We start from the raw sequence: 115343 nt of genomic DNA on the forward strand, positions 1-115343 counted from the left end.
AGACGTCGTCATCGCGACTGGTGATGTTTTCGGCGGCGTAGCGCATATCGGCGGCACCACCGAACTCCTTGAAGCCGACCAGATTGGGATGCTCGGCGCGCAATGCAAAGAAGAGGTCGGCACGCGTCGCAAAGCCGTAATAGGGGCTGTTGTAGATGACTGCCGGAAGATCGGGCGCGGCCGACAGGATCGCCTTGAAATGCCCCTTCTGGGCAGCAATGACCGAACCGCGCGAGAGAACGCGCGGAATGACCATCAGGCCTTGAGCGCCGATCTTCTGCGCGTGCGCCGCATGGGCGACGGCGCAAGCCGTGTTGACGGCACCGGTGCCGACGATGACCGGCACGCCGGCCTTGACCAGGCGCTCCACGCCTTCCATGCGCTGGGCGTCCGTCAAAAGGGGCCAGTCGCCCATCGAACCGCAATAGACGACGGCCGACATGCCGCCAGCGATCAGTTCCTTGCCCTTGCGGACAAGCGCGTCGAAGTCCGGGGTGCGGTCTTGATTGCAAGGGGTCATCAGCGCCGGGATGACGCCGGAAAAAATCTTGGCCTTCATGGTTGCTCCAATGACTGAATGTCGTGCGGGAAATGGCTAGTCGTTCCCGGCGAGGAGTGTCATAGCACGTTGTATTTTATTTGTCGACAAGAAGTCAGCAATGTCAGAGTTTCATGTCAAGCCGCTCATTTCTGGAAAAGAACGTCTGAATCTGCCGGACGATTTGTTCGGCGTGCTCCTTGGCCAGCCTGTCGGCCGCCTCGATATCCCGTGCCTCGATCGCGGCGATCATGTCCTCGTGCTCATCCACGAACTGCTGCGGCAGCCGGTCGCCATAGGATTGATAATAGAGCCGCAGGATGCGCCGCCCCTCAGAGAGCAGCCGGTTAAAGAGACTGATGAAATAGGGGTTTCGCCCGGCCTCGGCGATCGCCGAATGCAACGCCGCGTTGGTGGCAATCATTGCCAGTGCATCCTGGGCTTCCACGGCAGCGGCAAAACGCGCCTGGTGGGCACGGATGACTGGAAGGTCCTCCGCACGGTGATACTGCGCCGCAAGCCGCGTCGTAACCCGGTACATCAGCACAAGCGCATCGAAGAAGGTGTGTAGATTGAGGAAATCGATATTCGATACCATGGTGGACCGGTTGGGCAGGGTGTCGATCAACCCCTCGCCCGCGAGGCGCACCAGGGCCTCCCTGATCGGCGTGCGCGACATCCCGAACCGCTCGGCGAGCTGCACTTCGTCGATAGGACTGCCGGGCGGCAATACGAGGTCGAGAATCTCGTCGCGCAGCAGCTCATAGACCATTTTCACGCCGGAGCCGCGTTTGCGCTCGGGAACGGAGGTGGAGACGACGTCGTCCATGACGGGATCCTTGTTGCTTTCATCCATAGGGCTTCAACCTCAGGTGCGTTGCAAACGTCAAGGGCAGCTTTGTACGCAAGCAAATACAAAGACCGCGATGTCCGCTTGCGATGCAAGAACGGATATTGCACAAAATGTGCGATGGGCCTTCATAAGTCGCAAAAATCAAAAGGGCCTTCGTCGCAGCAGCACTGGTTTCGCCGGCATGGGAGTTCCGGAAATGCGAGCAAACGGAAGCGGGCTTCGGTCACCCGAAGCAATTGAGCGCCAGACCGTTCCCGCGCCTCAAGCGTGAAAACGCGGGCGCTCACCAACGTTATCCACGCGATCCCTCGACCGCAGGACCCGTTACGAGGTCCGACCAGACTGCAGACTATATTTGCGATTCCTGGCCGTGTGACCGGCAGCCAGGGAAACCTCCCCTGACGCGATCCGCCGCCGCGCTCAGATATGACCGTCCTTATCTGTCCTGGACATCGACAACATTCTTCTCGATTCCGTTCAGCACAATGGCGGGCGGCTTTATCTATCTCGATCCGCAAGCACGGGCATGAGCTCCCTGTCCGCCGGTGCGATCATCCAAGGACGTTAGTGCCATACGACGGAGGGCTACCTCTTCGCCGCTAGCGTTTATTCTTCAACAAGAGACCTAGGGTATTCGGGGGCCGGCGGCGCGCAAACCTCATCGAGCCTCGCCACGATGTCATCCGGCGACCTCATGCCAGAACCGACGAGGGCAATGGCCTGTATCAGCGCGGCCTGGCCGTGTTCACTCTTGACATCGACATGATTTCTCTCTGACCAACGGCCGACCGCGGACGTTACGAGTTCATTCTGATCATCGGTAAAGAGATGTGTTTCGAAAAGAGACATGCCAGCTCTCCTGTTTCAGGCAAGAGCAGATCGTCTCTCAAGCGGCCCAGGTACCCGTTGAATTATCGGGCCGATAAACCACAGTACGCTTAGACGCCCCATAAGGCAAACGAAGCCAGCCGAAAGTCAACCGGGCTGCCGAACGGCTCGGGGGCCGCGAACTCGACAATCAATCAAGCTATGGGCGAGGCCTGCGAACTTGAATATCTCAGACCTGGTCTCTGCCCAGGCCGCTTCGCAGAAAGAGCATGCCGGCCTCCATCGGAAGGGCTGAAACTCAATCTGAGATCAGCCGGAGGTTGAAGTTCAGGAGCACACCGCTGAGGAAACGGATTTGGGCAAGGGCGGGATGCGAATAGACCTTTCACGAATTGGCGGTAACTAGAGACGTAGTGACCCGGAGCCGAGTTCAGCCGCGGTTTCGCCGGAGCCGAAAAGAACGAATGCCGCCGACTTGACATCAGCGCCTGTCTAAACACATAGCCTCCGCCAGTGAATTTAAGGGATTTTCTGTCGTGTTGACCATACGTGAGGCTGTCCGTGAAGATGCGGCGACGCTTTTGGGTTTCATTCGCGAACTGGCGATCTATGAAAAAGCTGAGCACGAAGTCGCCGCTACCATTCAGAAGATCGAAGAGTCGATTTTCGGCACGAATTCTGTGAGTAGCGCATTGATCTGCGAACAGGATAGCCGGCCGGTCGGCATGGCTGTCTGGTTCTTCAATTACTCGACCTGGCAGGCAAAAAACGGGCTCTATCTCGAAGACCTTTATGTGACGCCAGCGGCGCGCGGACTGGGCGCGGGCAAGGCCCTGCTCAAACGACTGGCTGAAATCGCTCTCGAAACTGGCTGTGGTCGGTTTGAATGGAGCGTACTCGACTGGAACGAGCCAGCGATCCGCCTCTATGAAGCAATCGGCGCTGAACCCATGAACGAATGGATCCGTTATCGTTTGTCTGGGGAGGCGCTCAAGAGTTTCGCGGCAGGCTAGGGAAAAGGAAGCCTTTGGATCTAGGGCATGTCGCACTTGAAAATCGAATGTGCCGTCCTTCGCTTGCGAATGTCGACCCCGAGAGAGCGGAATGACGTGCGGTCGCTCCCGGATCGAAATTCGGACTGATTGGCGGCATCGCGTTCATGCCGCCGCATGCCATCCTTCGCGGATATGGCGGTAGCCTTCGCGATAGACCGCTTCCGGTGTCTCGAAAAAGTCGCGCCAGACCTTTGTCGCGGCGGCAAGGTCCTTGAGCCCCCGGCCGAAGGCTTCGATTGTCAGCCAGCCGTCGTAACCACTCGCGCGTAGCGCCTTGAACGTCTCCGCCCAGGGAATGTTGCCGCGCCCCGGTACGCCGCGGTCGTTTTCCGAAATGTGGACATGGACGATGCGGTCCCTGTTTCGCGTGAAGGCGCCGATGGGATCGGCCTCCTCGATATTGCTGTGGAACGTGTCGTACATAGCGCGGATATTTGGATGCCCGACCGCGTCGACATGGGCCGCAAGGGCGTCCATTGTGTTGAATAGGTAACATTCAAAGCGGTTCAGCGCCTCGAGCCCGATTGTGACCCCGCGCTTTGCTGCATGATCGCCGATCGCGCGTTGCGAGGAGATCGAGCGCTTGAGTTCCGCCGCGCTCGGCCCGCTTCCGGAAAATTGGCCGAGCGTCGAATGCAGCGGCCCGCTCAGCATCTTGGCACCGAGTGCATCGCTGCAGTCGATTGCCCATTTCATATAGTCGATCCCGCGTCTGCGGGTCGTGGCGTCGAGAGCGATCAGGTTCATCGAGGGGTCGCCCATGGCGGAAACGGCGGTCCGTTCCAGGCCGATCCGGTCGAGCAGGGCCCCCAGCCGACGGTAGTCGTCGGGCGTCCCCGAAAAGATCGGAATCTCGACGCCATCAAACCCGGTGTCCTTGATGTCGCGCAACAGTCCCTCGTGCTTCCTGCCGACACTCGTCGTCCACAGGAACATGCACATGCCGATCTTCATGTCTCATCCCTCCGGGCCATTCGGCCGCTGCGTGTTTCCACCGCAATCTGGTCGTACCAAAATCGGGTATCCAGTCAAGCCAATTCTCGGCATCGCTCGTCTGCTGGATTAGCGCAAAATCCGGACTTAAACATTAAACATCGGTATAATAAGATATATTGCCGTTTCTCGTTCCGCCTTGCAGAGGGTGAGAAATTGCGCTAGATCTTTCAAGCGGCGACAATTGGCCGAACCAGATTATCGAAATGGCGGGGGACTGGCCGACGAGAAGGTGACCGTTTGCCGCCCTCGGCGGTCGAGCGAGCCGCAACAGCCCGGGAGGACCTCATGCATCTTTCAACACACAACTGGATGCGGGCGGAACCGCTCGCCGTCACGCTGAAGCGCATCAAGAAATACGGCTACGAGAGCATCGAGATATCGGGCGAGCCGACACAGTACGATGTGAAGGAAACGCGCGCGTTGCTGAAGGAACACGGCATCCGCTGCTGGGGCGCCGTCACCCTGACGCTAGGCGAGCGCAACCTTGCCGCCAAGGACGAGGGCCAGCGCGCCAAGTCGGTGGATTACGTCAAGAGCGTCATCACCATGGTCAGCGAACTCGAGGGCGAGATCGTCACGCTTGTGCCGGCGACCGTCGGCAAGGTAGTGCCGGACGCGACCGAAGACGAGGAGTGGACGTGGGTGGTCGACGCCACCCGCGAGTGCTTCACCCACGCGCAGACGAAGGGCGTGCGGCTGGCGATCGAGCCGCTCAACCGCTTCGAGACCTATCTCTTCAACCGCGCCGCTCAGGCGCTGGCGCTGGCCGATGCGGTGAGCCCGCAATGCGGCGTCTGCCTCGATACCTTCCATCTCAATATCGAGGAGGAGGACATGTACGACGCGATCCGGCTGGCAGGGAAGCGCCTCTTCGATTTCCACGTCGCCGACAACAATCGCTTCGCCGCCGGCCTCGGCCAGCTCGACTGGTCTAAGATCATCGGCACGCTGAAGGAGATCGGTTATGAGGGCGCGGTGACGAACGAGTTCGTCGCTCCCGTCGATCGCACGCCGGCCGCCAAGTACCCGGACATGGTGGAGCGCAGCCCCGTCGATATCCCGCCGGAGCAATTGAAGTTCATCCAGGACCACGGCTCGAGCCTTCTCACCGAGAAGTTCTACGACGATCAGATGCGGATCACGGCCGAGACGATCCTGCCGCTGATCAAATGACGAACGCAAAGGCATATGCCCTCGCGCCCGCGAGGTCGTGAGGGCGGGGGATCCGACACATGCGTATCAAAACCGTAGAGGCCTGGTGGGTGAAAATTCCCATCGAGGCGAGCCGCCAACACCGTAGCGACTTCGGCCGACTGACGTCCTTCGACGCCGCGATCGTGCGTATAGAGACGAATGACGGCATCGTCGGCTGGGGAGAGGGCAAGAATGCCGCCGGCAGCGCAGGCACCTATGGTACGCTGGTGCATATGCTGAACCACGAGGTGGGGCCGACGCTCATCGGCCGTGACCCTGCCGACATCTCCGCCATATGGGAGATGCTCTACAACGGCGTACGCCACGAGATGGCGGCGATTTCGGGTCACGCCATGCCGGAGCTCGCGCGGCGCGGTCTATCCGTCGCGGCGATCAGCGCGGTCGACATGGCGCTGTGGGACATTCTCGGCAAGTCGCTCGGCGTCCCCGTCTGGAAGCTGCTGGGTGGCCGCAAGGCGGACAGATTGCCTGCCTATGCTTCGGGTGGTTGGGAGAGCGTGGAGAGGATCGGCGAGCAGCTCCAGTCCTATATCGCGGCGGACGGCTTCAAGTCGGTCAAAATGCGCGTCGGCGCGATGGACCGTGCGCCGCATGTCTCGGCCTCGCGGGTGCGGGCGGCTCGCAAGGCGATCGGCCCCGACATCGACCTGATGGTCGATGCGCACGGCACCTACACGGTCGCCGAGGCGAAGCGCTTCATCCAGATGGTGGCGGATTGCGACCTCGCCTGGTTCGAGGAACCGGTGATAGCCGACGACAAGCCGGGCATGGCGGAGGTACGCGCGGCGGGTAATGTACCGATTGCCGCGGGCGAGAGCGAGGCGACCCGTTTTGCCTTCCGCGATCTTGCGGTGCTGCGGGCCGCCGATATATTTCAGCCCGATCCGGCCTTCTGCGGCGGCATCACGGAGGCGATGCGCATCAGTTCGCTCGCCAGCGCCTTCAACCTTCGTTTCGCACCGCATCTGTGGGCCGGTGCGCCCTGTTTTTTCTCGGGCCTGCACCTGTGCGCGGCTTCCCCGGCAAGCTTCGTCATCGAGTATTCGCTCGGCGCCAATCCGATGATCCATGATCTCGTCGAGGATACTGTGTCGGTGAAGGACGGCATGATAGAGATTCCTGATAGACCCGGCCTGGGCTTCACGATCAATCAGCGGGTCCTGGAGGCTCACGCGCAAAGATAGTGACGATGAAAGAAAACTCCCTACTCTCCGATCTTGCAGGATATCTTTTCTCGAATTCGAGCGACAACGGCCGCACGCCTTCAGAGCGGGAGCTTGCAGAGCATTTCGGCGTCAGCCGCGGCCAGATTCGCGAGGCGCTGGCGATCCTGGAGGCTATGCGCATCGTCGAGCGCCGCGCCAAGTCCGGTATCTACCTGACGACCACAGAGGCGAGCGTCGAGGCCATGGCACTCTTTGCCCGCGCCGGCGTGCCGCTTGATCCGATCCTGATCTACGAGACGGTGGAGCTTCGCAAGATCCATGAGATCAAGGCCGCCGAACTCGCCTGCCTGCGGGCGACGGAAGAGAATTACCAGCGCCTGCGCGATATCCTCGCCGCGTCCGAGGCGAAGCTTGCCGCTGGCGAGGGGCTGGCGCGCGAGGACCGGGATTTCCATCTGGAGATCGTCCGCGCGACCAAGAATAGCGTCTTCTATCGCGTGTGCAGTGTCTACTACGTGATGGGCGAGCAGCGCCTGCCGATCTATTTCGCCGACATCGCCCGCAGCCGGCGCTCGCATGAGGAACATATCCGCATCTACGAGGCGCTTATTGCTCGCGACGGCAATCTCGCCCAAGCGCTGATGAACGCGCATCTCCAGGGTGCGGAAAGCTACTGGAAGGGTCTCATCGGCGCCAGCGACGGTCGCCGGATAGACGTAGCTGACTGGGAGGGCCGATGAGCTTCATCTTTTCCACGCATCCCCTGCATCCAGCGGCCGAGGCCATGCTCAAGGCTGCGAGCGATCTGCGCGTCGCGTCCGCCCCCGATCCCGAAACGCTGCTTCGAGAAGGGCGGGGCGCGGGGATCATCGTCGTGCGCGCGCCGATCCCGCCGGCCTTCTTTCAGGATGCGCCGGCGCTTCGCGCTGCGATCCGCCACGGCGCCGGGCTCGATATGGTGCCGATGGATGCGGCGACCCGTGCCGGCGTGCTCGTCGCCAACGTGCCGGCCGTCAATGCGCCGACGGTCGCCGAGCACGTCTTCCTCGTGACGATGGCCCTGCTTCGGCGCTTCCGCCTGATGGACCGGGAACTGCGGCAGAAGGGCTGGGCGGCGGGACGCAGCCAGTCGGATGGGGCTGTGGACCTCGGCGGCCGCACCATAGGCATCGTCGGCATGGGCAATGTCGGCAAGGCGATCTTCCGGGTCGCGAAGTTCGGTTTCGGCGTGGAGGTGGTCGCCACGAGCCGGTCGCCTGAAAGCGTGCCACATGGTGCGCGCTACCTGCCGGTCGACGACCTCGTCGCGACAGCCGACGTCGTCGTGCTCTGCTGTCCCCTGACGCCGGAGACGACCGGCCTGCTCAATGCCGAGCGCATCGGCCGCATGAAGCCCGATGCCATTCTGGTCAACGTCTCGCGCGGCCCGGTGATCGATGATGCGGCGCTGATCCAGGCGCTGCACGATGGCCGCATCGGCGGAGCCGCGCTCGACGTCTTCGCAACGCAGCCGCTCCCGCTCGACCATCCCTATTTCGGCTTCGACAATGTCATCGTCACTCCCCATCTTGCCGGTCTAACGCAAGAGAGCATGATGCGTATGGGAATGGGCGCGGCCAGCGAAGCCATGCGCATCATGAACGGCGAACTGCCAGTCAATCTGCGCAATCCCGAGGTGGTCGAACACTATCGCCGGCGCTTTCCGGATAGCTCCGAGCCCCTCCGCGATAATCCGAAACGCTAGCGGCCCCCGCGGTGTCACGCGGGCCGTTGGCATCTTTCGGATCTATCAGGTCAGCTCGCGTACTGCAGGCTCACACCGCTGTTGCCGTCGAAAAGCACGACCTTTTCAGGATTCCAAGAGAAGCGCACGGACTCGTCGATCTCCAGCTCGGTGCGGGCCGGCACGGTTGCCTGCAACAGCTCCCCGTTGCCGGTTCGCAGCGTCACGATCTTTTCGACGCCATGGTTCTCCACGTCGTGCACCCGTGCTTCCCCCGGCGCACCGCTGTCGAGGAAGAGGTCCTCGGGGCGGATGCCGAAGGTGAGCGGGCGACCGTCCGTCGCAATCCCGTGCCCGTTGCCGAGCGGCAGCCGGTAGCCCTCGGTGGCCACGGCCTCGCCGCCTTCAAGCCTGCCATCGATCAGGTTCATCGGCGGCGAGCCGACCGCGCGGGCAACGAAGGTGTTGACCGGCTTGTTGTAGATTTCATGTGGCGTGCCCGTCTGCACGAGATGGCCGTTGTTCAGCACGCCGATCTTGTCGCCCATCGACATGGCCTCGATCTGGTCGTGTGTGACGAACAGGAAAGTCGCGCCCAGGTTCATCTGCAGGTTTTTCAGCTCGGTGCGCAGCGCCTCGCGCAGTTTCGCGTCGAGCGCCGACAGCGGCTCGTCCATCAGGAAGACGCGCGGCTTGCGTACTATGGCTCGGCCGATCGAGACGCGCTGCATCTCGCCGCCCGACAGCCGGTCCGTCTTGCGGTCGAGCAGGTGCTCGATGCGCAGGGTTTTCGCGACCCGGTCGACGCGTTCCTTGATCTCTGCAGGTTCGACGCGGCGGATGCGAGGTTTCAGTGGAAATTCCAGGTTCTCCCGCACCGTATAACGCGGATAGAGCGAATATTGCTGGAGCACCAGGGCCACGTCGCGCTCGGCGGCACCCCAGTCGGCGACGTCCTGCCCGTCGATGAGGATCTGCCCTGCCGTCGGCTTTTCCAGAGCGGCGATCAGGCGCAGCGTCGTCGTCTTGCCGGCACCGGTCTGGCCGAGCAGCACGAAGAACTCGCCGTCAGCGATCTCGATGTTCAGGTCTTTCAGCGCCACGTGGTTGCCGAAGGTCTTGGTGATACCCTTGAGTTCGATATGCGCCATCAGAGTCTGATCCCGAGCGACGAGCCGGTCGCGGTGTTGAAGAAATGCGCCTGGCCGGGGTCGATGCGCGCCCAGACGGCTTCGCCCGGACCGGGCACGAATCCGCTCTTGGTGCGGGCCCTGATCATCTGGTCGCCGACCTTCAGGTCGACGATGTCGTGCGAGCCGAGCGGTTCGATGATATGCGCCTCGACTTGCATGAAGCCCTCGCGGGCCTCGCGCGAGATGAGTACTCCCTCTGGCCGGACGCCGAGCGTCAGCTTGCCGTTTTCGGCCTTTGCGTCCGAGAGGCGGTTGGCAAGGGCGGCGGGGAACTCGAAGCCCTTTGCCCCACCGCTGAGCTGCACGCTGGCATGGCCACCCGTTTCGCTGACGGTCGCCTGCGCCATGTTCATGACGGGGCTGCCGACGAATTGCGCGACGAACATGTTCGCCGGATAGGCATAGACCTCGGACGGGCTTCCTACCTGCTGGAGAATTCCCTCGTGCATGATGACGATGCGGTCGGCGAGCGACATGGCCTCGACCTGATCGTGGGTCACGTAGATGGTGGTCGAACCCTGCTTGATATGCAGGCGTTTGATTTCGGCGCGCATCTCCTCGCGCAGTTTTGCGTCAAGCGCGCCGATCGGCTCGTCCATCAGCATGGCCTTTGGGCGGCGCACGAGCGCCCGGCCGATCGCCACGCGTTGCATGTCGCCGCCCGAAAGCGCCGAGGGCTTGCGGCCGAGAAACTCGGTGATGCGCAGCACGCGCGCGATCTCGCGCACCGCCGTCTCGATGTCGCCCTTGCTCATGCGCGTCGCGCGCAGCGGAAAGGCGATGTTTTCGTAGACCGTCATGTGCGGATAGAGTGAGAAGGACTGGAAAACCATGGCGATGTCCCGGTCCGATGCCTTCATGTGCTGCACCGGCTGGCCGTTGATCAGGATGTCGCCTTCGTCGATGGTTTCCAGGCCCGCGATGGCACGCAAGGTCGTCGTCTTGCCGCAGCCGGATTGTCCGAGCAGCACGATGAATTCGTTGTCGGCGATGGCGAGATTGAGGTTCTTGATGACCTGGACGGCACCAAAATATTTCTGGATGCCGCGAAGTTCGATCTGCGTCATGAATGGCCGCCTTCGTCTCGTTGCTCGTCCCGCGGGATTTTGGTCGTCACCATGAAGGCGATCAGCCCGACGAGTGTCATCGTCAAGCCGTAACGGTGGAGAAACAGGTTCCAGGGCTGGCAGAGCGCGATGATGCCGAAGATCATCAGGTACTGCGAACCGGGTTCGAGATATTTCTGGCTCAGGGTGCGCAAGGTCATTTGCGGATCGCTCCGAAGCTCATGCCGCGCAGGAGATGGTTCCTGAGCAGGAAGGTGAAGATGGCGACCGGCAGCAGGAACAGGAATGTGCCGGCCGCAATCACCGTCCAGTCCGGCAGGCCCGAGCCGACCTGGCTGGGGATGAAGGGCGGTGCGGTCTGCGCGCGCCGGTTCGTCATGATCAGCGCGAATGCATATTCGTTCCAGGCCGTGATGAAGCAGAAGACAGCGGTGGCGGCGATGCCTGTCGCGGCTTCCGGGATCACGATCTTGAAGAAGGCCTGCATGCGGGTGTAGCCGTCGACGAGTGCCGCCTCCTCATATTCCTTCGGGATCTCGTCGATGAAGCCCTTCATGAGCCAGACCGAGAAGGAGAGGTTGAAGGCAGTGTAGAGTATGATGAGGCCCCAGTGCGTGTCGTTGAGGCCGACGACGCGGTACATGAGGAACATCGGGATGGCGACGACGACGGGCGGCAGCATGCGGGTCGACAGGATGAAGAAGAGAAGGTCTGCTTCTCCCTTTACCTTGAAGCGCGAGAAGCCGTAGGCCGTGAAGGTCCCCATGCCGACGGCCAGCACCGTGGACGTGATGGCAACGATCAGCGAGTTCATGAAGCGGTTCGGATAGCCGGACGGCTGGATTTCGCCGCGGCCGGAGCGGACGATCTTCTCGCCCCCGTCGAACACCATGCGCTCCCACCAGGGGGCGGCGGCATATTCTTCAGGAGTCGGCGCTCCGCGCAGTTGTGAGCGCTTGGTGAAGAGTTTCACGAAGGGCGAGATTTCCGGCTCGAAGAGCACGGTCGGCGGAATGGTTGTGGCGAGGTTGCGCGGCTTGAAGGCCGTCGAGGTGATCCAGTAGATCGGCGCCAGGAAGATCAGCGTGATGACCAGCACGGCGGCGATCGCCACCCGGTTGAGCGCGCGTTCGGAGCGGGTTTGGACGGCAGCCATCTCAGCGCTCCTTCACCTTGTTGAGATACTTGACGTAGATGTTGGTGATGGCGAGCACCATGATGAGCACGATGTAGGCGAGCGCGCAGGAGCGCCCTGTCTGCCATTCCTGAAAGGCCATCTTGTAGAGCCGGATCGAGATCACCTCGGTCGTCGGTTGGCTCGTCAGGATATAGGCGAGGTCGAAGGTCTTGAAGGCTTCCATGGTACGGAAGATGATCGCGATCATCAGGATCGGCGCCACCAGTGGCAGCGTGATGCGGAAGAAGGTGTAGAACGGGCCTGCCCGGTCGATAGCCGCCGCCTCGTAGAGATGCTTCGGCACGGCAGAAAGGCCGGCGAGCGACAGCAGCATCACGAAGGGCGACCACATCCAGATGTCGGTGATCGCCACGGCGTAGAGCGCCATGTCGGGGTTCGACAGCCATTCAAAGGAGCCGAGGCCGAGCGCGTAGTTGATGATGCCGAAGGACGGATCGTAGAGCAGCTTCCAGAAGAGGCCGACCACTGCCATCGACAGCATCATCGGCAGCAGGAGCAGCGTGGTGAGCAGACCCTTCAGCGGAATGTCGCGGTTGAGCAGCATTGCGGTGCCGAAGCCGACGATCACCTGCCCCGTCACAGAGACGATCACATACTTTGCGGTGATGGCAAAATTCGACCAGATGAAGGTATCGTTGAGCAGCTCGCGATAATTCTGCAGGCCGACGAAATTGGCCCGCGCGTTTGACGAGGCGCGGAAGTCGGTAAAGGAATAGCCGAGCGAATAGATCAGCGGAAAGATGTTGAAGACGATCAGAAAGAGGATCGTCGGGATGATGAACAGGTTGCGGATACTGATATCGCTCATGCCGCGCGAGGCGGCACGCGATTTCGCGTCCAGGGATGTCATGACGACGGTTGCCAATGTGCTCCTCCTCAAAGAGCCGAGCGCTGGACGCAGTGATGGCATCCGGTTGCGCATTACCCGAGCATGAACAAGTGCCATGCGTCGTTTGGTTCTCGGGTGCAGAAAAACGGGAGGGAGCTACGCACCCTCCCGTGCTGCATCAAGGCCTAGTGACGGCCATACTTCTTGAAGGTCGTGTTCCAGTCCTTGGCAAGCGCGTCGAGCGCTTCCTTCGCCGTGCCCTCGCCGGCGGTGACGAAGGGATAGATGCGCTGGTTCATCTGGATCAGCAGTTCGGCATATTCAGGCGTCGCCCAGAAGTCCTTCACCTTGAACATGGTCTCGTAGAAGGCCTTGTTATAGGGAGTCGCATTCTGGAATTCCGGCGATTCAAGCACTTTGGCGCTTGCCGTGTAGCCGCCCAGTTCGGCCCAGCGCTTCTGGGTCTCGTCCTTGATGAACCATTCCAGGAATTTCATCGCCTCTTCCTGGTTCTGCGAGTATGAAACGACCGAGATACCCTGGCCGCCGAGCGCTGCGAACTGTTCGCCGCCCGGACCTGCCGGGTTGGCGAAGAAGCCGGTGACCTTGGCGTTCGGATTGGACGCCTCGTTGACCAGCGCCGGGAAGAAGGCGAAGTAGTTCATGCTTATCGCCGCCAGATTCTCGGTGATCGCCTGGTTGTTCTCGACGAAAAAGGTCTTGGCCCAGCCGGGAGGCGTGAAGCCGTAGAGCTCGCGATACATTTCGAGCGCCTTGACGTTCTTCTCCGAATTGATGATGCCGTCGACCTTGTAGTTCTGATAATCGCCGAGCTCGCCGCCATAGGAGAAGATCGCGTTTTCGACGCCCATCACGAGGCCGTCATAGGAGTTGTCGGTGTAGATCGCGATGCCGTAGCGCTTTTCGTTCGGACGATGGAAGAATTCGGCGATGTCACGCATCTCGGCCCAAGTCTTGGGCGGGGCGAGGTCGTAGCCATATTTGGCCTTGAAGGCCTCCATCTCCTTGGGGTCCTCGAACCAGTCCTTGCGGTAGGACCAGCCGACGGCGTCGCCTTCAGCCGGGATCGACCAGTACTTTCCGGAGTTCGAGGGATATTCGGCGTAGTATTTCACCGTTGCCGGCGCCATGACTTCTTTGAGCTTGTGCTTGTTGAAGAAGTCGGTGAGATCGACATAGTGCCCGGCTTCGGACGCAGCGCCGATCCACTGGCTGTCGCCGACGACCATGTCGTAGGCCGAGCCTTTGGCGTTGAACTCGGTGAAGGCCTTGGTCTGGAAGTCGGCCCACGGCGTGGTCTCGACAGTGACCTTCACGCCGGTTTCAGCCTCGTATTCGTTCACGAGCTCCTGAAGGTAGTTCGCCGGGTCCCACTCGGCCCAGAAGATCGTCAGTTCCTGGGCTTGTGCGGACGTTCCGCAGGCCCACATCAAGCCGACACCGGCCAAGAGACCGGTCATAGTCTTGCGCATAACGTTTCCTCCCATTTATGCACGCTTACCGCTTCGTTGCAGGCCTTCCGATCCGACTTTCCGATCCTCATGGGTGGTTGTTCGCTCTGGTGGGGCCTCCCCGACCCTTGGCCCGTTTCAGATCTCTAGCCTGAATGCTGGTTCCTTCATCTGGTAGTACCAAACATAATTGCCGTCAAGAGCAACTTTCGGCGGAGCTTCCGCCCGCGACTCGCCTTCAAAGTGTCTAGATCTCACCGATAATCTCGCATTTTTGGATGTCGTCTTGTCGGGCAGTCTGATTGATCGTGGCCGATCCGGACAAAAAACACAAAAGATATTCATTAAACTGGTCGAACCAGTTTCATTCCAGGTCGAAGGGTTGTCAATGTCATGCTTCGCTCCCCGCCTCCCGTACCGCAGCTTCAACGAGCGCCTTGGCCGCCCATGCGGCAACAGATTGTGCGCTTTCGGAGGTAAGTCCCCAGATATCCTTCAACACGATCAGCACCTCGACGCCGAAGACAAGGGAGAGTGCCTGTGCAAGGCGTTCCCGGGCCTCGGGCGGCACGGTGCCCTGCAGGGGCCTAGTCACGCTCTTCAGGAGATCGACGCGGTGGCCGCGCGTGAACAACGGCTCGTTGCCGAGCGTGCCGGCCTGGCGCTGTGCCCACTGGTCCAGCGAGAGCTTCAGCGCCGCTTTGAAGGTGGCCTCGAACTCGTCGATGCGCGGCATCGCGGTCGCCAGCAGGTCGGCAACGCGGGTGCGCGCATCGGGACTGTCGGACGACCAGTCGAGTATAGGCCCCAGAGCCTCGTCCACCACGGCATGCACGAGCGCAGCCTGGCTCGGAAAGTAACGGTAGGCGGTTGCACGCGACACTTCGGCCGCCTCGGCGACTTCGCTTACCGACGGAGTGATGCCGGATTGCATGAGCCGCGTTGCCGTTTCGAGCATCAGTTTCCGCGTGCGGGCACGCGGGCCTCGCTCGGCGGTTTTGGCGGTTTCGTTCTGTTGACGTGAGACATGCATATCTTTATGATACGCTCGTCTCATAAATTTGCAAGAGCCGATGGAGTGGCTGTGAAAGCGAGATATGGCGGGTGGGGTTTCACCTAGTCGCGGAGGAGAAATGAAGCACATCTACGTAGTCGGAACGGCCGACACGAAGGGCGAGGAGCTTGCCTATCTGGCCGCTTGCGTCGAGACGGCGGGCGGCAGTGTCGTGCGCGTCGATGTCGGCACACGCCAGCCTGCGACCGCCGTCGATATAAATGCCGAGACGGTTGCGGCCTTCCATCCGCAGGGCGTTGGAGCCGTCCTTGCCTGCGACGACCGCGGCAGGGCGGTCGAGGCGATGGGCATTGCCTTCTCGCGCTTCCTCGCCGAGCGCCACGACATTGCCGGCGTCATCGGTATCGGCGGAGGCGGTGGCACCTCGATCGTCACCGCAGGCATGCGCCAATTGCGGCTCGGCCTGCCTAAGATCATGGTCTCGACGCTCGCGTCCGGCGATGTCGCCCCCTATGTCGATGTTTCCGACATCGTGATGATGCCCTCGGTCACCGACATGGCGGGCCTGAACCGGCTGAGCCGGGTCATCCTGCACAATGCGGCCCAGGCGATCACGGCCATGGCCAGCCGGCCCGCTGAGGTGACGGCGTCGAAGCCGGCCCTCGGGCTTACCATGTTTGGCGTAACGACACCTGCAGTAACCGCCATGGTCGAGCGCCTCAGGGCGGATTACGATTGCCTGGTCTTCCACGCCACCGGCACGGGCGGGCGCACGATGGAGAAGCTTGCCGACAGCGGGCTCGTCTCCGGTGTGCTCGACATCACGACCACCGAGGTCTGCGACCTGCTTCTCGGTGGCGTCCTGCCTGCCGCCCCGGACCGTTTCGGCGCGATCGCTCGCACAGGCTTGCCCTATGTCGGCTCCGTCGGCGCGCTGGACATGGTTAATTTCTGGGCCCCGGAGACGGTGCCGGTGCACTATGCCGACCGGCTCTTCTACCGCCACAACCCGAACGTCACGCTGATGCGCACGACGCCCGCCGAATGCGCGCAGACCGGGCGCTGGATCGGCGAGAAGCTCAATCTGTGCCACGGCCCCGTACGCTTCCTCATTCCCGAGAAGGGCGTCTCGGCCCTCGACATCGAAGGCGGTGCATTCTTCGACCCGCAAGCCGACGCCGCGCTCTTTGCCGCGCTGGAGGCGACCGTGAAACCGACTGCGGCGCGACGCATCGTCCGCTTGCCGCTCCATATCAACGACCCGCAATTCGCAGAGGCCGCCGTCGCGGCCTATCGTGACATCGCCAACCCCTGAGAGACAACATCAATGCCAGCCATACCCCGCAAGACCATCCTCGATAAATTCCACGGCATGATCTCAGCCGGCATGCCGATCGTCGGCGGCGGCGCCGGCACGGGCATCTCCGCCAAAGCCGAGGAGGCGGGCGGCATCGACCTCATCATCATCTACAATTCGGGGCGCTACCGCATGGCGGGCCGCGGCTCGGCGGCCGGCCTGCTCGCCTATGGCAATGCCAACGAGATCGTGAAGGACATGGCGCTCGAGGTGCTTCCCGTCGTGAAAACGACGCCGGTGCTTGCCGGCGTCAACGGCACGGACCCCTTCGTGCTGATGCCGCGCTTCCTCGCCGACCTGAAGGCAATGGGCTTTTCCGGCGTGCAGAACTTCCCCACAATCGGCCTCTTCGACGGCCGGATGCGACAGAGTTTCGAGGAGACGGGCATGGGCTACGGTCTGGAGGTCGAGATGATCGCCACCGCCCACGGACTCGACCTGCTGACGACGCCCTATGTCTTCAATGAGAGCGAGGCGATCGACATGACGGTTGCCGGCGCCGACATCGTCGTGGCGCATATGGGGGTGACGACCGGCGGCACGATCGGCGCCACCTCCGGCAAGTCGCTCGATGACTGCGTCGATGAGATCACGGCGATTGCCAAGGCCGCGCGCTCCGTGCGCGACGACGTCATCGTGCTCTGTCACGGCGGCCCGATCTCCATGCCTGAGGATGCGCGCTACATCCTGGAGCGTTGCCCCGGCTGCCACGGCTTTTACGGCGCAAGCTCGATGGAGCGCCTGCCGGCAGAGGCGGCGATCCGCAAGCAGACGGAAGAATTCAAGGCGCTCGCCATCGGCGCGGTCGTCTGAGGACGGACACGGAGGAGGTCGTTTCATGGCAAAGGACGCGTATTTCATCTATCCAAAGGATGTGAGCGCCTTCGGTTTCGACTGGGGCAAGCTGTCGCTGACGGTGGCGCCGGAGGTCAACGGCGCCAGCCGTTTTTCCGGCGGTGTCGTCGACTTGCCGAGTGGCAAGGGCCATGCCCGCCACAATCATCCGGGTGCAGAGGAGATCATCTTCGTCATCTCCGGCGAGGGCGAGCAGATGGTTGAGGACGAGAACGGCGATCCGATCACGACGAGGGTCGGGCCCGGCTGCACGGTCTATGTGCCGGAAAGCCGCTTCCACTCGACGAAAAATACCGGCGCGGAGCCCATGCAGCTCTTCGTCGTCTATTCGCCGGCGGGGCCGGAGCTTGCGCTCCGCGAGCTGCCGGACTTCCGCCTTCTGCCGCCGGGCTCGTGAAGCCGGGCATAGATTTTCTGGGAGGAAAAACGGTGAACATCAACGCAAGGGAAACGCCCGCCGTGGCGCCGTTCGATTCGGCCAAGCTCGACCGGCTCATGGAGGAGGCAGGTATCGACGTCATCGTCGCCACCTCTAAGCACAACACGCAATATCTGATGGGTGGCTACAAGTTCATCTTCTTTGCGGCCATGGATGCCATCGGCCATAGCCGGTATCTGCCCGTCGTCGTCTACGAAAGGGGCGCACCTGACCACGCGGCCTATCTCGGCAACCGAATGGAAGGCGGCGAGCACCAGAACAATCCATTCTGGACACCGACCGTGTACACGGCGACCTGGGGCACGATCGATGCCGCAGCGCTTGCCATCGAACATCTGAAAAAGATCGGCAAGGCTGGTACGCGCATCGGCATCGAGCCGGCATTCCTGCCGTCGGATGCCCGCGATGCGCTTGGGGCAGGGCTCGAGGGCGCGCGTTTCATCGATGCGACGCATACGCTCGAACGCCTGCGCGCGATCAAGACGCCGGACGAGCTTGCCAAGCTGCGGACGGCTTCCGAACTCATCACGCAAGCGATGAACGCGACGATCGCCAGCGCCCGGGAAGGCTCGACGAAGACGGAGATCATCGAGCAGCTCCGGCGCGAGGAGACGACACGCGGGCTCCACTTCGAATATTGCCTGCTGACGCTCGGCTCCAGCCACAATCGCGCAGCCTCGCCGCAGGCCTGGGGGAAGGGCGAGGTCCTGTCGATTGATTCCGGCGGGAACTACCACGGCTATATTGGCGACCTTTGCCGCATGGGCGTGCTGGGCGAGCCGGACGACGAACTCGAGGATTTGCTCGCCGAGGTCGACGCGATCCAGCATAAGGCATTTGCCAGGGTTCAGGCTGGCGCTTTCGGCCGCGAGATGATCGAGGCGGCAGAGGCGGAACTGAAGGCGTCGCCTTCTGCGGTCTTCACCGATTTCTTCTGTCACGGTATGGGCCTGATCAGCCACGAGGCGCCGTTCCTGATGACCAATCACCCGGTCGCCTATGAGGGGATCGATGCGGACCGGCCGCTGGAGGCAGGCATGGTGCTGTCGGTGGAGACGACCATGCTGCATCCGAAGCGCGGCTTCATCAAGCTCGAGGATACGCTCGCCGTCACAGAGACGGGCTACGAGATGTTCGGCAGCACGGGTCGGGGCTGGAACCGCGGCGGCGCGTGATTGCAGGCCCCACCGCAAAAAAGGTCCGGCTGCTGTCACCTGCCGGGCCATTCTTTTTGTCCCGTCGTCTCAGGCGTGACGGATTTCCGTGCCGAGAACCTTTAGGCATTCGCGGATGAAGGCGGCGAGCGCCGTCCAGCCCTTGGCTGAGACCATCGTGCCATCGACATAAGCTTCCGTCGGCGACAGATCGACATAGGTGCCGCCGGCCAGCGTCACTTCCGGCTCACAAGCGCCGAGCGCGCCCACCTTCTTGCCGCGCACGACGCCATCGACGGCGATCAGGATCTGGACGCCGTGGCAGATGGTGAAGATCGGCTTCTGGGTTTCATGGAAGTGGCGGACGATCGTCTGAACGCGCTTGTCGGTGCGAATATATTCAGGCCCGCGACCGCCCGCGCAGTAGACGGCGTGGTATCCGTCGAGTTGCGCCTCGGCCTCCGAGAAGGTCTTGTTGATGACGACGTTGTGTCCGAGCTTTTCCGTATATGTCTGGTCGCCCTCGAAGTCGTGCAGCGACGTCTTCAGAATGTCGCCCGCTTTTTTATCGGGGCAGACGACGTGCACCGTATGGCCGACGGCCTCCATGGCCTGCTGGTAGACGAAGATCTCGTACTCCTCGGTGAAATCGCCGGTGAGCATCAGGATTTTCTTGCCTGGCATGGGTTCTCCTCCTCGTTGTCAGGTCGGGCAGGCACGTCCTGGCCTGCCGGGTTCCTCAGATTTCGTCGAATGCCGGCAGCAGCCGGTCGCGCGAGCGTTCGATATGGATGCGCATTGCGTTCTCCGCCGCGTCGGGGTCGTGAGCCGCGAAAGCATCGAGCAGCGTCTGATGCTCGCCGAGCGCCTCCTCGGTCACGCGACGATGGAACATCAGTCGGAATATATGGAAATGCGTGTGCTGGAACGTCAGCATCTCGCGGATCAGTTCGTTGCCGGCAAATTCCATGATGCGGTCGTGGAAGATGGCGTCCTGCCGGGCGAAGCTCGAATAGTTCGCCCGCTCGTCCCTGTTGTCGCTACGCGTCATCACGCCTGCGGCCTCTCTCAGGATAGCGAGCCTTTCGTCGTTCATCGCTTGGGCCGCCTTCGCAGCGCCGGCGGGCTCAAGCAGCAAGCGGAGTTCATAGAGTTCGTCGAAGCGGTGGCGCGTGATCTGGGGTGCGGCACGATAGCCGACGAGATGCTGCTTGACGACGAGACCCTCGCCTTCAAGCCGGCCGAGTGCTTCGCGGATCGGGGTGTGGGAGACGTTGAACTCCTTGACCAGGCTGTCGACCGTGATGCGCGCACCCGGCGGGATCTTCAAGGACATAAGCTGGTTGAAGATCGCTTCGTAGACGTCGCCGGCCAGGCTGTTGGCGCGCTGTATCTGGGTCGTGCCCGCTGAAGGTTCGTTGGGTCTCGTCAAAATCATCTGCTGTCTTGCCTCTTGACAGGTTCGATCGCTAGCACGATGCTGAGGCAAATACAATCCTATATCCTATACGATTTTATATAGGGAGGGAATATGCGGATATCCGAAGCGGCAGCCCTTGCGCTCGCCACTCGCCTGCTGGAAGAGCACGGGGCACCGCGTGACCATGCGATCCTGCAGGCTCGTGTCCTGGTGACGGCCGAGATGAAGGGGCACCCCTCGCATGGTCTGCACCGCCTGCCGCGACTGGTCGAACGGATCAAGCGCGGTGTCATTGACCCTGAGATGAAGGGCATGCAGCGCTGGCGGGCTGATGCGGTGATGGAGGTGGAGGGTTCTTCGGGGTTCGGCCCTGTCGTCGCCATGGCGGCGATCGAGCGGCTGGCACCCCACATTCCCGATCTGGGCATCGGCCTCGTCGCCGTGCGCAATGCGAACCATCTCGGCATGCTCGCGCATTATGTGGAGGCCATCGCCGCGATGGGTTTCGTCGGCATAGCGCTCTCGTCGAGCGAGTCGTTGGTTCATCCCTTCGGCGGCACGCGGGCCATGCTCGGCACCAACCCAGTCGCGATCGCCGTGCCGACCGCCGAGGAGCCGCTCGTGCTCGATCTCGCCACCAGCCTCGTGCCGATGGGCAGGATCCATCACCACGCGGTGGTCGGCAGGCCCCTTCCGGAAGGTTGGGCGCGAGATGCTGAGGGTCACCCGACGACGGATCCGGTTCGTGCCCAGGCCGGCGCGATCGCGCCCTTCGGCGACGCGAAGGGCTACGGCCTCGGCCTTGCGATGGAACTGCTGGTGGCGGCCCTTGCGGGCTCGGCGCTCGCGCCTGATGTGCGCGGCACCCTGGACAGCCAGTCGCCATGCAACAAGGGCGACGTCTTCATATTGATCGAGCCCAGTCTGGCACCGGGACTGCCAGCGCGGCTGTCGGCCTATCTCGATGCCGTCCGCGCCTCACCGCCGGCCGAGGCCGGCGAGCCGGTCCTCGTGCCGGGCGATCGTGCCCGCCGGCGGCGGGCGGCGGCGAGCCGCGACGGTTTCGATATCGACCCACGCCTTTGGGAAGACCTCAACGCGATTTCCCGCTCTCGCATACCGGCCTTCGAAGGATAAAGATCATGAGCCTGTTTGCCGTCCTGAGGCTGCCACGCGAAATCCTGTTTGGCATCGGCCAACGCCATGCGCTCGCGAGCGTCGCCGGTAGGACCGGCCAGCGTGCACTCGTCTGCACGGATGGGCGTTTTGCCGCGACACCCGTCTTCGCGGAAATGATCGCCGCGCTCGAAGCCGCCGGCATCGCGGTGCTGGTGTATGACCAGACGCTGCCGGACGTGCCGCGCGATACGGTCGCGGGTTGCGTGGAGGCCACGGGCGGCTTTGCGCCCGACATGGTGATCGGCATCGGCGGTGGCAGTTGCCTCGACATGGCGAAATGCGCCTCGCTGCTGCTCGCCCATGGCGGCGGGCTCGGCGATTACTATGGTGAGTTCAAGGTGCCAGGACCTGTCTTGCCGGTCATCGCCGTGCCGACGACTGCGGGCACCGGCTCCGAGGTCACACCCGTCGCGGTCGTCTCCGATCCAGACCGCACGCTGAAGGTCGGCATTTCGAGCCCCTATCTCATCGCCGCAGCGGCGATCTGCGACCCGGAACTCACGCTCTCCTGCCCGGCGGGCCTCACGGCGACTGCAGGTGCGGATGCGCTGACGCATGCGATCGAAGCTTTCACAGCCATGCGGCGCCCCGGCGATCCGCAACTCGCGCAGCAGCATGTCTTCGTCGGCAAGAGCGATCTCTCCGATCAGTTCGCGCTTCATGCCATCCGGCTCCTCAGCCGGAGCCTGGAAAAGGCCTTCGTCGACGGCTCGGACATCGATGCGCGCACCGATGTGATGATGGGCGCGCTCGCGGCAGGCTGCGCCTTCGGCACGGCGGGCACCGCTGCGGCCCATGCGGTGCAATATCCGGTCGGTGCCGTGACCCATACGGCGCACGGCCTCGGGGTCGCCACCATGCTTCCCTATGTGATGACCTACAATCGCCGCGTCGCCGCCGGGGAAATCGCTGTTGTCGGCAGGGCGCTCGGCCTCGACCCAGCCGGCGTGGAGGACGAGGAGATGCTTGCCGATGCGGCGATCGGCGAGGTAAGGCGCCTCTTCGCCGCGATCGGCATCTCGCCGACGCTCGCCAGGCTCGGCCTGCCGGAAGACCGGCTTGACTGGACCGCCGAGCAGGCGCTCGGCATCGGCCGGCTGATCAAGAACAATCCGCGCTGCTTCGATTCGGCCGCCATGCGCAGCCTCGTTCGCGCCGCCTATGACGGCGACCTGGCCGCTTCCGCCCTCTGACCTTGAGAAACATCATGAACGTCAACCAGCATCCTTCGCATCCCGATCATGATCGTTTCGGGTTCCGCTCGTTCTCCCACGGCCTCTATATTGGCGGCGCCTGGCGGCCGGCCGCGGGCAGGGGTCGGATTGAGGTAATCGATCCCTCGACCGAGGCCGTCATTGTCGCCGTGCCCGATGCGACTGTCGTGGATGCGGCGGCGGCCGTACAGGCTGCTGCAAGCGCGACAGAAGGCTGGCGCGAGACGCCGCCGCGAAAGCGTTCCGAGATCCTGCGCCGCTGCTTCGAACTCATGGTGGAACGCTCCGAAACGCTTGCCACACTCATTTCGCTCGAGAACGGGAAGGCCTTGCGCGACGCGCGCGGCGAGGTGGCCTATGCGGCGGAATTTTTCCGGTGGAACGCGGAGGAGGCGGTGCGCATCTCCGGCGAGTTCGGCATTGCCCCGTCCGGCGCGAACCGAATCGTCGTCGATTACCAGCCTATCGGCATCTGCGTTCTCATCACCCCGTGGAACTTCCCGGCCGCAATGGCGACCCGCAAGATCGCGCCAGCCCTTGCCGCCGGCTGCACTGTCATCCTGAAGCCCGCAAGCGAGACGCCGCTGACGGCCTATGCGCTTGCGGCCATCTACGAGGAGGCTGGCGTGCCGCCGGGCGTCGTCAACGTGCTGACAACGTCGACGCCAGGCCCTGTCACCGCCGCCATGCTGGCCGACCCGCGCGTGCGAAAACTCTCCTTCACAGGCTCGACGGGCGTCGGCCGCACGCTTTTGGCGGAAGCGGCGAAGAATGTCGTCTCCTGCTCCATGGAACTCGGCGGCAACGCGCCGTTCATCGTTTTCGACGATGCGGACCTCGACGCGGCGATCGAGGGCCTGATGGTAGCGAAAATGCGCAATGCGGGCGAGGCATGCACGGCCGCAAACCGCATTTATGTCCAGTCCGGTATCCACGATGCCTTCGCGGAAAAATTTACCCAACGCATGTCCGCTCTCAGGGTTGGCCCGGGTGTGGATTCGGACACGGAATGCGGTCCGATGATCACGCGCAAGGCGGTGGAGAAGATCGACCGGCTCGTTGCGGACGCCATTTCGCGGGGCGGGCGCGCGCTCTGCGGCGGACGGGCACCGGCAGGACGCGGCTTTTTCTATCCGCCGACCGTGCTTGCAGATGTCTCCCCGGCCTCCGACATGAACCACGAGGAGATTTTCGGTCCCGTGGCGCCGCTCTACCGTTTCGACAGCGAGGCAGAGGTCGTTGCCGCCGCCAACGATACGGAATATGGCCTCTGCGCTTACATCTATACCCGCGACATCGGCCGTGGCATGCGCGTCTCCTCGAAGGTGGAGGCAGGCATGATCGCCCTCAATCGTGGACTGGTCTCCGATCCCGCCGCCCCCTTTGGCGGTGTCAAGCAGAGCGGTCTCGGACGTGAAGGAGGGCAGCATCACGGGATTTCGGAGTTCATGGAAGCCAAGTACATTGCGACAAGTTTCTGAAGGAGGAACCTGTGGTCGCCGATCCGTTCCGTATTCGTGACCATGTCGCAAGTTTCGACGACATTGTCGACGATATCCGCACCCGCAGCAGCGTCACTCGCCGCACCGTCGCCATGGAGGCCAACGTCGCCTACGGTCGCCAGTCGGGCGAGACGCTCGATATCTTCCTGCCAAATAGTGCCGGTTCGGGCGTGCCGATCCACATGTTCATCCATGGCGGCTATTGGCGTATGTTCTCCAAGGAAGACTATTCCTGCGTCGCCGAGACCATCATCCGCGCAGGTGCGGTCGCCGCTATTGTCGATTATTCGTTGATGCCCATCGCCAGGATGGAGGTCCTGATCGGTCAGGTCCTGAAAGCCAAGGCTTTCCTTTTGGCGCATGCCGATCGCTTTGGCGCCACGCCCGGGAGATTCTCGGTCAGCGGCCACTCCGCTGGTGCACATCTTGCGACCTTTCTCTTCAATCGCTCGGTAGCGCCCTCGGGTGTAATTGCTGCTTTCCTGCTTGGCGGGCTATACGATCTCGAACCCTTGCAGACGTCTTTCCTCCGTGACGAGATCGCCTTGAGCGACGAGGAGGTGCGACGGTTTACGCCGATGAATCGCGAGCACGACCCTGCAACGCGCGTGGCTATCATGACCGGCGAACTGGAGACTAACCCCTTCCAAACCCAGGCAAATGCCTTCAAGAACCTTCTTGCCGCCCAAGGGCTTGAAGTGCGAGCATCGCGCGTTGCTGACGGAGATCACATGAGCACGGTACGCGATCTCGCCGTCGTTGGCACACCCATAGCGGCGGCATTGCACGCCTTCATTGCCAATGATGCCTGCGAGATATCGCGGTGAGGGCGCAGGACCGTGAACCCCTGCGTTACCGTCAGCGCAAACGTTGCGGCGTTGCATCCGCAGGAATCAGCGGCACATATTTCTCGCCGCCGAGTTGCTCTCGATGCTCGGCTTTCGCGGCGTTGACCAGCGCCGGATCGGTCAGCGCCCGTACGGCCGAAGCGGCCATGACCTTGCCGGCTTGTAGCATTCCCTTGTGGGCATAGCCCGACTTCCCCTGCGTGACGATCTGCCAAGTGTGTGGGGGTTCCGTAGGCCTCGGTCGCGACATAGACCTGGCCGGTTGGAACCAGCCAGCTAACGTCTCCAACGTCGGTCGAGCCATGCAGGAACGTCGGATCTTCCTCGAATGGGTTCAGGTCCTCGGACAGGATTTTACCGTGCTTGGCGATCCGCGGGTGCACCTCGGCCGAGAAGGTTTTCTGAATGCTCCCGTCAAAGTCTCTTTCACTGTTCGAAAACCTGGCGACGCCGAGCTTCTCAAACTCCTGATGCATCATCCGGGCAAGCGTAACGTTCGGCACCAGACCGGCTGAGGCGGCGTCGAAGGTGATCTCCAATTCCGTCCCCGTCATAAGTGCCGCGCCGCGGGCGACGTCTTTCACCCGCTCGGTAATGTCGCGCACTTGGTCCATTCGGGGAGCCCGTACTTTGTAGAGCACCTGCGCGTGAGACTGAACCACATTTGGTGCTCGCCCACCCGGGTCGGTGATCGCATAATGGATGCGGCCGTCCTGAATGATGTGCTCACGCAGATAGTTGCAACCGACATTCGTCAGTTCCACCGCATCCAGCGCCGAACGACCAAGATGTGGCTCGAATCCGGCATGGGCGCTGGTGCCCCGGAAGGTAAAGTATAACTGATTGGTCGCCAGCATCCGGGCGTTATATGCGAGGTTCTCGTCCCACGGATGCCATGTGAACGCCACGTCGACGTCGTTGAAGAGCCCGCAAACCCAGACGCTCTGGAACCGGTTGCCCAACGCTGAGAGAAGTCGGTTCCTGCGCCACGCATTGCCTTGGTGGAATATCCACCGGCACCGCGTCGGATGTGTTCGAGCGCTTTCAGGAACTCCTGCGGGGCGGTCAGGTGTCGATACATGCCGGCTACCTTTTGGATATGGTCGAGCAGGACGAAGCGCTCAATCTCCGATACAGGGCCAGAGGTCGCCAGGACATTCTGTCTCTTTGCGCGAACTGGGTCGTAAACTGCACGGGCATGGAACGGGCAGGTATCGCCCATTCGCCGTTACTGCGCGAAATGCAGCGACAGCGACTGATAAAAGCAGATCCGCTCGGCCTCGGCATCACCGTCGACCCGCAATCGCGCGTACCACGCCCTGAGGAAGCTCCGTACTCATCTATGTCGTTGGAGCGCTGAGCGCGGGACAATTCTGGGAAATTACAGCGGTCCCTGATATTCGTGCGCAGGCAAGAAAGGTTGCAGTGGCCATTGCTGCGATCCGGCAGTGAGCGCTCTCGCATGACATCGGCTGTCCTCTAGCCGGCGCCGGCTTTTCCGAATATGCCGCCGACACTCTTCTGCAGGCCGCCGACATCGGTATTTTCTCCGCGGCAATTATCCAGTTCTAAATGAGCCAGACGTCGGCCGGTGGGCTTGATGGCACGTCACACGACGCAACAAGGCTATTCGGCAAATGCCCGATCGATGCCTGGTGGCGACTTCCGAGCTGCCTTGGCGACGCGGCATTCGGCGAAAAGATTTTTCTCTCTTGGCTGTCACCAGGGTTTGCCGTTTCTTTAATCGAGTAAATTTATAGACTTTATTATTGAAGACTGGCGCGACCGTCCGCGCGCTTTGAAGGCAAAGGAACCAAAATGGCTGCTCCCAAATTGGTCGGCATCGCCGGCAGCTTCAATCGTCCGTCGAAGACATATGCTCTTGTTCAGAATGTTGCAGAGCGCGCCACCGAGCGCTACGGCTTCACAAGCAGGATTTACGACCTTCATGATGTTGGTCCGTCGCTTGGCCGTGCGATCTGGCGCAAGGAACTCGATGATCAGGCGCAAGAGATTATCGATGCCATCGTTACCTCGGACGCTCTTATTGTCGGCGCGCCAACCTACAAGGGCTCCTATCCTGGCCTCTTCAAGCACCTGGTCGACCTGATCGATCCGCATGAGTTGCGGGCTAAACCGATCGTCATAACGGCGACAGGGGGAGGCGACCGTCATGCGTTGATGGTCGAACATCAGTTGCGGCCGCTGTTCGGCTTCTTCATGTCTCATACCCTGCCGACGGCTGTTTACGCATCCGATCGTGATTTCACAGACTATCGTGTTTCTTCCGCGCCGCTCTCAAATCGGATCGAGGAGGTGGTCGGTGAGCTCGCAGCTTTCTTCCCCGCAGAAAATCCAATTCTAGCCGCAGCCGAATAGCTGACCGGGTGTATCCGCTCGCGAACGCCGCTCAAGCCGACAAGGAGGCAAAGATGGACAAGACCAATGCGGCAATTCTGTCGGAAGAGCTGTGGAGCGTTTTCGACTTTGCGCGGCGATACCGCCTGGAGAAAAGGGAGGAAAACCGCCTCCTCATGCTCTTCGGCCCGTACGCGTCAGCCCATGACTTGCTCACGAATGCGCGCCGGCATTCGCTCATTTCCTGAGACGGGTCAATACAATCGCAATTGCGCAAAACGGAGGATCGTATGATGCAGGAATTCGTCAACCATCTCAAAGCGCTCTTCGATAGCCTTTTTGCTAGTAAATCGGATGCGACGCCACGCGGCCAAAATACGGGCGAGGCGCCCCGAAACCACGACGAAGGCGACCGCGAACTGCGCGAGTATGAACTCTATTACTGGAGTGCCGCGCCTGGACCCTGGTACTGAGGAAACGGCAATGGCACTCGCTTTTGATCTTCGTCGGCCAATCCAGAAGTTGGATACCAAGAACATCCAATCCAAAGCCGTGCACTGCATGGCGGTCGGCTCCATAGTTTCGTCGTTCACTTTCATTTTGGCACTGGTGGTTGGTGTCCTCTGATGTCCAGACTGCTGCTGCATCGAAGATGGTCTCTGCTGTGCGAACGCGCAGCGCCGGCCATTTGAACGCAAGGAGCCCAGCACATGTCCGATCTTGTCAGTGATCTGCTGCATTTATCAGATGATCAAGGGACGGATGCCAAAGAACGCCGCCGCCAGCTTATTGATCGACTTATTCGCACATTAATGGAGACGGCGACAGTCCTCGCTCCCAATGACGACCGCCAGTCGCCCATTCCCGTCCTGCGGCTCATTGACGTGATCGAAGGAATGACAAGCAGCATTGCCGACGCTGACGATGCGACGTTCTCGGCGATCGTCGAAGAAATCGCTTTGCTTCTGCGCACGCTGGAACGGCACCGACAAGAGATGGCGAGATTTACGGTCCATTGAACTTGGGAGCGGGCTCGTTGAGCGCGCCACCACAGGGAGGCAATTTAAGACCGGCAACCAGCAGATGTCCTTTATTGCGGAATTTGTAGCGCTGGGCGCCGTGCGCAATCCGACACCGCTGCCCTTCCAGAGTAGCCCCAGGAAAGACCGGAAAGCAGCGGCGATTTCGACACACGCTAAAGACGCCGCCGATAGTGTTTATGAATAGGAATACAAACGTTGACCAAAGTTGTTGAATACTTCTTTTCCATCGGATCGCCCTGGTCCTATATCGGCTTCGACGCCTTCGTCGAAGTCGCAACGAAAAGCGACGTCGAGATCAGGCCATATCTGACGACCGTCGTCGAAGAAAATGGCGGTATCTTTTCGCGCAATCGTCCAGAGATCCGCCGTGCGTACTGGATGCGAGACCTGAAACGTTGGGCGCGCGTGCGCGCCAAAGATCTGTGGCTGGAAAACCGTCCGGGACTGAGCGACCCGGCGCCTGCCTCTCTTATCGTTATTGCCGCCTATCTCGACGGCAAAGACTGGATCGGCCTTACGCGTGCTTTGCAGCGCGCCTATTGGAGTGAAGCAAAGGATATAGGCAAGCCTTACATCCGCGAAGCCGTTGCGGACGCCGCCGGTTTTGACGGCGCGGGCCTGTCGAAGCGGCAAGCGGACCATGACGTGCAGAGCAAATGGGCTCAGGACCGGGAGCATGCCGTGAAGAGCGGTGTCTTTGGTTTTCCGACGTTCCTCTATGAAAGCGAGATCTACTGGGGACAGGACAATCTGCCTTTCCTTGAGCGTCACTTGGGCGGCGACAGGCCCTAAGCCCAGTGATCAGAACGGCGAACTCAAGGATCGTCGAGTACTAGAGACTTTGTATAAATGGGGCGCTGCTATGCCTGCAGATTGGTCTTGAAGATGTCGATAATCTGATCTGCGATCTCGATCAGGCCCTGCGGCGTGCGTCGTAGTCGGAATTCGCTCTCTTCGTGAGTAATATCAAGTCGTTAGACTCTCGTTATCAAGACTCAATCACGCAGGCCTCTGTCCCAAGGCGAAAGGGCGGTTCAATCGAAGCTCAGCTGGCGGGGCCTGTTCGGATCCTGTCAAGGCGGCGGTTCGTAGGGCTAGGCTGAAAGCAAAGCAGGTCTGACAAGTCCCAGGTGGTCACGCAGCGTCGAGCCACTGTAGTCGGTGCGGAACAGTCCACGTTCCTGCAGGATCGGCACCACCAGCTGTGTAAAGTCCTCCAACCCCTCCGGGAAGAAGGGCGGCATGATGTTGAAGCCGTCGGCGGCGCGACCTTCAAACCACTGCTGCATGCGCTCGGCAATCTCCACGGGCGTTCCGAGCACGATGTGGTGGCCACGGCCCGCGGCGACGCGCAGGGCCAACTGGCGAATGGTCAGGCCCTCGCGCCGAGCAAGAGCCGTCAAGAGTTCGGCGCGGCTGCGCAGCTGGTCTGAGATCGGCAGGTCCGGCAAGGGGCCATCGGGATCGTAAGCTGCGAGACTGTGGCCGATACGTTCCTCGAGCAGCGGCATGGCGCTCTTGAGATCAGTCCATTGGTCCAGTTCGGCCAACTTGTCCTCAGCTTCCTTCGCCGTGCGGCCGATCACTGGCAGGAAGCCTGGCATGACAGCTACTTCGTCCGGCTGCCGGCCGAAACCGGTCAAGCGCTCCTTGAGGCTCTTATAAAAAGCCTGTGCTTCTTCGAAGCTCTGCTGCGCGGTGAACACGACGTCGGCCGTTCGCGCGGCGAGGTCCTGGCCAGGCCCGGAGGAACCGGCCTGGATCAGGATTGGGTGGCCCTGCGGCGAACGTGGGATGTTGAGCGGTCCCTTGACGGCAAAATACTTGCCTTTGTGGTCGAGCATGTGGACTTTACTCGGATCGGCGTAGACGCCCCTCTGCTTATCCTTGACGAAGGCATCGTCGTCCCAACTGTCCCACAGCCCGCGCACCACGTCGACGAATTCTTCAGCGACGGCATAACGCTCGTCATGCTCTGGATGCGCCTTCGAAAAATTGTTGGCCGTGCGGGCATAGGAGGTGGTGACGATGTTCCAGGCGGCCCGGCCATGGCTTAGGTGGTCGATCGAGGAAAAGGCGCGGGCCGTGTGATAGGGCTCGCCATACGTTGTCGAGGCGGTGGCGGCGAGGCCGATCTTGTCGGTTACCATGGCGAGCGAGGCAAGCAGTGTCACCGGCTCGAAGCGAGCGATCGTCGAGGGATGCGCGTCGACGCCGCTGGTCAGGCCGTCGGCCAGGAAGACCATGTCGAACTTCGCTCTTTCGGCGATCTGCGACACACGGCGCAGAAGGTCGAAGTTCTCGCTGCCGGCCTCGGCATGCGGATGCCGCCAGCCGGACACGTGATGACCGGCGCCCTGCAGGAACAGGCCCAAATGAATTTCTCTCCTACGGCTCATGGCGAGGTCTTTCTTCAATGGAGGTTTTGGACGGCGTCCTGGCCAAGTAACGCCAGCAGCCGATGGAGATCGGCGGCGCTGTTCATGGTGCGGACGAGCGAGGGAATGTCGGTGAAGGAGGGATGGCCGGCAGTCGCTTCGCGGAATTTTGTCGTCGGATCGGTCACGCCGGGAAGACCATCGAAACGGCGGGTGATCGTGGTGCCGTCGCGCAGTGCAACATCAAGGATCACGAAGCGGGTTTTGGGATCGCTCGACATGCGCGGCGCACTGTCGTCATGGCGGCGGCTGGCACGCTCGGCAAGCGCCATCAGGCGCGGCTCGACCGGCCGTTCGTCGAAATGATCTATCCGGAGCGCGCCGTCGATCAGCGCGGCGGCAAACACGTATTCCGGACTGAAGCGCGCCTCGATGCCGTTATTCGGCTTCGTCACGACCAGCGCTGCATCGGCGCCTGGCGGATAGGTGAAGGTGATGTGCTCGATTGCATCCGCCGCAAGCTCCTCGCGATTAAGCTCGATTCCGAGCGATGCAACCGGATGGCTGGCGGTACAGCAAGGATAGGCCTTTAGCGTCAGCCCCGGCGCCACGATCTGCCAAGGCGCGCCCCAGTTCTCCGTCACGGCTTGCAGCCGATCGACGCCGAAGGAGTAAGCCGAATGGAAACCGACCGGATTGTCGAGAAAGTCCGGCGCACCTCCGAAACCGGCGGCTGCCAGCCGCGCCGATAACAGCCCGGAACGAGCTGCCATGCCGGCATGGTAGGGCTTGGCGTCATAACCGAACTGCAGCCGAAGGCCGGATGATTGCGTCGCCGCAAGACCAAGTGCGATGGTGGTTTCCTCTACCGAGGCACGCGTCAGATGGGTGATTGCAGCCGTCGCGCCGACGGTACCAAGCGTTGCCGTCGCATGAAAGCCGTTTTCGTAATGCTTCGAACCCAGCGACAAACCAAGGCGCGCCATTGCCTCAAGCCCGACGACATAGGACGCCAGTAGCGCCTCGGCGGCAAAATCACGTTCGGCGGCGAGCCCCAGCAGGGCCGGAATGATCACCGTCGTGGGATGGCCGCGCACGCTGGCATGCACGTCATCGTAGTCGAGCACATGGCCGGCATAGCCGTTGACGACGGCCGCGACCAGCGGATCGGTGCGGCGCGTACTGCCGACTAGGATCGCGTCACCTGGCAGTGTGGCGCCGACGGCGTCGGCAAGAAGGTCGGTCGTGCGGTCACCGGCGCCTGCGATCGTGCAGGCGAGAAAATCGATGATCGCCGTGCGTGCCGCACCCATCGCGGCAGCATCCTTCGTCGGATCCGACGTGATGATCGCCTGGGCAAAGGCATGGGTCAGCGGGGCGCCTACGGTCGTCATTTCTAGATACCTTCTCCGTTGCGCACCGAACCGCGTCTTCCGGAAAGCCCGCCGACGAATTGGCGGATGCGGGGATTGTCGGAAGTATCGAAAATCTGCTCGGGTGAGCCGTGGTCGACGATGCGGCCATTCTCGGTAAACACGACGGTGTCACTGATCTCCTCGGCAAAGCGCATTTCATGCGTCACGAGAATGCTGGTCATGCCGTCGCGGATGAGGTCGCGGATCACCCACAATACTTCGCCGACCGTCTCCGGGTCGAGGGCCGAGGTGACTTCGTCGAATAATACCAGTTCCGGCTTCATCGCCAGCGCCCGGGCGATCGCCACGCGCTGCTGCTGGCCACCGGACAGCTGACCTGGATAGGAACCGGCTTTCTCCGAAAGGCGCACCTTATCGAGCAGTTCGCGGGCGAGTTTCTCCGCCTCGCCACGCTCGACGCCGAGAATCCGGGTCGGCGCCAGCACGATATTGTCCAGCACCGTCAGATGCGGAAAGAGATTGTATTGCTGGAAGACGATGCCGACGCGCTTGCGCAGCGCAATGCGCTCGCTCTCCTTGGTCAACTGGTCGACGCGGGTACCGTTGACCGTGATGCAGCCGCTTTGCGGCGTCACCAGCGCGTTGATGCAGCGAAGGATCGTTGATTTGCCCGAGCCGGACGGGCCGATGATGGAGACCGCATCGCCCTTGTTGACGGTCAGGTCGATGCCCTTCAGCACCTCAGTCTGGCCGAAGGACAGGTGCACGTCTTCCAGTCGGACGATCGCGTTGTTACTGAATGTGTTCATCTAAAATCCTCAGGCCGCGTTGAACCGCCGTTCCAGGCGGCGGGTCAGGTTGGCGATCGGGTAGCAAAGCGTGAAGAAGGCGGCCATCACGACGATATAGGCGATGATCGTGAAATCGAGCCGGCGTACTGCCGTGCTGGCATCGGTGGCCGCATGCAGCAGTTCGTGCACGCCCACCAGCGAGGCGAGCGCAGTGCCCATGGTGATCGAGGCGAGCACATTCATCCATGGTGGGAGAGCGCGCCGCAGGCACTGCGGCAGGACGACCCAGCGCAGCGCCTGTACGCGTGAAAAACCCAACCCCTGCGCCGCCTCCCATTGCGTGGTCGGAACAGAGAGGATGGCGCCGCGCGTGATCTCGGCCACATAGGCGCTCGCCGGAATGGCAAGGCCGATCACGGCCTTCACCCAGTCAGGGAAGGCCAGGTAGTTGCCGAAGATGACGATCTCAAAGGGAAAGATGTAGGTCGTACCAAAGATCAGCACGAGATGCGGGGCATTGCGGAAGACCTGCACATAGACGACGACCGGATAGCGTATCAGCCGGTAGGACACGAGTTCCAGGATGCCGAACATGGTACCCACGACGGTCCCGAGTGCCATCGCGGAAAGGCTGATGACGATGTTCATCGCAAAGCCGGAGGCGAGATAGGGAACCCACTCCACCAGTTCGCGCCCGAGCGTCAGGTCGGCCAGCGACCAGACGAGGACGACGAGCGGCAGCGCCACGAAGCCGATGGTGCGCAGAAAATCGCTGCCCTTGAGCGGTTCAAGAAGTGTTGCTGTCGTCACAAACCATATCCCGGAACGGCGAGCTTGCGCTCCGCCCAAAGGCCGACGCGGGCGACGACCAGATTGATAAGGCTGAAGAAGGCGAGGATGACGATCATCATCGACACGACATTGTCGCGTTGCGTCCACACCATGATCGAGGCATAAGTGATCTCGCTTACGGCGATCGCATTGCCCACCGTCGTCAGCTTCACGAGATTGATAAAATTGTTGACGATTGCCGGCAAAGAGGCCCGCAAGGCCAGTGGCACCTCGACGTATCGCAAAATCTGCAGCTGGCTGAAGCCGATGCCCCGCGCTGCCTCCACCGTGGAGGCTGGCACCGCCTCGATACCGGCGCGGATTGCCTCCGCATGCAGGGCGGCGATATGCAGGCCGACCACCGCGACCACCCAGAAGAAAGGTGACAGCGGATTATTCTGCGCCCCGCCAACGAGGTTGGAGACGAACGTGTTGAGGACCAGAAAGCTAAACATTAACTGCACCAGCGTCGGCGTGTTGCGGGTGATCTCCACGAAGGCCCTGACCGGCGCCGAAAGCCACGGCCTCCCAGACGTCAGGCAAGCAGCAAACAGCAGACCGAAGATCAGGCTGACCGGGATAAGCAGGACGACAAGATAGAGCGTGGTCATGAAGCCGTCACGCCAGATCTGCGCCTCATATCCCGTCGCCAGAAACTCGTAGTTCAGGCCGAGCCTGCCAGTCAGGCTGACGAACAGGTCAATCAGGTTCGTGTCCTGCATGTCGTTCTACCGGTTTCTCTCCAGTTCACTTGCTGGCGGAGAGCACTTTGTTCTGCTGCTGCAGGTATTCGATGTTGGGGAGGCGATTGACCTTAGCGAACTCCAGGAGCTTGCCCGACGCGTGTAGCTTCTTGACGCCGGCGTCTAGGGCAGCCTGCGTGTTCTTCTCGCCCTTGCGCAACCAGATCACCGAATCCGATGGGATCAGCTCGGTGGGGAAGGGAATGGCATAGTCCTTCCATTCTTCCGATCGATCCTGCAGCAGCAGGCCGACGGTCGCGCCGACATGCACGGCCGCAACGCAATTGCCGCCTTGCAGTGCGAGGAGCGATTCCGGTTGGCTCGGCAGCGCCTTCACCACCGCGCCGTAATCTTCCATCAGAGGCTGCGTGTAGTTGGAGCCCTGCGACACGCAGACCGGCTTGCCCTTCAGGTCCACCCAGTCCCTCAGACCGCTGTCCTTGCGCACCACGGCGGCGCCACCGCTGCGGTCATAGGGCGTTGGTACGTAGTCGAGAATCTTGGCACGGTCCTCGGTGTACTGCATGTTGGCGATGAGGATGTCGACCTTGCCCTGCTGCAGGAACTGCACGCGGTTCGGCGGCGTCACCGTGACGGTCTCCAGTTTGACGCCGAGGTCGTCGGCCAGCGCCTGCGCGATGTCCAGGTTGAAACCCTTCTGCGCCTGGGTCTTAGGGTCGATATAGCCGAATGGCGCACCGGATAGGATCACGCCGACGGTCAGCGTGCCGCGGCCCTTGATGCGGTCCAGCGTGGCATCCGCAGACGCCTGCGTCGACATTAGTGCGGAGATTGAGAGAGCAAGTCTGAAGAGTAATTTTGTGAGATTGGTGGACGACATTCTGGGACTCCTTTATTCGATCAAGAACCTAGTGGAGCCCCTCCTTTGCCACGAGCAATCGCATCCTCTCTTCAAAGTGAGAGCGAAACTGCTATCCTGTAATATGCTAAATCCATAGAAAATATGTTGCGAGCAGGTTAATGTCACTTTCAATTGTAACACCGCACTCACAGCCAGTACCTTCTTCATGGGTATCGCGGGTCTTACGGCCGCGATTGGCTTTGGAGGAAGCGGAAGAACACTTCAGTCGAGCATAGAGTAGATCACCTCCAGCGGGTGAGGTAGCGACCTACCATCGATCATTTTTGCCTGGCACCGGCACGAATATCCTGTGGCCATGACGACCTTGTCTTCTGATGCTTCAGCTACAGCTGTCGCCCAGCTCATGGCGTAAAGCTGCTCCGAGGTGCCGCGGTTGCGGACTTCGTGGCCAAAGGTCCCGGCCATTCCGCAACATCCTACATTTTCTACATGCACACTTGCGCCAAGAGCCTGAAAAACCTCCTTCCACTGGTTTGAGGCGGACGGAAGGTTGCTACGCTCGGTACAATGAGGAAGGAGGCTGTATTTGCGTGACGGGGATGGAATAGGTTTAATCGATAGCCTGCTCAAGTTCTCTGCAAGCCATTCTTGCGGAAGAAGAACGGTCGCCTTGCGACCACTCGCCCATATTCCGTGATACTCGCTGCGGTAAACAAGCGTCATTGAGGGATCCAACCCCACCAGGGCAACGCCGGCGTCTGCTAGGGCTCGGAGGTAACGTTCCGTTTTTGCGGCAGCTTTCTCGAAACGACCGAGGTACCCATGAACGTGTAATGCTTTACCATTGTGATGGGATGCGGCGAGATACGGGATCAAGCCCAGCTTACGAGCAACGCGAATGGCTGCAATCGGTACGTTTGGTTCGAAATGGGATGTGAAGCTGTCGAAAACAAATACGACAACCCGATCCTTTTCATCTGGCGATAGCTTCTCGATCTCTCTCGCGTGAGCGATCTCGACACCCAACCGGCGGATTTCCTTTGAAAATGAGGGCCACGGTAGAAGTGGAAGCGCCGTCAACCCAATCGCTCGCATCAGCCGCTTGCCAGGCGATGTGCCGGCGACGAGATTGTAGAGCGGACGGATCCGCGCCATCAAAGGGAGGGTGGTTTCGATACCGGAAACCACAGAGTCCTTTAATGGACGCAAGTAACGGCCATAATACAGCTCCAGAAACTTAGAGCGGAACGCCGGCACACTGACCTTCACGGGACACTGCCCGGCACAAGCCTTGCACGCAAGGCAGGTGTCCATTGCTTCTCGCACCTCGTGGGAAAAGTCGTTGCGGTTTCTCGGGTTAAGGCTGTTTATAACCCGTGCCGTCAGGCTCAAGAGTGGGTGTCGCAGGCGCAGACGTACGGACTCTCTGCGTGGATCAATGCCCTTCTCGCCAAGCAGTCGCAGCCATTCCCGCATAAGCATGGCGCGCCCTTTTGGCGAGTATCGCCGATCGCGGGTCGCCTTGTAGGAAGGACACATGGGGCTCGTCTCGTCGAAGTCGAAACAAGCGCCATTGCCGTTGCAATAGGCGGCATTGTCGAAGGCTGCGCGTATTTCGTTACCGATTATGCGATCGAAAGCGCCCCTTAAAGGCACTTCATCGATCTTGAGCAGTGACGCGGTGGACGGCGCGGCGATCTTGCCCGGGTTGAGGCGATTGTTCGGATCGAAAGCCCGTTTGATGTCTTGGAGGCAAGGATAAAGGTCGCCGAAGAATTCCGGCACATATTCCGAGCGCACGCCCTTACCGTGCTCGCCCCACAGAACGCCGCCGTGTTTGCGCGTGAGCGCCACTACGGCGTCGCTGATGTGGCGCAGCAAAGGTACGTGATCGTCACGGGTCAAGTCGAGTGCCGGCCGTACGTGCAGCACCCCTGCGTCGACATGACCGAACATCCCGTAGGAGAGGCCCGCCCCGTCAAGCAGCGCGCGAAATTCACGGATATAGGCAGCCAAATTCTCGGGCGGGACCGCTGTATCCTCGACGAAGGCGACAGGACGGACGGGGCCGTCCACATTGCCGAGCAATCCGACAGCGCGCTTGCGCATATTCCATATCGCCTCGACGTCGGCATGTCCGCGGGCCACAGTATAGCTGAGGCGGTTGGTATCCAGTCCCTCATCGAGCACCGCCGTGACCGCGGCAAGCTTTCCTTGGAGTTCGACCTCATCGTCAGCCAGCACCTCGACGAGATTGATGCCGTTGGCAACTGGGTTCTCAGGGAAGAACCGGGCTATGTCGGTCCAGACGATATCGTTCTTTGCAAGCCCCAGCACCTTCTCGTCGATCGTCTCGACAGAGGCGACATTGAGGCCGCTTAGGGTGCGAGCGTCTTCCAGAGCGGCGTTGAAGTCGCTGTAACGGATATTGACGAGGGCAGCCTGCGCCGGGATCGGCAGAAGATTGACTTCTGCCTCGGCGATCATGGCAAGGGTGCCTTCCGAGCCGCACAGAACGGCGTTCAAATCGAAGCGGCCGTCGGCGCGACGGATATGAGCGAGATCGTAGCCTGTCATGTAGCGATTGAGGTTGGGAAAAACCTCCTCTATGCGATCGCGCTTCTCTCGTGCGATGCGCTCAACCGTCCTGTGAACGTCGCCGATTCGGTCACCCCTCGCCAGGGTCTTGGCAAGCGCTTCTTCGTCCATCGGACGCGACCACCAGTCGGAGCCGTCCATGAGCACGATACGAAGCCCAAGCACGTGATTCGAGGTCTTGCCGTAAAGACACGACCCTTGGCCGCAGGCGTCGGTCGAAACCATGCCGCCGATTGTGGCCCGGTTCGAGGTTGAAAGCTCCGGCGCGAAGAACAATCCGTGTGGCTTCAAGGCTCGATTCAACTGGTCCTTGACAACACCTGACTGAACTCGGGCGACCTTTCTCGCCTGATCAATTTCCAGGATCCGGTTCATGTACCGTGAGCAGTCCACCGCGATACCGGAGGTGAGCGACTGGCCGTTCGTCCCCGTGCCGCCCCCACGCGGGGCGATGGTGAGATCCGCGAAACGGGGATCGGAAAGCGCTTTTGCAATCTTCTTCAGGTCGTCGGCATCTCGTGGAAACAGAATTGCTGTCGGGGTTACCTGGTAGATAGAATTGTCAGTCGCGAAGACAGAGCGCGACATTGCGCGCTGTTCCACGTCGCCATTGAACCCGACTTCGCAAAGCCTCTCGACGAAGCCCGGCGGCAACTGTTTTCCAAAAGCGGAATGGAGACGCGGTATCATGAGTTTATACGCAGCCCGAACCAGGCAATGACATCAGTTCTGCAAAGCAGAGCAAGCTTGCTTGATACGATTGAGTGCTTCCATCAATTCGGCTTCCGAAGTCGCATACGAAATCCGAAAATAGGGAGAGAGGCCAAAGGCCGAGCCAGGAACGACCGCGACGTGGGCCTCTTCTAGAAGATAGTCGGTGAAGTCATGATCGGCTTTAATCTTCTTCCCTTTCGGTGTCAGTTTGCCCAAAACGCCGGCGCAACTGGAAAAAGTATAGAAAGCACCCTCAGGAGTACGGCAATCCAACCCGTCGATTTCGTTCAGGCGCTCGACAACAAGATCGCGACGACGACGGAAGCTCTCCTGTCTCTCCATCAGAAACGTCTGGGGGCCGTTCAGAGCCTCAACCGAGGCAGCCTGGCTGACCGAACAGGGGCAGGACGTCGCTTGGCTCTGGATCACCGCCATCGCTTTGATCAAGGGCTTCGGGCCACCCGCATAACCGATGCGCCAGCCCGTCATCGCGTAGGCTTTCGATACACCGTTGATCGTCAAGGTGCGATCCTTCAGTCGAGGCTCGATCGCGACAGGTGTCGCAAATGCGAAATCGTCGTAGACGATGTGCTCGTACATGTCGTCGACCATCAACCAGACATGCGGATGACGGATCAAAACATCCAGGAGAGGGCGGTAATCTTCGGCGGTGTAGGCAGCGCCCGATGGATTGGACGGCGAGTTAAGAAGAATCCAGCGGGTTTTTGATGTGATTGCCTTTTCCAGCTGTTCGGCCTGGAGACGGAAGTTGGCCTTGGCGTCGCACGGGATAAGGACTGACACACCACCGCAGATCTCGACGATGTCGGAATAGGAAGTCCAGTAAGGCGTCGGAATGATCACTTCGTCGCCGGGATCGAGCGTCGCCATAAAGGCGTTGAAGAGGATCTGCTTGGCGCCTGTCGCAACCGTAACCTCGTCGATATCGTAGTCGATGCCGTTTTCCCGTCTGAACTTTTCGACGATCGCCTTCTTCAGGGCTGGCGTGCCGTCCAGAGCGGTGTATTTCGTTTCACCAGCGTCGATGGCGGCCTTAGCCGCCTCCTTGACGTTCTCCGGCGTATCGAAATCAGGCTCGCCGGCCCCCAGCACTATGACCGGCAGACCATCGCGCTTCATTGCAGCGGCGCGTGCGCCGATCTGGAGAATCTTCGAAACGCCAACCGAGGCGATCCGTGAAGCCGGTTTGAAGCCCGCTTCTTCGATTTTTGTTGAGATCGTCATGAAACGCGCCCTTCCTATTCGATGTCAAAAGAAACGCCCTGTGCCAGGGGCAGCGACTTCGAATAGTTGATCGTGTTCGTCGTACGGCGCATGTAGGCTCTCCAGGCGTCGGAGCCGGATTCACGGCCGCCTCCCGTTTCCTTTTCGCCACCGAACGCACCGCCGATCTCTGCACCCGACGTGCCGATGTTCACGTTGGCGATACCACAATCGGAGCCATCGGCAGCTACGAATCGCTCGGCTTCCCTCATGTCCAGGGTGAAGATCGAGGAAGACAAGCCCGCACCCACCGCATTGTGATCGGCGATGACCGCATCGAAATCGCTGTATCTCATGACGTACAGAATAGGTGCGAAGGTCTCTTCCAGAACCGGGCCTTCATGCTTGGGCATTTCAACGAGCGCCGGCTTGACGTAGAATGCCAGATCGTGACCGACATCCACACGTTGCCCACCCAAAACGGTGCCTCCGTGCTCCTTGGCTTCAACAAGTGCCTTCTGCATGTTTTCAAAAGCGATTTTGTCGATCAGCGGTCCGACCAACGCCGTCGACTGCAGCGGATCCCCAACAGAGACGCTCTCATAGGCCTTTTTCAGGCGCGGTACGAGCTGATCATAGATGCTTTCATGGACGAACAGGCGACGCAATGTCGTGCACCGCTGGCCAGCCGTGCCCATCGCGCCAAAGGCGATGGCTCGAAGCGCCATGTCGAGATCAGCTGACGGGCATACGATGCCGCCGTTGTTGCCGCCAAGTTCCAAGATGGCGCGAGCGAAACGCTTGGCCAGCCGCGGGCCGACGTCGCGGCCCATGCGAGTGGAACCCGTCGCTGACACGAGCGGAACCTTCGGATGATCAACGAGCACTTCACCGATCGCTCGATTGCCGATCAGAACCTGCGAGAGGCCTTCGGGAGCCTCGCCATAACGCTTGAGGGCGCGTTCGAGAATCGCCTGCGACGCCAATGCCGTAAGCAGCGACTTCTCCGATGGTTTCCACACGATGCTGTTGCCGCAGACCAAAGCCAATGCTGCGTTCCAGGCCCAAACGGCGACCGGGAAATTGAAAGCGGAAATGATGCCGATGACACCGAGGGGATGCCAGGTTTCCATCATACGGTGGCCCGGGCGCTCGGTCGCAATTGTGAGACCGTAAAGCTGGCGGGAAAGGCCGACAGCGAAATCGCAGATGTCGATCATTTCCTGCACTTCGCCCAATCCCTCGGAAGGAATTTTGCCTGCTTCGATCGAAACGAGGCGGCCCAGATCCGTTTTGGCGGCGCGTAGTTCCTCGCCGAGGAGACGAACAAGTTCGCCACGCTTCGGAGCCGGCACGAGGCGCCACGTCAGGAAGGCTTCGTGAGCCTGTTCGATCACCTCGGTCGCCTCTGCCGAACTCATCGCTTTCAGCTTGCCCGTTTGTTGGCCGGTAATCGGAGAGAAGGCAACGATGTCGCCTTCGCTGTAACGTGATCTTGCCACGCCGAGGCGGTCGAGTATCGCGGCGGCTTCTTCAGTAACGGAAACAGTCTTTACGGAAACGTTCATTTTGGGACTCCAGGTCGGCTTCTGGTTGCGCGATTTCTGTGACGGGTCACTCGGCGGCCGGACGAATTTTCAGTTGCGAGATGCAGGCATCCAGTGAAGCTTTCTCAATTCCCGCATAATGATCAAATTCGTTCAGCACTTGCGCACCGAGGTCTGCTTCGAAGCGCTTTTGATTTGGACTCGCCACGAATTCCTGCTGAGCGCCGTCGCCAAGATTCGACTGGAAAATGCCGGCTGCGCTGACGGGAAGGAAATCCTCGTAGACGATGGGATCAAACTGGATCAGGCCGTCTGCAATGAGGGATTCTATGCTTGCACCCGGCAGCACAAGGCCTTTCATCGCTTTTTCCGTAAGCGAGTAACTGAAATACCCTAGCCCATCGGCGCGGATGGCCGCCCAGTTGTCGGGGAACGCATGAAAAGCTTGCGCAAGCGCCGCTTCGTAGGCCTTGGCATTCGAGCCATCCGCAGCCGGACGCACAACCTTGCGGGACTGGTCGAGAAGCTTGTCGTAAAGACCCCTGCCTTTTGGGGTAAGGGCAATGCCCCGCTGTTCGATCTCGCCGAAGCGCGCCGTATGGGAGCCGGCTTTCCACCCTCCCCGACCGTCCTCAAATGACACCTTTTCTTCAAGTGCCTTAAAAGAGGTCTGGCGAAGCAGGACCGGGCAGTCGCGCGTCGGCGGTCCTTCAACGACCGCTTTCGGGGAAATCCCGTATTCGGGCATGAGCGCCTGCACTTGGTCGATATCAAGCGTGCGAGGCGTGAGGTGGTTGATGTGTGGTCCCTTGAACGAAACGACATCGGCAATCAGGCGATGGGCATCGTGCAGACGATGATACATGTCGGCATCGACTATAGCTTTGTCATGCCAGCGGAATGTCTCCAACACTTCCGCAACGAAACGATCCGCATCCTCTTTGCACAGCCCACCTTCTACTTCCGCCTTTTTGGTCAGCTCGACTGCGCCCATGGTGAAAATCTGCCGCTTGGCGAGAATGTCGGCCACTTCTTTGCGCAAGGCCTCGTCCGCGATAAGGTCGAGGCGAAGCAAAGACGAAAAGACCCGAAAAGGGTTGCGCTTAAGCGCTTCCTCGCCGACCGGTCGAAACGCAGTTGAATGGACGGGCACGCCTGCCGTGGATAGATCGTAGTAGCCAACCGGATACATACCCATGACCGCAAAGACGCGCCGCATCATCGCAAGCTCGTCCGCCGTTCCCAAGCGGATTGCGCCGTGACGCTCCTCAGATATTCGATCAAGATTGTCTGTCGCTTCAAGGCGAGCTCTAAGTTCGGGCTTGGCGGCAAGTGCTTCCTTGTTAACCCGGGCCACAAGATCCATCAGAGTTCCGTAAGCAGGGACCTCCGTGCGATACATGGCCGACATCGCTCCAGAAAACGCGGCGCGGATGTCGCTCGACGTGACATGCTTCGACATTGTTTTAGACCTTTGAAGAGTTTGTGACTTGATGCTGGAAATGCAATATACTCTTCTATGGAATCCACGTGTTGTGACTTGTGCGGCTAACTTTATGCGAAAATGGAATAGGTATGCGCCGAAGCCTAGTGCCAGACATTGTGACCCTTCAAGCGTTTGAATGTGCGGCCCGCCACGCGAATTTTTCTCGCGCAGCAGAAGAGCTAAACCTGACCCAGAGCGCGATTAGCCGCCAGATTGCAGATCTGGAGCGACAGACTGGCCTCAAGCTTTTCGAGCGCATTCGTCAACGTGTAATCCTTTCTGAGGCCGGACAAAGGCTACTGCCGGAGGTTAAGGATCTTCTTGCACGATCGGAACGGCTTATGATCGATGCCGCCGCAGCAGGTCGGACGCGCGCATCGCTAAAGATAGCGACACTTCCAACCTTCGGCGCGAAATGGCTCGTCCCCCGCCTTGGACGTTTCCTCGCGACGCACCAAGATGTTGCGCTAACGATAGAATCTCGTTCGAAGCCCTTCAGCTTCATGGAGGATAGTTTCGATCTCGCCATCCACTACGGACAACCTATATGGGCAGGTGGCACCCCGACGTTCCTCTGCCATGAGACCGTTATGCCGATAGCAAGTCCAGCACTCGCCAAACGGGCTAGGCAAGAGGCAGCATGCGATCTCTCTACCATTCCGTTGCTACACCTTACGACGCGGCCAAAGCTGTGGTCGGACTGGTTTCGACTACAAGGTTCGATAGTAGACAATGCATATGTCGGGCTCCGATTTGACCAGTTTTCGATGATGGTGGCAGCAGCGATAGCCGGGCTCGGTGCGGCGCTTCTGCCAACTTATCTGATAGAGGAGGAGCTAAAGACCGGCATGCTTCTACCCCTGACGTCCAGCACGATGAGAACCGAAAACGCGTATTACGTCGTCCGCCCTGAGGAAAAACAGAGCCTTCCCATCGCCGATGAGTTTCAGGAGTGGCTACGCTCTGAAGTACAAGAGGATTAAATGCGTGCGGACGCGGATCGACACGGTTCGTCGATAAGGTCGTTCCGATCCTTGCATCACGCCAGGCAATCTGCACGCCCCGATCCTGAAAGGCGGCGGCTGCGGACTTGGTAAGCTGCCCCGATTGAGGTCCTCTGGTAGCCGGGTTGGAGCCATGCTCCGGCGGGCCATCGATTTCAACGGACCAGGGATAATAGAGTCGCGGTTTTTCGTACCTGCGAACCGGCCCGATCTGGTCTTGCCGTGCTGCGAAACTTGCAACCGGGCGGGCTTTGCAACCGAGCGCAGAGTTAGCCAGGTCGAGTCAACGCCGCCTTGCGAACCTAAAGTGCCTGCAGTCGACAAGGCCGAAACCCTTATGGAGATCGTTGGTCAGTTCCGATTGCCGGACCATCCCGCCCACGGCCGTGTCCGCGAGGATTATGCCGCGTAGCTGTGTGATCGGAGCTCGGCGGATCGTCGTCCAAACGATGACCTTGCAGCGACCTCGCGATTCTAGACTTGAACGCCCGCGGCGAGGCGGCCTGACGCATCGAACTCCACTTGCACCGTGAGCGAAGGGACCACATCGCCCGGCAGCTGGAACAAGGACAGATATTTCTTGCATTGCTGATTGGTTTCTCTCAATCCGCATGACAATCTATGTCAGATTGTGAAGAAACCCTGTCTTTCCCTGAGGTGATCTCGATGAAGCGTCCCACGATTGCGGACGTCGCAGAAGCGGCTGGCGTGAGCGTTGCAACAGTCGATCGCGTGTTAAATGCCCGACTCCCCGTGCGCGAAGAAACATCAAAACGGGTGTTCTCTGCTGCCGAGCGGGTCGGATTTCACGGCGCAAATATAATTCGGCAGCGAATGCTGGCAGATTTGCCTTCCTACAATCTGGGCGTTGTTCTGCGCAAAGAACGCCACGCGTTCTATCAGGCATTTGCAGAAGAATTGCAGGCCGCCGCACGTGCGGTCAAGGACCGGCGTCTTCAAGTGCATGTGCAGTTTGCAAAGTCCGGCGAGCCCGGTGAGATTTCAGAGCTGCTGCTCGGCATGAAGGGAAAGGTACAGGCAGTCGGTGCTATCGGACCAGACCATCATGACGTCACATCGGCGGTGAGCGCGCTCAAATCCAAGGGTATTCCCACCTTCTCGCTGCTTTCCGACTTTGCCCAGGGCGTGCGGGAGGCATATCTCGGCACGAACAACATGAAAGTGGGGCGTACCGCCGCATGGCTCTTGTCCAAGCTGTCGCATTCGCCCGGAAAACTGCTCCTGCTTCTAGGTGGTCACCGATTTCACGGGCATTCGCTACGCGAGACTGGGTTTCGCAGTTATATGCGGGAATACGCTCCGGAGTTCGAGGTGCTGGATGCGCTTATCAACCTTGAAACCCGGCGCTTGACGTATGAACTGCTGATGGACGCCGTTTCTCGCCACGATGACCTGGTGGGTGTTTACTGCATCGGAGGCGGGATGGAAGGCGCAATCGAAGCCTTGCAGGAAACGAACAAAGGCGAAAAGATCGGCTGCCTCGTCAATGAACTGACGCCGGAATCACGACAGGCGCTGCTTGAACGGCGCATCACCGGCGTATTTCAGACGCCCCTGCGTGAATTATGCGCTGACCTCATCGCCACCATGGTTCATACGATCGAACACGGCATGGCAGAAACGCCGGGACAACGCTTCCTCCCTGCACAGCTGTGGGTGCCTGAGAGTCTGTGATGGTTTGATGGATTCTATCATACATAGCTGCATTGTTTCTATCAGCGCTGATAGCCGGTAGCCGTCAAGCGACGTTGACGAAGGCCCTCCACTAGGAAATTGTCCTGCCGGGTGGTGGAGACAGGAGGCTGCCCCACCGGGATAACTAAAATCCTGACCAACCGATGATGGAGATCATTGATCTTCGTCAGCGAATTCTTGTTGCCAAATGACTGACCTGGGGCTTTTGGCCCCGCGATAACCTCTGGAGGAGAATGAAATGAAACTGATTATTGCAGCTTTCGCCAGCATGTTGGCGACGACCGCCTCGGCCGAGACGATCGGCGTCTCGATGGCGCTCTTCGACGACAATTTTCTCACGGTTCTTCGAAACGGCATGACCGACTACGCCAAGACCCAGGACGGCGTTACACTTCAGATCGAGGATGCGCAAAACGACGTTGGCAAGCAGCTCAGCCAGGTCCAGAACTTTGTCGCCTCCGGCGTCGACGCCATTATCGTCAATCCAGTTGATACGGATGCGACCGTTGCGCTCTCGCAGGCTGCCGATGCGGCAGGTATTCCTTTGATTTATGTCAACCGCCAGCCAGTCAACGTGGACCAGCTTCCCGAAAAGCAGGCCTTCGTGGCTTCCGACGAAAAAGAGTCCGGTACGCTCGAAACCAAGGAAGTTTGCCGCCTTCTGAAGGAGGCTGGGAAGACCGAGGCGAAAGCCGTCGTCATGATGGGCGAGCTCTCCAACCAGGCCGCCCGCATGCGCACGCAGGACATCAAGGACGTGATTGCGACACCCGAGTGCAGTTTCATCAAGATCGTCGAGGAGCAGACCGCCAACTGGTCGCGCACACAGGGCGCCGACCTGATGACCAACTGGCTATCTGCCGGCGTGGAGTTTGACGCTGTCATTGCCAACAACGATGAGATGGCAATTGGCGCGATCCAGTCGCTGAAAGCTGCCGGAAAAGACATGAAAGACGTGATTGTCTCCGGCGTGGACGCCACTCAAGACGCGCTTGCTGCCATGGCTGCTGGCGACCTGGATGTCTCCGTCTTCCAGAATGCTGCCGGGCAGGGGAAAGGCGCTGTAGATGCGGCGCTGAAGGTTGCGCGCGGCGAGACGGTCGAGAAGAAAGGCTATGTGCCGTTCGAACTCGTTACGCCGGCAAATCTCAAAGACTACCAGGCCAAGAACTAAAACAGATCGTAGCGTCGAAGGAGGCGGATATGCCGCCTCTTTCGATTTCCGAGCGATGGAGGATAAGCCATGGTAAGTCCCACCACAGCGGCAGCTATCAAGCGCGTACTCGAGGCCACGGAAGCCGACGGCCTGCTTGCAATCGAGGGTATTCGCAAAGAGTTCCCGGGCGTTTTGGCGCTCGACAACGTACAGCTTCGCGTCAGACCCGGAACTGTCCACGCATTGATGGGCGAAAACGGTGCTGGCAAGTCGACGCTCATGAAAATCATCGCCGGGATATACCAGCCAGACGCTGGTGAAATACGTCTTCGCGGTGTCCCGACAGTGCTGAAGTCACCGCTTGACGCGCTGGAGCAAGGGATCGCGATGATCCACCAGGAGCTCCAGTTGATGAACTGGATGACAGTGGCGGAGAACATCTGGATCAGACGCGAGCCCAAGAACCGCCTTGGACTCATCAACCATTCCAAGATGGTGACGATGACGGAGGAGCTTTTTGCTCGCCTGAACATCGTACTCGATCCACGAGCTCAAGTGTCCGAATTGACAGTAGCTCAAAAACAGATGGTCGAGATTGCGCGCGCAGTCAGCTACGAATCCTCTGTCCTCATCATGGACGAGCCGACATCGGCGCTGACAGATCGTGAAGTTGAGCATCTTTTTACGATCATACGTGACCTCCGCTCGCGCGGCATAGGCATCGTCTACATTACCCATAAAATGAATGAACTCTTTGAGATCGCCGACGAATTTACCGTATTTCGCGACGGGAAATATGTCGGGACACATTCCTCAAAGGATGTCACGCGCGACGATATCATCCGCATGATGGTCGGGCGCGAGATCACCAACATGTTTCCCAAGATCGACTGCCCGATCGGCGATGTCGCTCTTGAGGTTCGGAATTTGACGATTCCCGGCGTCTTCCATGGCATATCGTTTTCGGTCCGGCGAGGGGAGATCCTCGGCCTTGCGGGTCTCGTGGGCTCAAAGCGCTCGAACGTCGCTGAAGCGCTGTTTGGTGTTCAACCGGCAGCGTCAGGCGAGATCGTGATCGATGGCACGCCGGTCAAGATCGACAGTCCGAGCGCGGCCATGGCCCATGGCATGGCCTTTCTGACCGAGGATCGAAAGGAAACGGGCTGCTTCCTGATACTGAATTGCCTTGAAAACATTCAATCCGCGCTGATCACGCGGTCGCACGTCAAAGCCGGCTTCGTCGATCAAGCTACGGTGACACGACTCTCGGAGGAAATGGCCGCCAAGCTTCGCGTCAAGACGCCGAACCTCCAGGAGACCGTCGAGAATCTCTCGGGCGGAAACCAGCAGAAGCTCCTGATCGCACGCTGGCTTCTGACCAAACCGCGGATTCTGATCCTCGACGAGCCAACTCGCGGCATCGATGTCGGCGCCAAAGCGGAGATTCATCGCCTGATAACGGCCCTTGCCGCCGAAGGTGTGGCGGTCCTGATGATCTCATCTGAATTGCCGGAGGTCCTCGGGATGAGCGACCGGATCATGGTCATGCATGAAGGGCACGTTTCGGGCTTTCTTGATCGCGCCGAGGCAACTCAAGTGAAGATAATGAACCTCGCAGCACGCTAGTGTTCATTACGGGAGGAAGATCTTATGACGAACGCGACATCACAATCGGCATTGCCGGCCACGCAACCCCGGCGACGCGTGCCGGCGGAACTGAGCATCCTGCTGATTCTTGTCGGCATCTCGCTGACATTCGAGATTCTGGGCTGGATCCTGCAGGGCCAGAGCTTTCTTGCCAACACTCAACGCCTCTCGATTATGATCCTCCAGGTATCGGTCGTGGGCATTATCGCGATCGGCGTGACCCAGGTCATTATCTCTGGCGGGATCGACCTGAGTTCCGGCTCGATCGTCGGTGCGACTGCCATGATATCCATGAGCCTGGCACAGGTCGGCACGTATGATCGAGCAGTCTACCCCCACTTGACCGATCTGCCGGTAATCCTGCCGGTTGCGGTGGGCTTGGTCGTCGGTCTGCTCTGTGGCGTGATCAACGGCCTTTTGATAGCGTACACGAAAATCCCCCCCTTCATCGCCACACTCGGTATGATGGTCACGGCTCGAGGCTTTGCCAAGTGGTACACGAAGGGGCAGCCGATCAGCTTTCCCACCGACAGTTTCGCTGCACTCGGAAAAGGTTTGGCCCCCATCTTCGTCTTCCTTGCGGTCGCAGCGATCCTGCACATCGTTCTGCGCTATACTCGCTACGGCAAGTTCACCTATGCCGTCGGCGCCAATCCCCACGCGGCGCGGGTGTCGGGTATCAACGTCGACGTCACACCGTCAAGATTTATGCCGTAGCCGGCTTGTTGTCTGGCCTTGCTGGTATTGTCGTCGCTGCCCGAGGTCTGACCGCGCAGGCCGGCATGGGCTCTATGTACGAGCTTGATGCGATTGCAATGGCTGTCATTGGCGGCGTTTCGCTCTCCGGCGGCCGCGGATCGGTCATTGGCACGATGATCGGAATGGTCATTTTCGGCGTGATTATCTCCGGTTTCACCTTCCTGCGGCTGGACGCTTATTACCAGGAAATGCTGAAGGGCGCGATCATTGTGGCGGCTGTCGTCGCCGACGTCTATCGCCAACGCAAGCGTATCAAGAAGAGCTGACGGATGGGCGGCCCCTGCCGCCCTCTGTCTTCGACAGGCGAAGATAGGACGACCCGAAATGAAGAAGCTGCTCATAACGACCGCGTTTTGCCTTCTCGCCGCGCCGGCCTTTGCTGGGACGCGCGTGGCGGTGACAATGACGTCGTTCGATAACCCATTTCTGACGATTCTGCTGAACGGAATCCGCGATGAAGCAAAACGGGAGAAAAATGTCGAACTCCTCACAGAGGACGCCCAACTCGACCCTGCGAAACAGCTCAACCAAATCCAAAACTTCATTGCCAACGGTGTTGATGCAATCATCGTGAATGCCGTTGACGGCGACTCGACGGCCGCGATCACACGGGCGGCAGCTGATGCAAAGATCCCGCTCGTCTACGTCAACCATCCGCCGGCCGAACTCGCTTCGGGATTGCCGGAAGGGGCAGCCTTTGTCGGTTCCAACGAACTCGATTCCGGCACGATGGAAGCGAAAGCCGCCTGCAAGCTTCTGGGCGGCAAAGGTCGCGCCGTAATTCTGATGGGGCCGCTTGAAAACCATGCAGCCCTTGTGCGCACAAAGGATGTAGAGGCCGTCTTTTCTCAACCCGATTGCCGGATCGATATCGTCGAAAAGCAGACAGCGAACTGGAACAGGACCCAGGCGCAGGATATCGTGTCTTCCTGGCTGACGGCTGGGCTGAAGTTCGATGCGGTGGTTGCCAATAATGACGAGATGGCCATTGGCGCGGCTCAGGCTTTGAAGGCGGCTGGCGTCGCGATGAACGACCTTGTCATCACCGGCATCGATGCTACGCCAGATGGACTGGCCGCCATGAAGGCCGGAGACATCGACGCGACAGTTTTCCAGAACGCAACAAAGCAAGGCGAAGCCGCAGTCCAGACGGCTGTCAAGTTGGCAGGAAAGCAGGCCAGCGAGCGCACCCTTTGGGTACCGTTCGAACTCGTCACCCCCGACAACATGGCCGCCTACCAAAAATGACGGCCGGGCCGCGGTCGATCTCCTCCCGGATCCCGCGGCCCCACCAATCGACGCCTTCTAAGGCATGTCGCTAAAACACGAAGGAACCAACATATGCGTATCGCCCTTGACCCGTTTATGCATCGTCATCTCAGCCTCGAAGAGCTGCCGCGGAAGGTCCGTGAGCTCGGCTATGAATGGATTGAACTTAGCCCCCGCGCCGATTTTCTGGAGTGGTTCAAGACTCCACGGGTTTTCCCGCAGCGTATCAAAACCTTCAAGAAAGCGCTGGCCGCCGAGGGCGTGAAGATCGCCTCACTCTTGCCGATGTATCGCTGGGCCTCGAATGACGAGACCGAGCGTCAGGCCGCTGTGCGTCACTGGAAGCGCGCCATCGAAATCGCGGCGGAGATGGAAGTCGATACGATGAACTCGGAATTCGGGCGTGGTCCGCACCCCGACAAGGGCTCGTGCTACTGCTGCCACACCGGGTCGATGATCGAGGCCTGTGAAGACGCATGGTGGCGCTCGATGGAGGAACTTGTACCGATCTTCGAACGTGAGAACATCAACTTACACGTCGAGCCGCATCCCGAAGACTGGTGCGAAACCTTGCAGCCCGCGCTCGACATCATCCGCACGGTGAATTCGAAGAACGTCAAGTTCCTCTATTGCGCCCCGCACACCTTTTACTTTGGCGATGATACCAAGGCGATGCTGCGCGAGGCCAAGGACGTTCTCGCGCACGTTCATGTGGGCGATACATTCAATCACAAAGCGTCTTCGGGTCTGCGCTATATTCTCAACCCGCCGGGTACCCAAGCGCGTGTTCACCAACATCTCAATATCGGCCAAGGCGAGGTTCCCTGGGACGACTTCTTCGGCACGCTCGCCGATATCGGCTTCGACGGTATTATGACCTCCTGCGTCTTCGCCTGGGAGGACAAGGCGGACGAGTCCGGACGGTTCATGTGTAGCGAAATGAACAATTACATCAAAAAGTACCGAAAGTGAGGCTTTCCAAATGACTGTTAGAATAGGTGTCATCGGCACCGGTGCAATCGGCCGAGACCATGCACGCCGTATCAATCAGGTTCTTGGGGGGGCGACAGTCGTCGCGTTGAGTGACGTGAACCGCGCCTCGGCCGAAGCCGTGAAAAGCGACATTGCGCCTGATGCTGCAATTTTCACCACCGGGGAGGAACTGATTTCCTCACCCGATGTTGACGCTGTGCTTGTCACATCTTGGGGTGCCACTCACGAACAATATGTACTGGCGGCGATCGCTGCCGGTAAGCCATGCTTCTGCGAAAAGCCTCTGGCGACGACCGCCGACGGCGCCAAGCGCATCGTCGATGCCGAAGTGGCGCACGGCAAACGACTTGTACAGGTCGGTTTCATGCGCAGATATGATGCGGGTTATGTCGCCCTGAAGCAGTTCGTGGATACCAAGATCGGTGCGCCGATCATGGTTCATGCCGCCCATCGCAACCCAGCCGTCCCCGAGCAGTATGTTACCCCGATGGCCATCCACGACACGATGATTCACGAAATCGACGTGCTGCGCTGGCTGTTGGATGACGACTACATTTCCGCTCGTGTGCTGTTTCCGCGTTCGGCAGCGCGCAGTCATGCCAAGCTTAGGGATCCCCAGATTGTCATTCTGGAGACTGCGAAGGGAACGATCATCGATGTCGAAATCTTCGTCAACTGCCACTACGGCTACGACATTCAGTGCGAGGTCGTTGGCGAAGACGGTGTCGCCACTCTGCCTGAGCCGATGGCAATCCAGACGCGTCTCGGCGCCAAGCTTCAAAACGATATCCTCACCGATTGGAAGGATCGCTTCATCGCCAGCTACGACGTTGAGCTGCAGGACTTCATCAACGCCGCTGCCAAAGGCACGGCGGCTGGCCCGAACTCCTGGGACGGTTATGTGGCGGCAATCACATCCGATGCCTGCGTAGCCGCGCAGGAGGCAGAGGGTGGCGCAGTCGCGATTAATCTTCCCACTCGCTCTGCGCTTTACAACTGAGGTCCTCCATGCGTTTTGCCATCAACCACATCACCGCGCCCAAGCTGTCGCATGAAAACTTCTTTGCGGCGGCTCGCAATCTCGGTCTGACGGAGGTCGAGATCCGCAACGATCTTCCCGACATCGTCGGGACGGTGAAGCCTGAAGTCGTCAAAAAGGCCGCAGCGAGCGCCGGCGTCACGATCATCTCGATTAACGCGCTCTATCCATTCAACGTCTGGTCGGGTGAATTACCGAAGAAGGCTATGGCGTTCGCCGACTATGCGGCCGCTTCCGGCGCCAAGGCGCTTGTCATGTGCCCGCTAAACGACGGCACGAAGGTGTCGTTCGATGATCTCGTCGCGGCGCTGAAGGCCATGAAGCCCATCCTTGAGGAGCGCGGACTGACGGGCCTGGTCGAACCTCTCGGCTTTCCGATCTCCTCGCTGCGGACCAAGAAGGAAGCTCTTCGCGCCATCGACGCGGCTGAAGGAGGCGGCATCTATAAACTCGTGCACGATACCTTCCATCACCACCTGGCCGGCGAGATAGAGTTCTTCCCGGAAAGGACGGGTCTGGTCCACATCTCGGGCGTCGTCGATCCAAATGTCGCCGTGGACGACATGCTCGACGCCCACCGCGTGCTCGTCGATGCCAAAGATCGGCTGGAGAACATTCCGCAGATCAAGGCGCTCATCGCCGCAGGCTTCGACGGCCCCTACAGCTTCGAGCCTTTTGCCGAGGAAGTGCATGCACTGGCAGATCCGGAAACCGCCGTGCGCGAGAGCATCAGCTACGTCTCGGGCAAGCTCTGAGCCGACAACCCGCTGCCCGCGCCTCGAGCGGCGCGGGCAGCATGCACGTTAGGCAATTGCAGCCGGGGGCCGGAGGAAGAAATGAACAAGTCTGACGGACACCAACTTTTCGCCATTGTCGGAACTCGCTTCGGTGAGGTTCAGGGTGGTCGAGTCGGGCCATGATGGGCTCTTGCTCGCCACGGCTGGGATCGCGCTCAGCGAAGCCTTGGCAATCTGCACGCGACAGACCCGACAGAACGCAGCGAACACTATACAACCCGCCGCTTCTTTGAGTCTTATTCGGTCAGCCCCGCTTCGGTGAAGCTTATACCGATAGCATTCCGGATCGCGTCGAGTGTTTCCATCGTCCCAAGCGATGCATCCAGCGGCCGGCAGACGCTTTCCAGTTGTCCTTCCGAAATCGCCCATGCGACGGCCGCAGCTTCATAGTAGAGGCCCTCGAAATGCGCGCCCCTGGGCTCGCCATATTGGAGCCGGGCGGATCCATCCAATGACCAGACTTCGAAGGAGCCAGGCAGGTGGAATTCCGTATTGAACCGGATCGACCCACTGGTTCCGACGATGGCAGCGTTCGTCGGGGTGAAGCCGTAGAGCGTGGTCGACATCGTGCCAAGCGCTCCTCTGGCGTTGGCGAGAACGACCGACAGCTGCCCGTTGACGCCGGCGGAATCGGCCTGTCCGATGCCTACGACCTTCTTTGGCACGCCAAGAAGTTTTGCCAGCAGCGAGACCGGATAGGTGCCGAGGTCAAGAAGTGGTCCGCCGGCAAGGCGCGCGTCGAAAGTACGGTGATTGCGCGGCAGATATTCGCCGTACTCGGTGTAAACAGACAGGATGTCTCCGATTGCTCCAGCATCCAGCAGCTGTTGCAGCACATCGAATTTCGGCAGGAAATAGGTCCACAGGGCTTCTGCGAAGAAAACCCCTTTGCGGCGGGCGGCTTCGACCATGCCTTCGGCCTGTGCGCAGTTGAGTGCCATAGGCTTCTCGACGAGCACATGTTTCCCCGCCTCGATCGCCAACAGCACATGTGCGTGATGCAGATTGTGCGGCGTCGCTACATAGATGACGTCAAGATCGTCGGCGGTGACGAGCGCCTCGTAGCTGTCATAGGCCCGTGCGATCCCCCACTGCGCGGCAAATGCATCCGCCGCGGCGCGCGATCGCGAACCGACGGCGGCGATATCCTGCCGCGTATGAGCCTTGACCGATTCCGCGAACTTGGCGGCGATCCAGCCGGAGCCGAGAATGCCCCAGCGAAGCGGCGGGGCGTCCATGGCGGGCAGGGTCCGCGCGGCGGGCAGGGTTTGCGGAAACGACATGTCTTTTTATCCTCCCATGATCAGTGAGCGCCCGTCGCTCAGCCGGCGATCCGCTGCCAGGTCTTCTTCTCCAGCGACCGTTCTATGGCGTCGATGATGCGCTCGTTGGCAAGGCCGAACTCGAAGTTCGGAAAGCAGTCCGGCGCGTTGACGATGCCCTCGATCAAGTCGCGCACCTCGATGACCTTGACGTCGAAGTAGCCGAGGCCACCGCCGGCGAAGTCGAAGCCGAAGAAGGCGGAAAACTGCGGAACCTGACTGCCGGCATAGATCGTCTTGAAACCGCGGTCGGGCTTCGCATCGCTGAAGCGCGCGATCTTCAGCTCGTTGAACCGCTCGCCGTCCATGATGATCGTGCCTTCCGTGCCCGACACTTCCCAGTAGATGCCGAAGACCTTTCCCGCTGCCACGCGCGACGCTTCGATCGTGCCGCCGGCGCCGCTTTTGAAGCGAACGAGCGTCTGGATCTGATCCTCGTTTTCCACCACCGCGCGCGGTGCGTCGCTACCGGCCCTTGCACCGTAGCCGGAGCCGCCTTGCGGAATCGGCCGCGTCGGAAAGAAGGTCTGCGTCTGCGCGATGACATTGTCGACGTCGCCCATCAGATACTGCGCGACGGAAATCACATGGCTGCCGAGGTCGCCGAGCGCGCCGGAGCCGGCGTCCTTGCGCGAGCAGCGCCACGAAAACGGCAGGTCCGGATCGTTGAAGAACCCCTGGTCGAACCAGCCCCGGAACCGCATCGGCACTCCGATGTCGCCCCTGTTGATCAAGTGCTTGGCGAGCATGGCGGCGGGCGTCTTGATATTGTTGAAGGCGACCATGGTCTTGACGCCCTTGCGCCTTGCGGCGGCGGCCATCTCTTCGGCTTGCGCCAGCGTAACCGAGAGAGGCTTTTCGCAATAGACATGCTTGCCGGCCGCAATTGCGGCGAGCGCCATTTCATGATGCATGGCGTTGGGCGAGGTAATGTCGACGATGTCCACCTCGGGGTCCTCGACCAGCTTGCGCCAGTCGCCCGTGCTCCTCTCGAAACCGTAGCGGGCAGCGGCCCCGGCCGCCAGCTCCTCGGTGGCATCGGCCAGCAGGCAGAGGCGCAAAATGGCGGGCAGGTCGCGGTAGAGCACGCCCGCGCGGCGATAGGCATCGGCATGGGCCTGCCCCATGAATCCGGAGCCGATCAGGCCGATGTTAAGGAGTGTCTTGCCCATAATTTTCTCCCGATGAAGCTGCTCAGGCAGCAAAGGTGTCGAGGATGTGGTGGAAGGCCGCGGTGACGGCCGGCAGCGGCGGGGCAAGCGATGAACGTCAACGGTCCATCATGATACAAAACGAGCCTCCGCTGCAGTTCACAGCTGATCCAAGGTTAGCCTTATTGCAACATTCTACTGCACGTATCGCGCGCAGCCAGCTCTCCCCCCTTGTCCATGGCTATGATGCGCCTAGATCACCACAAGAAGGGGTTGCATTCACTTTACGCTAGCCTCGCATGAGTGCCTTGCGGTTGATAATTTTCGGACGTGCCAATGATTTGGAACCACCGCATCACCCGTATTCTGGTCGGCATATCACTGCTAGCGCTTGTGATCGTTCTTATGCTGCCCAGCCTGACTGGCTTTACCAGCCTCGACGGTACAGTGAATGCGCGATTTGCGATCGTGAACGCTCCTATCGACGGCGAGCTCGCACAAACGCCCCCAAAAGTTGGTCAGCGCGTGTTGGCAGGAGAGCCGCTCGCCTTGATACACAATGCCCGCGTGAACCGCGCAATACTGACGTCGCTGCAGGCCGACCATATGACTGCCGTCGAACATGTTACGGCGCTAAAGCGAGAACGCGATGAGCTTGTAGGGCTTCGTGATCAGTTGGCTGTACGCATGGAAGTCTTTACGCGTACAACCATTGCCGACTTGGAGCGACAAGTTGAGATTCTAAACAAGCGGGTCAAGGTTTCCCAGGCGCAGGACAATGTCGCGCAGGTCGACTTTGACCGGCGGCTGGCGCTCGAGGCGAAGGGTATCCTCTCCACCAAGATGGTCGAGTCCGCGAAAGCCGCCTGGGAAGCGGCGGGGGGCGAACTCGAAATCAGTGGCTTGACCGTTGCGCAGCTCGAACAAAAGCTGGAAGCCGTTCGCCGGGGTGTTTTCGTTCTCGGTGACGGCCAGAACGACGTGCCCTATTCCCGCCAGCGACAGGATGAGGTGATTGTTCGTATCAACGATCTCAACACGCGCATCGCCGAAAACGAAACACGGGCCGCACAGGCGCAAAAGCAGCTGATTGAGGAGGAAAACCGCGTCCGCAGTCTCACTTCGGCATCAGTTCCATCGCCTTTCGATGGAGTCGTATGGAGTAGCAACGTCGTCAACGGCTCGAACCTCATCCTCAATAACGAGCTGATGCGCATCCTCGATTGCAGCGATCTGTTCGTCGATATCCTTGTTCCGGAGGTCGATTACCAAGAGATTTATCCTGGCCTTACTGCAGAGGTGCGCTTGTTAGGCGCAGGCGACGTCTTCAAAGGCGTGGTCCTATCGGTAAGAGGCAGCGCCGCGGTCGCCGAGAAGGATACCCTGGCAGCCAATCAGCCCGAAACAACCAAACGCAACGATCGAATCCGCGTGGGCCTGGCTCCCTCCGCTCTCAATACGGATTTTGCGAACTTTTGCCAGGTGGGGCGTTCTGTTCAGGTGCGCCTGCCCAAACCTGACATCCGCATATGGAACTGGGTGGAAGGCCTGTGGTTCAGTATCTCATAGCACTGGCGCCGACTTTTTTGGTTTTGGCGTTCTTTTTGCTTGGGCCTTTCAACTGGTCGCGTAATCACAGCTGGACGCGCGCGATCACATGCGCTGTGGTTGGCGGCATTGGATTGCGCTATATACTCTGGCGGTTATTCGAGACGGTACTTCCTTATCCCAACGATGGCCCCAACTTCTACTGGGTCTGGTTTCTGTTCATCGTAGAAATTCTCGCGTTCTTTGAAGTCGTGCTCTTCCTGGTCTTGATGAGTCGATACGTGGACCGGAGCGCAGAAGCGGACAGGCTTGCGCGAGACTTCTTTAGAGGTGACGAGCATGAATTGCCCACGGTGGATGTGTTCATTCCCACCTACAACGAGCCGCTCGACGTCCTGGAAAGGACGATCATAGGGGCGCTTGCGCTCGACTATCCGCAAGACAAGCTGAAAGTCTACGTGCTCGACGATCAGCGTCGTGATTGGCTCAAGGCGTACTGCAAGGAGAGGGGAGCAATCCACGTCACACGGCCCGACAACAGCCATGCAAAAGCCGGCAATATGAACAACGGTCTAAAGGTCAGCTCCGGCGACTTCATCGCGATATTCGATGCTGACTTCGTGCCCTATCGTCACTTCCTGCGCCGCACGCTTCCCTTCTTTTCCGATGCAACCATCGGTATCGTTCAAACGCCGCAGCATTTCTTCAATACCGATCCGGTGCAGACAAACCTCGGTCTTGAAAATATCTGGCCGGACGAGCAGCGTTTGTTTTTTGATGAAATTGCACCGAGCCGAGATATCTGGGACGTCAGTTTCTGCTGTGGGTCATGCTCGATCTCGCGACGCAAGGCGATCGATGCGATAGGGGGGTTTCCGACGGAATCCATCACAGAGGATCTGTTGACCACTCTTTCCATGCTCAACAAGGGTTACAAGACCCGTTACCTGAATGAGCGCCTGTCGATGGGATTGGCAGCAGAGAATTTGACCGGCTATTTCGTACAGCGTGAGCGCTGGTGCCAGGGGGGAATTCAAACACTCTATCTTCACAATGGCCCGCTGCGCGGCCCTGGTCTCTCACTTTTTCAACGCATCATGTTCCTTCCGCTGTCGTGGTTGGTCCAGTATCTGGTGCGCTTTACGATACTGATCATCCCGATCATATATCTCTGGTTCGGCTTGCTGCCGCTCTACTTCACCAACGCTGCGGATTATATCTCCAATCAGGTGCCGTTGCTGACGGCCTATTTCCTTTTGATGCTCTGGATAACACCGACGCGGTATTTGCCCGTCGTATCGAGTGCCGTCGGAGCTTTTTCGACGTTTCGGATGTTGCCAACCGTCATTTCCAGTGTGGTGCGTCCCTTCGGCAAACCGTTCAGGGTAACCCCGAAGGGCAGCGGCAACGAGGCCATTGGTTTTGATGGATACAGCTTTGCCTGGATAGCGGTGTTGATATTGGCGACGGCCATCGGTCTTGTCATCAATATTGTGCCTGAGACCTCCCAAGTCGAAGCGCAGTTCTCGCCGATTGCGGCTTGCTGGTCGGGCATCAACATTCTCGTTCTCGCTATCGCGTCCTTGATTTGCTTCGAGAAACCGCGACGGCTCTTCAATGCGTTCAAACTTGATGAGGCGGTTCACGTGGACGGCGTTCCCGGCCGCATGGTCAGTCTGGCGCTCGACAAGGCAGTCGTTGCCGTGCCGACGGAGACGCGCTTTGCATCTGCCGATGTCACGCTGTCGCTCGAGGGTTTTTCACCCTTCAAAACGGAACTGAGGATGGTCACTCAAAGACGAAGGAGCGTTGCTCGCCATGGCGACAAGGAGGCCTTCTACCTGCACCTCCATTTCGATCTTAGCGGGTCGGCCCGCGATAAAATGATCGTCAAGCTATATACCGGGGGTTACTCCCAGGACGTTCGTGACATCGACAAGGTCGCTGTCTCGATCAACCTACTGCTTCGGACATTCGGTCGAACCCGGACGCTTTGAGCGAGGTGTTTTCGGCCCGCACATACACATAATTCAGTGGGACCGGACAGCGGAAGTGGCTGTTTCGTCGCGTCAAACCTTTGCTGCCGGGCAGGAGCGACCGTGCCGACACGGGGTCCCGGTTGACTCTCGGCGCATCGACCTCTGAAAAAAGACTACGGTGTGAACCGGCTTCGACGCTGAACATGCGGGATGTCGAACTGGCCTGTTTGCAGAAACGGCATCCGGTTCGTGCAGGGCGTTGCCTGGAACAGGAGGATCCGACTGCCTCGCGCGATGACATCGTCGATATTGCGCGGTCGCTGGCCGTGCCGTGAGGTTTTCGTTAAAGCCAAGCTTTGCGATGTCGCCGACGTGGTATTTCGCCCGCACGTCAGTCCGGAATTGCAAGCAGAGATCGCGTGAATTTCCCTAAGGACAGGGCTTGAACGATTCGCCATTTGCAGTCTCCATGGGTGCGTTCGCGACATTCATAAGTCGGGATCATGCTATATAATGTATAGACATGTCGTCGGGAACGAGAACAAGGAGCCATCATGACCCACCCGAATTTTGATCTGACCGGCCGCCGCGCCCTCGTCACCGGAGCAAGCCGCGGCATAGGTCAGGCAATCGCGATTGCATTGGCGGAGGCCGGTGCGGATGTGGCGATCACAGCGCGGGCGGTCGAGGGGCTGGCCGAAACCCGGCAACTGATCGAGAAGTGCGGCAGTCGCTCGGTGACGCTTGCCCAGGACGTGCGCGACGTCGAGGCCTGCAGAAGCGTCACGAGAGCGGCGGCCGAGATGCTGGGCGGCCTCGACATTCTCGTCAACAATGCCGGGTTCGAGAATGTTCGGCCGTCCTTCGACGTGGACGAGGCGCTTTGGGAGTCGATCCTGTCGACCAATTTGAAGGGGGCCTTCTTCTGTGCCCAGGCGGCCGGCCGGATCATGGCGGAGGCGGGCGGTGGAGCTATCGTCAATCTCTGCTCTCTGACCTCCTATGTCGGAATTCCGACGGCAGCACCCTATGGCGCCTCGAAGTCCGGCCTTCTCGGGGTGACGCGGGCGCTCGCCACCGAATGGGCAGCGCACAACATCCGCGTCAACGCCATTGCGCCCGGCTATTTTCGCACGGCCATGACCGAGGTCTTCTATGAGAACGAGGACTGGCAGTCGCGCATGCTGGCCAAGATCCCGCAGCGCCGTTTTGGCAAGGAGAGCGACATCGGCGGCGTCGCGGTCTTCCTTTGCAGTGATGCTGCGGCTTACGTCACCGGCCACTGCATTCCAGTCGACGGCGGCTATCTCGCCTCGATCTGAGATGGGGCGCCAAGCGTCGCACGAATGGTTCGTCCGATGGTGCAAGCCCTACCGAACACTCGTTGGGCGTGCTTGCCTTTCTATTCGCGGACGACAAGACTGTCGTTGAGCCTGCTTTTCGCATCTGCACAAATATTGGTCAGGCGGCTTTATGGCGCAAAAAATACGCAAACTTGATTGACGGTACTTGTACAAATATGTATAGACAACTTAACGTAAAACTCGGTCGGTTGCCTGTCGACCGGGACGATTAGAATGAAGCTTCGCGTCGGCCTCGTTCGTCGAACGGGGCAAGACAGGGGAATGTCATGGGCGTTGTTGCTGCGGAACTCCGTCCGGCTGAATCAACCGGTCAGATCGCTGTTTCAGTCAAGGATGTCGGCATGGTCTTCGGTGATGTCCATGCCGTCAGGAATGTCGTCTTCGACCTGCCGAAGGGACGGTTCCTGACCATTCTCGGCCCGTCCGGTTCCGGCAAGACGACTCTTCTGCGCATGATCGCTGGCTTTGACCGGCCAACCAGCGGCGAAATCTTCATCAACGGTCAGCCGGTCAGTGCCGTGCCGCCCCACAGGCGCGCAATCGGCATGGTGTTCCAAAAGCTCGCACTCTTCCCGCACATGACGGCGGCCGAAAACGTCGGCTTTCCGCTCAAGATGCGCCGCCATGATGCGCGCATGATCCCGGAAAAGGTGGAGCGCTATCTCGATCTCGTCCGACTGGGTGGCTATGGCAGCAGGCGCATCAATGAGTTGTCCGGCGGCCAGCAGCAGCGTGTCGCCATCGCCCGCGCCCTGGTGTTCGAGCCGGACCTGCTCCTGCTTGATGAACCGCTTGCCGCGCTCGACCGCAAGCTGCGCGAGGAGATGCAGCTCGAGTTCCGCCGCATCCAGAAGGAACTCGGGGTGACTACGATCAATGTCACCCATGACCAGCGCGAGGCCCTGGTGGTGTCCGACGAGGTCATTGTCATGAGCGGCGGCGAGATCCAGCAGAAGGCCCGTCCAGTCGACGCTTATCGCGCGCCGTGCAATGCCTTCGTCGCCAACTTCATCGGTGTCACCAATTTCGTCGACGGCAAGGTCGTCGATCTGACTTCTTCACGCGTCGTGTTCGAGGCGAACGGCCTGCGCCTTGCCGGTGTGGTTGCCGACGCCGCGCTTGCGGCAGGTTTGCCCTGCGCCGCTGCCGTTCGTGCCGAGCAGATCCGCATCGCACCGAGGAGCGGGAGCCTCGACGGTCTCGAAACGGTGGTGGACGGCCAGGTGGTCGACTGCATCTTTGAAGGCGAGCGTGTCGTCTACGAAATTCGGGTTCCGGCGCTGGCCGGCGTGCTGATGCGCGTCTTCGACCACGATCCCGAATCCCACTTGCAGTTCGGTCCTGGCGAAGAGGTTCGTCTCGGCTGGAACGCCAGAGATATGCATGTCTTTCAAAAATGACCCCGAGAAGGTCTAGCCAGAGGAGAATGTGTAATGTCGCATGAAAAGTTCCTGTCCGCGCAGATCCGCCGCCGGACGCTGCTTGCGTCCATGGCCGCGGCCGGCGCCTCGGCCGGCCTCTCGACGTTCGGCGTCAGCCGCGCCTTTGCCCAGGAGCCGGAAAAGCCGGCCGAAATCATCGTTCGCGCCTGGGGTGGTAGCTGGGTCGATGCGCTCAAGGCCGGCGTGTCCGACAGCTTCACCAAGATCACCGGCATCGCCGTTCGCCACGACCTGACCGAGGACAACGAGATCCAGCCGAAGGTCTGGGCCGCTGTTGCCCAGAAGCGTGTCCCGCCGATCCACATCAACTGGGACACGACGACGAACGCGACCAAGTCGGCGCTGCGCGGGGTGACCGAGGACCTGTCGGACTTGCCGAACCTCAAAGACGCTACCGATCTTGCCAAGCCGGTTGGTCTCGAGGGCTATCCGATCGTCAACACATACGGCTATGTCTACGTGCTCGCCTATCGCCCGTCGGCCTTCCCGAACGGTGCGCCGAAGTCCTGGAAGGACCTGCTCGATCCCAAACTCAAGGGTCGCATCGCGCTCTACAATGACGGCATCGGCTTCCACTTCCCGGCCCAGGTTGCTGGCGGCGGCAAGCTCGAGGACATTCCGGGCAACATGCAGCCGGCCTGGGACTTCATTTCCAAGATCAAGGAACAGCAGCCGCTGCTCGGCGAGGACCCGGATTTCACCACCTGGTTCCAGAAGGGCGAGATCGACGCCGCCTGCACCATCTCAACCAACGCGCGCGAAGCCAAGAAAAACGGCATCGAGATCGCGTGGGTCGTGCCGGAGGAAGGTGCCAAGTTCGATACTGACGGCCTGTGGATCCCAAAGGGCCTGCCGGAGAACGAGCTTTACTGGGCCAAGCAGTACATCAACCACGCCCTCACCAAGGAAGCCCAGCAGATCTGGCTCGACGGTCTCGGTCTGCCAGGGGTCGTCCCGGGCGTCAATCCGCCGGCCGATCTCGTGGGCGATCCGTCCTATCCGACCAAGGAAGAGGACTTCAAGCACCTGATCCGCATCTCGTCCAAGGTTCAGGTCGAGAACGAGAGCCAGTGGTTCGCCAAGTTCAAGGAAATCATGCAAGGCTGAAGCCTTGTCTGCCCGCCGCGTCCTCTGGCGGCGGGCACTCCTTCTTTCGTGAAACAGGATCGGTATCATGCGCGCTCCCCGTGCCGCGTATCCTCTGACATGGCGCGTCATGGATGTGCTTGAAGGCCTTGCGGCCATCGTCTGGCCATCGAGTTTCCGGCGAGGCCTGCCTTATCTCATGTTGATGCCGGCGGTTGTGCTCGTGGGGCTGCTGGTGCTCGGTCTCGTCCAGATCGGCGACACGAGCCTGAGAACACTCGATACCAATACCTTCCTGATGTCGGAGACCTACACGCTCGCCAACTACCAGCGCGTTCTGACGGAGAAATTCTTCGCGACGGTGGCCGGTCGCAGCCTCATGGGCGCGGTGATTGTCACGGCAATCACGCTGCTGTTCGCCTTTCCATACGCCTACCTGATGGTGCGCACGCCGTCGTCGGCGCTTCGCAAGTTCCTACTCGTGGCGCTCTTCTTGCCCTTCTTCATCGGCCAGGTGGTGCGCGCCTATGGCTGGCTCATCATTCTCGGCAACCAGGGCATGGTCAACGAGGCGCTCGGTTTCGTCGGTGTGCCGACTATGCGACTGCTCTACAACTACCCTGCAGTTCTGTTCGGCCTTGTGCAATACATGCTGCCCTTCGCCGTCCTGATGCTGGCACCTGCGCTGACCGCGATCCCGAGCGAGCTCGAGGCGGCGGCGGCCTCCCTCGGCGCCGACTGGGTTCGCACCTTCCACCATATTGTCCTGCCGCTCTCCCGGCCAGGGCTCGTCGGCGCTGGGCTCGTGGTCGTCACGCTCTCGCTCACCGATTTTGCCATTCCCGCCATCCTCGGCGGCGGCACTCAGGACTTCATCGCCAACGCGATCTACGACCAGTTCTTCCGCACCTCCGACCAGGGTCTAGGGGCGACTCTGTCGCTTATGCTTGTCGCGGTGGGCTCCATCCTCGTCGGCGTCGTGTTCATGCTCTTCGGCGCGGGCACGCTTGCTATGGGAGGAGACCGCAAATGACCGGCAGCCGAAGCAAGTTCATCGTCATCTGGGCATTCGTCGCAACTGCGCTCGTCATGCTTTCAGCGCCCACTATCGTGGTGCTCGGGGCTTCCTTCACGGCCGGAAACATCATCACCTTCCCACCGGACGGATTGTCGCTGAAATGGTACGGCGCAATCGCGCAAGCGAATGATCTCCGGCAGGCCTTCCTGCGTTCGCTGATCGTCGCCGCGATCTGCACCGTGACCGCCATCCCCGTCGGCACGCTCGCGGGCATCGCACTCGCGAAGTACCGGGTACGGTTTGCTCGCTCCATCCAGATCTACCTACTGCTGCCCTTCACCATTCCGCTGATCGGCTCCGGGATCGGCATGATGCTCGTCTTCGGTCAGATGAACGTCCTAGGCAGGCTGTGGCCGGTGGGCATCGCGTGCTGCGTCATCAACCTGCCCTTCATGATCTGGGCCGTAACGGCGAGTGCCAGCAACCTGTCGCCGGATCTCGAGCTGGCAGCGGCCAATTGCGGGGCCCCGCCGCTGCAGCGCTTCCTCTACATAACGCTTCCAGCGGTGCTGCCGGGCGTGATCACCGGGTCGCTGCTGATGTTCATCCTCGCGCTCAATGAGTTCCTGGTCAGCCTGCTGCTCGTCGATGCCCGAAGTGTGACGCTGCCGGTGCAGATCTACAATTCCATCCGCTCGATCATCACGCCCGATTTGGCTGCCATCTCGGTGGTATTCATCGCCTGCGCCGGACTTGCGATCGCGTTGCTCGACCGCCTGGTCGGTCTCGACATCTTCCTCAAATCGAAATGACGCCTTCGGCCCCCGCGCGGGCCAGACATCAAGGACAAGACGATGACCAACGTGTCTTTCTACGATTATTCCAAGCTAAACGTCGAGGAAAAGGCGGCGCTGCTGCGCCGCTCGGAAACCGACATCTCGAGCTTCGTCGAAAGGGTCGCGCCGATCCTCGAAGCCGTGCGCACAGAAGGTGACAAGGCGCTTGCCCGGTTCGGCCGCGAATTCGACAAGGCAGATATCACCGAGGCCAATCTCAAGGTCACCGAGGCGGAGTTCGATGCGGCCTTCAAGCTGGTCGATGCGAGCGTCATCGAGTCCATAAAGTTCGGCATCGACAATATCCGCAAGTTCCATGAGGAGCAGAAGCCGGAAGCCATGTGGCTGAAGGAAATCCGTCCCGGCGCCTTTGCCGGCGACCGCTTTACGCCCATCCAGTCGGTGGCGCTTTACGTGCCGCGTGGCAAGGGTTCCTTCCCGTCGGTGACGATGATGACCTCGGTTCCGGCCGCGGTTGCAGGCGTCCCGAACCTGGCCATCGTCACACCACCGGCGCGGGACGGTTCCGTCGATGGCGCAACCCTCGTCGCAGCACGACTTGCCGGCGTCGAGACCGTCTATAAGGTCGGCGGTGCCCAGGCCGTAGCGGCGGTTGCCTACGGCACCGAAACCGTCAAGCCGGCGCTGAAGATCGTCGGCCCCGGCAGCCCGTGGGTTGTCGCTGCCAAGCGTTCGCTCTCTGGCGTCATCGACACCGGCCTTCCGGCCGGTCCGTCCGAGGTGATGATCCTCGCCGACGATACGGTCCATGGTGGACTTGCCGCACTCGACCTGCTGATTGAGGCGGAACACGGCGCGGATTCGTCGGCCTATCTCGTCACCCACAGCCGCCGCGTCGCCGAAGAGGCGCTCGCAGCGCTTCCCGAGCACTGGACGAAGATGACCGAGCAGCGCGTCGCTTTCTCCAAGGCCGTGCTCACCGGCAAGACGGGCGGCGTGGTGCTCACCTCCTCGATCGAGGAGAGCTACGAGTTCGTCAACGCCTATGCGCCGGAGCATCTGGAGCTTCTGTCGGAAGAGCCATTTATCCATCTCGGCCACATCACCGAGGCTTCCGAAATCCTGATGGGCACCCATACGCCTGTCAGCATCGCCAATTTCTCGCTCGGCCCAAATGCCGTACTGCCAACCAGCCGCTGGGCGCGCACCTTCGGCCCGCTGTCGGTTGCGGATTTCGTCAAGCGTAGCTCCGTCGGCTTTGTAACGGCATCCGCCTATCCGGAATTTGCCCGGCACTCGCACAATCTCGCAATCTACGAGGGCTTCTCTTCTCACGCGCTGGCCGTCTCGCCGGTACGCGATGCCTACCTGAAGAAGGGGGCCCGAACATGAAAGCCGTGCGGCTCCACGATACAAAGGTTCTGCGGGTGGAGGAAATGGCCGAGCCATCGGCCCCGCCACCGGGCTTCGTCAATCTCCGGATCAGGGCCGCCGGTATCTGCGGCTCCGACCTTCACAACTACCGTACCGGTCAGTGGATCTCGCGTCGCCCCTCCACGGCGGGGCATGAATTCTGCGGTCGCGTGACGGCTGTCGGAGAAGGCGTCAGCCATGTTGCGGTTGGAGATGTCGTCTCCGCGGATTCGCGCATGTGGTGCGGCACCTGCCCAGCCTGTATGAGCGGCCGCAGCAACGTCTGCGAGACGCTGGGCTTCGTCGGCGAGGTTTGCGACGGCGGCTTTGCCGAAGCGGTGCAACTACCAGCCCGGCTGGTCGTCCGTCACGATCCGCAGCTTTCGCCGCATATCGCCGCCATGGCCGAGCCGCTGGCAGTAGCGCTGCACGCCGTGCGTCGTCTCGCCGTCCCGGCCGGGGAACCGGTTCTCGTGATCGGTTGCGGCGCGATCGGCGGGTTGAGCGCCCTGCTTCTCTGCCGGCTGCATGACGGCCCGCTGCTGCTGGCCGATCTCAATGCTGAAAGGTCGGCTCTCGTTGCCGAGGTGACCGGCGGCACGGTCGTTTCTCTTCACAAGGCGGAGATCGAAGCAGCACTTTCCGGCGGACGGCTGCGTCATGCCCTCGATGCCAGCGGCAGTATCCAGGCGATTGAACTGGCGCTTGACATCATGTCGAGCGGTGGAGCGCTTGCGCTCGTCGGCATCGCTCACGGCAAGCTCGACTTCGACCCGAACATCCTGGTCGAGCGGGAGATATCGCTCATCGGCAGCCATGCCTTCGCCGGCGAGCTGCCCGAGGCCGTCGGGCTGCTCGTCGAGCTCGCGCCCGCGCTTCAACGCTTCATCGAGGTGCTGCCGGCGCTCGACGACGTGCCCGAGGCTTACGAACAGCTGTTGCGGGGCGAGGGCAAGGCGCTGAAGACGATCATCGAGGTGGCGGGCTAGTCCGGTCCGTCACATGATTTTGGATGCCAGCCTGTCGAGGCGGCGGAAGAGGCAGTGAACCATGAATGCACTTTCAGATTCCGCATCGCCGCTTTACGAGAAGGTGAAGGCATTTGTCCTCGGCAATATTGGCAGCGGCAAATGGGCCCGAAACAGCCGCCTTCCGTCGGAGAACGAACTCGTCTCGACGCTGGGCGTCTCCCGCATGACCGTCCACCGGGCGTTGCGCGAACTCACCTCCGAGGGGCATCTGCGCCGCATACAGGGCGTCGGCACCTTCATCGCTCCGCCCAGGCCGCAATCGACGCTGATCGAGATCAGCAACATCATCACCGAGATCAAGGCGCGCGGCAGCCGGCATCGGGCCGAGGTGGTCGTGCTCGAGCGTATCGAACGACCGGAAGCCGAGCTTCTGCTCGCCTTCGAGTTCGAAACGGTGAAACCCGTCGACCATTCGCTCGTGATCCATTTCGAGAACGACCGACCGGTCCAACTCGAGGAACGCTATGTCAATCCCGATCTCGTTTCCGGCTATATCGACCAGGATTTCAGCACGCTTGCCACCTATGACTACCTGCAGAACGCCACCCCGCTGACCGAGGTGGAGCACCTCATCAGTGCCCTGCCGGCCGGCGAGAATCAGGGACGCCTGCTGCACATTCGTCCCGCCGACTGCTGCCTGGTTCTGCATCGCAAGACCTGGACCGGGCCGGTCGTCGCTACTGTCAACACGTTCACCTATGTCGGCAGCCGCTATTCGCTCGGCAGCCGCTATCTGCACGGCGGCAAGTGACCGCCGATCCCCATACTGAGAACGATCCATCCGGAAAGAATGTCATGAGCCAGACCATGAGCCGCACCGCGGAAATCAGGACGATAGCCAAAGCCGGGGACGACAAGGCGGAACGATTACTGGCCGAACTGCTGCGCGACCTTTTCGAGATCGAGCCGAAGAATGTCGTGATCAATCACGATCAGTACAGCCTCAATTCGCTCAACGGCTTCTTCGAGACCGCCGATGGTGCATTCTTCTTCAAGTTCCACCAGGAAGAGGGGGAGGAGGCCATGAGCGGCGAATATTACCGCGCCGACATCCTGGCTCGGGCTGGCCTGCCGGTGGACCAGCCTCTTTTGATGTCGGCGCTTCCGGGTGAACAGATCCTCGTCTATCGCCGGCGGACCGATCCCCGCTTCTCCGATGTTCTGCGGACGCTGGACCTGAAGGACGATGCCGCGGCGCGAAAAAGGGCTGTGGACGCCGAACGCAGGCTGAACGAAGCCGTGTTGAAGGTCTATCTCGACACGCTACATCCGGTGAGCGCCGATGAGGTTGCGGCCGAGCCGATCCACCGGCTGTTCTCCGAGCGGCTGATTGATCCGCCCGCCGGCACCTATCCGGGCGGGCGCATGGCAAGCTTCTATGTCGGCAAGGACTTCGTCTTTCCCGACTTGACGCTCGACTGGGAGACGTTTTCACGCTGCCGCATTTCGGTCAACGGCATCGAATACCGGGACAGCATCGGTGCCCTCTTCCATGCAGCGCACGAGCGGCTCGACCCGTCGCGGCTGGCTGATGCGGGCGGGGTGACTGCACATGGCGACGCCCATAACGCGAATGTCTGGTACGAGGAGCACGACGGCGAGGCGCGTTTGTCCTTCTTCGACCCCGCATTCGCCGGCGAGAACATTCCAACGCTGCTCGCCGAGGTGAAGACGACCTTCCACAACATCCTCGCCCATCCGCTGTGGCTCTATGATCCTGCCATGGCGGCCGAGCACCACAAGGCCAGCGTGGTGCTTGACGGCGATCTGCTGCGGGTCACGACCGATTTCGAGCCGAGCCCGGTCCGACGCTCCCTTCTGGACGTAAAGGCCGAAGCTCTTTGGCGTCCCTTGCTTGGCGAACTGAAGGCGCGGGGCATGCTCCCGGCCGACTGGCGCCGGGTCATCCGGCTGGGCCTTTTCCTCTGCCCGACGTTGGTGATGAACCTGCGTGCCGGCGCCACGACCCATAACCCCGTTTCCTCGCTCGTCGGCTTTTCCGTCGCGGTAATGGCCGGCAGCGAGCCAGTGGCAGGCGAGGATACAGTTTCGCGCCTCCTGGACATGATCGATCCCGACAGAGGCTGACATGATCCGACCATCATGGCCGTGTCGAGGATGTAACCGAGATCAACTTGTGCTCCCGCGAATACCGCTGACCGGTCGATTTGCGCTGCCTCAAGTGCTCGAGAATGCATAAGTGCCGATCGAGGCGCGCCTGCCCGAAAGGCCGCGACGTGCAGGATAAATGAACACAGCGCTTGAGCGCGACGACCCATATGGTCGTTCGGTCGCATCCAGCCGGTCAGCCGATTGTGACTGACCGGCCCCCGGTCTTCTCCAGGTCGTCATCGTACTCCGTTCTCACCCGCTCGAGTCGGGCGTCTTCCTGGTCCAGACCCCATCGACGGTCGAGAAAGAATTCGAGAGCTTTTCGTGTCTCGACGCAGAGCAATTCACCTTCGAAGCCGTATTCGGTCCGCACGACGGCCGCCTGCTCCGGCGTCAGGCCGGTTTTTGGCCTAAGCCATATCCTTGCCCGCGTGTTCCAATCCGTGTCGTCGGGGAATTGCTCTGACGGCGCACGCGTCTCAAAACTACTGCCGGTGCTAACGCGAATGGGTAGATAGGTTCGATACGCCTCATGCTTGAAGCTGAAGGCTCTCACGTGAACCTTTTCGCCATCTGACACGAAATGTGTGGGGACAATCCATTGTCCGGCATCGGCACCAGACGTCATCGACGTATACTGGATGTGAATCGCCCACCTGTTTCTCATCGCTTGATAAAGACGCGACACCACGGAAGCATCAGCGCGACGTTCTGGCTGAGGTAGGGCGACAGAGAGGGGCAGGTTGCTTTCAGCCAGCACGGTCGCGAAAGCCTCGTTCAACGTGGAAGGGACAAGAGGCTTGTGGTCGAGGGCTGCCAGATATGTCTTCCGCACAGGATCGTAGGTGGGAGGCGTATGCCTGGCACGCTCAAGATAAAGGCGGAAGTCGAGGGCTGCCTGAGCGGTAGAGATGTCAAAGCGGTCGATCAGATCGCGCCGGTTGGCCATGCCACGCCACGTCAGACACTGATCGAGAAAGATCAGTCGCTCGCGCTGAGCATGTTTCAGGTCGTCGAATTGCATAGCGGGAAAAGTAGCTTGACTCGCGGGGAACTGTCCATCTAAAAATTATACATGTAAAAAATAGACGGATCTAATTATGCGGATGCTTCATACTGCGGACTTGCATCTCGGGCGTCAGTTCCATGGCATGTCGCTTGAGGATGACCATGCGGCGATCCTCGACCAGATCCTGCAAGCGATAGACAAGTACCGACCCGACGTCTTCATAATCGCCGGCGACATCTTCGATCGCGCGTCTCCTCCCGCAACCGCGGTGCGGCAATTCAACGCCTTTCTCGGCCGAGTGGCGCGAGAGACGGAAACGGCTGTGGTCATGATTGCCGGCAATCATGATTCTGGTGACAGGATCGGCGCCATGTCCGTCCTGACGGACGTACGGCGAGCATTGATCCGCGGACCGCTCTTGGCGGACGAAACACCTCTGATCCTGCATGACGCAGCTGGTCCGGTTGCCATTTCCGCACTGCCATTCGGCTACGAATTCGCCGCACGCGACTGCTTTGGCGATGAGACGATCGCAATGCCCGAACATGTCATTCGCGCCCAGGTCACCGCGGCGCGGCGGCATCTTCCGGAAGGAGCGCGCTGGGTCGTGGTTGCCCACGCCTTTGTAGAGGGCGGCAGTTCCAGTGAAGGAGAGCGGCCTCTGGCACGGGTCGGTGGCATTGAGACCGTTCGCCACGACATGTTCGATGGTGCCCACTACGTGGCGCTTGGTCACCTGCATCTGCCGCATTCGGTTGGCATGCCGCACATCCGCTATGCCGGTGCGCCGTTGGCTTTCGGTTTTGACGAGGCTGGAAGCGTAAAGTCGATGAGCCTCGTCGATCTCGATGAACAGGGCAGGGTAGCGATCACTGCACTGCCATTCGCGCCTACCCGGGGCGTTAGGATCTTGCGCGGCAAGTTCGCTGACCTGCTGCACGGGGAACCATCGATCGATTTCATCAAGGCAGTGCTGACGGATGATGTGCCGCTGATCGATCCGATGAAGCGGCTTCGCGAGCTGTACCCGAACGCTTGTCAACTGACTTATACACGAGATGAGCGGGCGCTCGACATCATGTCCGAAATCAAGGTGCAAGCCACCCTGCAGGATCCCTCAAAGGTCATTCGGGAGTTCCTGATGCAGGTTCGCAGCGAAGACCCGGTCGACGCGGAGCTGGCGTTGATTGGGTCTGCCCTGTCTGATCTTCGAAGCGTGGAGGCGAAGGCATGAGGCCGGTCAGACTGACGATTCAGGCATTCGGTCCTTATGCCGGCAGGGTCGTGGTAGACTTTCGTGACGCAATTGCCTCAGGCCTTTTCGGCATCTACGGGCCGACAGGGTCCGGCAAGTCATCGATCTTCAGTGCCATGACCTTCGCGCTGTTCGGCGAGGCAGCTAAAGCTGAACAAGAGACAGCGTCGCTTCGCTCCGATCATGCTGATCCCGGCGTTCCGACCGAAGTCGAGTTCGTATTCGATATCGCTGACAAGCGCTATGTTCTGCGCCGACGGCCGGAGCAGACCCGGCCCAAACAGCGTGGTGACGGTGAGACCAGGGATATCCATGAAGCCTGGCTTTTTGACGCCACCGGACTTCCACTCGAGGACATAACCGACGCGAACCCCGGCCAGGTCATTGCGGAAAAGAAGACCGGTCCAGTCAAAGAGGCTGTGGTCCAGCTCCTCGGCTATGGTGCTGAACAATTCCGGCAGATCGTGCTGTTGCCACAGGGTAAGTTCGAGACGTTCATGGCGGCAAAGACCGATAAGCGGCTTGAGATCCTGCGTGAGCTCTTTGATGTTTCCATGTATCGGCGCATGGCGGCAAAGTTCAAGGAGGATGCGGCGGCAGCTGAGCGGCGGGTTCGGCACGAACGTGAAGTGTGCGCAGGGCGACTTTCGGCCGAGGGTTTTGAGAGTCCCGACGCACTTGCGGCCGGTATTGACGAGGCGCAAGTCGTCCATGACGCGGAAACCCTGAAGGAGATGGCGGCCGCACAGACGTTCGATGCTTCACGCACGGCACTTGCTGCCGCCCGTCAGCTCGAGGACCAGTTTCGAGCCGCCGAGAAAGCCAGGTCGGATGTCGAAGCCCTCATTGGAAAGGCTGAGCATATCCGTGAACTGCAGGAGCGCGTCGACAATGCCAAGCGTGCCCAAGCGCTCCTGGACGTCGAGCGCCACGCGAAAGGTGCTGAGACGGAAAGTCTCGAAGCTGAGGAAACAATGAGAGCGGCCGCGGAGGCAAACAACGCAGCGGCGGAAGAAGCTGGAGTCGCCGCCAGAACGCACGAAGAGGAACGGGAAAGATCGGGAGAAATTGAGGCCCTGCGGCAAGCGGTCGGTACGCTTGGACGCCATCAACGGACCCTTTCCGACGCAAGCCTTTACGCCCACAAGGCGGATGCAGCCTTAAAGGCCGTTCAGCAGGCGAAGAAGGCTTTCAATCGCGTCGAGGCGCGTATCGAGGAAATGCGTGGCCGGAAACTCGAAAAGGAGCGGGCACTTGGATCCATTCGGGAGAAGGATGCCGCGCGCCAGCGGCTCGTCCATCAGCGATTGCTCGTTGAAAATGAGCTTAAAACAGCCGAGCTCCATCAGGCTGCTCTCGACGTCGCCGACAGGGCGCGCGTCGAAATGCAGGCATTGAAAGCAAAAAACGAAGAGGCGGTCCAGTGGGCACAGGCCGCGCGGTTGCGCTTTGACGCTGCAGAGGCCGCCCTTGCTGAGGCCCAAGCTATTCATTTGGCTGCCAAGCTTGCAGCGGGCGGGGCCTGCCCTGTCTGCGGGTCGACCGAGCACCCTCTGCCCGCTGTCGGCAGGGCCGAGCATGCCGGTCTCGATCAGTCGTTTAGAGATGCGAAGGCCCAATGGGAGGAAGCGCAAAGGTCCGAGCAGGACGCTTCTCGCCATTTCGCTTCCGCGCAAGCGAAATGGCAGGAACGCCAGGAAAGACTGGGCGCACTCCCTAAGCCTGAACAGCCGGCCGCCGATCTCCGCACCGCGATTGCCGGCTTGGGCCGGAAGATCGAAGAGCTCGGTCCGGCAATCGATCTCGTCCAGGCTGAGGCCGCACTGACCACATTAGCGACCGAGATTGGCTCAACGGAACAGGAGCGCGATGGCCTCCGCACGGCGTTCGAGACATCGAAAACCAATGAAGCGCTCGCGCGCGATAGGTTCGAGCAGGCGATCGCGACGGTTCCCCAGGAACTGCGGACGCCGGACGCACTGACTGCCGTGCTTTCCGAACATGAACGCCAGCTCGCAGCTCGAATGGATGCGGCAAGAGTTGCGGAGGATGCTGCACGCCGATCCCGTGAAGCCGCGATCATTGCCAATACAGCAGCAGACGCGGCCAGGCAGGCGTATGAGAATGCCATTGTTCGCCGAGATAAGGCGCAAGCGGAGTTCAGGGCCCGCCTGGCGAAGAGCGGCTTGACGGAACCTCAATTCAACGGTTTCAAGCAGCTGATCGGCGCGATCGAGGCTGATGCTCAGGAGATCGCAGATTACCGCAATGCATTGGCGATAGCGCATAGCAACGAAGAGACGTCGAGACGCGCGGTGGAGGGCCGCGAACGGCCAGATACCCGTACTTTGCAAGAGGCTTATGACACGGCAGACGAGATGCTCGATCTTGCCAAGACGGCGCGTGCCCAGGCGCAGGCGCGGCTGCGGCAACTCGACAAGCTCCAGCTCGATATCGCCAGTCAACTGAAGCGCCTCGACGAGATCGAAACAGAGACGGCCTCGCTGCGAACGCTTGCGGCCCTGTTCAATGCTGAAAATCCGTTGCGGTTGGACCTTGAGACCTATGCGATCGGTGCGATGTTCGACCAGGTGCTGGTCGCAGCAAACCAACGGCTTGGTCCTATGAGCGGCGGTCGCTTCAGCCTCGAACGTGAAATCGAAGGTGGAGCAGGCCGCTCGCGCCGCGGCCTTGGTATCCGGGTGTTTGATGTACACACCGGTAAGGCGCGTCCTACGTCGACATTGTCAGGTGGCGAGACGTTCATGGCCGCCTTGGCCTTGGCGCTTGGTCTTTCTGATATCGTCGAGAGCGTGAGCGGGCAGGTGCGGCTCGACACCATTTTCATCGACGAAGGTTTTGGGAGTCTCGATACCCAAAATGAGTCCGGCACGCTCGATCAGGTCCTGCAGGTACTTACCAATCTCGTAGGTCAGAGGCGCGTGGTGGGTCTGATTTCTCACGTGCCATTGGTGCAGGAGACAATTCCGAACGGATTTTATGTGCGAAAAGAACCGCGGGGAAGTTTCGTCGAGGCACGAGGAATGAATTGAAACATGGCCCTGGCAGATGGGTGACCGCTTGTTCCGGGAGGAGAGACGACGTCTACGGTTTCCTTCTGACCCACTCGGGACCTCAGCCAAGCTGTGTCGTGGGCCGATGTGCTAGGCTTTAAACAGGTGATTCTAGTTTCATTTCCGTGGATGTGTGCCTATTTCAAATGCAATTGCGGTTAGCATCAGGGCATTTTTTCGCAAAGCTTTCTTGCGGCTTCCGCCACTCCGGCGGTTTTTTCTGGGATGAACTCCGCCTCGCAAAGATCATTGATCGTCTGACGCCGGCGGATGAGCCGCGACGCCGCGCCGTCGAAGAGATATTCGGCGGCATGCATGCGGCTGTTGTAATTCGACGACATTGACGCGCCGTAAGCCCCAGCATTGTGGAAAACCAGGAAATCACCGACCTGGGCGGGCGGCAGGTTTCGGGTTTCGACAACGCTGTCCGGTCCCTGGGTGAGCACGTCACCAGACTCGCAGAGCGGGCCGGCGATCACTGTCGGGCGCAGGCTGGAAGACGAGAAACACCGCCCGTCGCGCGGCAGCACGGAAATCTCGTGATAGCTGCCATAGAGCGCTGGCCGCATCAGATCATTGAAGCCTGCATCGCAAAGAGTGAAGTGATTGCGGCCCATCTGCTTCGTGGCGCGGACCTCCGCAAGCAACAATCCGGCCTCCGCGACGAGGAAGCGCCCTGGCTCGATCTCCAGGCGCACGGCGTGGCCGAACCGGTTTTCAGCTTCCTTGCGGACCTTGTCCCAAAGCTCGAAATAATGCGCCGTGTCGACCGCCTTTTCATCCTCACGATAGGGAACGGAGAGACCGCCGCCCGCCGAGATCGCCTCGAGATCATGATCCAGATCACGCAGCAGACCAGTCATAGCATGACACACCTGCTGCAGGTGTCTGTAATCGACGCCGGATCCGATATGCAGGTGCAATCCGACAAGGTGCAGGTGGTAGCGCCGCACCAGTTCCACGGCCTGGCGAAGCTCGTCATGCCAGATGCCGTGCTTGCTGCTCTCGCCACCGGTGTTGGTCTTTTTGCTGTGGCCGTGGCCGAAGCCGGGGTTGATCCGAAGCCAGACGCGATGACCGGGCGACATCTCCCCGAGCTGGTGCAGCATGTCGGTCGATCCGGCATTCACCTCCACCTTGTCTTTCACGACGTGGCGAAGTGTCGAGCGGTCGAGGATGTCAGCGGTATAGACGATACCCGCCGCGCCGCTGGCCGTGCGGGCGGTGGAAAAGCCCGCACGTTGCGCGCGCTCGATTTCCCCGAGCGATACCGCATCCACATGCACACCCGCCTCGCGCATGAGGGAAAGGATATGGATGTTGGAACATGCCTTTTGGGCGTAACGGATCACGTCGAAGGCGCCGAGCTGCTTTATCCGATCGCGGATCGTCGGGGCGTCGTAGACCCACAAAGGCGTTGCATGTTCGTTCGCGAGGCGGGTCAGGAGGTTTGCGGGAATATTCTTCATGGCGCGGGTTTCTCATAGGCGGCCTGGCAGCGTGCGCAGTCAGGGCAGGATTGAGGAAAGGTGACAGGACAAGATGATGAGGCAGGCTTCGGGAAAAACGGCCAGGCCGAGTGCTTCGCTGAGATTGAACAACCCAGTGCCCAACGCCGACGATATTATAAGAGATGTGCGCGATGAGCCTCCAAGCTTGCGTTTTGGTGATTGCGTCTGTGGGGATACAATTTCAGCTTGGTTTCACCACGAATATCGTCATATTCAAAATATCAATAATTCCGCGATCCTTTCATATTTGATATACGTGCAAGGCCGGGGAGCCAAATGAATGTCCGTCACTCTTCGGCATATCGAGGTCTTCCACGCCGTCATGACGACCGGGAGCGTCACTGGTGCCGCCGACATGCTGAAGACTTCCCAACCCACCGTGAGCCGGGAACTGGCACGCTTCGAATATCTTATTCAAATCAAACTGTTTGAGCGCATACGGGGGCGGCTGCGACCGACTGCGCATGCGCTGCAACTATTCGAGGAAGTGCAGCGCGCTTATTTTGGGCTGGATCGAATTGTCCGCACCGCCACGTCGCTACGCCGGTTTGAGCAAGGCCAGCTTTCAATCGTGTGTCTTCCGGTATTTTCGCAATCACTCCTGCCGCAAACATGCAGGCTCGTTGCCGAGCGGTTCCCCGATGTGGGAATAAGCATCACCCCCCAGGAATCGCCTTTGCTGGAGGAATGGTTATCGGCTCAGCGCTACGACTTCGGGCTGACGGAAATCGGGCATGCACCGCAGGCTACGGAAGCAACCGCGCTGGTGATGCTGGATGAGGTCTGCGTGCTACCGGACGGGCACCCTCTCTTGAGAAAGACAATCCTTTCTCCGGGCGATTTCGAGGGACAACCTTTTGTCAGCTTGTCGGCTACGGACAGCTACCGGCAGCAGATCGACAGGATATTTCGGGAGACCGGTACAACACGCCGAATGGTCATCGACACTCATAGCGCCGCCTCCATCTGCGCCATGGTGCGTGAAGGCATCGGCCTTGCGATCGTCAATCCCCTGACTGCCCTGGATTATGCGCACAACGGCGTGCACATTCGCCCATTCTCTGTATCGATACCGTTTTCTGTTAACATCGTGCGGCCAATCCATCGGCCGCCGTCGCGCTTAGTGGAGATTTTCGAGAGCGCGCTGATCGAACAAGCCAAACTCATCAAAAAGCAGATCGCTTCACTCGTCAGCCTTTAGCCAGCACATTTCGTCCAGTGCTCGCCGAGACAACCTCGATAAGAACGGTCGGCGGATCCCCTCGATATCAACAAGTCATCCGGAGTTTTGCGACAGCTGAGCAGTTTCCGGTATCGCCAGGCTGCTCACTTTGCTGCGTGACGGGATCGGTCCACCGGTCATGTCCTGCGAGGTGTTTGATAGCATTGCTTGAAGGGCAACGTTGAACGGGTTCTGTCCGAAAACGAGCTGTTCCGTACAGGGGCAAAATAAGTCAGCCATGTTCCAACAGGGCGATCAAATCGTGCCAACCGCGTATATGGCCGCCATGCGGTCGGCAACCGGGGATCTACCCAGTCGCCCCGATGAATGTCGCTTAAGTCTGGGCAGCTTAAACTAGTCATGGTGTAATCCAGGTTCCGTGTCTCAATTCTTCCCATATCTGCGATGTCGGACCTTTTGCAGCTATCGCAACGACCGCTGTTGTGATGGGTTTCGGACCCCTCGCCGACGGTTATAACAATGCCGCCGGGGCGAGGATGCGACAGGTGAAACGTCAATACTAGCTTTAGCGGGGCTTAGACTGATTGATTGCAGAAATCGCAACAATGTCTCTTTTAAAGTGCAATTTCATTTGATAGGCTTGAGACGAAGAGCTTGCGCACATTGAGGTTCCACTTTGCCGTCGTAAACACCGGTCTCAATCCGTTTCACCCTCATGGGACAGGATAGCTTCGCGCTCATCCTGGCTATGATCACGTTCGTCGGGTGGTGGTATGAGACCGGTTTGGCATTGTTGAAATGTGCCATGCGCCAGCTTCTGCTGTCTCAGCTCTTCCCTCGCACCCGAAACATCGCCACGCCGTGCCCGCTATGGTCTCGCCACCGTCTTGATGAGCTTCCTTCAGGAAGACCAAGACGACATGAGCAATCTTCTTAGAGTTGAATGGACGATTATCCCGCAAATTCCGCCGCAGCCGTGGCTGGACTGCAGCGCATGCTCTGCCCCGAAGCCGTTTGAATGCAGCGGAAAGGCGAGGCTGAATGCCAATGGCAAAAAGCTTGATGCCTGGCTGATCTATGAGTGCTCAGCATGCAGCAAGACCTGGAACCGGCCTATTTTCGAACGCCGCAGTATCGGCGACATTGACGCCAAAACGCTACAGGCCCTCCAGAGCAACGATCCCACCTGGATCAGGGCCCGAGCCTTCGACCTTGTCGCACTGAGACGAAGGACCCGGCGTATCGGTGAGTTCGATGATGCTGATGTGCGCAAGGTCGTTCTCAGTATGACGCCGGTATGGTCCGCGGTTGAAATCAACCTGGTCGTGCCGATGCTAGCAAGCATTCGCGTCGACAAGCTGATTGCCTCCGAGTTTGGCTTGTCCCGCAATCGCGTGCAGTCGCTTTGGGCCGCTTCTGCGCTCCGATCTGATACCGATGGGAGAGATATGCTGCGACGGCGCGTCAGGACCGGGGCGCGGCTGGTACTCGATGTTGTCGAGCTGAATGATCGAGTATCCATCGAGATGGCCGCGTGTGGTCGATAGTTGGCAGCCCCGCACGCGCAGCAGGATCGCAACCTGTTGCGCGTGGCTTCTTGCGGTTGATGGCAATTAGCGGACTAGCCGACGCACCAGATGACATCATCGATTTCTTTCCCCACGTGCGCAACGCGCTTGGGAATATCGGTCCACCTGAGAAAATCCCTCACGGTTGTAGAAACGTATGGCCGCTGGGTTTTCGGCGCTCACAGCCAGTTCCAATTGCACGATGCCGTGATCAAGCGCGTACCGCCCGGATCATAAGCACAAACGCGGCCAGATCACGCCATCTGGCGAAACGCGGTGCGGCCACGCACGCCTCCGGCGTCGGTTGTGGCTCGCGGACGTCAACAATCCGAAACCCTGCATGGGCGACGCCATTGAGATATTCACAGAGGGTGCGCGGAAAGCGAGGCACCTCAAACAGCGCTACGTCCTCATCGCTCGGCCGGTCACCAAAGCGCCAACTCTCAACAAAATTGGTTTGGTCGAAATATCGAGCAACGACCAAGCCAGTCGGCTTTCCTTTGACATCCCTCTGCCACTGTAATCCGGGGGTAATAAAACAGGGGTGCAGAACGCTGAACGCAATGAATCCACCCGGCCGCAAGAGCCTGAAGGCCTCCCGCATCGCCGCTGGAAAATCCGGCCCGTCCATCAAGGCCATCGTCGATACGACGGCATCGAAGGAGGCATCCTCGAAACCGGTGTTTCCGGTGTAGGATGCGACCTCATACCGGATGCAGAGTGGGACGTGGTGCTCAGCCTTACGTGCATGTCCAATCATTTTCTCGGAAAGATCGATGCCGGTCATTCGTGCACCCAACTCGGCGAACCGTCTGGTGTTGGAGCCTTCGCCGCAGCCAAAATCGATGACGTCCAATCCTGCGATACTTGGCAGAAAGGCTTGAAACGCCGGAAAGGTAAATAGCTCGCGATAAGTGTCGTAGCCGTTCCGGACATCATGTGCCCATTGATCGGCATTGTCGTCCCAACGGGCAGCAACTTCGGCTTCAGATACTTGGGTCACTCTCTTTTCTCCTTCGAAAGGCCCGCCGGCGACAGGAAAGAGCCTCGCACGCCTTTGGCATTTACGCCCGCGGGGATAGTTTCCCCTCTGATCGAGACAACTTCGTTAAATTGGAATCCTTGAAAAATATCGCCACAAATCATCGTCTCCAGAACTTCGGTGTCGGGCAGCTCCCCGAACCGAGCTAGAAACGACCTGATCTGCGCCGCGACAGGATAATACCGTTCACGGTGCCACGCAGGTATTGCTTGGCTTGCCTTCTTAGGTTTTCGACATTTGGCATGGGCGCGTACTGCGGTTTACTTTGATGTAGGCGGGCAATGCCCCTCCGGCTTTGAAGCCGACGCGCCCTACAGCAGAACCGTTGAGGCTGGCCGAGCCGAGATATTCACGTCAAGATAAGAGTTCACCCATGCCAATTCCTGCCCGCTTCATGGTGGCGTGTCTACAACGCGACCACTTTCTGTGAAAATGCACGGAAGTTTGTCCCCTTTCGGCGCAGAACATTGACCCTGGCGGAGGCAAAATATCTTATTTTGTTCGATTGCGGAATTTAGCGTGCTCTCGGGGCTCAATGTTCGATGCACACTGCGGGCTCGAACGCTAGGTCGAAACACCGTTCCTTGAATGGCCGAACCCGGCGCGTCTTCTCGAAGCCGCAAATTGCTCTTCCTGCCGCAAACCGGCCGATCCTGTGCCCCGCTGGCCATTCAGCCGCCGGCACCTTGGTATTTACCGGTGGCGTACCGCCAGTGAGCGATGGCTATCAGCACCCAAATCGGGCCGGCCACGAGAGCCACAGGTCCGGCCTGGTCTCCGAGGATCGCGATGGGCTTGCGAGCAGGGCGATGTCGGGGGCGATCGTTTTTGGGTGGATGGAACTCTGCAGGTTAATGAAACAATCCGCAGGGCGAGACTACGGCACGCGGTCAGGTGCAACTATGCCACCTTCATTCTCCGGTATGGCGATACGTTTAGCTTCAGATTTTGTAAACTTCAGACGCACACCGATGCCACGGCCGTTGTCAGAAATGAACACAGCGCCGGCGTTTTCCAAAGCTGATTGCAAGGCAAGCATTTCATCATCAGTTGGTTCGGCGAGCTTGCGCTCAAAATCCATGACGGTTTCGATTGGCGCAAGTTCCTTGGCCCAATAGCCAATTGCCGGATCGGTCTTCTTCACCGCGCGGCCACAAGGCGATTCTGTCACCTTGCCGATCGGTGCTTGAACGAAACATCCAGCAACAAAATTGCACGCAACAAGCTATTAAATTCGTTTGCTTACCGCGTCCAATGACAGCAAGCTGCCCGGCATAGATGGCGACCGGCAGCCGCAACATTGAGATCAAAGGCACCGCGAAACAGAGTTCGCCCTTCGCCCCGCCGAGGAGACCTCTAAAGCCAAGGAGAAGACGAATGACTCCTAAGCACACAAACACAATTGGGCCAGATTTGGTGCGAGGTATCTCACTTGCCGATCTTCCCGACGGCAGTAAGCTTGTCGGCCATTGCGGCGATGCGCAGGTGCTGCTCATGCGTCGCGGGCCGCACATATTCGCCGTGGACGCACATTGTACGCACTACAACGGTCCCCTCGTCGACGGTCTGGTCTCCGGCGACACCGTTCGCTGCCCTTGGCATCACGCATGTTTCGACTTGAGGACTGGCGAGGCTCTGCGCGCACCGGCTTTCAGGCCGCTGGCATGCTGGTCGGTGGAGCAACGCGACGGCAATATCTTCGTAGTCGGAAAGCGCAAGCGTACAGAACCCACAACACGCGAGCCGTCTGCGGAAGCAATGCCGGGGAAGATCGTCATCGTCGGCGGCGGTGCGGCCGGCTTTGCCGCGGCCGAGAGGCTGCGGCGCGAGCAGTATCCGGGCAGCATTGTCATGCTCAGCGACGACGAAGCGCCGCCTGTCGACCGACCGAACCTTTCAAAGGACTTCCTGTCCGGTAAGGCGCCGGAGGACTGGGTCCCACTGCGGGGAGAGAGCTACTATTCGAAAAACCAGATTGACCTCCGTCTCGGTACGCAAGCGGTTCGCATCGATCCGCACACCCGTGAGGTCATCCTCGCTGGCGGAGGCTCGATTCCCTATGACAGGTTGCTGCTTGCGACCGGTGCAGAACCCGTTCACCTGACCATTCCAGGCGCCGACCAGCCCCATGTTCATACGCTACGCTCGCTTTCCGATTGTCGGGCCATAATTGAGCAGGCCAAGACTGCCAAGCGCGTCGTCGTGCTTGGCGCCAGTTTTATCGGCCTCGAGGTCGCCGCCGCCCTGCTCTCTCGCGGAATAGACGTCCAAGTCGTTGCACCCGACAAGCAGCCACTGGGCCGGGTTATGGGTCCACAGATGGGCGATTTTATCCAGGCCCTTCACGAGAAGAACGGCGTCGTTTTCCACATGGAGGACATCGCGAGCAGTATCAATGGCAACGAGGTGGTACTTCGCAGCGGCAAAACGCTAACCACTGATCTCGTTGTCGCCGGCATCGGCGTACGACCGCGGACCGGCCTCGCGGAAATGGCAGGGCTGACTGTTGATCGCGGTGTCGTCGTGAACAGCTTTTTGCAAACCAGCGCCCCTGGAATTTTCGCGGCCGGTGACATTGCGCGATGGCCCGATCCCTATAGCGGAGAGGACATTCGCGTCGAGCATTGGGTGGTCGCCGAGAGGCAGGGGCAAACCGCGGCGCTTAATATGCTCGGTCAGAATGAAAAGTTCGCAGCCGTGCCGTTCTTCTGGAGCCAGCACTACGACGTCAGGATCAATTATGTCGGCCACGCCGAACGATGGGATAAGATCACGGTCGAAGGGGACATCGCTGGCAGGGACTGTCTGCTGCGCTTCAAGCGTGACGGACATTTATTGGCTGCCGCTTCGATTTCCCGTGACATAGACAATCTGACGATCGAGGTGGCCATGGAGCGTGAAATGGCAGCCCGCTGACGATGCACAGGTGCAAACGTTCGCACCGGCGCAGTGATGGAAATGGAGCTGAACTATGTCGAGCGTACTTCACAATCTCGGTTCTGGCGTGCAAGTTGCACCCGCCAAGCACTACTCAAGGCTCATTAAGTTTATCGACGAGGTCGCCAAGCATGAGCCCCACGAGACATCTACCTCGGTCGATATCTTCTCGAACGATGACAATAAGTGGTACTGCCAGATTCGCTGCGGCAAACAAAGGACTCAGCCAATGGGGCCTTACACCAAACGGCAGGCAGAGCGGGTTCAAGACGCTCGCAGGACACGAATCGCAGAAAAGGGCACGGCACCGCCTGGCTCATCTTCGAGCAAACCGATGGGCACTGAAGATGACGCATCCATCAATTTCGCTGTTGTGCGCGACAATCTGCGAAGTCGCACTCCAGGCCCTGGAAACTCTCCACGTCGAATAAGACCATTGCGAATATCTTTCAATTGAGAAAGATCAAGCTAGCGGCGCCTACCAAGCCGGCATGCCTGCCGAGCTGCGCCGGCACAACCGGCACGTCACGATAAGCGGGCATCGCTCGCTCCTGAATGGTGGCCTCGATGGGTTTTCGAAGGAGATCATAGCCATAGGAAATTCCACCGCCCATGACGATCATGTCGGGCGAGTAGAGATGGAGCAGATTGGTAAAGCCGATGCCCAACCAGCGGGCTTCCCTGTCAATCAGCCCAAGTGCTGTTTCGTCACCGCTGCGCGCCGCCTCGACGACGTGTCGGCCCGTCACGTCGCCGTCGTGGGACAGCGTTCGCAGCGCCGAGCCGTCGCCTGGCTTTGTTAAAGCAGTAGCACGCCGGCCGAGCGCAGTACCCGACGCTACCGCCTCAAAGCAGCCCACCGCCCCGCAAAGGCATCGTTCGCTCTCGCTCGTGATGGTCATATGGCCGATTTCGCCTGCGAGCCCACGGCGCCCATGCACGATCCGGCCATCGGAGATCACCCCGCCGCCAATGCCGGTAGACACGGTGACGAAAACCAGCGAGGCCGCGCCGCGGCCGGCCCCGAAACGCCATTCGCCGAGAGCGGCGGCGTTCGCATCGTTCTCCAGCCGCACAGGCAGGTTTAGGCGGTCCTGAAGACGGCTCGCGAGGGGTACTTCACGCCAGCCCGAGAGGGTCGGTGGTGCGGTAAGGATGCCCGCGACTGGATCGAGTGGGCCGGGCGCTCCGATGCCGATACCAAGCGGCTGGGCGTCGGGAACTTCCGAGCAGGTTCTCTCCGCGAGCATCGCGATCTGCTCGATGACCGCATCCGGTCCATCCTTCGCAAGCGTTGGCATGGACGCGAACGCCAGCAAATTGCCGCCGTCGCCAACCAGCGCGGCGCGCAACTCCGTTCCACCCAGATCGAATGCAAGTGCAATCCTGCTCATCAGGGCGGGGTCTCCAAAGCATGCAGCCAAGCGATCCGGCCCGGCAGATCCTTGTCGCCGAACGCCAGCGATCCGAGCACGACTGTCTCTGCCCCAGCTGCCCGCAACAGTGGAACGGTCTGTTCGCGAATGCCGCCGTCTGCCGCAAGAACAATCTCCTTTTCGCGTCCGACACGCCTGATCAACGACCGCGCTTCGCGAAGTCGGTCGCAGGCGTTACCCGAAAGGCCTTGTCCCTTGACGCCGATCGACGTCCCGAGCAGCGTGAAGAAAGCGACCTCAGCGAGGAACGGTTCTGCCTCGGCGACCGAAGTTTCCAGCCGCAGTACGACGCCGGCTTCGGCCCCAAGCTGTTTTGCGAGTTCGACCGCGCGCAAACCGGCTTCGCCGGTCTCGGCATGAATACTGATGAGATCGGCGCCCGCCTCGATGAACTGGCGTGTTTGCTCCTCGACAATCTCGGCCTCGACCATCAGATGCACATGAATCGGTTTTTCCGTCAGCTTGGCGATGCGGGCGACGAAATCGGGAAAGAACAGGAAGCCAGGCGTGAAGCGCGCGTCGGCAACGTCGATATGGTGAAGATCGACATAGGGCTCGATGCGGTGAAGGTCGCGCTCCATGTTGGCAAGATCTGCAGACCAGAGCGAAAACTCGCCGAGCAGTCTGTGCCGGGGCAATGCGGCGATGGCGCCGCCCGAGAGAGATTTCGACGTCATGGGTGAGCAACGCTCCGATGTTTGAATTCTGTGTTGAGGAATTGCAGAATGACTGTTCGGACCGCGGCGAAATGAGCTTCGGTAGCCGTAGCCTTCGCAGGCACTTCGAGGAAATGCGCATTTGGAAGCGTGTCAGCCATCAATTGTGCGACGGCGAGAGGGTGGATGGCATCCTGCCGGTTGCCGAGGACGAGGGCGGGAATAGCGAGGTTTGCCGCGTCCTCTTGCGAAACGCCGGTTCCATCCGAAGCGACGTCGCCCAGCACGTCGGCGAAGGCTGCCGCATCCGGGCGTTCGAAATAGCCGAGCAGGGAAGCAAGATTGTCCGGCGCTTCCACACGCAGACGTTGCGCCGTCGCCGACTTTGCAAAAAGCGCCTGGCCATCGGCAAGCGAATGGGATCGAAGCAATGCCGCGATCTCGCGGATCGGTGCAAGGTTCTCGGGGGCGCAGGCAAACGACCAGGCCGGGCGTACCAGGATGAGGCCCTTGACGCGTTCGGGATGTTTTTTTGCCAGATGCAGCGCGATGGCTGCGCCCATGGAGATGCCACCGGCGATGAACCGGCCTATCCCCCTTTTGTCTGCAGCAGCGATCACGTCGGCTGCAAACATCGCAATCGAGAAGGGGCGTCGCGTGCCAAGTGTCGAGCTGCCATGCCCGCGGCACTCAGTGGTGATCCGCCGCCAGTCGAGCCCCTGAGGGAGAACCTGTGCGACCTGGGCCTCGCTGCCTCCGAGCCCGTGTTGAAAGACCAAGGCGTTGCCTGTCCCGCAGTCGTGGACTGAAAGGTCGGTACCGTCTTGTCTGAAAGTGATGTGCGTCTTCATCGGATCAGATCCGAAAGGAACCTGGCGACGGCGGGTGCTTCCACTGCCGCAAGGCCGTGCGTGACGAGCGGACCGTCAAAACCGGTCACGCGCAGACCGTCGATAAAGGCAGGGAAATTGACGATGCCCTGACCTGCTGTCGCGAAGCGGCCATCGGCTTGGCGGTCCTTCGCATGGGCCATCGTCACATGACCAGCCGAGATATCGATCGCCCTTTGAACTATGTCGGACACTTCGGCTGGCGTCGCCCGCTCGAAGAGATTTGCCGGATCGAGCACGATGCGCAGGCGCTTCGAACCCATCTCTCCGATCAGCCGCACTGCATCGGCGGCGGACGTGACGATGTTTGCTTGTTCCGGCTCGATGCCAAGAGCGATGTCGTGCCGCTCGGCGAACCCCAGCGCCTTTTCCATTTCGGCCGCCATATCGGCCCAGGCAGATGGATGCGCATTGTCCGGATGATACATCCATTGATCCTGGACATTGCGGCTGCCGGTGCAAAGCGTCACCAGCGGGATCTGCAAGGCCGCTGCTGTTTCGATCACTATCCTGAGCTGTTTAGACCCCATATCCCGCACGGATTTGTCCGGGTGGGCCATGTTATAGGTGCCTGAAAGGGCCGCGAGCGAAACACCGGTTTCCCTGGATGCCGCCCGGATCACGGCAATCGTTTCCGGTGCCACTGCATCCGGCATCGACGGCAGGCCGACACAGGTGAGATTGAACTGCGTCGTCGCAAAGCCACTTTCACGCACGGCCGACAGCACCCGCTGGGGATCGGTGCCGGGGAAGGTCTTTGCAAAGATGCCGAGCTGCATCAGACCGATCCCGTGACGGTTGCGAGTTCCACACGTTCGCCCGTTTCTACCGAGCGGGCGATGGCGACCATGGCCCGGATGGAGGCAATGCCATCCTCGATATCGGCCCCGCGCATCCGTGCGCCGTTCAGCACGGTATCGGCAAGCCCTTCCAGCTGCCTGCGGAAGAAGTGCCCATCGGCTCCCAGCGGCTTGCGGGTCGTGGCGTCCTTCTCGTGGAAGATCTCGACCTCACTCGCCCTGAGATACCAGGGATTGAAGGTCTTGGCGATCACTGAACCATTTTCACCATAGAGGTGGAAGCCCTCATGCCAGTCCATGCGCACCGCGACCGTCAGATCGAGATGACCGAGCGCGCCATTGGCGAATTCGGTCTCCACGAACCAGCAATAGGCGTTGGCGCGCTCGAGAAGGCGGGCCCGGACCGCGACGATCCCGCCACACAGGAAACGGGCGGTATCGACGAGATGCGAGCCATGCGCCAGCATGAAATACTGGCGCAGGTCAGCCTTGGGATTTCCGGCCGGTTTCCTGGCGAACTTGCTGGTGATCGGCAGTGGCTGGACCGCGTCGGTATTTGTGTAGCGGTGGGTGGAGTCGCAGTACCAGGCTTTCAGCGCGAAAATCGCGCCGATGTCGTCACGGACAAAATCCCGTGCAGCCTCCAGCGCTGGGTCGAAACGCTTCATGTGACCGACCTGCAGCACTTTGCCGGATCGCTTGACGGCGTCGGCGAGCGCCTGGCCTTCTTCGATCGTCACACCGGTGGGCTTCTCGCAGAGCACATGCTTTCCAGCATCGAGCGCCTTGATCGACATCGGCACATGATAGGCGTCTGATGTGGCGATGATGACGGCTTCGAGCTCCGCATCGGCAAGCATTGCGTCATAATCGGCATACATCTTCTGAGGCTCATATGTCGCGCCCATGCGCGCAAGCAGGTCGGGCGCTGCCTCACAAATTGCATAAAGGTCGGCATTCCTGGCCTTCGCGCAGGATTCGAGATGGGCGAACTGTGCAATCGGGCCGCACCCGAGCACGCCCACACGCAGCCGACGGTCTTCCTTGCGGATCATGACTTCTTCCTCAGGCGCCGTAGCGGCGCATCGTTTCACGGTTCGTCCTGACGGCAGTCGCAGGGTCAGCGGCGGCTGTGTCCGATTCCTCTTCCAGTACCAGCCAGCCATTGAAGCGCGGCGCCGCAGCGACGATGTCGATCACGGCGGGCGTATCGCAGACCCCCTTGCCAAGCATGGCCCATTTGCCGTTCGCATCGACATCCTTCAGATGCAGATAGCGGATCCGGTCCTGATAGGTCCGCAGCGTATCGATCACATCCCCATGGCCACGCAGGATATGGCCGGTATCCGGCACCCAGCCGACCAGGTTCTTGTCGATAAGCGAGAACATCCGGTCATAATCGGCACGGTCGAACAGAAGGGTGTTGTGGTGCGAACTGGGATGCAGGGCGATATCCACGCCCGAAGCTTTACCCAGTTGACCGGCCCGATTGTAGAACTCCGCGGCGATTTCGAATTTCGCCTTCCGTGGTCCTTCGTAGATCACTGTTGCCGAGCCGATCGAAACGAGGGCACCGGAAAAGACGGCCGCGAAATCGATCCAGCGCTGTGTGGTCCTGAGGTCGTTCTCGATCTCTTCCTGGACGGTGAAGCCGCTTTTCGAGCCCATCGCGAAAGCCACGAGCGTCAGCCCATGTTTTTGAAGGCTCGCGGCGAAATCATTGGGGCTATCTGCGTAGTGGCCGATCATCGTGTCGGTAATCTCGATGCCCGCGTAGCCGCCCTCCGCAATGGCTTCCAGCAGATCGTCCGGACCGCCATTCCAGTTTTTTCCGAGCATTTCCCACGTGAATGTCTGGCAGCCAACTTTCAGGTCTTTGATACTCATGCCCTATTCCTTGATATCGTCCCGCGTCAGGCCTTCGATGATATGCCGCTGTACCGGGATGATCGGCGCTATTAGCATGATGGGTGAGATGGGGGCGAAACTCCACGCTCTGAAAGTGATATCTGATGTGTCCACCATGCCAGCGGAGATCGACTGGCGCCGCTGCTGAAAGCCAAAACCACAAAGAGCAGGATGCGCACTGAAAAACGGGCTCGCTAAGCGACGTTCGTTGCCCTCTCAATTTAGTAACGTCTACCTCCACGGCGAGCCACGCGTACCTGCCGGGCTTCTATTTCCGCATGTTTTATAAAAAATTATCGCGCGTCAAGAAATAAAATGTTCTATAGCGCCTGTTCGTGGCAGCGATGCCCCATCTATAATCGTCGAAACATCTGAATTGGCGGGGGAGGCCAATTTATGAAAGCATATTTGGGAACCAGGCTAGGCATCGGCGTTGTCGGCTGCGGCAATATCTCGATGACCTATCTGCGCAACGCTGTCCTGTTTGCCGGAGTCGAATTGAGGGTATGCGCCGACATCTCATCGGACATGTCGGCGCTGAGGGCAAAGGAATACGGCATCCGGGCAATGGAGGTCGACGCGCTTTTGGCCGACCCCGAAGTCGACCTTGTCCTGAACCTCACGATCCCGGCCGTCCATTTCGACGTGACGATGTCGGCGCTTTCTGCGGGCAAGCACGTCTTCACCGAAAAGCCGCTCGCCACGTCGGCTGCCGAGGGCCGCAAGCTTGTGGCCGAAGCCAGAAGTCGGGGTCTTTTGTTGGGTTCCGCTCCCGATACATTCCTCGGCGCCGCCGGCCGCCGTGCGCGAAGCCTGATGGATGCAGGTGCGATTGGCCGACCGGTCAGCGGCACCGCCTTTATGTTTGGCCGCGGAATGGAGCATTGGCACCCCAATCCGCAATTCTACTATCAACCCGGCGGCGGCCCGCTCTTTGACATGGGCCCCTATTATCTGACAATGCTCGTCAATCTGCTCGGCCCGGTGAAAAGCGTCATGGCGATGGCGACGAAAGGCCAGGAAGAGCGGTTGATCACCGCCGACGGCCCCTTCAAGAACACCACGTTCAAGGTCGGGACGCCGACCAACGTGCTCTCGCTTCTCGAGTTTCAGTCGGGTGCGACGGTGAATTTCGGTGCGTCGTGGGACATCTTTCGGCACTCCAATCATCCGATCGAACTGCATGGCACGGAAGGTTCGTTGCGCTTGCCCGATCCTGATACCTTCGGCGGAACAGTTTCGCTCTCCGAGCGCGGTGCCGAATGGAAGGATTTCGAAAGCGAGGGCGAGCTGTTTGGCGCGCCGAACTGGCCGTATAACGCTCCCGATCGCGCCAATTATCGCATGCTGGGCGTTGCCGATCTCGTCCGCGCGCTTGGCGAGGGCAGGGCGCCGCGCGCCTCCGGCGATTTGGCGCTTCATGTTCTCGAGATCATGGAAGCGACCCTGGCATCCAGCGAGAGCCGGAGCGCGGTTGCGGTTGCGGGAACAGTTGCGCGACCACCATTGCTCGTCGAAGATGAGGCCCGCAGCCTGCTTGCTTGAGGTGAAGCGATGAAACATCGAGTAGATCCCGGCGCCGTGCATGTCCTGGCGCTCGGTCGCGCCGCCAACCAGCCACCCTTTGAACTCGGGACAGCGAACGAGGCGCGCGCTGCCTATGACGCCGGTTGCCCGATATTGCAGGGCGATCGCGAACTGGTTGCCGCCATCGAGAACAGGACTATCGCTGGGACGGGTGGCCCGATCCCGCTCCGGATCTATCGCGGCGTGGGTGCTCCGATCGCGGATGCGCCGGCGCTTCTCTACCTTCATGGTGGCGGCTGGGTTGTCGGCACGCTTGAATCGCATGACGAGATTTGCCGGTGGTTTGCAAATATCGGTGCCTGTATCGTATTTTGCCCCGACTATCGGCTGGCGCCGGAGCACAAGTTCCCGGCGGGCTTGGAGGACTGCGTATCGGCTCTTGCCCATGTGGTGGAGCAGGCAAGTTGGCTTGGTATCGATCCAGATCGGATCGCGGTCGCGGGCGATAGTGCCGGCGGCAACCTGGCCGCTGTCTTATCGCTTCTGTCGCGAGATGGCGCTGCGCGGAAAATCTCGGCGCAACTTCTGCTCTATCCCAACACCGATGCCCGACAGACAGCCGACAGCTATGTCAGGTTTTCGGAAGGATACGGTTTGACCACCTCGACGATGCGTTGGTTCCGGGATCATTACATCCGCGATGCGGCTGATGTCGGTGATTGGCGCGTCTCTCCCCTGATCGTCGAGAATGTCGCGGGTGTGCCGCCGGCCTTCATCGCGATTGCGGGCCATGATATCCTTGCAGACGAAGGGGAGGCCTATGCCCGCCGGCTTGCCGAGGCGGGTATCCCTCTAATCCTGCGGCGTTGGCAGGATCAGATTCATGGCTTCGTTTCCATGGGGCGGCACATTTCGGCGGCGCGGCGGGCGGTGGAAGAGGCAGTTGCCGGATGGAGCAGCCTTGTCGATCACGCCGACTGACGCATCACCAATGTTCCGTCGAATATGATTTTTCGGGCAACGACCTGTGCGGAATCATCGGATTCGTCCAGCATGGAAAGCAGCGTGTCGACGCTGCTGCGCGCCATGGCCGTGAAGTCCTGTGCCATTGTCGTTAATGGCGGGCAAGTATAGCGGCTGAGGGGGTGGTCGTCATGGGCTGCTATGCGAAGATCGCTATCGCTTCTGCGCCCGACGCGTAGACCGCGCGAATGGGCGGCTGCCATCGCGCCGAAGGCGAGGCGATCGTTCGCGCAAAGAATTGTCCTGCCCGGGAGCGTACCAGCCGTGATCATTGCATCGGTCTGCTCATACCCCATCTGTTCGAAATTCCAGCTGTAATTCTCAGCGTCGCCAAATACGACCGGTTCAAATCCGAGCGACTCCATCGTGGCGATATAGCTTGCCAGCCGCTCTCCGGAATTGTGGTTGACATGCGGAATGTCGAAATATGCAGGCGGCTCGCCCGATCGACAAAGATAGTCGACAATTGTCGCAACGCTTTGGGCGTTGTTGTTGCCAATGAACGGCGTGTTGCCTTCGATGAACGTATCGAAGTAGACAATGGGAATGCTCTCCCGAAGTTTTTCGAACATGCCAGGCTCGGAAGCGTGGCCTAGAGGCGCGATGATCGCGCCAGCAGCCTTCAATGACAACAATGTGTTCACGGCTTCGGCTTCCAGATCTGGCAAGCCGTGGGACGAGATTACGATTGGCCAGTAACCTTCGCCGCGGACGAGTAATTCCAGTCGGTTGACCATTTCGGCATAAAATGGATCCGTTAGGACAGGCACAAGTATGCCAATGTTCCGTGTCCTCTTGCGATTGAGGTTGCGGGCATAGAGATTGGGACGGTAGTCGGATGCCGACAGCGCGTCCTCGATGCGTTTGCGCGTCACCGGCTTTACGCTGTTCGGGCTATCGAAATACCTCGAAAGCGTTGGACGAGAAACGCCGCAGGACCGTGCGAAATCGTCCATGGTTTTGATCGTCATCTTATCCATTGGCAATTCTGGTTGCACTGCGCCAAGGAACATCTGCGTCAGCTGATGTCGCAAAGGCAGTCAGTGTGAGGGCTTTCGAACTGCGTTTGTAGCCTGACAATATCGCATGCGCAAAATTTTTTGTTACACAAAGCACAATCGGCAGCGTATCGCCGCCTCTATACATAGCGCACTTCGACTCCCAGCTTGTCCAATCGACTGCGAATCCCATGCGGCATGCCCGTATCGGTGATAATTAAATCGACCCGTGAAAGCGAAAATGCCTTGGATGAGGCGCCAATATCCCACTTGCTCGAATCCGCCACAAGGATTACGCGCCTCGCCATCCGCACCAGATTTCGTTTGGTCCGTGCAATGTCTTCCGAGACATCGACGACATCGAATGAGTGATCGATTGCATGAGCGCTGAGAAACGCCTGGTGGGCAACAAGACCGCCCACGGCCTTGTCTGAATCCGAGACAATCGTGCTGACAGTGCTGGGAAAGACGCGACCGCCTATCATGTGCACGTCCAAGCCTGGCCGGTACATCAGATGCTGCGCAATATTCATGGCGGTTGTGGCCACCACGACATTGTTGACCGGGGGCATTTGCATGGCGACCTGCAGCAGCGTCGAGCCGCTGTCGAACACCACGGACTGGTTGTCGATGATCTGGCGCGCCGCCATCTGAGCGATACGTCGTTTGGCATCGAAATTGCGGTTCATACGTTCTTCGAAGGCTGCAGCGGGCGAACTGGCCGGCAAAGCTATCGCACCGCCATGTGTCTTGATCAGCAGCTTCTTGGCATCCAGAATTTCCAGGTCGGATCGGATGGTCACTTCGGACACGCCGAAATTTTCAGCCAGCTGGCTGGTGCGCGCTTGGCCGGTCCGCTGAAGTTCCAGCATAATCTGATGTCGCCGTTGTTCTGCAAGCATGTGTGAGCCCCGAATTGGCTTCCGAACAGGTTGCGCTGCCAATCTTTCGAAAATCGAAAATGCGTCGTCGACCGCGGTGATTAAAGAACGAGAATAAAGCCGATGCCGGCATAGGTCAGCACGCACAGCCTTAAACTTAAATGAAAACGAAAGAAATCGAAATATTGAATATTCGTTTGCTTTCGAGTTAGGGTCTCCCCGCGAAATCGAACCTTATAAAGGACAGCATTGAAATGGGCCTCGGAACCAAAATTCGCCTGTCACGGCTGTTTTCTCATCCGTCGGGGCATTTATTCGGTGGCGCCGTCGACCACTTCGTTGGCTATGGCAACGTCCGCGAGGGCGGTCTTGCGGATCTGCCGGGCGCCCTGAAACGCGTGATGGCCGGAGAGCCGGACTATATCAGCATTCAGCCGGGGGCGGCGCGTCACTTGTGGCCGGCCTATGCCGGCAAGGCGGCGCTGGTTATTCAAGCCGGCTGCTTTACGCCGGACGATCGAATCCGTCAGTTGATTGCGACCCCTGAAGATGCGGTGCGCTACGGAGCCGATGCTCTGGCCGTTGCCATTCCGGTGCGCGGCAATACCGAAGGCGAATACATTCGCTGGCTCACCGATACCGTCAACGCCGCTGCTCGTTTTGAAATGCCGGTCGTTGCGCATGTCTATCCCCGCGATTATTCAGACGGCGGCAAGATCGTATTCACCCCCGACGAAATCGCCTATGCCGTGCGGATCGGGTTTGAGACCGGCGTCGACGTGATCAAGGTCGGATACACCGGAGACTTCGCTTCATTCCAAGAGACTGTCGCCACTTGCCCGGTGCCCATCGTTATCGCCGGCGGTCCGAAGGCGGATAATCTGCTAGGAGCCTTGACACAGACCTCCGATGCCTTGCGCGCGGGGGCAAAGGGTGCCGTGGTGGGGCGAAACCTTTGGGGGCACGGCGACACGACGATGGCGGCGCGCGCCTTCAAGCTGGTCATTCACGGTGGTATGGCGCCGCAAGAGGCGCTCGCGGCCGCGGGCGGTTGAGGTGACACGCAACCTTCAGGTTCTGGGCTTTGGGGCCATGGCGATCGACGATATCATCTATGTCGACCGACCGCTGAGCGCCGGCAAAGGGAAGGTGATTAATCGCACTCAGGACCACGGCGGCAATGTAGCGACGGCCCTTGTTGCGGTCGCAAAGCTGGGAGGGAGGGCCGGTTTCATCGGCTGGTTGAGTGATCAGCCCCTCGCCGATGTCAGCGCCCGCGAGCTTGAGCGGCACGGAGTCGATATATCCTTTGCGCCGCGTCGCCCAGATGCCAGGCCCATACGTTCGGTGATCACGGTCGGACCTGAAGGCGACAGGTTTATCGCCTATGACGATGATGTGCCGCACGGAACCTCCGAGGCGCTGACCGATAGCACCCTTGCGCAAGCCGAGGTGCTGTTGATCGACGGCTATGCCGTCAACGCCGACATGGTTGTTGCGCGCGCCCGCAAGCTGGGCTTGGCGGTGGTGGCAGACATTGAATGGGCGATCGGGCCTGCGACCGCACGATTGATGAGCTTATCCAATCACCTGGTATTGCCATTGAAATTTGCGCAGACTTATTCTTGCGAAACCGACCCAACGTTGATCCTGCGCAAGCTGTGGTCTGATGACCGGACCGCAGTCGTTCTGACCGACGGCGAACGAGGATCTTATATCAAGCAGACCGGAGATGCCGTTTTGTGGCATGTTCCGGCCTATAAGGTCAAAGCAGTCGACACCACCGGCGCCGGAGATTGCTTTCACGGCGCCTATGCCTTTGCTCTTACACAGGGAAAGCAGCCTGTCGCCTGCGCCGTTTTTGCAACTGCCGCTGCGGCGATTTCCGTGACCGGCCCTGGTGGCCGTATGGCTCTGCCCGATCAAAGCGCCTGTCTCGCGTGGATGGCGAAGGATAATGCGCCCGTGCCCAGACCGATTGCGCCGCCAGACTGAGAGTTCACTACACTGGTGCCCTGGAGATCGGAATAGCGCTGCGCAGATGACGGTTCGGTTCGATCTGCAGTCGCGCCGGGAGGGCTGTCCGGAGGATTGGATGGCGGTGATAGTAGGGAGGGAGTGCCGTGGCTGTTGTTGTACTGGACAAGATTTGCAAGACCTTCGGAACGAAATTCCACGCAATCAAGGATCTTAGCCTGACGATAAATGATGGCGAGTTCCTTATCCTCGTGGGCCCTTCGGGATGTGGAAAATCGACGGCGTTGCGCATGATCGCGGGTCTGGAGGAGATCAGCAGCGGAACCCTGAGCATCGGTGGGGAGAATGTCGAGGATCTCGCGCCAAAGGACCGGGATATAGCGATGGTCTTCCAGAACTATGCCCTGTATCCGCATATGACAGTGTTCGACAACATTGCCTTCTCGATGAAGCTTGCGGGGAAAAGCAAGGAGGAGCGCACGAAGCGGGTCCATGAAATAGCAAAGACGCTCCAGTTGCATACGCTGCTCGACAGCAAACCGGCGGCGCTGTCGGGCGGCCAACGCCAGCGGGTCGCCATGGGACGCGCAATGGTGCGGGAACCGGCGGCTTTTCTCATGGACGAGCCCCTGTCAAACCTCGACGCCAAGCTGCGCGTGCAAATGCGGGCCGAAATCGTCAGCCTGCAAAGACAGCTGGGCGTCACGACAATCTATGTAACGCACGATCAGACCGAAGCCTTGACCATGGGCGACCGGGTTGCGGTCTTGAAGGGCGGCGTCCTTCAGCAGGTCGACACGCCAAAGACATTGTATAGTCGGCCAGTCAACGCCTTCGTCGCGGGTTTCATCGGCTCACCGTCCATGAACCTGTTCGAAGGCCGTTTGCAGAACGGCAGGATCAATCTGCCCACCTTTTCGATACCTTTGTCGACGACCGCGTTCGAGCGCTCTCCCGGTCTGGCGACGTTCGAGGGCAAGACGATCATCTTCGGCATCCGCCCGGAAGACCTTTACGACAGCAGCCTGGAATCCGGATCGCGCTACGCGACGATCCCGGCCGCTGTAAGATCGATTGAGGAATTGGGCTCCGAACTGATTGTTCATTTGAATATCGAAGCGGTGCGTATCGACTCCGGCGACCCCGATGCCGTCGAGGACTTAAGCGGTGCGGCAAACGCCGTAGCGAAATTCGAAGCCGTCAGCTCGGTCAAGCCGGGCGCAATGATTGATCTGGCGATCGATGCGGCGAAGTTACACTTCTTCGACCCACAAACGCATTTGGCAATCTAGCATGATCCGCGATAGCGGGCATGGTTAGTGGGCAGCCGCAAGAACGCACGCTTGCTTTGTTGCTCGCAACTGTTGCCACCAAGCTCTTCGCTCTTCGCTCTTCGCTCTTCGCTCTTCGCTCTTCGCTCTTTGCTCTTCGCTGAGCGGCTTGGCGTGTCCCGTATCAAGAGCCCAAGATCTCACGCCGTCTTGGAAGCCGGTGACTTACAGCCGGACGTTGGGTCCTTTTCTGCTGCTCGATGGCCCAACCCGAGCGCAGCTGATCACCATCAGCCGGTCGAAGGGCATTTTTTGCGATGTCGATGGCGCGTAGGTTCCCCCGCTGAACTCCGCTTTTCTTCGATCAACGAGCCTTTCATTTGTTTTCCTTTGGGCGAGGTGGCTTTCATTTGTTTACGAAAGTAAAGAAAAAATGCGACACGAGGAAGGTGCAGGTTAGAAAAAATCGTCTCGGGTTTCACGGGTAAAGCCTATATTGTTCAATGGCTTGATGGCTGTTTGTTCCGTCCTGTGGCCTGCAGGCTTTCTCCGATCGCAGTTCTTCATTGACAGGTAGACCCCGAAAGGAACCTACTTCGGTCTCGATCGGGAGGATCGAGCAAAATATCGTTTCTATGGGAGGGAAACATGAACGTCAGAAGATATATCATGGCGGCTCAGTCCGCTGTGGCGGTCTGGGCCCTATGCGCCACCTGCGCCTTTGCTCAGACCAATCTTGAGTTCATTCAATGGTGGGAGCCCGAAATGCCCGCCGGTGCTCTGCGCAGTATCATGGACGATTTCGAGGCCGCAAACCCCGGCATCAAAGTGACGCTCGTCAGCGGCCCCTATTCCGCCACCCATGATCAGATCGTCGTTGGTGCCGCGTCGGGGACACTCAGCGATGTCGTTGGCCTCGACGGAGCATGGGTCAACGGCTTGGCAAAGCAGGGCGCAATCGCTTCGATGGATAGCCTGATGGCTGACGCCAAATATGATCAGACCCAGATCGCCGACATTATCAAGGTCAACGGGCAAAGCGTCATGTTCCCGCTTGCCTCGTTCGTCTATCCGGTCTTCGTCAATCTCGATCTGGCAAAGGCCGCCGGCATCGACAAGACGCCGACGAACCGGACAGAATTCGCCGATGCCGCGAAGAAGATGACCAATGCGGACAAGAACCAATACGGTTGGGTGCTACCGCTTTCGTTGCAGAATCCCGGCGGCATCCAGAATGACGTGATGTCCTGGGTCTGGGCATCCGGAGCATCCATGCTGAAGGATGGCAAGCCCGACCTCGAAAACGCCTCCGTGGTCGGGACACTTGAATATATCAAGTCGCTGCAGGACGCCGGCGTCATCGCGCCTGGCATTTTTGCCAAGAAGGAACAGGACAAGGTCGAAGAGTTCGTCAATGGCCGAGTGGGTATGATGATCGATTCACTCGCTCACATCAATCTCATCCGCCAGCGGAACCCCAATCTCAAGTTCGGTATCTCCGCCCTTCCAGCTGTCGACGGCTATACCGGCAAACGCGGGCTGCCCTATGCCTCCTGGGGTATCGGCATCAGCGACAAAAGCGAACACAAGGCAGAAGCCTGGAAGCTCGTTGAATATTTGATGAGCCCCGAAGTGAACAGCCGCCTCGTGTCGGTCGCCAATGCCTTCCCGGGCAATATCCACGCCAAACCCGATTTCTCGAAAGCGGACCCGCTATTTGAAGAGGCCTTCAAGATATTTCAAAGTGGGAAGCTGGCCAACGAATTCGTCGGCCTGCCGGTGGCCGAAGATCTCATGCGGCAGATGAACGTTGAAGTTCAAAAAATGTTCGACGGTCAGCAAACCGCGAAGGAGGCGGCCGCCAACACACAAAAGCAGTGGTTGGTCGAGTTCGACAAGTAAGGACGCCACCGACAATCATCGGCAGCGTGATAGAGTTCATCGCGCTGCCGCTGCATCAGGACGAATTGATGCGTTTCACGATAGGCGGAAATCACATCTCATGAGCCTCGCCACAGAAACTATGATCCGGACGCAAGCAAAAACGCGCAAGCGTGGCATGCTGTCTTACAAAACGAGAAAGAGGCTTGTTCCCTTCTTCTATGTTGCTCCGGCGACGTTTCTATTCTGCCTTCTGATGCTGTTTCCCATGATCACCGTCCTGCGCTATTCGCTGATGGACGGCGCGATCACGAAAAAGGACGCGGCTTTCGTCGGATTGCAGAACTATGTGACGATCTTCAAAGACCCGGTTTTCTGGCAGTCGGTCGGGCAGACACTCTACTTCACCGTGATGAGCGTCATCTTCCATCTTCTGATCGGTCTGGCCTTCGCCCTTTTGCTGAACAGCCAGCGTGTCGATCCGTTGATCAGAAGCATCCTGCGGGTTCTCTACATTATGCCGTGGCTCTTCACTGCAGTGATCATCGCCATCATCTGGCGGTTGCTGCTGGATCCCAATGGGGTGATCAACAGCATCTTGATGACGCTCAATATCATTAACTTCAAGGTCGAGTGGTTCTCTTCGACGAAAACCGCGCTGCACGCCTTGACCTTCGCGAATATCTGGGCGGGATACCCACTCTATATGGTGAGCCTTCTCGCTGGTCTTCAGGGCATCCCCAAGGATCTCTACGAGGCCGCCGGCATTGATGGCGCTAACGAGTTCCAGAAATTCCGCTACATCACGATCCCGCAACTGATGCCGATTATCATCAGCATTGCCTTGCTGGACTTCATCTGGACAATGCAGGTCTTTCCCCTCGTGTGGATGACGACGGGAGGCGGTCCGATCTACGCGACCGAGGTGCTTAGCACCTACACCTACAAACTTGCTTTTTCGAGTTACGAATTCTCCCGTGCGTCGGCGAGCGCAATCTTCATTCTGATCATCTCGATGGGCGCCACATACTTCTACATCAAACATCAGAAGGCCAGGTGACCGGCAATGGCAAAGCGTTCTCTCAGTCGCACCATACTTCCGACCCTACTGACATATCTCGGGCTCGCGGTTGGTCTGGTCTTCGCCGGCTTTCCGATCCTGTGGATGTTTTTCACTTCTTTGAAATCAAACACCGAGATCTTTGCCCTGCCGCCGCGGCTGCTGCCCGACCATTTCACGAACGTCGCCTACCTCTCGATCTTCAACGACCCAACGAAGATTCGTTTCTTCTTCAACAGCTATCTCGTCGCAGGAGTGGTAACACTTCTGACGTTGCTGATCGCCATTCTGACGGCCTATGGCTTCAGCCGGTATTCATTTCGGTTCAAGAACACGCTGAACGTGTTCATCATCAGTACGCAGACCGTTCCGCCGATCACGCTTTTGATCCCGTATTTCGGGATGGTTGTCGCCTTCGGCATTTTTAACACCTATTTTGCGCTGATTTTGACGTATATGGTCTTCACCCTGCCTTATGCGATCCTTCTGATGACTGGCTACTTCAATACCCTACCAAGGGAGCTTGACGAGGCGGTACTCGTCGATGGCGGATCAAGTTGGACGGCGCTGTGGCGTGTGATCATCCCACTGTCAGTGCCTGGCATCGTCGCGACCGCAGTCTATACGTTTCTGCTGGCATGGAACGAATTCCTCTTTGCTCTGACTTTGACGAAGTCGATGGATATGCGGACTGTTCCCATTGGGATCGAGTTGCTTATGGGCCAACATGCCTTCGAATGGAACGAGATGATGGCGATGAGCGTGCTAGGATCGCTCCCGCTTTTGGTCCTGTATCTGATTGCCCAGCGCTACTTCCTTGCGGGCATGGCTGCCGGGTCGGTAAAGAGCTGAGGCGGTGCGCAACCGGGCGGGAGCAATGCTTCACTGTTGTGTGAATCGGCATGGGGTCCCGTCACCGGTTCGAATATGAAACAATCGGTTTTTCTGAGGTGACGGGATCATTGCACGACCCTACAACTACCTTGACGGCATGATTCCCAGGCGGATGATGGCTCGGTCTGAGTGCGGTGTCGACGGGCCGGTGGTAGCGCTGCCCGAAAAAATCTCGCCGCCGTAAACATCGTCAATCAAACCGAGTGGGCAGCCCGAGCTGCCTCACATTCGCGTGTTGTTTTAATCTCCCTGGGACGCTCGCGGATGTCAGCGTGTTGAGTTCCGCTGTGATCTGAAACGCCTTTCCGTTCCGAACTAATTATGGGGCACCGCTAATGGTAGGCGGGGCGAGCGAGACTGACTTAGTTGGAATAATTACGCAGCGTTTTAAAAACCAACATTCCCGTCAGGCCCATGGCGCCCGTCCTGCGACCGCCCCAGCCGCGATGGTCAGGACGAATTCATCGAGTTCGCGTTCTAGCCGATCAGACGGCAAGCCGACGAAACGCGCTTCCAGGCTGATGCTGATCACCCCATGCACCGCCCCGAACAACGTGCGAGCACGAATTGCTCTATCCTCTGTAGACATATCCGGTTGCAGTTCGGCGAGGGGCTCAGCGATCACATCCATCAGGAAAAGATGTTCATCGAGATGCCACTGGGGCGTTGGACTGCCTTCGGGCGGATAGTGATCGAACAGTGCTTTCCACAGGTTACGATGGGCAAGCGCAAACTTAAGATACCCCTGTGCCAAATTGCGCAGTCGATCGGTCGGGGTGCGGTTTTTGACTTCGGTAAGGGCTAACGATTCCTCCAGAGCTTTAAGCGTTGAGGAGTTGACCTGGATAATGAGCTCATTGAGGTCAGCGAAGACTGTATAAAGACCTCCCAACGCACAACCGGCATCCTGCGTGACGTCGCGTGCACGCAAGTTTGCGAGCCCTTCGTTGGCTATCCTGTTGCGCGCAGCGTCGATTAACCGGGCCTTCAGGTCCTCGCGTTTTTCTTCTCTTCGACTGGCCATTAACCACTCCAATTTGATTCGTGAACGTTGTTCAAAAAAGCTTGAACAATGTTCACGGTTGTGGCAAAACCACTTCGTGAACAACGTTCATAAATGGGAGACTCGAAATGTTCAACTTAATTGTCACCCTGCTGCGGGGCAGGGCGCATGACGCCGAACGTGCTTTCGCCGACCGCAACGCCATACCTCTGCTCAGTCAGCAAACTCGCGATGCGGCCCACGCCATCCAGTCTGCCCGCCGTGCAGTGGCGGTGGCAATTGCACAAAATGAGCAGGAAAAGAGCCAGCACGCCATGATCCTGTCCCGGATCGCTGATCTCGAAACCCGCACTCTTGTAGCATTGGAAAAAGGCAGTGAGGGTCTCGCCCGCGAAGCGGCCGACGCGATCGCTTATCTCGAAGCCGAGCGGGATGCGTCGGAAAAGGCCCAAGCTCAGTTCACAACGGCGATTGCCAAGCTGAAGGGGATCGTGCGTGCCGCTGAAGCGCGATTGCAGGATCTGCAGCGCGGCGAGCGGCTCGCCCGTGCAACGGAACAAGCCCAGAAACTTGATCTCGCCGCTGCCGGATCTGGTCTTGCCACACTCGACGAGGCTGAGGAGACCCTTGCGCGCCTTCGCGCTCGTCAAAGCCACAACGATACGATTGCCTCCGTGCTTAAGGAGATGGACAGCACGCCTCGCTCTGCCGGAATCATCGAGAAGCTTGCCAATGCCGGCTGTGGTGCGCCGTTGCGGTCATCGGCTGATGATGTGTTGGCGAGGCTCCGCACTCGTATCAACAACGCTGCCTGAAACGCATTTCACTTAACAAAAGGACACGATGATGAACGACAGTTTCCAGAAGCATTCCTCCAGCTGGGTCAGCTTTTCATACATCTCCTTCGGCACGGCAGCTTTCATGCTTGCAGCCGGCCTTTACATGATGCCGCTCGACCTCTGGGGCAAAGGCTATCTCGCCATGGGCATACTGATGCTGGTACAAACGACGGTGAACATCACCAAGACGCTGCGCGATAACGCCGAGTCGGAGAAGTTGATCCGCAAGATCGAGGACGCCAAGACTGAAAAGCTCCTCGTCAATTTCAATCGTGGCAACGAAAGCTAAGACTTCTTAACCACACCACAGAGTTGTTTCTGTCTGCAACTTTTGCGAAACAACTCTGTGACTTTCTCTTGCGACCTAACAGGGGAACAGCCATGCACGGCAATCTTATGACATCGAGGAAGTTCGCGCCGTTATTCTGGACGCAGTTTCTCTCGGCCTTCAACGATAATTTCCTGAAGCAGACGCTTATCTTCCTGATCCTTGCGCAGATGGCTGCCGAGGGGGCTTGGCTCGTGACGCTCGCTGGCGGAATTTTTATCATTCCGTTCCTGCTGCTTTCGGCGCTGGGCGGCGAGCTTGCCGACAAATATGACAAGGCGCAGATGGCCGAAATCCTCAAGCGTTGCGAGATCGCAGTCGCGGCGATCTCCGTCATCGGTATCGCGCTGTCGTCGATCTGGGTCCTTCTGCTGGCTCTTTTCGGTTTCGGCGTCATCTCGTCGCTCTTCGGCCCGATTAAGTACGGCATTCTTCCCGATCATCTCGAACGCAAGGACTTGCCAAAGGCCAACGCCTGGATCGAGGGCGGCACCTTCATCGCCATCTTGACGGGCACGATCGTTGCAGCGCTTGCCTTCACGAACGGCGAGAATGTCCGGGTGTTCGGACCGATGATGATGGGGCTTTCGGTGCTTTGCTGGTTCGCCGCTCGCATGATCCCCGCCACGGGATCAAAAGCGCCCGATCTCGTTATCGACAGGAATGTCTTCCGCTCGAGCGTCACACTCGTCAATGAACTGCGGGAAGACAAGCGAATCTGGCGCTCGGCGCTAATGAATTGCTGGTTCTGGTTCGTTGGCGCATTCGTCATGTCGATGCTGCCCTTCATGGTTACGGAAATCCTTGGCGGTTCGGAGATCGTCGTCCCCGCCTATCTTGCCGTTTTCGCGATTTCCATTGCGGTCGGTTCAGCGATCGCCGGCTGGATGTCGGCAGGCCGTGTCGTCTTGCTGCCGGCGCCAGTCGGCACCGTCATAGTTGCACTCTTCGGAATAGATCTCGCTTGGAATCTGTGGGGCCTGCGGTCCGCCTCTCATGCTGAAACCATCACCGCGTTCTTTGCGGGCGCAAAGACCATGCGTGTGGCGATCGATCTCGCCGGTATGGCCGTTGGGGGCGCATTCATGGCCGTGCCGACGTTCGCGGCGATGCAAGCCTGGGCAAACGAAGCCCGCCGTGCCCGTGTGATCGGAGCTGCGAACGTTTTGTCCGCGTTATTTATCACAACTGGTCTCGCGCTGGTCGCGATCTTGCAAGCCGTCGGTGTCTCCGTTCCGATGATCATTCTGGGTCTTTCGCTCATCAATGTCGGCGTTGCCTGGATGATGTTGAAGGCGCTGCCCACCAATCCGTTCCGTGATTTCATTTCCATATTGTTCCGTGCCTTCCTGCGCCTTGAGGTGGAAGGTTTGGAGAACATCAAGAAGGCTGGCCGGGCACCGATCATCGCGCTCAATCATGTGAGCTTCCTTGATGGAGCGCTGGCGCTTGCAATAACAGAGGAAGAGCCCGTTTTCGCCGTCGATTACAAGATAGCTCAGGCTTGGTGGGTTCGTCCTTTCCTGAAGATGTGCAAATTCCTTCCGCTCGATCCGACGAAGCCGATGGCGACACGTTCGCTGATCAAGATTGTCAACGAGGGCAATGCGATCGGCATCTTTCCCGAGGGACGCCTGACAGTGACCGGGACGCTGATGAAGGTCTACGACGGCGCGGCCATGGTTGCCGACAAGACAGGATCGATGATCGTGCCCGTCCGTATCGACGGGCTTGAGAAGAGCTACTTCTCGCGCCTTTCGGCTGGCCAAGTGCGCCGTCGCCTCTTTCCTAAGGTCAAAGTGACGATCCTCGAGCCGGTGAAGCTCGACGTTCCCGCGGATATCAAGGGTCGCAAGCGCCGTATCGCCGCAGGGGCGGCCCTCTACCAGGTCATGTCGATGTTGATGTTCCGTACGACGAACACCAATCTGACGGTCCTGGACCGCATCATCGAGACGGCTTTGGAAGGAGGTGGAGGAAAACTTGCAGTCGAGGATCCGATTAGCGGCCAGCTCTCCTATGCCAAGCTTCTCACCGGCGCTTCGGTTCTGGGTGCCAAGTTCAAGGCGTTGTTTCCCGATGAACAGACGCTTGGCGTCCTGCTTCCAAACGCCAATGGCACTGCTGCGACTGTTCTCGCTGTGATGTCAGCGGGCAAGGTTCCGGCGATGCTGAATTTCACCGCCGGCGCCGCCAATATCTTGTCAGCGTGCAGGGCGGCAGAGGTAAAGCAGGTTCTTTCCTCACGCGCCTTCGTCGAGCAGGGCAAGCTTGGTCCCGTGATTGCCGAGCTCGAAAAAGAGATGAAGATCGTCTGGCTCGACGAACTGCGCACGACAGTTACCGTCGTGGACAAAGTTCGGGGCTTCCTCAACAGGTACACGCCGCTGGTCAAGCGCAAGGCCGATGATGCCGCCGTGATCCTGTTCACATCTGGTTCGGAGGGAACGCCGAAGGGTGTTGTTCTCACCCATCGCAATATTCTGTCAAACGCCGCCCAGGCGGCCTCGCGCATCGACTTCCATTCCGGGGATAAAGTCTTCAATATCTTGCCGGTGTTTCATTCATTTGGTCTGACGGCGGGGACCGTTCTGCCATTGGTCTCGGGCGTGCCGGTATATTTCTATCCGTCGCCGCTTCACTACCGCATCGTGCCGGAACTGATCTACACCTCCAACGCGACCATCATTTTCGGGACCGATACTTTCCTGAACGGCTATGCCCGAACTGCGCACCCCTATGACTTCCGATCGATCCGTTACATCTTTTCGGGTGCAGAGCCCGTCAAACCATCGACCCGCGAGACCTATATGGAGAAGTTCGGCCTGCGTATCCTTGAAGGCTACGGTGTTACTGAGACGGCACCCGTGATCTCCCTCAATACGCCAATGTTCAACCGCTCAGGCACCGTCGGCAAAATCATGCCCGGCATGCAGTGGAAGCTCGAGCCGGTTGCGGGTATCGATGAGGGTGGTCGCCTTTTCATCCGCGGCGCCAATGTCATGGCCGGCTATCTCCGCGCTGAGAACCCTGGCGTTATCGAGCCGCTCCCGGATGGCTGGCATGACACGGGTGACATTGTCACAATCGACGAAGATGGCTTCGTCAGGATCCGCGGCCGTGCCAAGCGCTTCGCCAAGATCGGCGGCGAGATGATTTCGCTCGCTGCCGTCGAGGCGCTTGCCGGCCAGTTGTGGGCCGGTGCCCTTTCGGTCGTTTCATCTATTCCGGATGCAAAGAAGGGTGAGCGACTGGTGCTGCTGACAGATGCGCCAAACGCTACTCGCGCCGAATTCGCTGCCTTTGCCAGATCCAAGGGAGCGATGGATATGATGGTTCCGGCGGAAATCAAAATCGGCAAAGTGCCAGTGCTGGGTTCGGGAAAGGTGGATTTTGTTGCAGCGAGCAAGATTGTCCAACATTTGAATCCACCGCAGCACGCTGCATGATGCCTCCCACAAGGCTTGTATGAACGACTACTTCAGCATGGAAGGACCGGGAGGGGTAGGGCGCTATGCAAAGCGGATTTTCCGCATGTCGGCGCTCGCATGCGTAATAGCGACCACCAATCGACAACTGTCGCAGCAATATCACAAGGCCAACTTGGTCTGCGTCGCTCGCACGTTAAGCGACACCGGAGGGTTGCGTCGAATGGCGAACAGGCAAGACGATGCGCAAACTGGTGTGTGATTATGCACGGACGTTTGCACGCTTTCGGCACAGAGCATCGACCCTGGCGGAGGCAGGATGTCTCATTTGTTCGATTGCAGAATTTAGCGTGCTCTCGTTCAATGCACACGGTGGGGTCAAACGCTATGCCGAAACACATTTGGCGCTCGCACCCTTCCTCAAGGATCGCCGCCCTCACGGAGAGCGGCGATAAAATGAATCGTCTTAGGCGTTAGGCCGGCAGTTGGAAGATCCAGTTTGCGATCAGGACTATCGCCAGACCGCCAGCAAGTGCGACATAGGGAAGGACGCCCGCCTTTTTCGTACCAAGGTCCTGACCAGTCAGGCCCAGATCGTCCATCGCTCCCGCAGGAAATTTGCCGCCGTCCCGCACATAATGGCGATAGGCAAAGACCGGGAGGATGACGGCGGCGAAGGCGAAACCAACCCAAAGTGCGTTGGCATAACCCCAGACCTTTGCGCCGGCGCCTAGGAAGAGGGCATTGACGAAGGCGAGAACCGTGTTGAGGCCAATCAGCCAGCTCGGCGCCTTCCAGGGACGTTCGATGTGGCCGGAATCCATGCGATGGATCCAACCGGAGTTCAGGTTGAGGAAGTTGAAGATAATGTAGCCGACATTCGAGACGGCGAGCACGAAGAAGTAGCCGCCGACATCCGATGCGATCGCCAGAAGGAAGAGGTTGAAGCCGAAGTCCGTCCACATGGCGCGGGTCGGCGCGCCGTTCTCGTTCACATGATCGAGGTATTTCGGCAGCCAGCCGTCTTTGGCGCCCTGATAGAGCGTGCGTGAGGATCCCGCCATCGCCGTCATGATCGCCAGGAAGAGGGCCATGATCATCAGGACGACGAGAAGCTGGGTGATAATGCGGCCCGCGCCGATCAACCCACCGAGGGCTTCCGCTACACCCGTACCGTCGACGATTCCAGGTGCCAGCATGCCGGCATGGCCGAGCACACCCTGGAAGGCGAAGGGCACGAGGAAGAAGAACAAGCAGCATGCAAGTCCGGAATAGAAGATCGCCTTGAAAGTATCGGTCTTGGGGTTCTTCAGTTCCCGGGTATAGCAGACGGCGGTTTCGAAGCCGTAAGTAGACCAAGCGGCGATATAGAGGCCGCCGAGGAAGAGTGTCCATCCGCCGTTGCTCCATGTACCGTCCGCGTCTGAATATGCTGCCGTTGGCGGAAGGAGGCCCGTGACGTTCGCAGCAACGATCTGACCGCTGAGGATAGGGTAGATGCCGATCAAAAGCAGCGGCACGAGCACGATGATCGCCAGCCACTTCTGCACGCTTGCGGTTTCAGAGATGCCGCGATGCTGGATGGCGAAGATGATCAGCATCAAGATGCCGCCGATGAAGAAAGTGGCGTTGATGTTGGCGGTAGCGAGGAACGGAATGCTGAAGCTTGCGAGCGACCAATTGCGGACCGCGGGCGTCAGCGCCGCTACTGCATCCGTGCTCAGCAAGGCTTTGATGGCATCGTCGGGCGCCGTGCCGGCATGGGCTGTTATGTATTCTGCGACGCGCGGGCTATCCGCCGTGATTGAAGCGGCATGCGCGGCAATCCAGTCGAGGGCTGCTTGCGAGTCAGCTGCCGGAATCGGAAAAAATGCATTGAGAATATAACCGGCGGCGATGGCGCAACCGAGCGAAAGCACCGGCGACCAGGCAAACCAGTTGCACCAGACCGAAAGCGGCGCAATGAACTTCGAATATCGCAGCCAGGCGGTCGCGCCATAAACGGAAGCGCCGCCGGATTTATTGCCGAACATGCCGGCGATCTCTGCATAGGTGAAGGATTGCAGGAAGCCCATGATCATGGAAATGATCCATACGACGAAGGCGAGCTTGCCTGTCGTGCCTGCGATGCCGCCAATGGAGAAAAGGACGAGCGGCGGCACGCCCGCAGCTACCCAGAATGCACCCTTCCAGTCGAGGGCACGTATAAGCTTACCTTCGGTGCCGGCCGATATCCCGGCGTCCACTACGTCTGTCATTGCTGAAGTTCCCCATTCGATTGTTCCGGACGTCTCTTCGTGCGTCTCCCTGAACGTGCCTCTCCCGGCGTTTCCGGGGCCAGCCTGGTTTTGGCGATCCGCGTTCCCGCACGGATTCTGAGCTTTGACCCTTGATGCATAGTGAAGATATTTTCTTTTTAGTCAATATGGGTTTACTTTCCGACGGCATTTTGTAACGTTGTTTAGCGGGCGAAAGCTCGCGCTTCCAACCCCACGAGGGTCAAATGCGAGATCTCCATTTGGCGATGACCGGTGTGCGGCCGGCTTCCCCGAGCATCGTCCGCTATCCGGGCATTCGAGCGTTGCCGCAGGGCACGGAGCGCCACCGCGTCAAGGGCGGCGGCTCGTTGGTCGTGCGCGTCGAGGTCGGTGACCACGTGACCGTCACCGACATGGAAGGCGGTCAACCGTGTGAACTTTCCTTTGTCGATGAGGCTGGGCGTTTCTTGTCGGCAGGTCTCGGCGCGACGTTCACCAATGCCGCCGAGGGGCTGAAGGCCATCCTGTCGACGGGGGAAGACAGCGCTATCCGTACCCGCGCTGCGCTTGCCCGTCGCGGCGCTGATCTTGCGGCGGCTGGTGCGCTACGTCTCTTCGGAGCGGCAGCGACGCCGCGAAGCTCCGCTGAACTCACCATCACCTTGAAAGGTCTCTTGATTATCGCTGCTCCCGCAGGCGTGATGTTGCCGGAGGCGCAGGATACGTCGACGCCGATCGAGATTACGATCAGGCGGAGCCAGCTCACTCACGATTATTCCTCGGCCTTGCCCGAGCCGATGGCCGATCCGATCGAGGATATCCGCATCAAGGCGGCAACAGCTTCAGCCTATTTCGTCCGCGCTGGCGAATTTATTCAGATCATCGACGTTTATGGGCGGCAATGCACAGATTTTCAGGCTTTCGCCGCCCGCAAGGTGGACAAAGGTCTCGATCTGGCCCTGGATTCGACGGTCACCCGCACCCTGCTCGGCCGCAGCTACCCGATCCCCGGCCTGCCGTCAAAGGCGTTCGATCGCGATTTCGAACCTCTCGTGGAGATCGTCCAGGACACGGTCGGTCGTCACGACGCCTTCGCGACTGCCTGCAACTCTCGCTATTATGACGATATGGGCTATCCCGGCCACGTCAATTGCACGGACAACTTCAACGCCGCGTTGGCGCCGTACGGGATTGCGCCGCGCAAGGGCTGGGAAGCGCTCAACTATTTCTACAATACAAACATCGATCACAACAATCAGTTGTACCTCGATGAGCCTTGGTCGCGCCCGGGCGATTATGTGATGATGCGGGCGCTGACCGATCTCGTCTGCGTATCCTCTTCATGTCCAGACGATATCGATGCCGCCAACGGCTGGGATCCGACGGATATCCATGTCCGAACCTTTTCCGGAAAAGAGAAATTCTCACGAGCGGTAGCCTATCGCATGACACCTGACTCCGACGCTGAACTGACGCGCGAAACCGCCTTCCACCCACGCCTTTCGGCACTCACGAGGGATTACGCGGAATATCGCGGCTACTGGCTGCCGAACCGCTTTTCCTCCGAGGGCGCCGTCGAAGAATATTGGGCCTGCCGGGAGAGGGCAGTCGTCATCGACCTCTCGCCGCTGCGAAAATTCGAAGTGACTGGTCCCGATGCCGAGGAACTGCTGCAATATTGCCTGACGCGCGACGTGCGTAAGCTGTCGACCGGACAGGTTGTCTATTCGCCCATGTGCTACGAAAACGGTGGCATGATCGATGACGGTACGCTTTTCCGTCTTGGCGACAAAAACTTCCGCTGGATCGGTGGTGATGATGCAAGCGGCATCTGGCTGCGGGAGCAAGCAGAAAAGAAAGGCTTTAGGGCCTGGGTCCGCTCCTCAACCGACCAGATGCATAATATCGCTGTGCAGGGACCGAAGAGCCGCAACATCCTGAAGGAAATCATCTGGACGGCGCCGCGCCAGCCGGCGATCGGCGAACTCGAGTGGTTCCGGTTCACGGTTGGGCGCATCGGGGACTTCGAAGGCGCGCCTGTCGTCGTCTCGCGCACCGGCTATACGGGCGAGCTCGGTTACGAGATCTTCTGTCATCCGAAGGACGCGCTTAAAGTGTTCGACGCGGTTTGGAAGGCTGGTGAGCCGCATGGCTTGAAGCCTATGGGTCTCGAAGCGTTGGACATGGTGCGCATCGAGGCGGGACTGATATTCGCCCATCACGAGTTCACCGACCAAACCGATCCATTCGAGGCCGGCATTGGTTTCACCGTGCCGCTGAAATCCAAGGCGGATGACTTCATCGGCCGCGAAGCGCTGATCCGGCGCAAGGAGCATCCGCGTCATCTGCTGGTTGGGCTCGACGTGCAGGCCAATGAGGCGGTTGGCCATGGAGATTGCGTTCACATCGGCCGCGCTCAGGTGGGGGTGATCACCAGCGCTACCCGCTCACCAGTCCTTGGGAAGACCATCGCTCTCGCCCGTATCGACGTCACGCATGCGTCTGTTGGAACGGCGGTGGAAATCGGCAAGCTGGACGGCCACCAGAAACGCTTGCCGGCGGTCATAGTACCGCTCTCGCATTATGATCCTCAGAAGACGCGGCCGCGCTCTTAAGCTTCAGCCCGACTTGAGCTGGGCGTTCGAGATCGCGCGGGCGGCCTCTTCAGAGGCGTTGGCAAGCGCGCGCATTTCGGCTGCAAGCACGGCAAAGCCTGACCCTGCCGTACCGGCACGTGCCGCCTCGATGCCAGCATTGACGGCGAGCAGTTTCAAGTAGCGCAGTGATTGCAGGATCTCATTGGTTTTGGACGCCGTGACGCGCATACCAGCCGTCTGCTCGTCGATACGCTGGTAAAGGGACTCAATGTTTATGATGCTGCCTTCGAGGTAGAGCAATTCGCCATTCTCGTCCCAAACACCGCCGCCGGTTTCCGTCACCCAGATGAAATTCCCGTCCCGATGGCGGATCCGGTACTCCATCGTCCAGTCGGTACGCCGTGCGAGCGCCAGGCCGACGACCTGGTCCATGATCGGCACATCCTCCTCACACATGATGGAGGTGAAGGTCCGCGTCCGGTTGCCGATGATCTCGTCCGCGGGATGGCCGAAGATGCGCTCGATGCCGTTCGTCATCTCCAGCATAGTGTAGTTTTCGTCGGCACGGCAGCGGTAGAGAAATCCGCTCATGCGGCTAAGAATGCTCGTTTGAAAATCCATCAAGGCCACGTTCGAAGTGAGTTGCAGGTGAAATTGCTTCGTCTCATTTCAAAAACCCACGAAACGGTCGCGATGAACGACCTTTTCGCGGTTAAGGGAGGGCTTGGAATGCTTCAGTTGCGCAGATACTCTTCCATCGAATCGTCGAGAGCTTCGACCCAGGGCGTATGGTGCCTCGGCGACATATTGCCGGTCATTAGTGATCGATAGGCGTGATCACGAAAGCCCATGATATTTTCCGCCTTATGGTGTTCCCATTCCATGAAGGTTCTATTCGTGCCTTCGATGTCGAAGCTCGGGTAGTCGGTCTCGCCGAGCAGCTCTTTCACGTAGTCTCCCTGATACCAGATCATCTGCTCGGCATCTTCGAGCGTCTCCTCGCGGGCACGCCACATGTCGAAATTAGCCTTTAGTTCTTCTTCCGGCGGCAGCTTGATGCGGCCCATCATGACGTCGCGCGCCCACCAGGCTTGTACGTCGAACATGTTGAAGGTGTAGAACTGGTCCTGCATGCCGATGTAGAAGAGCTGGGGGTTCTTGTCGAAAATAACGCCCTTGTAGAGGCCGTCTGCCCAGAGCCGGTTGGCAGTCCTCAGCCGTAATTCGTCCGGCAGAAACGGAAAGTGGTGCTGGTAGCCGGTGCAGAGGATCAGCGCATCGACTTCCTTCATTGAGCCGTCGAGAAAATGCGCAGTCTTGTTTTCGAGCCGGGTCAAGAGCGGCCGCTCCTCGAAATTCTCCGGCCACTTGAAGCCCATGGGCTTCGACCGGTAGCTCGTCGTTACCGACCTGGCGCCGTATTTCCAGCATTGCGAACCAATATCCTCGGCCGAATAGCTACGGCCGACGATAAGGATGTCCTTGCCCTTGAATTCGAGCGCGTCACGAAAGTCGTGCGCATGTAAGACACGGCCGTTAAAGGTCCTGACACCCTCAAAATAGGGAACGTTCGGCGTCGAGAAATGACCGGTCGCAACCACGACATAATCGAATTCCTCGTCATACATGCGGTCCTCGATGCGGTTGTGGGCCGTCACCGTGAATTTCTTCGTCTCCTCGTCGAAGCGCACCATGCGCACGGGCGTGCTGAAGCGCACCCAATGGCGGACATTCGCCTTTTCGACACGGCCCTTGATGTAATCCCAAAGCACCGCGCGTGGAGGATAGGAGGCGATCGGTTTGCCGAAATGCTCCTCAAAGGAATAATCGGCGAATTCCAGGCACTCCTTCGGTCCGTTCGACCAGAGGTAGCGATACATGCTGCCGTGGACCGGCTCGCCATATTCGTCAAGCCCCGTGCGCCAGGTGTAATTCCAAAGCCCGCCCCAATCTGCCTGCTTTTCATAGCAGACGATCTCCGGGATTTCAGCGCCCTTTTGGGCGGCCGATTGAAAGGCGCGCAACTGTGCCAGTCCCGAGGGACCGGCGCCGATAACGGCAACTTTTGTCATGAAGCATTCCCCTCTTGATATATTGCATTGCTTCGGCGCATTGTTGCGCGTTAATCCGGGAAGATGCCGGGGCTGGTGGGCGCCCCGTCATCATATTTCGAAAGCCAGTTGATCGTGTCCTCGCGGTAGCGGGTGAGCCCCTTGTAGTCGATCAGTTCCGGCGGCAAGGTTCTCAGCACGCGTGGCATGCGTCGCGCCCATTTCGGCACGGTGACCAGCTCGCCCATGTTCATGAGGTAGCAGCGGATGACAAAGAGGATGGCGTTCGAACGCGGCAGGCGCCACAGGCTCTGCAGCTCGACGCGCAGATGCACCTTCTCGCCAACATTCTCTGGTGTCACGGTCGTGCGATCCGGCCCCCATTTGTGGTAGTTTTCTGGGCTGGTATCGAGCCGTGGATTGATCGTCATCGTCCAGTTGAATCGGCGCGTCGGCTTTCCCTGCTGCAGGTTCAGGAGGAATTTTAACGCGCGGTCGAAGACGCCGATCTGGTGGGCGAGTGGCACGGGTCCGTGCCACTCCATGAAATTCATGCCTATGTCGAAATCGAGCGACCAGTCGGCCTGGGTCGTCACCATCCCGGCATCCATCCAAAGATTGCCATGGCGCTGGTCTACGATGCAGAAATCACCCTGCGCCTGCCGCGTGATATATTCGAAGGGCTCGTAGGGCAGCGTCGAAACATCGCCGAAGGTGAAGGTGTCGTCGATGCCGAGCGGCCGATTGATCCAGCGCCACTCGTCGCCATTCCTCGTGAGGGTGAAGTGCTCGGGATAGCCAGCTGCCTGCTCTTCCATCAGAAGCTCGAGCGTATCCCACTGCGCGGTCATCATATGGGGGAGGGCCTGATAGCGGAGCGGATCCTCCTTCAGCACCAGCATCCGGTCATGCATCTCTGCGACATAGTGCTCATCGACGTCAATCAGGTTTTCGAAGACGGTCCCCGGTCTGCCGCGCACGTGCGGCTCCATGTTGACGGAATACATGTACTCGTCGCGATCGAAGGGAAACGGGAACCGGCTGATGTTCTCCGGGCTGTTCCGGTAGCAGAAATCGTCGCGGAAACTTTCCTGCTTGAAGGCGATTGCCATGTCGTTCTCCTTGTTCCGCTTTCAGGGCCGTTAGAGGTCGAGATGCAGCGTTTTGCCCTCGAAGCGTGAGACGCAGATCATCACCTTGCGGCCGGCTGCTTTTTCCTCATCGTTCAGGTAGACGTCGTGATGCAGCAGCTTGCCATCGCAGGTGACGACCCTCGTCTCGCACTGACCGCAGGCACCACCTCGACATAGGAAAGACGCATCGACGCCCGCCGCTTCGATGGCCTCCAGCATGCTTTCGTGATGGCCAACCCTCACGGTCTTGCCGGAGCGCACGAGCTCGACGGTGAAGGGCTTGCCCGGCAACGAGGAAAGGAAGCGCTCAGAATGTAGGTTCTGCTCCGGCCAGCCGGCCTCCATCCCGGCCCTTAAAACGCCGTCGATCATCCCCGATGGGCCGCAGACGTAAAGATGCGTGCCGAGCGGTTGGCTGTCGAGCAGACGGCCGAGCGGCATCGTTATGCCTTCGGCGTCGCAATAGATCTTGATCCGTTGCGAGCCGTAGCGCTCGGCCAGTTCCTTCCAATAGGCACCGCGATCGCGCGTGCGCACGGCATAATGCAGCTCGAACTTGACGCCTGCGCGGGTGAACTGCTCCATCATGGCGATGAAGGGGGTGATGCCGATACCGCCGGCGATCAGCAGATGCTTGCGGGCGCGCCAATCCGGCTGGAAAAGGTTGACCGGATAGCTGACCTTCAGATTGTCGCCTTCCTTGACCTTCTCATGCATGAAGGCGGAGCCGCCCCGCGAATCTTCGACATGCAGGACACTGATCTCATAGGCCGCGCAATCATGCGGCGGCGACATCAGCGAATAGGCATTGCGACGCAGGTGGCCATCATCATTCATCGAGACAATGATATGCGCACCGCCTGAGAAATATGGCATCGGCTTGCCGTCCAGCCGCTCGAAGCGGAAGCGCTTGATGCGCTCGGCAACAGGCGTCACCTTCGTCACGCGGACGGGAACTTCAGTACCACCGCTCAAAGGAACAACTCCTCAGGATCGGGCGCGCTGCCCGGCTCTTCCGCATCGATGTTGACGCCCTGAAAGGCACCGAGCCGTCGCGAATAATGATCACGCACGAGAAGCGTCAATCGGCAATGGCTGCAGGTGAAAGGGCTGGCAGTCACGTCGTCAGTGATCCCTTTGCAATGCACGCACTGGACACGCCGCGCCAGCGAGCCGCGATGTTCGGTGATGATCGAGGCGTAATCCATGCCATGTTCGAGCCCCACCGTCATTGCCTGTCCGATGAAACCTTCC

Annotated in this window: 101 protein-coding genes and 6 pseudogenes (2 of these 107 cut by a window edge); 58 read left to right on the top strand and 49 right to left on the bottom strand. The window is 59.6% G+C overall.

The genetic code is table 11. The features are described 5' to 3' along the window. From A3C3_RS0106775 to A3C3_RS0106785, 3 genes are all read right to left on the bottom strand, one after another. Positions 1-559, bottom strand: partial view of a dihydrodipicolinate synthase family protein gene (locus A3C3_RS0106775; RefSeq protein WP_022713847.1) — the 5' portion only. It extends 404 nt beyond the left edge of the window; 559 of the gene's 963 nt are visible here — the first part of the coding sequence; it begins with the start codon at positions 557-559; its stop codon lies off the left edge, out of view. A gap of 103 nt (positions 560-662) precedes the next feature. After that, complete coding sequence (locus A3C3_RS0106780; RefSeq protein ID WP_028739456.1) at positions 663-1367, bottom strand: GntR family transcriptional regulator; 705 nt, start codon at positions 1365-1367, stop codon at positions 663-665. Positions 1368-1997: 630 nt separating this feature from the next. Then, positions 1998-2240, bottom strand: a complete 243-nt coding sequence (locus A3C3_RS0106785) for a hypothetical protein (RefSeq protein WP_022713849.1) — start codon at positions 2238-2240, stop codon at positions 1998-2000. Positions 2241-2755: 515 nt separating this feature from the next. Between A3C3_RS0106785 and A3C3_RS0106790 the strand changes: the two genes are divergently transcribed. Continuing rightward, a complete protein-coding gene (locus A3C3_RS0106790; RefSeq protein ID WP_022713850.1) occupies positions 2756-3232 on the top strand; it encodes a GNAT family N-acetyltransferase in 477 nt (158 codons plus the stop codon). Between the two features lie 144 nt (positions 3233-3376). Here the strand turns inward: A3C3_RS0106790 and A3C3_RS0106795 are convergent, their stop codons facing one another. Further along, positions 3377-4228, bottom strand: coding sequence for a sugar phosphate isomerase/epimerase family protein (locus A3C3_RS0106795; protein ID WP_022713851.1), 852 nt, complete (start codon positions 4226-4228; stop codon positions 3377-3379). A 327-nt stretch (positions 4229-4555) separates the two neighbouring features. On the opposite strand from A3C3_RS0106795, the gene A3C3_RS0106800 reads away from it, so the two are divergent. The 4 genes from A3C3_RS0106800 to A3C3_RS0106815 are packed head-to-tail and all read left to right on the top strand — an operon-like array spanning position 4556 to position 8395. Continuing rightward, the gene (locus A3C3_RS0106800) at positions 4556-5443 is read left to right on the top strand and encodes a sugar phosphate isomerase/epimerase family protein (protein WP_022713852.1); all 888 of its coding nucleotides are present in this window, start codon (positions 4556-4558) and stop codon (positions 5441-5443) included. 59 nt (positions 5444-5502) lie between these two features. Then, the gene (locus A3C3_RS0106805) at positions 5503-6669 is read left to right on the top strand and encodes a mandelate racemase/muconate lactonizing enzyme family protein (protein ID WP_022713853.1); all 1167 of its coding nucleotides are present in this window, start codon (positions 5503-5505) and stop codon (positions 6667-6669) included. Between the two features lie 5 nt (positions 6670-6674). Further along, positions 6675-7391 carry a FadR/GntR family transcriptional regulator gene (locus A3C3_RS41300; RefSeq protein ID WP_145611710.1) on the top strand — a complete coding sequence of 239 codons (717 nt, stop codon included), beginning with the start codon at positions 6675-6677 and terminating at the stop codon, positions 7389-7391. Beyond that, positions 7388-8395: an NAD(P)-dependent oxidoreductase gene (locus tag A3C3_RS0106815; protein ID WP_022713855.1), complete on the top strand. Its 1008-nt coding sequence runs from the start codon at positions 7388-7390 to the stop codon at positions 8393-8395. The genes A3C3_RS41300 and A3C3_RS0106815 overlap by 4 nt, the downstream gene beginning before the upstream one ends. A 50-nt stretch (positions 8396-8445) precedes the next feature. On the opposite strand, the gene A3C3_RS0106820 is transcribed toward A3C3_RS0106815, so the two are convergent. From A3C3_RS0106820 to A3C3_RS0106850, 7 genes are all read right to left on the bottom strand, one after another. Continuing rightward, positions 8446-9525 (bottom strand): ABC transporter ATP-binding protein, encoded by a 1080-nt coding sequence (locus A3C3_RS0106820; RefSeq protein ID WP_022713856.1) that lies wholly within the window; start codon positions 9523-9525, stop codon positions 8446-8448. Then, positions 9525-10634, bottom strand: a complete 1110-nt coding sequence (locus A3C3_RS0106825) for an ABC transporter ATP-binding protein (RefSeq protein ID WP_022713857.1) — start codon at positions 10632-10634, stop codon at positions 9525-9527. Before A3C3_RS0106825 ends, A3C3_RS0106820 begins: the two co-directional genes overlap by 1 nt. Further along, complete coding sequence (locus tag A3C3_RS0106830; protein ID WP_022713858.1) at positions 10631-10834, bottom strand: hypothetical protein; 204 nt, start codon at positions 10832-10834, stop codon at positions 10631-10633. The genes A3C3_RS0106825 and A3C3_RS0106830 overlap by 4 nt, the downstream gene beginning before the upstream one ends. Further along, positions 10831-11790, bottom strand: coding sequence for a carbohydrate ABC transporter permease (locus A3C3_RS0106835; RefSeq protein ID WP_022713859.1), 960 nt, complete (start codon positions 11788-11790; stop codon positions 10831-10833). Before A3C3_RS0106835 ends, A3C3_RS0106830 begins: the two co-directional genes overlap by 4 nt. 1 nt (position 11791) lies before the next feature. Further along, positions 11792-12697, bottom strand: coding sequence for a carbohydrate ABC transporter permease (locus tag A3C3_RS0106840; RefSeq protein ID WP_022713860.1), 906 nt, complete (start codon positions 12695-12697; stop codon positions 11792-11794). Between the two features lie 149 nt (positions 12698-12846). Beyond that, on the bottom strand, positions 12847-14154 hold the full coding sequence (locus A3C3_RS0106845; RefSeq protein WP_022713861.1) for an ABC transporter substrate-binding protein: 1308 nt from the start codon (positions 14152-14154) through the stop codon (positions 12847-12849). A gap of 370 nt (positions 14155-14524) precedes the next feature. Then, on the bottom strand, positions 14525-15166 hold the full coding sequence (locus A3C3_RS0106850) for a TetR/AcrR family transcriptional regulator (RefSeq protein ID WP_022713862.1): 642 nt from the start codon (positions 15164-15166) through the stop codon (positions 14525-14527). A gap of 100 nt (positions 15167-15266) precedes the next feature. Here A3C3_RS0106850 and A3C3_RS0106855 point away from each other — a divergent pair, with 100 nt between their 5' ends. The 4 genes from A3C3_RS0106855 to A3C3_RS0106870 are packed head-to-tail and all read left to right on the top strand — an operon-like array spanning position 15267 to position 18974. After that, the gene (locus tag A3C3_RS0106855; RefSeq protein ID WP_022713863.1) at positions 15267-16463 is read left to right on the top strand and encodes a Tm-1-like ATP-binding domain-containing protein; all 1197 of its coding nucleotides are present in this window, start codon (positions 15267-15269) and stop codon (positions 16461-16463) included. A gap of 12 nt (positions 16464-16475) precedes the next feature. Beyond that, positions 16476-17318 (top strand): phosphoenolpyruvate hydrolase family protein, encoded by an 843-nt coding sequence (locus A3C3_RS0106860; RefSeq protein ID WP_022713864.1) that lies wholly within the window; start codon positions 16476-16478, stop codon positions 17316-17318. 25 nt (positions 17319-17343) lie between these two features. After that, a complete protein-coding gene (locus A3C3_RS0106865; RefSeq protein WP_022713865.1) occupies positions 17344-17757 on the top strand; it encodes a cupin domain-containing protein in 414 nt (137 codons plus the stop codon). A 32-nt stretch (positions 17758-17789) separates the two neighbouring features. Then, positions 17790-18974 carry a M24 family metallopeptidase gene (locus tag A3C3_RS0106870; protein WP_022713866.1) on the top strand — a complete coding sequence of 395 codons (1185 nt, stop codon included), beginning with the start codon at positions 17790-17792 and terminating at the stop codon, positions 18972-18974. 69 nt (positions 18975-19043) lie between these two features. Here A3C3_RS0106870 and A3C3_RS0106875 read toward each other — a convergent pair whose 3' ends face one another. Together A3C3_RS0106875 and A3C3_RS0106880 are read right to left on the bottom strand one after the other, a co-directional pair. Continuing rightward, positions 19044-19637 (bottom strand): DJ-1/PfpI family protein, encoded by a 594-nt coding sequence (locus A3C3_RS0106875; protein WP_022713867.1) that lies wholly within the window; start codon positions 19635-19637, stop codon positions 19044-19046. Between the two features lie 55 nt (positions 19638-19692). Beyond that, positions 19693-20391, bottom strand: a complete 699-nt coding sequence (locus tag A3C3_RS0106880) for a GntR family transcriptional regulator (RefSeq protein ID WP_022713868.1) — start codon at positions 20389-20391, stop codon at positions 19693-19695. Between the two features lie 93 nt (positions 20392-20484). On the opposite strand from A3C3_RS0106880, the gene A3C3_RS0106885 reads away from it, so the two are divergent. From A3C3_RS0106885 to A3C3_RS0106900, 4 genes are read left to right on the top strand one after another with little or no spacing between them, the layout of a single operon-like run. Continuing rightward, positions 20485-21510, top strand: a complete 1026-nt coding sequence (locus A3C3_RS0106885) for an Ldh family oxidoreductase (protein ID WP_022713869.1) — start codon at positions 20485-20487, stop codon at positions 21508-21510. A gap of 5 nt (positions 21511-21515) precedes the next feature. Next, a complete protein-coding gene (locus tag A3C3_RS0106890; RefSeq protein ID WP_022713870.1) occupies positions 21516-22745 on the top strand; it encodes an iron-containing alcohol dehydrogenase in 1230 nt (409 codons plus the stop codon). A gap of 14 nt (positions 22746-22759) precedes the next feature. Continuing rightward, positions 22760-24247 carry an NAD-dependent succinate-semialdehyde dehydrogenase gene (locus A3C3_RS0106895; RefSeq protein ID WP_022713871.1) on the top strand — a complete coding sequence of 496 codons (1488 nt, stop codon included), beginning with the start codon at positions 22760-22762 and terminating at the stop codon, positions 24245-24247. 11 nt (positions 24248-24258) lie between these two features. Then, entirely contained in the window at positions 24259-25095 is an 837-nt protein-coding gene (locus A3C3_RS0106900; protein WP_022713872.1) for an alpha/beta hydrolase, read from the top strand. Here the strand turns inward: A3C3_RS0106900 and A3C3_RS41305 are convergent. Continuing rightward, positions 24996-26078 (bottom strand): peptidase dimerization domain-containing protein, encoded by a 1083-nt coding sequence (locus tag A3C3_RS41305; protein ID WP_233450610.1) that lies wholly within the window; start codon positions 26076-26078, stop codon positions 24996-24998. The genes A3C3_RS0106900 and A3C3_RS41305 overlap by 100 nt on opposite strands. A 107-nt stretch (positions 26079-26185) precedes the next feature. On the opposite strand from A3C3_RS41305, the gene A3C3_RS48515 reads away from it, so the two are divergent. The 7 genes from A3C3_RS48515 (at position 26186) to A3C3_RS0106955 (ending at position 29309) form a co-directional block, all read left to right on the top strand. Beyond that, a complete protein-coding gene (locus tag A3C3_RS48515) occupies positions 26186-26476 on the top strand; it encodes a hypothetical protein (RefSeq protein WP_145611714.1) in 291 nt (96 codons plus the stop codon). 458 nt (positions 26477-26934) lie between these two features. Beyond that, positions 26935-27495, top strand: coding sequence for an FMN reductase (gene msuE, locus A3C3_RS0106930; RefSeq protein WP_022713877.1), 561 nt, complete (start codon positions 26935-26937; stop codon positions 27493-27495). A 53-nt stretch (positions 27496-27548) separates the two neighbouring features. Further along, the gene (locus A3C3_RS45960; RefSeq protein WP_167521925.1) at positions 27549-27722 is read left to right on the top strand and encodes a hypothetical protein; all 174 of its coding nucleotides are present in this window, start codon (positions 27549-27551) and stop codon (positions 27720-27722) included. A gap of 42 nt (positions 27723-27764) precedes the next feature. Then, entirely contained in the window at positions 27765-27947 is a 183-nt protein-coding gene (locus A3C3_RS37935; protein WP_022713879.1) for a hypothetical protein, read from the top strand. Between the two features lie 10 nt (positions 27948-27957). After that, a complete protein-coding gene (locus A3C3_RS45050) occupies positions 27958-28101 on the top strand; it encodes a hypothetical protein (protein ID WP_022713880.1) in 144 nt (47 codons plus the stop codon). Between the two features lie 83 nt (positions 28102-28184). Beyond that, on the top strand, positions 28185-28493 hold the full coding sequence (locus A3C3_RS0106950; RefSeq protein ID WP_022713881.1) for a hypothetical protein: 309 nt from the start codon (positions 28185-28187) through the stop codon (positions 28491-28493). A 219-nt stretch (positions 28494-28712) separates the two neighbouring features. Then, positions 28713-29309: a 2-hydroxychromene-2-carboxylate isomerase gene (locus tag A3C3_RS0106955; protein ID WP_022713882.1), complete on the top strand. Its 597-nt coding sequence runs from the start codon at positions 28713-28715 to the stop codon at positions 29307-29309. A 302-nt stretch (positions 29310-29611) separates the two neighbouring features. On the opposite strand, the gene A3C3_RS0106960 is transcribed toward A3C3_RS0106955, so the two are convergent. The 10 genes from A3C3_RS0106960 to hglS all read right to left on the bottom strand — a co-directional run bounded on the left by A3C3_RS0106960 (position 29612) and on the right by hglS (position 43004). Then, the gene (locus A3C3_RS0106960) at positions 29612-30916 is read right to left on the bottom strand and encodes an LLM class flavin-dependent oxidoreductase (RefSeq protein ID WP_022713883.1); all 1305 of its coding nucleotides are present in this window, start codon (positions 30914-30916) and stop codon (positions 29612-29614) included. 14 nt (positions 30917-30930) lie between these two features. Continuing rightward, positions 30931-32289, bottom strand: coding sequence for an MmgE/PrpD family protein (locus A3C3_RS0106965; protein ID WP_022713884.1), 1359 nt, complete (start codon positions 32287-32289; stop codon positions 30931-30933). 2 nt (positions 32290-32291) lie between these two features. After that, a complete protein-coding gene (locus A3C3_RS0106970) occupies positions 32292-33080 on the bottom strand; it encodes an amino acid ABC transporter ATP-binding protein (RefSeq protein ID WP_022713885.1) in 789 nt (262 codons plus the stop codon). A 9-nt stretch (positions 33081-33089) separates the two neighbouring features. After that, positions 33090-33827, bottom strand: coding sequence for an amino acid ABC transporter permease (locus A3C3_RS0106975; RefSeq protein WP_210309137.1), 738 nt, complete (start codon positions 33825-33827; stop codon positions 33090-33092). 41 nt (positions 33828-33868) lie between these two features. Continuing rightward, a complete protein-coding gene (locus tag A3C3_RS0106980; RefSeq protein WP_022713887.1) occupies positions 33869-34615 on the bottom strand; it encodes an amino acid ABC transporter permease in 747 nt (248 codons plus the stop codon). 25 nt (positions 34616-34640) lie between these two features. Then, positions 34641-35477 (bottom strand): transporter substrate-binding domain-containing protein, encoded by an 837-nt coding sequence (locus A3C3_RS0106985; RefSeq protein WP_022713888.1) that lies wholly within the window; start codon positions 35475-35477, stop codon positions 34641-34643. 243 nt (positions 35478-35720) lie between these two features. Next, on the bottom strand, positions 35721-38747 hold the full coding sequence (gene ydiJ, locus A3C3_RS0106990; protein WP_028739458.1) for a D-2-hydroxyglutarate dehydrogenase YdiJ: 3027 nt from the start codon (positions 38745-38747) through the stop codon (positions 35721-35723). Between the two features lie 33 nt (positions 38748-38780). Next, positions 38781-40016 carry a pyridoxal phosphate-dependent aminotransferase gene (locus tag A3C3_RS0106995; protein ID WP_022713890.1) on the bottom strand — a complete coding sequence of 412 codons (1236 nt, stop codon included), beginning with the start codon at positions 40014-40016 and terminating at the stop codon, positions 38781-38783. A gap of 14 nt (positions 40017-40030) precedes the next feature. Further along, positions 40031-41563 (bottom strand): L-piperidine-6-carboxylate dehydrogenase, encoded by a 1533-nt coding sequence (amaB, locus tag A3C3_RS0107000; RefSeq protein ID WP_022713891.1) that lies wholly within the window; start codon positions 41561-41563, stop codon positions 40031-40033. A 46-nt stretch (positions 41564-41609) separates the two neighbouring features. After that, positions 41610-43004 (bottom strand): 2-oxoadipate dioxygenase/decarboxylase HglS, encoded by a 1395-nt coding sequence (gene hglS, locus A3C3_RS0107005; RefSeq protein WP_022713892.1) that lies wholly within the window; start codon positions 43002-43004, stop codon positions 41610-41612. Between the two features lie 107 nt (positions 43005-43111). Between hglS and A3C3_RS0107010 the strand changes: the two genes are divergently transcribed. The 9 genes and pseudogenes from A3C3_RS0107010 (at position 43112) to A3C3_RS0107055 (ending at position 53366) form a co-directional block, all read left to right on the top strand. Further along, the gene (locus A3C3_RS0107010) at positions 43112-44011 is read left to right on the top strand and encodes a LysR family transcriptional regulator (RefSeq protein WP_028739459.1); all 900 of its coding nucleotides are present in this window, start codon (positions 43112-43114) and stop codon (positions 44009-44011) included. A gap of 687 nt (positions 44012-44698) precedes the next feature. After that, positions 44699-45727, top strand: a complete 1029-nt coding sequence (locus A3C3_RS0107020) for a LacI family DNA-binding transcriptional regulator (RefSeq protein WP_022713895.1) — start codon at positions 44699-44701, stop codon at positions 45725-45727. A 259-nt stretch (positions 45728-45986) separates the two neighbouring features. Further along, the gene (locus A3C3_RS0107025; protein ID WP_022713896.1) at positions 45987-46922 is read left to right on the top strand and encodes a sugar ABC transporter substrate-binding protein; all 936 of its coding nucleotides are present in this window, start codon (positions 45987-45989) and stop codon (positions 46920-46922) included. 69 nt (positions 46923-46991) lie between these two features. Then, positions 46992-48530 carry a sugar ABC transporter ATP-binding protein gene (locus tag A3C3_RS0107030; protein ID WP_022713897.1) on the top strand — a complete coding sequence of 513 codons (1539 nt, stop codon included), beginning with the start codon at positions 46992-46994 and terminating at the stop codon, positions 48528-48530. A gap of 195 nt (positions 48531-48725) precedes the next feature. Continuing rightward, positions 48726-49576 (top strand): annotated as a pseudogene (locus A3C3_RS41315) (ABC transporter permease). 58 nt (positions 49577-49634) lie between these two features. Beyond that, complete coding sequence (locus A3C3_RS0107040) at positions 49635-50558, top strand: substrate-binding domain-containing protein (protein ID WP_022713898.1); 924 nt, start codon at positions 49635-49637, stop codon at positions 50556-50558. Between the two features lie 93 nt (positions 50559-50651). Further along, positions 50652-51551: a sugar phosphate isomerase/epimerase family protein gene (locus tag A3C3_RS0107045; RefSeq protein ID WP_022713899.1), complete on the top strand. Its 900-nt coding sequence runs from the start codon at positions 50652-50654 to the stop codon at positions 51549-51551. Positions 51552-51561: 10 nt separating this feature from the next. Next, on the top strand, positions 51562-52572 hold the full coding sequence (locus A3C3_RS0107050) for a Gfo/Idh/MocA family protein (RefSeq protein ID WP_022713900.1): 1011 nt from the start codon (positions 51562-51564) through the stop codon (positions 52570-52572). Between the two features lie 8 nt (positions 52573-52580). Continuing rightward, positions 52581-53366, top strand: a complete 786-nt coding sequence (locus A3C3_RS0107055; RefSeq protein WP_022713901.1) for a TIM barrel protein — start codon at positions 52581-52583, stop codon at positions 53364-53366. A gap of 278 nt (positions 53367-53644) precedes the next feature. Here A3C3_RS0107055 and A3C3_RS0107060 read toward each other — a convergent pair whose 3' ends face one another. Together A3C3_RS0107060 and A3C3_RS0107065 are read right to left on the bottom strand one after the other, a co-directional pair. Then, positions 53645-54691, bottom strand: a complete 1047-nt coding sequence (locus A3C3_RS0107060) for a Gfo/Idh/MocA family protein (RefSeq protein WP_022713902.1) — start codon at positions 54689-54691, stop codon at positions 53645-53647. Positions 54692-54729: 38 nt separating this feature from the next. After that, entirely contained in the window at positions 54730-55902 is a 1173-nt protein-coding gene (locus tag A3C3_RS0107065; protein WP_022713903.1) for a Gfo/Idh/MocA family protein, read from the bottom strand. Between the two features lie 315 nt (positions 55903-56217). Here A3C3_RS0107065 and A3C3_RS0107070 point away from each other — a divergent pair, with 315 nt between their 5' ends. From A3C3_RS0107070 to A3C3_RS0107125, 12 genes and pseudogenes are all read left to right on the top strand, one after another. After that, positions 56218-57450: an HlyD family secretion protein gene (locus tag A3C3_RS0107070; RefSeq protein ID WP_022713904.1), complete on the top strand. Its 1233-nt coding sequence runs from the start codon at positions 56218-56220 to the stop codon at positions 57448-57450. Then, positions 57432-59426 (top strand): glycosyltransferase, encoded by a 1995-nt coding sequence (locus A3C3_RS0107075; protein WP_022713905.1) that lies wholly within the window; start codon positions 57432-57434, stop codon positions 59424-59426. Before A3C3_RS0107070 ends, A3C3_RS0107075 begins: the two co-directional genes overlap by 19 nt. A 237-nt stretch (positions 59427-59663) precedes the next feature. Next, positions 59664-59743, top strand: a pseudogene (locus A3C3_RS45965) (LysR substrate-binding domain-containing protein); the annotation flags it as partial. A gap of 219 nt (positions 59744-59962) precedes the next feature. Beyond that, entirely contained in the window at positions 59963-60730 is a 768-nt protein-coding gene (locus tag A3C3_RS0107085) for an SDR family NAD(P)-dependent oxidoreductase (protein ID WP_022713907.1), read from the top strand. Between the two features lie 308 nt (positions 60731-61038). Next, the gene (locus tag A3C3_RS0107090) at positions 61039-62172 is read left to right on the top strand and encodes an ABC transporter ATP-binding protein (protein ID WP_022713908.1); all 1134 of its coding nucleotides are present in this window, start codon (positions 61039-61041) and stop codon (positions 62170-62172) included. A gap of 33 nt (positions 62173-62205) precedes the next feature. Further along, positions 62206-63321: an ABC transporter substrate-binding protein gene (locus tag A3C3_RS0107095; RefSeq protein WP_022713909.1), complete on the top strand. Its 1116-nt coding sequence runs from the start codon at positions 62206-62208 to the stop codon at positions 63319-63321. Between the two features lie 67 nt (positions 63322-63388). Then, the gene (locus tag A3C3_RS0107100; protein ID WP_022713910.1) at positions 63389-64333 is read left to right on the top strand and encodes an ABC transporter permease; all 945 of its coding nucleotides are present in this window, start codon (positions 63389-63391) and stop codon (positions 64331-64333) included. Next, positions 64330-65130 (top strand): ABC transporter permease, encoded by an 801-nt coding sequence (locus tag A3C3_RS0107105; RefSeq protein WP_028739461.1) that lies wholly within the window; start codon positions 64330-64332, stop codon positions 65128-65130. Before A3C3_RS0107100 ends, A3C3_RS0107105 begins: the two co-directional genes overlap by 4 nt. Before the next feature lie 42 nt (positions 65131-65172). Beyond that, positions 65173-66507, top strand: a complete 1335-nt coding sequence (gene hisD, locus A3C3_RS0107110) for a histidinol dehydrogenase (RefSeq protein WP_033419603.1) — start codon at positions 65173-65175, stop codon at positions 66505-66507. Then, positions 66504-67517 (top strand): zinc-dependent alcohol dehydrogenase, encoded by a 1014-nt coding sequence (locus tag A3C3_RS0107115; protein ID WP_022713912.1) that lies wholly within the window; start codon positions 66504-66506, stop codon positions 67515-67517. The genes hisD and A3C3_RS0107115 overlap by 4 nt, the downstream gene beginning before the upstream one ends. Positions 67518-67578: 61 nt before the next feature. Next, positions 67579-68310 carry a histidine utilization transcriptional repressor HutC gene (gene hutC / locus A3C3_RS0107120; protein ID WP_022713913.1) on the top strand — a complete coding sequence of 244 codons (732 nt, stop codon included), beginning with the start codon at positions 67579-67581 and terminating at the stop codon, positions 68308-68310. A 44-nt stretch (positions 68311-68354) separates the two neighbouring features. Then, entirely contained in the window at positions 68355-69647 is a 1293-nt protein-coding gene (locus A3C3_RS0107125) for a hypothetical protein (protein ID WP_022713914.1), read from the top strand. A gap of 217 nt (positions 69648-69864) precedes the next feature. On the opposite strand, the gene A3C3_RS0107130 is transcribed toward A3C3_RS0107125, so the two are convergent. Continuing rightward, entirely contained in the window at positions 69865-70695 is an 831-nt protein-coding gene (locus A3C3_RS0107130; protein ID WP_022713915.1) for a BrxR family transcriptional regulator, read from the bottom strand. A 76-nt stretch (positions 70696-70771) separates the two neighbouring features. On the opposite strand from A3C3_RS0107130, the gene A3C3_RS37945 reads away from it, so the two are divergent. Both A3C3_RS37945 and A3C3_RS0107140 read left to right on the top strand, forming a co-directional pair. Further along, positions 70772-71914: an exonuclease SbcCD subunit D gene (locus tag A3C3_RS37945; protein ID WP_022713916.1), complete on the top strand. Its 1143-nt coding sequence runs from the start codon at positions 70772-70774 to the stop codon at positions 71912-71914. Then, positions 71911-74988 (top strand): AAA family ATPase, encoded by a 3078-nt coding sequence (locus A3C3_RS0107140; RefSeq protein WP_022713917.1) that lies wholly within the window; start codon positions 71911-71913, stop codon positions 74986-74988. Before A3C3_RS37945 ends, A3C3_RS0107140 begins: the two co-directional genes overlap by 4 nt. Before the next feature lie 185 nt (positions 74989-75173). Here A3C3_RS0107140 and lysA read toward each other — a convergent pair whose 3' ends face one another. Continuing rightward, positions 75174-76478 (bottom strand): diaminopimelate decarboxylase, encoded by a 1305-nt coding sequence (lysA, locus tag A3C3_RS37950; RefSeq protein WP_022713918.1) that lies wholly within the window; start codon positions 76476-76478, stop codon positions 75174-75176. Between the two features lie 322 nt (positions 76479-76800). On the opposite strand from lysA, the gene A3C3_RS0107150 reads away from it, so the two are divergent. After that, positions 76801-77721 (top strand): LysR family transcriptional regulator, encoded by a 921-nt coding sequence (locus A3C3_RS0107150; RefSeq protein ID WP_022713919.1) that lies wholly within the window; start codon positions 76801-76803, stop codon positions 77719-77721. A gap of 245 nt (positions 77722-77966) precedes the next feature. Here A3C3_RS0107150 and A3C3_RS46770 read toward each other — a convergent pair. Continuing rightward, positions 77967-78104: pseudogene (locus A3C3_RS46770) on the bottom strand (4-hydroxybenzoate octaprenyltransferase); the annotation flags it as partial. Positions 78105-78593: 489 nt separating this feature from the next. Between A3C3_RS46770 and A3C3_RS0107155 the strand changes: the two are divergent. Continuing rightward, positions 78594-79250, top strand: a complete 657-nt coding sequence (locus tag A3C3_RS0107155; RefSeq protein WP_245278810.1) for a DUF1062 domain-containing protein — start codon at positions 78594-78596, stop codon at positions 79248-79250. Positions 79251-79324: 74 nt separating this feature from the next. On the opposite strand, the pseudogene A3C3_RS46775 reads toward A3C3_RS0107155, so the two are convergent. The 5 genes and pseudogenes from A3C3_RS46775 to A3C3_RS0107170 form a co-directional block, all read right to left on the bottom strand. Further along, positions 79325-79493, bottom strand: a pseudogene (locus A3C3_RS46775) (N-acetyltransferase family protein); the annotation flags it as partial. Beyond that, complete coding sequence (locus tag A3C3_RS0107160; protein WP_022713922.1) at positions 79483-80274, bottom strand: class I SAM-dependent methyltransferase; 792 nt, start codon at positions 80272-80274, stop codon at positions 79483-79485. The gene A3C3_RS0107160 and the pseudogene A3C3_RS46775, both read right to left, overlap by 11 nt. Before the next feature lie 146 nt (positions 80275-80420). Further along, a pseudogene (locus A3C3_RS46780) lies at positions 80421-80557 on the bottom strand (VOC family protein); the annotation flags it as partial. A 427-nt stretch (positions 80558-80984) separates the two neighbouring features. Beyond that, positions 80985-81110: pseudogene (locus A3C3_RS45060) on the bottom strand (ABC transporter permease); the annotation flags it as partial. A gap of 80 nt (positions 81111-81190) precedes the next feature. Continuing rightward, complete coding sequence (locus A3C3_RS0107170) at positions 81191-81457, bottom strand: hypothetical protein (protein ID WP_022713924.1); 267 nt, start codon at positions 81455-81457, stop codon at positions 81191-81193. Positions 81458-81690: 233 nt separating this feature from the next. Here A3C3_RS0107170 and A3C3_RS0107175 point away from each other — a divergent pair, with 233 nt between their 5' ends. Beyond that, positions 81691-83229, top strand: a complete 1539-nt coding sequence (locus A3C3_RS0107175; RefSeq protein ID WP_022713925.1) for an FAD-dependent oxidoreductase — start codon at positions 81691-81693, stop codon at positions 83227-83229. Between the two features lie 470 nt (positions 83230-83699). Here A3C3_RS0107175 and A3C3_RS0107180 read toward each other — a convergent pair whose 3' ends face one another. The 6 genes from A3C3_RS0107180 to A3C3_RS0107205 are packed head-to-tail and all read right to left on the bottom strand — an operon-like array spanning position 83700 to position 88919. Beyond that, the gene (locus A3C3_RS0107180; RefSeq protein WP_022713926.1) at positions 83700-84644 is read right to left on the bottom strand and encodes an ROK family protein; all 945 of its coding nucleotides are present in this window, start codon (positions 84642-84644) and stop codon (positions 83700-83702) included. Continuing rightward, positions 84644-85363, bottom strand: coding sequence for a ribulose-phosphate 3-epimerase (locus tag A3C3_RS0107185; RefSeq protein WP_022713927.1), 720 nt, complete (start codon positions 85361-85363; stop codon positions 84644-84646). Before A3C3_RS0107185 ends, A3C3_RS0107180 begins: the two co-directional genes overlap by 1 nt. Beyond that, positions 85360-86193, bottom strand: coding sequence for an alpha/beta fold hydrolase (locus A3C3_RS0107190; RefSeq protein ID WP_022713928.1), 834 nt, complete (start codon positions 86191-86193; stop codon positions 85360-85362). The genes A3C3_RS0107185 and A3C3_RS0107190 overlap by 4 nt, the downstream gene beginning before the upstream one ends. Beyond that, positions 86190-87011, bottom strand: coding sequence for a sugar phosphate isomerase/epimerase family protein (locus A3C3_RS0107195; protein WP_022713929.1), 822 nt, complete (start codon positions 87009-87011; stop codon positions 86190-86192). The genes A3C3_RS0107190 and A3C3_RS0107195 overlap by 4 nt, the downstream gene beginning before the upstream one ends. Beyond that, positions 87011-88087: a Gfo/Idh/MocA family protein gene (locus A3C3_RS0107200; protein ID WP_022713930.1), complete on the bottom strand. Its 1077-nt coding sequence runs from the start codon at positions 88085-88087 to the stop codon at positions 87011-87013. Before A3C3_RS0107200 ends, A3C3_RS0107195 begins: the two co-directional genes overlap by 1 nt. 10 nt (positions 88088-88097) lie before the next feature. Next, positions 88098-88919 (bottom strand): sugar phosphate isomerase/epimerase family protein, encoded by an 822-nt coding sequence (locus A3C3_RS0107205; RefSeq protein WP_022713931.1) that lies wholly within the window; start codon positions 88917-88919, stop codon positions 88098-88100. Between the two features lie 417 nt (positions 88920-89336). Between A3C3_RS0107205 and A3C3_RS0107215 the strand changes: the two genes are divergently transcribed. Further along, positions 89337-90485, top strand: coding sequence for a Gfo/Idh/MocA family protein (locus A3C3_RS0107215; protein ID WP_022713933.1), 1149 nt, complete (start codon positions 89337-89339; stop codon positions 90483-90485). Positions 90486-90494: 9 nt separating this feature from the next. Then, complete coding sequence (locus A3C3_RS0107220; RefSeq protein WP_022713934.1) at positions 90495-91448, top strand: alpha/beta hydrolase; 954 nt, start codon at positions 90495-90497, stop codon at positions 91446-91448. Here A3C3_RS0107220 and A3C3_RS0107225 read toward each other — a convergent pair. Next, positions 91436-92470, bottom strand: coding sequence for a LacI family DNA-binding transcriptional regulator (locus A3C3_RS0107225; protein WP_022713935.1), 1035 nt, complete (start codon positions 92468-92470; stop codon positions 91436-91438). The two genes, A3C3_RS0107220 and A3C3_RS0107225, sit on opposite strands and share 13 nt — an antisense overlap. A gap of 158 nt (positions 92471-92628) precedes the next feature. Continuing rightward, positions 92629-93390, bottom strand: a complete 762-nt coding sequence (locus tag A3C3_RS0107230; protein WP_022713936.1) for a DeoR/GlpR family DNA-binding transcription regulator — start codon at positions 93388-93390, stop codon at positions 92629-92631. 233 nt (positions 93391-93623) lie between these two features. On the opposite strand from A3C3_RS0107230, the gene A3C3_RS0107235 reads away from it, so the two are divergent. From A3C3_RS0107235 to A3C3_RS0107265, 6 genes are all read left to right on the top strand, one after another. Then, entirely contained in the window at positions 93624-94424 is an 801-nt protein-coding gene (locus tag A3C3_RS0107235) for a beta/alpha barrel domain-containing protein (RefSeq protein ID WP_022713937.1), read from the top strand. A 1-nt stretch (position 94425) separates the two neighbouring features. Beyond that, positions 94426-95364, top strand: a complete 939-nt coding sequence (locus A3C3_RS0107240; protein ID WP_022713938.1) for a PfkB family carbohydrate kinase — start codon at positions 94426-94428, stop codon at positions 95362-95364. Between the two features lie 128 nt (positions 95365-95492). After that, complete coding sequence (locus tag A3C3_RS0107245; RefSeq protein WP_022713939.1) at positions 95493-96638, top strand: ABC transporter ATP-binding protein; 1146 nt, start codon at positions 95493-95495, stop codon at positions 96636-96638. 627 nt (positions 96639-97265) lie between these two features. Further along, a complete protein-coding gene (locus tag A3C3_RS0107255; protein WP_022713941.1) occupies positions 97266-98519 on the top strand; it encodes an ABC transporter substrate-binding protein in 1254 nt (417 codons plus the stop codon). A 121-nt stretch (positions 98520-98640) separates the two neighbouring features. Beyond that, positions 98641-99558, top strand: coding sequence for a carbohydrate ABC transporter permease (locus tag A3C3_RS0107260; RefSeq protein WP_376773725.1), 918 nt, complete (start codon positions 98641-98643; stop codon positions 99556-99558). Between the two features lie 6 nt (positions 99559-99564). Further along, positions 99565-100410 carry a carbohydrate ABC transporter permease gene (locus A3C3_RS0107265; protein WP_022713943.1) on the top strand — a complete coding sequence of 282 codons (846 nt, stop codon included), beginning with the start codon at positions 99565-99567 and terminating at the stop codon, positions 100408-100410. Between the two features lie 448 nt (positions 100411-100858). Here A3C3_RS0107265 and A3C3_RS0107270 read toward each other — a convergent pair whose 3' ends face one another. Continuing rightward, positions 100859-101476, bottom strand: a complete 618-nt coding sequence (locus A3C3_RS0107270; RefSeq protein ID WP_022713944.1) for a TetR/AcrR family transcriptional regulator — start codon at positions 101474-101476, stop codon at positions 100859-100861. A gap of 107 nt (positions 101477-101583) precedes the next feature. Here A3C3_RS0107270 and A3C3_RS0107275 point away from each other — a divergent pair, with 107 nt between their 5' ends. The 3 genes from A3C3_RS0107275 to A3C3_RS0107285 all read left to right on the top strand — a co-directional run bounded on the left by A3C3_RS0107275 (position 101584) and on the right by A3C3_RS0107285 (position 106071). Further along, positions 101584-102270: a PspA/IM30 family protein gene (locus A3C3_RS0107275; protein WP_022713945.1), complete on the top strand. Its 687-nt coding sequence runs from the start codon at positions 101584-101586 to the stop codon at positions 102268-102270. A gap of 31 nt (positions 102271-102301) precedes the next feature. Beyond that, on the top strand, positions 102302-102583 hold the full coding sequence (locus A3C3_RS0107280) for a YiaA/YiaB family inner membrane protein (RefSeq protein WP_028739465.1): 282 nt from the start codon (positions 102302-102304) through the stop codon (positions 102581-102583). 92 nt (positions 102584-102675) lie between these two features. Then, positions 102676-106071 (top strand): acyl-[ACP]--phospholipid O-acyltransferase, encoded by a 3396-nt coding sequence (locus tag A3C3_RS0107285; protein ID WP_022713947.1) that lies wholly within the window; start codon positions 102676-102678, stop codon positions 106069-106071. Positions 106072-106523: 452 nt separating this feature from the next. Here A3C3_RS0107285 and A3C3_RS0107290 read toward each other — a convergent pair whose 3' ends face one another. Continuing rightward, positions 106524-108308: a trimethylamine N-oxide permease gene (locus tag A3C3_RS0107290; protein WP_022713948.1), complete on the bottom strand. Its 1785-nt coding sequence runs from the start codon at positions 108306-108308 to the stop codon at positions 106524-106526. A 245-nt stretch (positions 108309-108553) separates the two neighbouring features. Here A3C3_RS0107290 and A3C3_RS0107295 point away from each other — a divergent pair, with 245 nt between their 5' ends. Next, on the top strand, positions 108554-110923 hold the full coding sequence (locus A3C3_RS0107295; protein ID WP_022713949.1) for a trimethylamine N-oxide demethylase: 2370 nt from the start codon (positions 108554-108556) through the stop codon (positions 110921-110923). 3 nt (positions 110924-110926) lie between these two features. Here the strand turns inward: A3C3_RS0107295 and A3C3_RS0107300 are convergent, their stop codons facing one another. The 5 genes from A3C3_RS0107300 to A3C3_RS0107320 all read right to left on the bottom strand — a co-directional run. Continuing rightward, complete coding sequence (locus A3C3_RS0107300) at positions 110927-111526, bottom strand: methyl-accepting chemotaxis protein (RefSeq protein ID WP_028739466.1); 600 nt, start codon at positions 111524-111526, stop codon at positions 110927-110929. Positions 111527-111639: 113 nt separating this feature from the next. Further along, a complete protein-coding gene (locus A3C3_RS0107305; RefSeq protein WP_022713951.1) occupies positions 111640-112977 on the bottom strand; it encodes an NAD(P)-binding domain-containing protein in 1338 nt (445 codons plus the stop codon). Between the two features lie 50 nt (positions 112978-113027). After that, positions 113028-114068, bottom strand: a complete 1041-nt coding sequence (locus tag A3C3_RS0107310) for a heme-dependent oxidative N-demethylase family protein (protein ID WP_022713952.1) — start codon at positions 114066-114068, stop codon at positions 113028-113030. A 30-nt stretch (positions 114069-114098) separates the two neighbouring features. Continuing rightward, positions 114099-115064, bottom strand: coding sequence for a PDR/VanB family oxidoreductase (locus A3C3_RS0107315; protein ID WP_022713953.1), 966 nt, complete (start codon positions 115062-115064; stop codon positions 114099-114101). Then, positions 115061-115343, bottom strand: the 3' portion of a protein-coding gene (locus A3C3_RS0107320) for a dimethylamine monooxygenase subunit DmmA family protein (protein WP_022713954.1). Its footprint extends 323 nt past the window's final position; 283 of the gene's 606 nt are visible here — the last part of the coding sequence; its start codon lies off the right edge, out of view; its stop codon occupies positions 115061-115063. The genes A3C3_RS0107315 and A3C3_RS0107320 overlap by 4 nt, the downstream gene beginning before the upstream one ends.

This window comes from Rhizobium mongolense USDA 1844 (assembly GCF_000419765.1).
In the GTDB taxonomy this organism is placed as follows: Bacteria; Pseudomonadota; Alphaproteobacteria; order Rhizobiales; family Rhizobiaceae; genus Rhizobium; species Rhizobium mongolense.

Excerpts from the sequence above, each read along its gene's own strand:
- A3C3_RS0106780 (WP_028739456.1), bottom strand. The coding sequence starts at position 1,367 with ATGGACGACGTCGTCTCCACCTCCGTTCCCGAGCGCAAACGCGGCTCC.
- A3C3_RS0106785 (WP_022713849.1), bottom strand. The coding sequence starts at position 2,240 with ATGTCTCTTTTCGAAACACATCTCTTTACCGATGATCAGAATGAACTC.
- A3C3_RS0106795 (WP_022713851.1), bottom strand. The coding sequence starts at position 4,228 with ATGAAGATCGGCATGTGCATGTTCCTGTGGACGACGAGTGTCGGCAGG.
- A3C3_RS0106800 (WP_022713852.1), top strand. The coding sequence starts at position 4,556 with ATGCATCTTTCAACACACAACTGGATGCGGGCGGAACCGCTCGCCGTC.
- A3C3_RS0106805 (WP_022713853.1), top strand. The coding sequence starts at position 5,503 with ATGCGTATCAAAACCGTAGAGGCCTGGTGGGTGAAAATTCCCATCGAG.
- A3C3_RS41300 (WP_145611710.1), top strand. The coding sequence starts at position 6,675 with ATGAAAGAAAACTCCCTACTCTCCGATCTTGCAGGATATCTTTTCTCG.
- A3C3_RS0106815 (WP_022713855.1), top strand. The coding sequence starts at position 7,388 with ATGAGCTTCATCTTTTCCACGCATCCCCTGCATCCAGCGGCCGAGGCC.
- A3C3_RS0106820 (WP_022713856.1), bottom strand. The coding sequence starts at position 9,525 with ATGGCGCATATCGAACTCAAGGGTATCACCAAGACCTTCGGCAACCAC.
- A3C3_RS0106825 (WP_022713857.1), bottom strand. The coding sequence starts at position 10,634 with ATGACGCAGATCGAACTTCGCGGCATCCAGAAATATTTTGGTGCCGTC.
- A3C3_RS0106830 (WP_022713858.1), bottom strand. The coding sequence starts at position 10,834 with ATGACCTTGCGCACCCTGAGCCAGAAATATCTCGAACCCGGTTCGCAG.
- A3C3_RS0106835 (WP_022713859.1), bottom strand. The coding sequence starts at position 11,790 with ATGGCTGCCGTCCAAACCCGCTCCGAACGCGCGCTCAACCGGGTGGCG.
- A3C3_RS0106845 (WP_022713861.1), bottom strand. The coding sequence starts at position 14,154 with ATGCGCAAGACTATGACCGGTCTCTTGGCCGGTGTCGGCTTGATGTGG.
- A3C3_RS0106850 (WP_022713862.1), bottom strand. The coding sequence starts at position 15,166 with ATGCATGTCTCACGTCAACAGAACGAAACCGCCAAAACCGCCGAGCGA.
- A3C3_RS0106855 (WP_022713863.1), top strand. The coding sequence starts at position 15,267 with ATGAAGCACATCTACGTAGTCGGAACGGCCGACACGAAGGGCGAGGAG.
- A3C3_RS0106860 (WP_022713864.1), top strand. The coding sequence starts at position 16,476 with ATGCCAGCCATACCCCGCAAGACCATCCTCGATAAATTCCACGGCATG.
- A3C3_RS0106865 (WP_022713865.1), top strand. The coding sequence starts at position 17,344 with ATGGCAAAGGACGCGTATTTCATCTATCCAAAGGATGTGAGCGCCTTC.
- A3C3_RS0106875 (WP_022713867.1), bottom strand. The coding sequence starts at position 19,637 with ATGCCAGGCAAGAAAATCCTGATGCTCACCGGCGATTTCACCGAGGAG.
- A3C3_RS0106880 (WP_022713868.1), bottom strand. The coding sequence starts at position 20,391 with ATGATTTTGACGAGACCCAACGAACCTTCAGCGGGCACGACCCAGATA.
- A3C3_RS0106885 (WP_022713869.1), top strand. The coding sequence starts at position 20,485 with ATGCGGATATCCGAAGCGGCAGCCCTTGCGCTCGCCACTCGCCTGCTG.
- A3C3_RS0106890 (WP_022713870.1), top strand. The coding sequence starts at position 21,516 with ATGAGCCTGTTTGCCGTCCTGAGGCTGCCACGCGAAATCCTGTTTGGC.
- A3C3_RS0106895 (WP_022713871.1), top strand. The coding sequence starts at position 22,760 with ATGAACGTCAACCAGCATCCTTCGCATCCCGATCATGATCGTTTCGGG.
- msuE (WP_022713877.1), top strand. The coding sequence starts at position 26,935 with ATGGCTGCTCCCAAATTGGTCGGCATCGCCGGCAGCTTCAATCGTCCG.
- A3C3_RS45960 (WP_167521925.1), top strand. The coding sequence starts at position 27,549 with ATGGACAAGACCAATGCGGCAATTCTGTCGGAAGAGCTGTGGAGCGTT.
- A3C3_RS37935 (WP_022713879.1), top strand. The coding sequence starts at position 27,765 with ATGATGCAGGAATTCGTCAACCATCTCAAAGCGCTCTTCGATAGCCTT.
- A3C3_RS45050 (WP_022713880.1), top strand. The coding sequence starts at position 27,958 with ATGGCACTCGCTTTTGATCTTCGTCGGCCAATCCAGAAGTTGGATACC.
- A3C3_RS0106950 (WP_022713881.1), top strand. The coding sequence starts at position 28,185 with ATGTCCGATCTTGTCAGTGATCTGCTGCATTTATCAGATGATCAAGGG.
- A3C3_RS0106960 (WP_022713883.1), bottom strand. The coding sequence starts at position 30,916 with ATGAGCCGTAGGAGAGAAATTCATTTGGGCCTGTTCCTGCAGGGCGCC.
- A3C3_RS0106965 (WP_022713884.1), bottom strand. The coding sequence starts at position 32,289 with ATGACGACCGTAGGCGCCCCGCTGACCCATGCCTTTGCCCAGGCGATC.
- A3C3_RS0106970 (WP_022713885.1), bottom strand. The coding sequence starts at position 33,080 with ATGAACACATTCAGTAACAACGCGATCGTCCGACTGGAAGACGTGCAC.
- A3C3_RS0106980 (WP_022713887.1), bottom strand. The coding sequence starts at position 34,615 with ATGCAGGACACGAACCTGATTGACCTGTTCGTCAGCCTGACTGGCAGG.
- A3C3_RS0106985 (WP_022713888.1), bottom strand. The coding sequence starts at position 35,477 with ATGTCGTCCACCAATCTCACAAAATTACTCTTCAGACTTGCTCTCTCA.
- ydiJ (WP_028739458.1), bottom strand. The coding sequence starts at position 38,747 with ATGATACCGCGTCTCCATTCCGCTTTTGGAAAACAGTTGCCGCCGGGC.
- A3C3_RS0106995 (WP_022713890.1), bottom strand. The coding sequence starts at position 40,016 with ATGACGATCTCAACAAAAATCGAAGAAGCGGGCTTCAAACCGGCTTCA.
- amaB (WP_022713891.1), bottom strand. The coding sequence starts at position 41,563 with ATGAACGTTTCCGTAAAGACTGTTTCCGTTACTGAAGAAGCCGCCGCG.
- hglS (WP_022713892.1), bottom strand. The coding sequence starts at position 43,004 with ATGTCGAAGCATGTCACGTCGAGCGACATCCGCGCCGCGTTTTCTGGA.
- A3C3_RS0107020 (WP_022713895.1), top strand. The coding sequence starts at position 44,699 with ATGAAGCGTCCCACGATTGCGGACGTCGCAGAAGCGGCTGGCGTGAGC.
- A3C3_RS0107025 (WP_022713896.1), top strand. The coding sequence starts at position 45,987 with ATGAAACTGATTATTGCAGCTTTCGCCAGCATGTTGGCGACGACCGCC.
- A3C3_RS0107030 (WP_022713897.1), top strand. The coding sequence starts at position 46,992 with ATGGTAAGTCCCACCACAGCGGCAGCTATCAAGCGCGTACTCGAGGCC.
- A3C3_RS0107040 (WP_022713898.1), top strand. The coding sequence starts at position 49,635 with ATGAAGAAGCTGCTCATAACGACCGCGTTTTGCCTTCTCGCCGCGCCG.
- A3C3_RS0107045 (WP_022713899.1), top strand. The coding sequence starts at position 50,652 with ATGCGTATCGCCCTTGACCCGTTTATGCATCGTCATCTCAGCCTCGAA.
- A3C3_RS0107050 (WP_022713900.1), top strand. The coding sequence starts at position 51,562 with ATGACTGTTAGAATAGGTGTCATCGGCACCGGTGCAATCGGCCGAGAC.
- A3C3_RS0107055 (WP_022713901.1), top strand. The coding sequence starts at position 52,581 with ATGCGTTTTGCCATCAACCACATCACCGCGCCCAAGCTGTCGCATGAA.
- A3C3_RS0107060 (WP_022713902.1), bottom strand. The coding sequence starts at position 54,691 with ATGTCGTTTCCGCAAACCCTGCCCGCCGCGCGGACCCTGCCCGCCATG.
- A3C3_RS0107065 (WP_022713903.1), bottom strand. The coding sequence starts at position 55,902 with ATGGGCAAGACACTCCTTAACATCGGCCTGATCGGCTCCGGATTCATG.
- A3C3_RS0107070 (WP_022713904.1), top strand. The coding sequence starts at position 56,218 with ATGATTTGGAACCACCGCATCACCCGTATTCTGGTCGGCATATCACTG.
- A3C3_RS0107085 (WP_022713907.1), top strand. The coding sequence starts at position 59,963 with ATGACCCACCCGAATTTTGATCTGACCGGCCGCCGCGCCCTCGTCACC.
- A3C3_RS0107090 (WP_022713908.1), top strand. The coding sequence starts at position 61,039 with ATGGGCGTTGTTGCTGCGGAACTCCGTCCGGCTGAATCAACCGGTCAG.
- A3C3_RS0107095 (WP_022713909.1), top strand. The coding sequence starts at position 62,206 with ATGTCGCATGAAAAGTTCCTGTCCGCGCAGATCCGCCGCCGGACGCTG.
- A3C3_RS0107100 (WP_022713910.1), top strand. The coding sequence starts at position 63,389 with ATGCGCGCTCCCCGTGCCGCGTATCCTCTGACATGGCGCGTCATGGAT.
- A3C3_RS0107105 (WP_028739461.1), top strand. The coding sequence starts at position 64,330 with ATGACCGGCAGCCGAAGCAAGTTCATCGTCATCTGGGCATTCGTCGCA.
- hisD (WP_033419603.1), top strand. The coding sequence starts at position 65,173 with ATGACCAACGTGTCTTTCTACGATTATTCCAAGCTAAACGTCGAGGAA.
- A3C3_RS0107115 (WP_022713912.1), top strand. The coding sequence starts at position 66,504 with ATGAAAGCCGTGCGGCTCCACGATACAAAGGTTCTGCGGGTGGAGGAA.
- hutC (WP_022713913.1), top strand. The coding sequence starts at position 67,579 with ATGAATGCACTTTCAGATTCCGCATCGCCGCTTTACGAGAAGGTGAAG.
- A3C3_RS0107125 (WP_022713914.1), top strand. The coding sequence starts at position 68,355 with ATGAGCCAGACCATGAGCCGCACCGCGGAAATCAGGACGATAGCCAAA.
- A3C3_RS0107130 (WP_022713915.1), bottom strand. The coding sequence starts at position 70,695 with ATGCAATTCGACGACCTGAAACATGCTCAGCGCGAGCGACTGATCTTT.
- A3C3_RS37945 (WP_022713916.1), top strand. The coding sequence starts at position 70,772 with ATGCGGATGCTTCATACTGCGGACTTGCATCTCGGGCGTCAGTTCCAT.
- A3C3_RS0107140 (WP_022713917.1), top strand. The coding sequence starts at position 71,911 with ATGAGGCCGGTCAGACTGACGATTCAGGCATTCGGTCCTTATGCCGGC.
- lysA (WP_022713918.1), bottom strand. The coding sequence starts at position 76,478 with ATGAAGAATATTCCCGCAAACCTCCTGACCCGCCTCGCGAACGAACAT.
- A3C3_RS0107150 (WP_022713919.1), top strand. The coding sequence starts at position 76,801 with ATGTCCGTCACTCTTCGGCATATCGAGGTCTTCCACGCCGTCATGACG.
- A3C3_RS0107155 (WP_245278810.1), top strand. The coding sequence starts at position 78,594 with ATGAGCTTCCTTCAGGAAGACCAAGACGACATGAGCAATCTTCTTAGA.
- A3C3_RS0107175 (WP_022713925.1), top strand. The coding sequence starts at position 81,691 with ATGACTCCTAAGCACACAAACACAATTGGGCCAGATTTGGTGCGAGGT.
- A3C3_RS0107180 (WP_022713926.1), bottom strand. The coding sequence starts at position 84,644 with ATGAGCAGGATTGCACTTGCATTCGATCTGGGTGGAACGGAGTTGCGC.
- A3C3_RS0107185 (WP_022713927.1), bottom strand. The coding sequence starts at position 85,363 with ATGACGTCGAAATCTCTCTCGGGCGGCGCCATCGCCGCATTGCCCCGG.
- A3C3_RS0107190 (WP_022713928.1), bottom strand. The coding sequence starts at position 86,193 with ATGAAGACGCACATCACTTTCAGACAAGACGGTACCGACCTTTCAGTC.
- A3C3_RS0107195 (WP_022713929.1), bottom strand. The coding sequence starts at position 87,011 with ATGCAGCTCGGCATCTTTGCAAAGACCTTCCCCGGCACCGATCCCCAG.
- A3C3_RS0107200 (WP_022713930.1), bottom strand. The coding sequence starts at position 88,087 with ATGATCCGCAAGGAAGACCGTCGGCTGCGTGTGGGCGTGCTCGGGTGC.
- A3C3_RS0107205 (WP_022713931.1), bottom strand. The coding sequence starts at position 88,919 with ATGAGTATCAAAGACCTGAAAGTTGGCTGCCAGACATTCACGTGGGAA.
- A3C3_RS0107215 (WP_022713933.1), top strand. The coding sequence starts at position 89,337 with ATGAAAGCATATTTGGGAACCAGGCTAGGCATCGGCGTTGTCGGCTGC.
- A3C3_RS0107220 (WP_022713934.1), top strand. The coding sequence starts at position 90,495 with ATGAAACATCGAGTAGATCCCGGCGCCGTGCATGTCCTGGCGCTCGGT.
- A3C3_RS0107225 (WP_022713935.1), bottom strand. The coding sequence starts at position 92,470 with ATGGATAAGATGACGATCAAAACCATGGACGATTTCGCACGGTCCTGC.
- A3C3_RS0107230 (WP_022713936.1), bottom strand. The coding sequence starts at position 93,390 with ATGCTTGCAGAACAACGGCGACATCAGATTATGCTGGAACTTCAGCGG.
- A3C3_RS0107235 (WP_022713937.1), top strand. The coding sequence starts at position 93,624 with ATGGGCCTCGGAACCAAAATTCGCCTGTCACGGCTGTTTTCTCATCCG.
- A3C3_RS0107255 (WP_022713941.1), top strand. The coding sequence starts at position 97,266 with ATGAACGTCAGAAGATATATCATGGCGGCTCAGTCCGCTGTGGCGGTC.
- A3C3_RS0107260 (WP_376773725.1), top strand. The coding sequence starts at position 98,641 with ATGATCCGGACGCAAGCAAAAACGCGCAAGCGTGGCATGCTGTCTTAC.
- A3C3_RS0107265 (WP_022713943.1), top strand. The coding sequence starts at position 99,565 with ATGGCAAAGCGTTCTCTCAGTCGCACCATACTTCCGACCCTACTGACA.
- A3C3_RS0107270 (WP_022713944.1), bottom strand. The coding sequence starts at position 101,476 with ATGGCCAGTCGAAGAGAAGAAAAACGCGAGGACCTGAAGGCCCGGTTA.
- A3C3_RS0107275 (WP_022713945.1), top strand. The coding sequence starts at position 101,584 with ATGTTCAACTTAATTGTCACCCTGCTGCGGGGCAGGGCGCATGACGCC.
- A3C3_RS0107280 (WP_028739465.1), top strand. The coding sequence starts at position 102,302 with ATGAACGACAGTTTCCAGAAGCATTCCTCCAGCTGGGTCAGCTTTTCA.
- A3C3_RS0107285 (WP_022713947.1), top strand. The coding sequence starts at position 102,676 with ATGCACGGCAATCTTATGACATCGAGGAAGTTCGCGCCGTTATTCTGG.
- A3C3_RS0107290 (WP_022713948.1), bottom strand. The coding sequence starts at position 108,308 with ATGACAGACGTAGTGGACGCCGGGATATCGGCCGGCACCGAAGGTAAG.
- A3C3_RS0107295 (WP_022713949.1), top strand. The coding sequence starts at position 108,554 with ATGCGAGATCTCCATTTGGCGATGACCGGTGTGCGGCCGGCTTCCCCG.
- A3C3_RS0107300 (WP_028739466.1), bottom strand. The coding sequence starts at position 111,526 with ATGGATTTTCAAACGAGCATTCTTAGCCGCATGAGCGGATTTCTCTAC.
- A3C3_RS0107305 (WP_022713951.1), bottom strand. The coding sequence starts at position 112,977 with ATGACAAAAGTTGCCGTTATCGGCGCCGGTCCCTCGGGACTGGCACAG.
- A3C3_RS0107310 (WP_022713952.1), bottom strand. The coding sequence starts at position 114,068 with ATGGCAATCGCCTTCAAGCAGGAAAGTTTCCGCGACGATTTCTGCTAC.